Origin of the sequence: Membranihabitans marinus, assembly GCF_019802045.1 — a bacterium.
In the GTDB taxonomy this organism is placed as follows: Bacteria; Bacteroidota; Bacteroidia; order Chitinophagales; family Saprospiraceae; genus Membranihabitans; species Membranihabitans marinus_A.
In genome coordinates this window covers 1-115,343 of record NZ_JAHVHU010000016.1, presented here as the reverse complement: position 1 = coordinate 115,343, position 115,343 = coordinate 1, and the positions used below count along the sequence as shown (strand labels likewise).

At 43.9% G+C, this 115,343-nt stretch carries 81 protein-coding genes, 1 pseudogene and 1 riboswitch (1 of these 83 running past the window's edge); of the genes and pseudogenes, 52 read left to right on the top strand and 30 right to left on the bottom strand.

Features of this window, described 5'->3' with window-relative positions:
- From KUV50_RS16015 to KUV50_RS15965, 11 genes are all read right to left on the bottom strand, one after another.
- Positions 1–510 carry the beginning of an FG-GAP repeat domain-containing protein gene (locus tag KUV50_RS16015; RefSeq protein ID WP_222581195.1) on the bottom strand. It extends 816 nt beyond the left edge of the window, so only the first 510 of its 1,326 coding nucleotides appear in the window; its start codon is at positions 508–510; the stop codon falls past the left edge of the window.
- A gap of 86 nt (positions 511–596) precedes the next feature.
- A complete protein-coding gene (locus tag KUV50_RS16010) occupies positions 597–2,129 on the bottom strand; it encodes a sulfatase (RefSeq protein ID WP_222581194.1) in 1,533 nt (510 codons plus the stop codon).
- Between the two features lie 156 nt (positions 2,130–2,285).
- A complete protein-coding gene (locus KUV50_RS16005; protein ID WP_222581193.1) occupies positions 2,286–3,779 on the bottom strand; it encodes a sulfatase in 1,494 nt (497 codons plus the stop codon).
- 415 nt (positions 3,780–4,194) lie between these two features.
- Positions 4,195–4,872 carry a PhoD-like phosphatase N-terminal domain-containing protein gene (locus tag KUV50_RS16000; RefSeq protein WP_222581192.1) on the bottom strand — a complete coding sequence of 226 codons (678 nt, stop codon included), beginning with the start codon at positions 4,870–4,872 and terminating at the stop codon, positions 4,195–4,197.
- A 12-nt stretch (positions 4,873–4,884) separates the two neighbouring features.
- Positions 4,885–6,561, bottom strand: a complete 1,677-nt coding sequence (locus KUV50_RS15995) for a SusD/RagB family nutrient-binding outer membrane lipoprotein (protein WP_222581191.1) — start codon at positions 6,559–6,561, stop codon at positions 4,885–4,887.
- Positions 6,562–6,579: 18 nt separating this feature from the next.
- Positions 6,580–9,888: a SusC/RagA family TonB-linked outer membrane protein gene (locus KUV50_RS15990; protein WP_222581190.1), complete on the bottom strand. Its 3,309-nt coding sequence runs from the start codon at positions 9,886–9,888 to the stop codon at positions 6,580–6,582.
- Between the two features lie 1,050 nt (positions 9,889–10,938).
- A complete protein-coding gene (locus tag KUV50_RS15985; protein ID WP_222581189.1) occupies positions 10,939–12,114 on the bottom strand; it encodes an alpha/beta hydrolase family protein in 1,176 nt (391 codons plus the stop codon).
- Between the two features lie 134 nt (positions 12,115–12,248).
- Positions 12,249–13,595, bottom strand: a complete 1,347-nt coding sequence (locus KUV50_RS15980) for an amidohydrolase family protein (RefSeq protein ID WP_222581188.1) — start codon at positions 13,593–13,595, stop codon at positions 12,249–12,251.
- A gap of 22 nt (positions 13,596–13,617) precedes the next feature.
- Positions 13,618–15,450 (bottom strand): RagB/SusD family nutrient uptake outer membrane protein, encoded by a 1,833-nt coding sequence (locus KUV50_RS15975; RefSeq protein WP_222581187.1) that lies wholly within the window; start codon positions 15,448–15,450, stop codon positions 13,618–13,620.
- Positions 15,451–15,469: 19 nt separating this feature from the next.
- Complete coding sequence (locus tag KUV50_RS15970) at positions 15,470–18,982, bottom strand: SusC/RagA family TonB-linked outer membrane protein (protein WP_222581186.1); 3,513 nt, start codon at positions 18,980–18,982, stop codon at positions 15,470–15,472.
- Positions 18,983–19,099: 117 nt separating this feature from the next.
- On the bottom strand, positions 19,100–20,113 hold the full coding sequence (locus KUV50_RS15965; RefSeq protein ID WP_222581185.1) for a FecR family protein: 1,014 nt from the start codon (positions 20,111–20,113) through the stop codon (positions 19,100–19,102).
- A 180-nt stretch (positions 20,114–20,293) separates the two neighbouring features.
- Here KUV50_RS15965 and KUV50_RS15960 point away from each other — a divergent pair, with 180 nt between their 5' ends.
- The 3 genes from KUV50_RS15960 (at position 20,294) to KUV50_RS15950 (ending at position 25,428) form a co-directional block, all read left to right on the top strand.
- Positions 20,294–20,860 carry an RNA polymerase sigma factor gene (locus tag KUV50_RS15960; RefSeq protein WP_222581184.1) on the top strand — a complete coding sequence of 189 codons (567 nt, stop codon included), beginning with the start codon at positions 20,294–20,296 and terminating at the stop codon, positions 20,858–20,860.
- Positions 20,861–21,149: 289 nt separating this feature from the next.
- The gene (locus KUV50_RS15955; RefSeq protein WP_222581183.1) at positions 21,150–22,142 is read left to right on the top strand and encodes a Gfo/Idh/MocA family protein; all 993 of its coding nucleotides are present in this window, start codon (positions 21,150–21,152) and stop codon (positions 22,140–22,142) included.
- A gap of 268 nt (positions 22,143–22,410) precedes the next feature.
- Positions 22,411–25,428 (top strand): PVC-type heme-binding CxxCH protein, encoded by a 3,018-nt coding sequence (locus KUV50_RS15950; protein ID WP_222581182.1) that lies wholly within the window; start codon positions 22,411–22,413, stop codon positions 25,426–25,428.
- 145 nt (positions 25,429–25,573) lie between these two features.
- Here the strand turns inward: KUV50_RS15950 and KUV50_RS15945 are convergent, their stop codons facing one another.
- From KUV50_RS15945 to KUV50_RS15935, 3 genes are all read right to left on the bottom strand, one after another.
- A complete protein-coding gene (locus KUV50_RS15945) occupies positions 25,574–25,855 on the bottom strand; it encodes a hypothetical protein (protein WP_222581181.1) in 282 nt (93 codons plus the stop codon).
- Between the two features lie 152 nt (positions 25,856–26,007).
- Positions 26,008–26,262, bottom strand: a complete 255-nt coding sequence (locus tag KUV50_RS15940) for a hypothetical protein (RefSeq protein WP_222581180.1) — start codon at positions 26,260–26,262, stop codon at positions 26,008–26,010.
- Positions 26,263–26,886: 624 nt separating this feature from the next.
- Positions 26,887–27,909, bottom strand: a complete 1,023-nt coding sequence (locus tag KUV50_RS15935; protein ID WP_222581179.1) for a GntR family transcriptional regulator — start codon at positions 27,907–27,909, stop codon at positions 26,887–26,889.
- Positions 27,910–28,559: 650 nt separating this feature from the next.
- Between KUV50_RS15935 and KUV50_RS15930 the strand changes: the two genes are divergently transcribed.
- The 10 genes from KUV50_RS15930 to KUV50_RS15885 all read left to right on the top strand — a co-directional run bounded on the left by KUV50_RS15930 (position 28,560) and on the right by KUV50_RS15885 (position 39,424).
- A complete protein-coding gene (locus tag KUV50_RS15930) occupies positions 28,560–30,671 on the top strand; it encodes a bifunctional aldolase/short-chain dehydrogenase (protein ID WP_222581178.1) in 2,112 nt (703 codons plus the stop codon).
- Between the two features lie 378 nt (positions 30,672–31,049).
- The gene (locus KUV50_RS15925; RefSeq protein WP_222581177.1) at positions 31,050–32,333 is read left to right on the top strand and encodes a TIM barrel protein; all 1,284 of its coding nucleotides are present in this window, start codon (positions 31,050–31,052) and stop codon (positions 32,331–32,333) included.
- A gap of 67 nt (positions 32,334–32,400) precedes the next feature.
- Positions 32,401–33,726 carry an FGGY-family carbohydrate kinase gene (locus tag KUV50_RS15920; protein ID WP_222581176.1) on the top strand — a complete coding sequence of 442 codons (1,326 nt, stop codon included), beginning with the start codon at positions 32,401–32,403 and terminating at the stop codon, positions 33,724–33,726.
- A 429-nt stretch (positions 33,727–34,155) separates the two neighbouring features.
- Positions 34,156–34,404, top strand: coding sequence for a hypothetical protein (locus tag KUV50_RS15915; RefSeq protein WP_222581175.1), 249 nt, complete (start codon positions 34,156–34,158; stop codon positions 34,402–34,404).
- Entirely contained in the window at positions 34,401–34,712 is a 312-nt protein-coding gene (locus tag KUV50_RS15910) for a type II toxin-antitoxin system RelE/ParE family toxin (RefSeq protein ID WP_222581174.1), read from the top strand. Before KUV50_RS15915 ends, KUV50_RS15910 begins: the two co-directional genes overlap by 4 nt.
- 7 nt (positions 34,713–34,719) lie before the next feature.
- Complete coding sequence (locus KUV50_RS15905) at positions 34,720–35,487, top strand: alpha/beta fold hydrolase (protein WP_222581173.1); 768 nt, start codon at positions 34,720–34,722, stop codon at positions 35,485–35,487.
- A gap of 396 nt (positions 35,488–35,883) precedes the next feature.
- Positions 35,884–37,521: a S41 family peptidase gene (locus tag KUV50_RS15900; protein ID WP_222581172.1), complete on the top strand. Its 1,638-nt coding sequence runs from the start codon at positions 35,884–35,886 to the stop codon at positions 37,519–37,521.
- Between the two features lie 10 nt (positions 37,522–37,531).
- Entirely contained in the window at positions 37,532–38,215 is a 684-nt protein-coding gene (gene tsaB / locus KUV50_RS15895; RefSeq protein ID WP_222581171.1) for a tRNA (adenosine(37)-N6)-threonylcarbamoyltransferase complex dimerization subunit type 1 TsaB, read from the top strand.
- A 154-nt stretch (positions 38,216–38,369) separates the two neighbouring features.
- Positions 38,370–38,708 (top strand): ArsR/SmtB family transcription factor, encoded by a 339-nt coding sequence (locus KUV50_RS15890; protein ID WP_222581170.1) that lies wholly within the window; start codon positions 38,370–38,372, stop codon positions 38,706–38,708.
- A 377-nt stretch (positions 38,709–39,085) separates the two neighbouring features.
- Positions 39,086–39,424 (top strand): ArsR/SmtB family transcription factor, encoded by a 339-nt coding sequence (locus KUV50_RS15885; RefSeq protein WP_222581169.1) that lies wholly within the window; start codon positions 39,086–39,088, stop codon positions 39,422–39,424.
- A 316-nt stretch (positions 39,425–39,740) separates the two neighbouring features.
- Here the strand turns inward: KUV50_RS15885 and KUV50_RS15880 are convergent, their stop codons facing one another.
- The 6 genes from KUV50_RS15880 to KUV50_RS15855 form a co-directional block, all read right to left on the bottom strand.
- A complete protein-coding gene (locus KUV50_RS15880) occupies positions 39,741–41,453 on the bottom strand; it encodes a T9SS type A sorting domain-containing protein (protein WP_222581168.1) in 1,713 nt (570 codons plus the stop codon).
- A gap of 68 nt (positions 41,454–41,521) precedes the next feature.
- Positions 41,522–41,998: a DUF4168 domain-containing protein gene (locus tag KUV50_RS15875; RefSeq protein ID WP_222581167.1), complete on the bottom strand. Its 477-nt coding sequence runs from the start codon at positions 41,996–41,998 to the stop codon at positions 41,522–41,524.
- A 374-nt stretch (positions 41,999–42,372) separates the two neighbouring features.
- Positions 42,373–45,804 carry a ThuA domain-containing protein gene (locus KUV50_RS15870; protein ID WP_222581166.1) on the bottom strand — a complete coding sequence of 1,144 codons (3,432 nt, stop codon included), beginning with the start codon at positions 45,802–45,804 and terminating at the stop codon, positions 42,373–42,375.
- Positions 45,805–45,928: 124 nt separating this feature from the next.
- On the bottom strand, positions 45,929–46,657 hold the full coding sequence (locus tag KUV50_RS15865; RefSeq protein WP_222581165.1) for a DUF1080 domain-containing protein: 729 nt from the start codon (positions 46,655–46,657) through the stop codon (positions 45,929–45,931).
- A 248-nt stretch (positions 46,658–46,905) separates the two neighbouring features.
- Positions 46,906–47,940: a recombinase RecA gene (recA, locus tag KUV50_RS15860; RefSeq protein ID WP_222581164.1), complete on the bottom strand. Its 1,035-nt coding sequence runs from the start codon at positions 47,938–47,940 to the stop codon at positions 46,906–46,908.
- A gap of 111 nt (positions 47,941–48,051) precedes the next feature.
- A complete protein-coding gene (locus KUV50_RS15855) occupies positions 48,052–48,279 on the bottom strand; it encodes a hypothetical protein (protein ID WP_222581163.1) in 228 nt (75 codons plus the stop codon).
- A gap of 310 nt (positions 48,280–48,589) precedes the next feature.
- On the opposite strand from KUV50_RS15855, the gene KUV50_RS15850 reads away from it, so the two are divergent.
- The 6 genes from KUV50_RS15850 (at position 48,590) to KUV50_RS15825 (ending at position 55,555) form a co-directional block, all read left to right on the top strand.
- Positions 48,590–48,907: a hypothetical protein gene (locus KUV50_RS15850; protein ID WP_222581162.1), complete on the top strand. Its 318-nt coding sequence runs from the start codon at positions 48,590–48,592 to the stop codon at positions 48,905–48,907.
- 323 nt (positions 48,908–49,230) lie between these two features.
- Positions 49,231–51,921: a c-type cytochrome gene (locus KUV50_RS15845; RefSeq protein WP_222581161.1), complete on the top strand. Its 2,691-nt coding sequence runs from the start codon at positions 49,231–49,233 to the stop codon at positions 51,919–51,921.
- Positions 51,896–52,690, top strand: a complete 795-nt coding sequence (locus KUV50_RS15840) for a DUF1080 domain-containing protein (protein ID WP_222581160.1) — start codon at positions 51,896–51,898, stop codon at positions 52,688–52,690. The genes KUV50_RS15845 and KUV50_RS15840 overlap by 26 nt, the downstream gene beginning before the upstream one ends.
- Positions 52,691–52,814: 124 nt before the next feature.
- Positions 52,815–53,849 carry an aldose 1-epimerase family protein gene (locus tag KUV50_RS15835; RefSeq protein WP_222581159.1) on the top strand — a complete coding sequence of 345 codons (1,035 nt, stop codon included), beginning with the start codon at positions 52,815–52,817 and terminating at the stop codon, positions 53,847–53,849.
- 40 nt (positions 53,850–53,889) lie between these two features.
- Positions 53,890–55,104, top strand: a complete 1,215-nt coding sequence (locus KUV50_RS15830) for a class I mannose-6-phosphate isomerase (RefSeq protein WP_222581158.1) — start codon at positions 53,890–53,892, stop codon at positions 55,102–55,104.
- Between the two features lie 100 nt (positions 55,105–55,204).
- Positions 55,205–55,555, top strand: a complete 351-nt coding sequence (locus tag KUV50_RS15825; RefSeq protein WP_222581157.1) for a four helix bundle protein — start codon at positions 55,205–55,207, stop codon at positions 55,553–55,555.
- Between the two features lie 19 nt (positions 55,556–55,574).
- Here the strand turns inward: KUV50_RS15825 and KUV50_RS19615 are convergent, their stop codons facing one another.
- On the bottom strand, positions 55,575–56,336 hold the full coding sequence (locus tag KUV50_RS19615) for a sterol desaturase family protein (protein ID WP_222581156.1): 762 nt from the start codon (positions 56,334–56,336) through the stop codon (positions 55,575–55,577).
- 268 nt (positions 56,337–56,604) lie between these two features.
- Between KUV50_RS19615 and KUV50_RS15815 the strand changes: the two genes are divergently transcribed.
- The 33 genes and pseudogenes from KUV50_RS15815 (at position 56,605) to KUV50_RS15655 (ending at position 102,626) form a co-directional block, all read left to right on the top strand.
- A complete protein-coding gene (locus KUV50_RS15815) occupies positions 56,605–57,645 on the top strand; it encodes a sugar phosphate isomerase/epimerase family protein (RefSeq protein WP_222581155.1) in 1,041 nt (346 codons plus the stop codon).
- Between the two features lie 220 nt (positions 57,646–57,865).
- A complete protein-coding gene (locus KUV50_RS15810; protein WP_222581154.1) occupies positions 57,866–59,011 on the top strand; it encodes a Gfo/Idh/MocA family protein in 1,146 nt (381 codons plus the stop codon).
- Between the two features lie 171 nt (positions 59,012–59,182).
- Positions 59,183–60,544: a Fic family protein gene (locus KUV50_RS15805; RefSeq protein ID WP_222581153.1), complete on the top strand. Its 1,362-nt coding sequence runs from the start codon at positions 59,183–59,185 to the stop codon at positions 60,542–60,544.
- Positions 60,545–60,580: 36 nt separating this feature from the next.
- Positions 60,581–61,063: a PepSY-associated TM helix domain-containing protein gene (locus tag KUV50_RS15800; RefSeq protein ID WP_222581152.1), complete on the top strand. Its 483-nt coding sequence runs from the start codon at positions 60,581–60,583 to the stop codon at positions 61,061–61,063.
- Positions 61,064–61,381: 318 nt separating this feature from the next.
- Entirely contained in the window at positions 61,382–62,059 is a 678-nt protein-coding gene (locus KUV50_RS15795) for an OmpA family protein (RefSeq protein WP_222581151.1), read from the top strand.
- Between the two features lie 54 nt (positions 62,060–62,113).
- Positions 62,114–62,710, top strand: a complete 597-nt coding sequence (locus tag KUV50_RS15790) for a porin family protein (protein WP_222581150.1) — start codon at positions 62,114–62,116, stop codon at positions 62,708–62,710.
- Between the two features lie 241 nt (positions 62,711–62,951).
- Positions 62,952–64,721 carry an SLC13 family permease gene (locus KUV50_RS15785; protein ID WP_261395322.1) on the top strand — a complete coding sequence of 590 codons (1,770 nt, stop codon included), beginning with the start codon at positions 62,952–62,954 and terminating at the stop codon, positions 64,719–64,721.
- 75 nt (positions 64,722–64,796) lie between these two features.
- Positions 64,797–65,645, top strand: a complete 849-nt coding sequence (locus tag KUV50_RS15780; protein WP_222581149.1) for a hypothetical protein — start codon at positions 64,797–64,799, stop codon at positions 65,643–65,645.
- 236 nt (positions 65,646–65,881) lie between these two features.
- Positions 65,882–66,562, top strand: a complete 681-nt coding sequence (locus KUV50_RS15775) for a hypothetical protein (protein WP_222581148.1) — start codon at positions 65,882–65,884, stop codon at positions 66,560–66,562.
- Positions 66,563–66,843: 281 nt separating this feature from the next.
- A complete protein-coding gene (locus KUV50_RS15770; protein WP_222581147.1) occupies positions 66,844–67,038 on the top strand; it encodes a cold-shock protein in 195 nt (64 codons plus the stop codon).
- Between the two features lie 947 nt (positions 67,039–67,985).
- Complete coding sequence (locus KUV50_RS15765; RefSeq protein ID WP_222581146.1) at positions 67,986–70,334, top strand: class I SAM-dependent DNA methyltransferase; 2,349 nt, start codon at positions 67,986–67,988, stop codon at positions 70,332–70,334.
- A 1-nt stretch (position 70,335) separates the two neighbouring features.
- A pseudogene (locus KUV50_RS15760) lies at positions 70,336–70,584 on the top strand (cell filamentation protein Fic); the annotation flags it as partial.
- Between the two features lie 76 nt (positions 70,585–70,660).
- Complete coding sequence (locus tag KUV50_RS15755) at positions 70,661–71,041, top strand: GxxExxY protein (RefSeq protein ID WP_222581144.1); 381 nt, start codon at positions 70,661–70,663, stop codon at positions 71,039–71,041.
- The gene (locus KUV50_RS15750) at positions 71,038–72,429 is read left to right on the top strand and encodes a restriction endonuclease subunit S (protein ID WP_222581143.1); all 1,392 of its coding nucleotides are present in this window, start codon (positions 71,038–71,040) and stop codon (positions 72,427–72,429) included. The genes KUV50_RS15755 and KUV50_RS15750 overlap by 4 nt, the downstream gene beginning before the upstream one ends.
- A gap of 12 nt (positions 72,430–72,441) precedes the next feature.
- On the top strand, positions 72,442–73,518 hold the full coding sequence (locus KUV50_RS15745) for a DUF4917 family protein (protein WP_222581142.1): 1,077 nt from the start codon (positions 72,442–72,444) through the stop codon (positions 73,516–73,518).
- 76 nt (positions 73,519–73,594) lie between these two features.
- Positions 73,595–74,497 (top strand): coiled-coil domain-containing protein, encoded by a 903-nt coding sequence (locus KUV50_RS15740; protein WP_222581141.1) that lies wholly within the window; start codon positions 73,595–73,597, stop codon positions 74,495–74,497.
- A gap of 190 nt (positions 74,498–74,687) precedes the next feature.
- A complete protein-coding gene (locus KUV50_RS15735) occupies positions 74,688–75,098 on the top strand; it encodes a GxxExxY protein (RefSeq protein WP_222581140.1) in 411 nt (136 codons plus the stop codon).
- A gap of 306 nt (positions 75,099–75,404) precedes the next feature.
- Positions 75,405–75,806: a hypothetical protein gene (locus KUV50_RS15730; RefSeq protein WP_222581139.1), complete on the top strand. Its 402-nt coding sequence runs from the start codon at positions 75,405–75,407 to the stop codon at positions 75,804–75,806.
- Between the two features lie 10 nt (positions 75,807–75,816).
- Entirely contained in the window at positions 75,817–78,855 is a 3,039-nt protein-coding gene (locus tag KUV50_RS15725) for a type I restriction endonuclease subunit R (protein WP_222581138.1), read from the top strand.
- A gap of 539 nt (positions 78,856–79,394) precedes the next feature.
- Positions 79,395–81,086 carry a gliding motility-associated C-terminal domain-containing protein gene (locus KUV50_RS15720; RefSeq protein ID WP_222581137.1) on the top strand — a complete coding sequence of 564 codons (1,692 nt, stop codon included), beginning with the start codon at positions 79,395–79,397 and terminating at the stop codon, positions 81,084–81,086.
- Positions 81,087–81,382: 296 nt separating this feature from the next.
- Positions 81,383–82,018, top strand: a complete 636-nt coding sequence (locus tag KUV50_RS15715; protein WP_222581136.1) for a hypothetical protein — start codon at positions 81,383–81,385, stop codon at positions 82,016–82,018.
- Between the two features lie 125 nt (positions 82,019–82,143).
- Entirely contained in the window at positions 82,144–84,135 is a 1,992-nt protein-coding gene (locus tag KUV50_RS15710) for an alginate lyase family protein (protein ID WP_222581135.1), read from the top strand.
- A 104-nt stretch (positions 84,136–84,239) separates the two neighbouring features.
- Positions 84,240–85,190: a metallophosphoesterase family protein gene (locus KUV50_RS15705; protein ID WP_222581134.1), complete on the top strand. Its 951-nt coding sequence runs from the start codon at positions 84,240–84,242 to the stop codon at positions 85,188–85,190.
- Between the two features lie 221 nt (positions 85,191–85,411).
- Positions 85,412–86,035: an ATP-binding cassette domain-containing protein gene (locus KUV50_RS15700; protein ID WP_222581133.1), complete on the top strand. Its 624-nt coding sequence runs from the start codon at positions 85,412–85,414 to the stop codon at positions 86,033–86,035.
- A 6-nt stretch (positions 86,036–86,041) separates the two neighbouring features.
- Positions 86,042–86,836 carry an ABC transporter permease gene (locus KUV50_RS15695; RefSeq protein ID WP_222581132.1) on the top strand — a complete coding sequence of 265 codons (795 nt, stop codon included), beginning with the start codon at positions 86,042–86,044 and terminating at the stop codon, positions 86,834–86,836.
- 547 nt (positions 86,837–87,383) lie between these two features.
- Positions 87,384–90,704 (top strand): T9SS type A sorting domain-containing protein, encoded by a 3,321-nt coding sequence (locus tag KUV50_RS15690; RefSeq protein ID WP_222581131.1) that lies wholly within the window; start codon positions 87,384–87,386, stop codon positions 90,702–90,704.
- 296 nt (positions 90,705–91,000) lie between these two features.
- Positions 91,001–92,185 carry an FG-GAP-like repeat-containing protein gene (locus KUV50_RS15685; protein WP_222581130.1) on the top strand — a complete coding sequence of 395 codons (1,185 nt, stop codon included), beginning with the start codon at positions 91,001–91,003 and terminating at the stop codon, positions 92,183–92,185.
- Positions 92,186–92,719: 534 nt separating this feature from the next.
- Positions 92,720–95,833: a PVC-type heme-binding CxxCH protein gene (locus KUV50_RS15680; protein ID WP_222581209.1), complete on the top strand. Its 3,114-nt coding sequence runs from the start codon at positions 92,720–92,722 to the stop codon at positions 95,831–95,833.
- Positions 95,834–96,000: 167 nt separating this feature from the next.
- On the top strand, positions 96,001–98,412 hold the full coding sequence (locus tag KUV50_RS15675; RefSeq protein WP_222581129.1) for a DUF1549 domain-containing protein: 2,412 nt from the start codon (positions 96,001–96,003) through the stop codon (positions 98,410–98,412).
- Positions 98,413–98,444: 32 nt separating this feature from the next.
- Positions 98,445–98,873: a DUF1801 domain-containing protein gene (locus tag KUV50_RS15670; protein ID WP_222581128.1), complete on the top strand. Its 429-nt coding sequence runs from the start codon at positions 98,445–98,447 to the stop codon at positions 98,871–98,873.
- Between the two features lie 328 nt (positions 98,874–99,201).
- Positions 99,202–100,635 carry a DUF1501 domain-containing protein gene (locus tag KUV50_RS15665; RefSeq protein ID WP_222581127.1) on the top strand — a complete coding sequence of 478 codons (1,434 nt, stop codon included), beginning with the start codon at positions 99,202–99,204 and terminating at the stop codon, positions 100,633–100,635.
- A gap of 142 nt (positions 100,636–100,777) precedes the next feature.
- Positions 100,778–102,064, top strand: coding sequence for a DUF2157 domain-containing protein (locus KUV50_RS15660; RefSeq protein ID WP_222581126.1), 1,287 nt, complete (start codon positions 100,778–100,780; stop codon positions 102,062–102,064).
- A complete protein-coding gene (locus KUV50_RS15655; protein ID WP_222581125.1) occupies positions 102,054–102,626 on the top strand; it encodes a GDYXXLXY domain-containing protein in 573 nt (190 codons plus the stop codon). Before KUV50_RS15660 ends, KUV50_RS15655 begins: the two co-directional genes overlap by 11 nt.
- Before the next feature lie 59 nt (positions 102,627–102,685).
- Here the strand turns inward: KUV50_RS15655 and KUV50_RS15650 are convergent, their stop codons facing one another.
- The 9 genes from KUV50_RS15650 to KUV50_RS15610 all read right to left on the bottom strand — a co-directional run bounded on the left by KUV50_RS15650 (position 102,686) and on the right by KUV50_RS15610 (position 114,585).
- Positions 102,686–102,952: a Trm112 family protein gene (locus KUV50_RS15650; RefSeq protein ID WP_222581124.1), complete on the bottom strand. Its 267-nt coding sequence runs from the start codon at positions 102,950–102,952 to the stop codon at positions 102,686–102,688.
- Positions 102,953–102,954: 2 nt separating this feature from the next.
- Positions 102,955–103,590, bottom strand: a complete 636-nt coding sequence (locus KUV50_RS15645; RefSeq protein WP_222581123.1) for a thiamine phosphate synthase — start codon at positions 103,588–103,590, stop codon at positions 102,955–102,957.
- Positions 103,587–104,639 (bottom strand): AIR synthase-related protein, encoded by a 1,053-nt coding sequence (locus KUV50_RS15640; protein WP_410000065.1) that lies wholly within the window; start codon positions 104,637–104,639, stop codon positions 103,587–103,589. The genes KUV50_RS15645 and KUV50_RS15640 overlap by 4 nt, the downstream gene beginning before the upstream one ends.
- On the bottom strand, positions 104,639–105,358 hold the full coding sequence (locus KUV50_RS15635) for a class I SAM-dependent methyltransferase (RefSeq protein WP_222581121.1): 720 nt from the start codon (positions 105,356–105,358) through the stop codon (positions 104,639–104,641). The genes KUV50_RS15640 and KUV50_RS15635 overlap by 1 nt, the downstream gene beginning before the upstream one ends.
- A gap of 88 nt (positions 105,359–105,446) precedes the next feature.
- Positions 105,447–105,542: riboswitch (TPP riboswitch) on the bottom strand.
- A 309-nt stretch (positions 105,543–105,851) separates the two neighbouring features.
- On the bottom strand, positions 105,852–106,100 hold the full coding sequence (locus tag KUV50_RS15630; RefSeq protein ID WP_222581120.1) for a cupin domain-containing protein: 249 nt from the start codon (positions 106,098–106,100) through the stop codon (positions 105,852–105,854).
- Positions 106,101–106,235: 135 nt separating this feature from the next.
- Complete coding sequence (locus KUV50_RS15625; protein ID WP_222581119.1) at positions 106,236–109,487, bottom strand: DEAD/DEAH box helicase family protein; 3,252 nt, start codon at positions 109,485–109,487, stop codon at positions 106,236–106,238.
- A complete protein-coding gene (locus KUV50_RS15620; RefSeq protein ID WP_222581118.1) occupies positions 109,484–112,558 on the bottom strand; it encodes a site-specific DNA-methyltransferase in 3,075 nt (1,024 codons plus the stop codon). The genes KUV50_RS15625 and KUV50_RS15620 overlap by 4 nt, the downstream gene beginning before the upstream one ends.
- 106 nt (positions 112,559–112,664) lie before the next feature.
- Positions 112,665–113,714 (bottom strand): hypothetical protein, encoded by a 1,050-nt coding sequence (locus KUV50_RS15615; protein WP_222581117.1) that lies wholly within the window; start codon positions 113,712–113,714, stop codon positions 112,665–112,667.
- Positions 113,715–113,952: 238 nt separating this feature from the next.
- Complete coding sequence (locus KUV50_RS15610; RefSeq protein ID WP_222581116.1) at positions 113,953–114,585, bottom strand: hypothetical protein; 633 nt, start codon at positions 114,583–114,585, stop codon at positions 113,953–113,955.
- Positions 114,586–115,343: the final 758 nt, after the last annotated feature.

Below are 115,343 nucleotides of genomic sequence, written 5' to 3'. Positions count from 1 at the left end.
CATGTCCGCGGGGACCACGAACATCCACGCACCCCACCCATCTGTCTGTGGAACTACCTGACTTGTCCAAGTATCAGCATTGAGATACTCATCGGAGGCCGTCGGCGCCCAGTGAAATATTATCTGGTTGGACTGACCTTCAGATGCCGTGACCAAATCAAGTTGGCCATCGCCATCGAGATCAATCAACAAAGCATCTTCCACATCTGGCGAAGGCAATTCTACATACGGCCAGTAATTTTTAGTATTGCTGAACCCGGGATGGATGTATATACGGCTCACCCCTCCCTCTTCAAACCCCGACACCAGATCCAATACCCCATCTTGATTCACATCAGCTAATTTTACACCATCTGCACCGGAAGGCGGATGGAGGTCTATCTGATGCATTCTCCAGGTGGAATCTACTAATTCATGCTTGACCTTTGTGTCTTTATGGCTGTTAAGGTAGTATCTGTCGTGTTCACTGCTAACGAGTTCTATAACCAAGACAACCAGTGCAACAGTCAAGATCCACTGATTTTTGGAAATATTTACCATGGACCAGATCTTTTCGTTGTCATTTTAATTTGATTCGGTTGTTATCAAAAACGTAGCTAATAATCTTTCTCTGTCAGGCTATGGAGTACTGACTTCTGCCAGTTTCGGAGCTCCGTTCTCATATCGTGGACCACATCCGGATAGTGGTCCGCCAAGTTTTTGACTTCTCCCGGATCATTCTGGATATGATACAATTCTACTATTTCATCACTTTGGTATTTTTCGTCAATGACCAACTTATAGTCATCCTTCATTACCGAACGCATACCGGCAAAATCACGGGGTGAAATTTCGTTATATTTAAAATTTCGAAAATTGCGGGTATATTTTCCAGCCATCTTTTTAGCCAATGGAGTCGTTCCTTCTTGCAAGCGAGGATCGATGTATGGTTCTGATGCATCATGAAAAATTTTCCTCGATTCAAACATCCAAAAAAACAATGGTTTGTCTCGCTTTTGCGTGGGATCGTCAAAAATCGGAGCTAAGTCAATTCCATCGATTGGCCTTTGAGGCAGTGATTGACCAGTAACGCCTGCCAGAGTAGGTAAAATATCGGTGGTCACGGAAACTGCCGAAGTGGATATAGGCTGTTTTATTCTTGACGGCCATTCCAAGATGCCGGGTACCCGAACACCCCCTTCATACAACCCACCTTTCTGTCCCCGAAGCGTCATACCTGTACGTGCGGCGCTTTTGGGGGTACCGTTATCCCCACAAAACCACACGATCGTATTCTTTTTATTGCCAGATTCCTCAAGATAGGTCCTCAACTTACCAATAGACCGATCCATCGCCGTGATTTCAGCGTATCTTTCCCGCAAGACCGCCCGCAGTGGCCGGGTCACTTTTTCACCAGTTGTATTCGATGTCAGACCAACTTCTTTTTCAGCCAGACTATCTGGAAGAAGGTCGTATAAAGCCAGGTCCTGTGGTAAGGCACTGTAGGGCTCATGGGGGGAACCGAACCACACGACTACCATAAAAGGGCCTCCTTCCTGTGTAGTACGTTCGATAAATTTTATGGCCTCATCGATAATTACTTCAGAACCTTCTCCTTTGATTTTTTGAGGCCGACCACCATTTCGGGACAGCACGGGGTCCATCTCGAAAAAATTATCGTGCGATAACCACTCATCGAACCCCATAGCGCCCGGGTTGGTCGGTGACTCTTTTTTTACCGGCCCCAGGTGCCATTTACCAAAATGTGCACTTTTATATCCTGCTTCTTTTAGAACATCTGCCACGGTAATTTCTTCCGGACGGATGGACCAACCTGGCGTAAAAGTTCCGTACCGGTTTGGGTGTCTTCCTGTCAAAAAACTTCCTCTAGTCGGAGAACAATTCGAGTGTCCGGAATAAAACCGATCAAAACGCAATCCGGTGGCAGCCATTTCATCCAGCACCGGCGTTTTCACAAACGGATGACCATTGTAACCCACTTCGTCCCATCCGTGATCATCGCTCATAAGTAGCACGATATTTGGAAGCTCCTTTTCAGCGGGTTCTTTATCTTTTATTGCATCACTACAAGACAGGCTTACCATCATAAGCAAGGTGAGGATATTTAAAATGTATGTTCTGTGAGGCATAAGATGGGTATTCAAAGGTTGATTTATAATATTAAGCACAAAAATTTCATCCATCGGACAATATCGGCTTTATCCAGTTATTTTTATATCGGGTCACCATGGGATGACCTTTTCTTTTGATCGCAAATCGCAAAACGTCTCTGTCAGCGGCCACTGTTAATCATCCCTGGAAGGTTGTCCCAATATGCTTCGGGAACGCTTCCGAACGTTATTCATCTTATTTCTCAACTGAGTTAAAACCATTTGCACCGCCGGGTCGCCCACCAAGTTCCGATGTTCTTCAGGGTCAGTGACGTGATCATACAATTCTTCATTGCTCGCTTCCACATTTTCGCCCCACCGGGTATATCGCCATTGGTCAGTCCGCAAGGAAGCAGCCTCACCTTGGTAGGATATGGTATACGCATAGTCTGCAGTAAAACTTTTTTCATACGAACCATCCAAAGTTGCCACCAAGCTTTCACCCTGAAGGATAACCGGTGTTTCTGCCTTGTAACCGAGAAGATCGGTCATGGTGGGATACAGATCGATTAACTCGACAACCTGATCTGCCATACTGCCATAGTGCTCTTCATACTTTTTCCCAGGAACTGAAATAATAGCAGGTACCCGAATACTTTCTTCCCAGAGGGAAATCTTGGACCAACAATGGTGTTCGCCGAGATTGTATCCATGATCAGATATAAAAACTACGATTGTATTTTTTCTAAGATCCAACCGGTCCAGCGCATCCAGCAAACGCCCGACCTGTTGATCCATAAATTGAACACTGGCCATGTACCCACTTAATATTTTCTTTTGTTGGGATTTATCCATTCCAAAAACCTTCTCGTTTGTGCGCCGCAGGGCTGGTTCCGGCACATTTTCCCCGATAACAACCGAGGGAAGTTCCATCTCATATTCTGGATAGGGGGCAAAGCAGTTCTCAGGTGCTACCAGTGGAACGTGGGGCCGGACGAATCCTACCGCAAGGAAAAACGGTGCGTCCTGTTTGATACGCTGTTTGTTCGTTCCATGATCAGGCACTTTACCTGCTCTGTTTTCCAGGATAGCAATCGCTTGGTTAGTAGCTAAATAATCAGTTTGGCCTCCTTGCAGAGAATCCGGTATAATCATCCTGGAAAAGTTCCCGCCGTAATGCGGGTTTTTTGGAGAGAGCCATTCCAGTGAACCCGGGCTGAGAGTTTCCGGGCCCAGAACATTGTACGCATAATCCCAGGAATCAGGATCATCCCCGCCTGGATCACCCCGTTCGATGCCCCCCGGAACACCCATGTGAAAAATTTTTGATACCCGGGCTGTGAAATAATTCCGCTCTCGAAAAAAGCCGGCCATGGAAGGATGATCGGACAGTGCTTTAGTTATGCGACGGTAACTTCCGGGTTGATCATCATTCTTGATTACACCGTTTGTTTCGGGGTAAAGTCCGCTCATAAAAGATGCTCTGGAGGGACCACATATCGGGTACTGGCTGTACATCCTCGAAAAACGCACACCTTCGGAAGCTAACTTATCGAGATTTGGAGTTGAGACGGTTTCATGGCCATAACTCGACATTGCGGAAGCTGTGAGGTCGTCCGAAACAATAAATAAGACATTTAGATTCTCGTTATTTTGAGCCCAGCTTGGAAAGGAATATAATGAGATCAAGAATAAGAGAACACCTAAGCTCCTTCTGTGAATTAAAGGAAACAATCTATTATAAGCGCTCTGAACAGGCTTCGGGTTTGTATTAATTATTAAAAAGATCGGCGCTTACCGATGACTTATCTTTGACCAACCAATTAAACCGCAATTGTTCTGATGTCCGCTCGAGTAAGCGCTATTTAATAGATGGATCAAGACCACCGGCCCATCAAGACCAGAGTATTGCCATAGTATCCAAGGAGCTTGAAAATATAAAATTCTTTGTTCTGTGGAGTTACTTTGCACCTTCCTATGCTTAAAATACTTTAAGGAGGGTTATTTTGGCGAAAAGTTATTCGGGACTAAGGCACTTCGGTAGACCTTTTTTTCATACAGAATTTCCCCATCCTCCTTGATCAACCGATAAATAAAATAAGGCTTATCCCCATTGGGAAAAAGGGTTAATTCTCCAAATGCAAACACCCCATCGATGTGGACAGGAACCAAAGGCGATGCGCACTGAGTCAGCTGATTCTTCGGCAGGAGCCGTGGTGAATGAATATTTTTCCAAAGCAGATACCATCTCACCATCGACATTAAGGCTGTAAAAGTATTGGCGATTTGGCTCCAACCCTTCTATTCTAAAAACCGTGGTCAGATCTCTTGACACCGATGTCTCTTGGGGACCGTAAACTTTTTGGAAGGATGCGTTCATAACTCTTATGCTAACCGAGGCCGGCAGGGCTGTTCGCAACCATATGGAAACGCCATCTGACTTTACATCTCCAAGCATAGGGCCACCCAGGATTCTTATATGATTAGTGCGAATAATCTTTTGATAGGTCACATCACGAATTACGTCGGAATAATCAGCGTTTTTCGAATCGCTGAGAATGGTTTCCGCCGTCAAGAACAACTGGTTCAACACAGGGTTCTGCTCTTCCCAATAATTGAGAATAGATGAATTTGTCGCAAATCTATTCATGACATGTTCACGCGATCCAAAATTCTGAACATATCCCCACTGAGGTACCATGAACAGTACCCCTACCCATAACACGTAATACTTTTTAATTTTCATCGTGATCAAATCCAAATCATGAATCCTTTTAGGCATCCTCCATGATTACTAATAAGGTTTATTCGTTCCTTGCAATAACCACATTCGAGATCGAGGATCATCTTTTGTCGGTGCACTCACGTATTCGGTTTTTTCCAATCTTTCAACGGCTTCATTGTACTTTGCCACGTATTGGGGATCCGGTGGATTGGGTGTGTTGTAATGGTATCGAATTGGCAACACAGGCTGATCAGAGTCGTAGGGCGCTTCAAAGTCCGGATAACCAGTTCTACGCCAGTCAAACCAGGGTTCCGCTCTAAAAAACATGGATATATATTTTTGCTCCATAATGCGTTCATGCGGGTTTTCAGCTTTACTGAGATCAACCGCTTCCTGACTATAGAAATCATCAAAATCAAAACCTCCGACATAGTCTTCGAAAATTCCCCATTCACCCATGGATGCGGCAATAGCATTCTTATAGTGAGTTTCTGCATCACTGACTCCAAAAGCTCCGATCGCCGCAGCTTCTGCCAATATAAACTCAACTTCCGAATAGGTGATGATATCCATGCCTACATATTCATTGGCGTTTTGAAAATACATCTCTGCAAGACGGGTATTGAAAGGCGTCGTTTTGGGTTCTACGGATGAAGCCTGCGGCCCTGCATTATAGGATGTCCAGGAATCCTTATTTCCCACGGGGATTCCTACATAGAGATTGGTATCCAAATTATCATATCCACTGGGGTAAGGCAATTTAGTTACGGAAAACATTTGGCCAAGCGGATCAGTGTATTCGATTGTTTTTTCCGCATCAATGGTTCTATCCCACTTTTTTTCGACGGGACGTAGCCATCGATACATTCGCGGGTCGTCTTGATCTCTCAAACTATTCAAAAAGTCGAGCGATACCCTTCTGGCATAGGTTAATTCTGATGCGTTAAATGGTCCACCCCGAAACGATGTTCCGCTGGAACTCCCGAGATAATGCAATACAGCATTATCATCACTGCTGGTGAATACGTTTTGGGCTGCATCCTTAAATTCGGCATCAACATCTACTCCCAATTCTGCTTTTTTATTGTTCAGCAACATGCACATTCTGATCCGAAGTGAATTAATAAACTTTATCCATTTCCCCTTATCACCATCATACAACAAATCATACCCATCCAACACCGGAACTTCAGAACCTGGAATCCCCTCGATCATATTTTTTGCTGTTTTTAGATCGATCAGTATGGTTTCATAGATCTCTTTTTGACGATCATATTTGGGAAAAACGATCCCTTCATCCAACTGATTTATCTCTGAAAACGGTGCATCACCATATATCTTCGTGATCAAATCGATAAACACCGCCCGGTACACCAACGAGACCGCCTCGGTAAATACATTGCCTTCTTCCACACTCAGATCATGCATGGCTTGTACATCCACTAAGTTGGCGTATAAACCCTCCCAGGGGCTGTGACTTCCAGGCACCCAAAACAAAGCATTGAATTCCTCTGATTTGTACCCATCACCTACTTGGTAATATTGCAGCATGGAAGGAATCTTGGATCCCCAATAGCCAAAAGCACTGTACTGAAAGGCTAAATTTTTAGTATTCGTGCTCAATAAAAAATTTGGTGACAACGTACTTACATCGTTGGGACTTACATTGATTTCATCAAAGTCACTACATGAGTTTGACATTGCCATGAATGCTATGGACAATATTGTTGTTATTAATTTCTTCATGATTATTGTTTATTATAATTAAAACGCCACATTTAATTTCAAACCAAAACTTCTGGTATAGGGGATCACAGAATAAAACTCGTACCCGGGTTCTCTGCCATTTGCCCCCCTGTTGAAATAAGCCGTTTCCGGATCGATAAATACATTGTGTTTTGTCCAGGTAAATAAATTTTGACCCAACAGAGATAAAGACAAGTTTTGCAGTTTTAATCGATTCACAATGGTTTTTGGAAATCGATACGACAGTGATATTTCTCTCATCTTAAGATAAGTTGCACTGTAAAGGTTGGCCGATGCCAAGTATCTATCTGCGCCCTTTTGCGCATGATACGGACTGAGCCAGATGGTTCCCGGTCCACCAAAGTTTTCGATATATCCACCGTTGCCATCTTGTCTGACGCCCACATCAAAGCTCGCATCATTCACGTATACCCGTTCGCCTGAGGCATTTATATAACTTCTGGCTTCTCTGGTTTCTTCATCTTGCCACGGGAAACCACCATATTCTGAATCGCGTCCTCCAATCCATTCATGGGAGTATTTTTCCGGGTTATCTTTGATTTGTTGAACGATATCCTTATTGGGATCATAATCAACACTACCATTAATAGACTCCGGGAATCGTCCATCATTCTTTCCCTGTCTCAAGGTCTCTGAATAGAACTCTCCACCAGATCTCCAGTCAAAAACGGCTGTCAGGCTGAAGTTTTTGTATTGAATGTTCGGGTTGATTCCCATGATAAAATCGGGATTGTAGTTACCAATTTTCTCAAAATGATCCGGATTTCGATCTCTTTCAGGTTTGCCGTTACCAAAGATAATGGCGTGCCCATAGTACTCAGAATTGGGATCCTCTACTTTGAAGTAAGGAGCTTGATATATATCGCCGACTTGATCCCCGGGGTAGGTATAGAAATATGCATATCCTTTGCTGTACCCAAAATATTCAATGCCTTCAGCAAGCTCTATTATACTGGTCCTGTTTCGGGCAAAATTCAAACTCAGATCAAAAGCTAAGTCTTTCTGTCGGATCAAGGAAGTGCTCAACGTGATATCTAAGCCCTTGCTTTGGACCAACCCCGCATTGATAAGCTTCCGCGACGCCCCCGATGTAATCGGCGTACTAATGCCCAACACCTGATTTTTATTATCCATCACATAATAGGTACCATCCAAACTGATTCTGTTATCAAACAAAGACAAGTCCACACCAATTTCTTTCGAAATCGCTATTTCCGGTTTTAACTGTGCATTCTTCGCTACTTTTGATATACTGGCTCGCTTCGCATCTCCCCAGTCTTCTCCGAAGTTATAGTAACGCTGAAGTTGATATGGATCCACATCGTTCCCTACCTGCGCATATCCTGCACGGAGCTTGGCATAGGTGATCCAACCGGGCATGGCCATCATATCACTGACCACCATACTCAGCGATGCCGATGGATAAAAGTAGGACCGATTATCTTTGGGCAGTGTACTGGACCAGTCATTCCTTGCCGTCATATCCAGATATATCATTCGTTTGTATCCGATAGAAGCCTGACCGAAAAGACTGTTCACTTTCTTTTCGCTCAAAAAGTTCGTATACACCACCGAACCAGGCCCGCCATTGTTAATATTGTACAACCCGGGAATCACCAGGTTGGTGGTCGAATTGTGTAAGTTTTCTCTATAATTGTGCCGAAGATTTCCACCAAAATTCGCTTGAAGGTCAAAATCACTCAGAATACTTTGATTGTATGAGAATAGTCCTTCCCAATTTTGCTCTCTAAAACTGGAGTTCTGGATATCAAAATTCCCTTTCGGTGAATTATTTGTATCCCAGGGTCGTTGATTGACCGCTCGTTGGTTGGATTGACTTCGCATATATTTTGCTGTGAAGCGAAGATTATTAACAAACTCCCAGCTCATTTGTATTTTCGATAAGGCCTGAGTACGCTTAAATGCTGTGGTGGCCAACTCTTGCATCAGGTATGGATTATTCCATCTGGTTTTCCATCGGCGCTGCACAACACCTGTCTGACCTTCCATCCACCAGGTTTCCGGGTTTTTGTAAGGTTCCATATCAACCTGTGATCCAATGGTCAGAATAGCTCGCGTGGGGGTGAGGAAGCTATCGTCATTATTTGGTCGGTTATCCGAACTCGACTGATTCAATGATGTCATGACCGTCACGTCCAAATTATCGGTCAGATTCATCGTTCCATTGATGCCGATATTATTTTTTTTCAACCCAATATTGGGCATAATGCCTTTATTATCGTAGTTCCCCAAGGAAACGCGAAAATTGGCTCTATCATAATTCCCGGTAATGCCCACATTATTCGATTGGGTCCAGCCATTTTGATAAAATTCTTGCTGACGGTTAATATTATTCTCATGAGAGACCAATTCTTGTGGACTATCCTGGTTTCTTTGCTGAGCAATGAACCCATTGTCCAGTCTGGGTCCCCAAAATTCATACGCATCATTTTCAAATACAAAGGCACCTTCTTGTCCTGAGGCAAACTCATTTTGAACAGGCAGGTATTTATACGGATTATCTGTAATAATGGAAGAATTAAAACTTACTCCTATACCCTGGTCTTGCCCTTTTCCGGACTTCGTGGTAATAAGAACCACCCCGTTCGCAGCGCGGGAACCATACAAGGCTGCCGCACTGGGACCTTTCAATATAGATATTGATTCGATGTCATCCGTATTCAAATCTCCCACGGCATTACCGAGGTCCGCCTGATTAAATTGGTTGTTTTTAGTATTGGCAATGGGCACTCCATCCACTACAAATAAGGGTTGATTGTCGGAGTTCAGAGAGGATGCGCCGCGGATAGTCATACTCACAGAAGAGCCTTTGACCCCATAGGTTTGTGATATTTGCACACCGGCCACTTTACCCTGCATCGAATTGAGCACACCAGCCTGGGGGGTGGTGTTCAATTCTTCGCCCCCTACTTCACCTACGGAATACCCTAGTGCTTTCTTTTCTCGTGAGATTCCCAGTGCAGTGACGACAATTTCATCCAGACCAAAAGCATCGCTGTTCATGACTACATCGATCGTGGATTGTCCATTTACATTTACTTCCTGGGTCTGATAGCCCACATAGGAAAAAACCAGTGTAGCATTTTCATCCACATCTGAGACAGCAAAATTACCATCAAAATCCGTTGTTGTTCCGGTGTTCGTTCCTTTTACCTGGATATTCACACCGATGAGGGGTTCGCCGGAGTCATCCGTCACGTGCCCCGATACATCGCTCTGACCATGGGCTACCCAGCTCACAGCTAGAAAGAGTGGTAACAGTAAATAACATTTTCTAATTTTCAACCCACCTAAATGTGAGGAAATACCTTTAACTTGATTTTTTTTCATGGTTCATCATCTAATACTATACTGACATGCGCAGTAGGTTTAAGAAATCAATATAAAAGACAGTAATTTTAAGGTTATCGTCAATCTATCGCCTGAATAATTATGATAAATATAGTACATCGTTTTGAATTTAATGACTCCTTAATGGTTGGAAAACGCCTGCATTTATACTATAAATTTGACATAACACTGTTTTCAGATGATTTTCACGAAAACTTTATTGACTTCTCATCAAATCATACCTGCCTGATTTCAAGTATTTTACAATTAGCTTAAACCATATTTTTCATTTATTTTTTGACAGATATCCAGTTTTTACTTGTCAGCACGCAATCACGCAAGTCAATTAAATCCTATCACAAGATGTCAATATAGTATTATCAAACGCTGACGGAGACCGATCTAGCATGAGGGGAATTTCATCTGGCTAAAATCAAAATACCATGAAGATGGCTCTATCCAACGGGTGAGCTTTCTGGGAATAATTTTTACAAGGTAGCCAAAAGCGATACTTTTTTGTGGCTATTAATGGAACCGGCATTTGCAATTCTACCTCGCATGAAGGTTCAAATACTAATGAAATTGAACGTGGTTGCACTCCCTTACATCACTGCTTCCTCTTTTATGTAGACCACCGATGATCATAGGGTATTGCTGCGTGATCTAAACGCCAGGACATTTGTCCTTCAGTGTAACTATAATGTGGTCATCAATTAATTCGATCCAACTCATCCATTGGGACTAATTCAGACATTCATTGCATCTGTAAAAATCAAAAGCTATAAATTAAAAACATAACCAGCATGGGGAATATTAAACATCAGTGTTTTGACATTTTGGTTGTGCACCAGTTTCTTTAAATTCTCACCAATGAATTCTTACTTTCGCTGGATAGAAAACATATGATTCTTCGGAAACGAAACCTCCTTTAGAGGCAAAGCTAAAACGTGTTATTTGCAATTCAGTGGGTATCTCAAAAGTCATATCAGCTAATGCTCGAAATTTTTAGTTTAATTCTAAATACTCAATAATAGCTTCATCGCCTATCAGAGCATTAGCAGAGATTAAATTACTTTCCCCGTAAACCCGCAATTGATGTTCTGGCAAAATGGTAACAAAATCTTCATTTACCGTAGGACTCCATTCGAGGTTCCCCGAATCCAATTTGAGGTGATAGGCAAAGAAATTATACATTGCAGCTCGTTTTGAATAACCATAATCATGCTTTTCAGCCTGAAGATGAACGTTTTCAACCTTATGCTCTGCATTGTATAGGGCATAAATCTTTTGAATATAAGGGTATTCTATACGTGGTGTGTTGTGGGTCCAGTCGTTACCGTTGGAAATTATTAACATTGGCCGTGGAGCACATAGTGCAGCAATTTCGACATTGTTGGTTTGATGGTGTACACTTTTATGGATGGGCATTCCACTTTCACATACACATCCACCAAAGAAGTGGGCGGAAACCTGGACGCAAGGCACTGAAGCCTTTATTCTGTCATCTAAAGCCGTCATAATAAAGGTTTGTGTTGCACCACCGGAACCACCTGTCATTCCGATCCGTTCCGGATCAACGTCAGATCGTGAGAGCAGGTATTCCAACACTCTTTTGCTGTTCCAAGTCTGAAGTAGCATAGCAATTGGCATTTTATGAGAATCAACTTGTTGAGAATCTCCATGCCCCACCATATCATAAGCGAATACCACTGCCCCCATACGAGCTAGTACAGCACATCTCTTTTGTACATAGTGCGTCAATCGTTTATCTTTCAAATGACCGTGTGGGGAGAGTATCGCGGCGTTCTTTTTGTTAACATCTGAGGGTCGATATAAATTGCCTGTGATATAAAATCCTGGAAAACTTTCAATAACGATATTTTCCACGATGTAACCATCAAGTTTTCGAGAGTTTGTAATTCTCGTTTTAAAATCACCCTCTATTTTCGGCATTTGATCAAGCTTCATTCCTTTAATAATACCCATTTTGATCATATCAGCTCTTTCTTGCCATGATTGCTGGTCATCCCATTTTGTAGCAAATTCCTTCATTTTTAAGTTTGCTTCATCCTCTGTCCAATGATGTCCAACACAAAGCATATTGCCTTGACTGTAAGCGGTCAAATGTGACAACAAACAAGCAAGCAAGTAAAAATTCCTTAAGGATATTAGATGAGTCATTTTTATATATTTTTAAAAATTATGTCCAGAATTATATAGCACTAGGACCATTCGCTTCATACCGACTGCATGTCTCATGAGCAAAATCCTCGGCTCTCTCTCCCGAGGTTCAATAAACATGCTGCATTACAGACTCATTCCTTCACCCATCCCCCATTAAGCATCACATGGCTTATATTTTTCATAACAGAAATATTTTGCAGTGGATTTCCATCAATTAAAATTAGATCAGCCAATTTTCCTTTTTCAATACTTCCTATTCTGCCGACTGACCTAAAGTAATGGGCGTTGAGCAAGGTAGAACTTTGTATCACTTCCATAGGAGTCATCCCTGCCTCGACAAACAATTCCATCTCCCGCTGATAAGCCATTCCTGGCTGAGCATATGGGCCGGAATTGTGAGAGCCGATGACTATTTTTACGCCAGCTGCATGGGCCATCCCTACGAATTCCAACATATTCGCAAAGCCTTTCGCTTCATAATCTTTTACTCCTTTGTCTCCAGTCCTCCTCTCAAAAACCGTTAAAGTAGGTGATAAAAAAGTACCTTTTGCTACCATCAGATCGATCAAATCTTTAACCCTTTTTTCTCGCAGGTCAATGGTGGACCATAACCGGTATCGCCATTCGCGGCGCGCATTACTGTTTTTCCATACCGTATCCTGAAATATCCGAACTTCAGCAGGATCCGCCAAAGCCGTACCGCAGGAAGTAACATGCTCTATACCATCCAATCCGGCCAGAATTGCATCGTCAGCTCTAACCAATTCCAGGTGCGCAAATACAGGAATGTGGTTCCTATGTGCGGTTTGTATTATCGGGTCATAAAACTCCAAGGGTAATCGAAAATATATCTTGATCCCTGAACTACCCTGCCTAAAATGATTTCCAACCACTTCACGTGCATGGTTAGGATTCTGAATCATTGCTGCCTGATCTTTATACACTCCTGGATAACCATCAAGATGTGCACCGGTCAGAAATGCTCTTGGCAAAGGTTTATCTGCAAAATTAAGGGATTGATAAAAACGAAACGGGTGTCCAGGGTCTCTGAAGGAAGTCGTTCCGTTTTTCAACAATATCTGGAGTTGTTCATTGTTGTTGGTACTGTGAAAGTGGGCATCGATGAGCCCCGGCAACATCGTATATCCTGAAGCATCAAAGTGGTCTGCATCATCAGGAATTACCACCTCGTCCTTCCCGCCCACGGCCATGATTCGGTTTCTATCAACGATTACAACAGAATTTTCAGTAACCTTACCTCCTGTCCCATCGATAAGGAGAGCACCCGTAATTACAATCGGCTTTTTATTGAAGGGCACCTTAGGTGGATTGATTTCAGTCAAATCTGTTGATTGGATTTGATTATTTGTTGAATAATTTACCATAGGGTGTTGTGCCTGGATGTTCAACGTTATAGTTGCAATGGCCATCACTAAAATCAAATCAGTATGAAAGTTTTTTATAATTTTGAAGTACATGCTGGGCTTGATAATTTAAATTTTAATAACCTGGATTTTGAACCAATTGTGGTGCTTTATTCATCTCATCATCTTCAATCGGCATCCAATATAGTTTCTCAGAAAACGTTTTTCGAGGTGCTGCCTCAACTTGCCTCCAGGTTGTCTTTGTAACACCATCTTCTGTTATTTCTTTGATATCGACACCATATAAGTCTTGATCAAAGTTTTCTTCCAGCTCTTTCCATCTTCGGATGTCATACCATGCTACATTTTCTGCAAATAATTCTATTTTTCTTTCATACTTCAAGGCCTTTAAAGGGTCTCCCACAAATGGTGGCAGTCCAACTCTCGTTCTTACTTTGTTAATATATTGCGAAGCGGTCGATATATCACCAAGGTGAATAAGAGCCTCCGCGTAATTCAACACAATTTCGGGATACCGCATTCTAATTATAACGTTTTCATTGGCTTCATCGCGACCTATAACAGCATCATCGGTGAATTTCTTTAACAGGTATCCAGTATATGTGCCGTTCCATGGAGTAAAAGGCCCTTGTCTTGAATCAATTCCAAACCGCTCATTAACAACTTCACCGTTTTCAATGGTAATTCTAGTTCGGCGATCATAAATACCTACTGGATCAAGATCCGCTAACCCGGGAAACCGGGGCTGCCATATAGCACTGTCGAATAACACCGTCGCATAAAAACGCGGTTCACGATTTTTATAAATATTGGGATTATTAAATTTATTTGACTTGTTAATGTACTCTTTATTTGCATTTACTTCAAAGTGGTCGAAAAAATCGGATCCATCCTCCATTTGGTATAAGTCGACAGAATTTCCATAGGGACTATTATTTCCATGACATCCATTCCCATTGGGGCCCAATCTCCGATTCGTGTATATTCTGGTACCAGTTTCTTTTAAATGCATCCTACCCCACATAATCTCATTACTGCTTAAATCGTAGGATCGGAATAAATCGTAATATCCTCTGGAAGCTAATTCTTGATCCGGAGCGCCAAAATCTTCCAATGCTAATGTTCCCAAATCAATGAGTTCCTTGGCGGCATCTCTCGCGGCTTGCCAAAGCTTATTTCGGTCAGGGTTGGGGTAACCTAAAAGTTCATTAGGAGCAGTACCGTCAGCTGTTAAATCACTGGCTGCAAATAATAGCATCCTGGACTTAACGCCCATAGCTATTTCCTTATTTGCCCGCCCCATAATGGATTCCGATTTGGGCTTTAATAATTTTGCAGCTTCGTTGCAATCATTGACGATAAAATCGATGGTTTCAGCAAATGTATTGCGTGTGACGTTGGAAAAGTCATCCCCAAGATTAGCAGGTTCACTGATCAACGGAACACCTCCATATGCACGGCATATATCATGATAGAAGATTGCCCGCAAACAAAAAGCTTCTCCTTTGAGGATATTAACCTGATCGGTGATACTTTCCTTCTCATTTTCATTGGCATTCTCAACAACCTGGTCAATATTAGCCAAAAGATAATTCAATTTATAGATATTGGAATAGTGATGCCAAGATAAATTACCTCTGTCTGGACCCAGATTTCCGGGGCCAATGCTGCTGATGTCATAGGGCGTGTGTTCTGCACCCTTCGTTGTCACAGTTTCTGCGACAAACACACCTGTCTGGTATCCATGGCCCCTTTGATTCCAGCCATATTCCACATCATTATATATGGCATTTAAATAATATTCCACCAAACTGGGGTCGGAGAAAACAACAGGATCTGAATAACTATCCTGAGGATCTTTATCTAATATGCTGCTATTACAAGCGCACAATGCCCATACCATTAAAATGATGATAGTTTTAAAATTTAATATGCTTAGTAAGTTCATGACTATTGTGATTTAATATTCAAAATGTGATCTGCCCACCCAGACTTAATACTTTCATTATAGGATATGCCCCCATTCCACCTGCTTCAGGATCCATTATTTTATTGCCAGAGTATATCAACCATAAATTTTGTCCAGATACATATAGGCGGGTTTCTTTCAATCCTACTTTACTGATCAAGGCTTCAGGTAATTGATAGCTTAACTGAAGGTTCTTCAGCCGTGCATAAGAAATATCGGTGTAATGATAATCCGTAATATGCGAATCTCTCCAGTACTCTTCAGTCCATTCATATGCTCTTGGTTTACTGGCATCCTTATTTGTGGGAGTCCATCGATCTTCTGCATCATATTGAAAATAATTTCCTGCAGATCCTGCACGCGAATCATCATAGATATATCGTAATGCTCGCCCATGGCCCTGTACGAGTCCTCGAAGTTCCCAATTTTTATAAGAAAAATTCAAATTCAATCCAAAGGTCAGCTTTGGAATGGTCGTCAAAGGGAATAATTTTCTGTCATCTGAAGTGATTTCTCCATCACCATCCACATCTTCAATAATGATATCACCGGGTTTTGCTCCAGTAACATGCGGCAAAGAATTGACTTGTTCCTCATCCCGAAAGATTCCGATTGAATGGTATAAAAGCTGGGTACCCTGCGGTAACCCAGTACGTACTTGCCAGGGGACAGATCTTGCCGGCTCATCAAACTCTACGATTTTATTTTTTGCATAAGCCATATTTGCCGAGATAAAATAATTAAATATTCCTTGCGGCTTATTATAATGCAGCTGAAATTCAAATCCATAATTTTCAACAATACCATAATTCTCATCAGGCAACGATATTCCAGTAAACTCTGGAACCGATCGGTTTCGTTTTACCAAAATGTTGTTTCTGCGCTCAAAAAAGAAATCTGTATCAAAACCGATTCTGGAATTCAAAAACTGGGATTCCCACCCAAAATTATACACATTAGCTACTTCCCACGTGATATTGGGATTGGGAAATCCTCTTTGTTCTAACCCCTGCACATAACCTTTTGACGCACCAAGTGGCACACCTGTAGTAAATCCATATCTTGTTAAATACTGAAAAGGGGATACGATATCGTTTCCAAGTTGACCCCAGCTGGCTTTGAGTTTAAAATAATTTACAAACTGGATATTGTTTTGCCACCAGGCTTCCTGAGAAGGCCTCCAACCCACTAACACCGAGGGAAAATTCCCCCATCGTCCCGCTTCTTTAGAAAAGTTTAATGAACCATCTCTTCGATAACTAAACTGAAATAAATAGGTCTCTTTAAAGTTGTAACTAACTCTTCCAAAGTAATTTTGGCGGGCACCAATCCCTACCGATTCATCGTTATCTTTTCCTTCATCTCCACCGGCAAACAAATAAGGTAACCGATCAGACACAAAATATCTTCGATAGGCGGTAAACCCTCCGCTATTGCCTTCATACTGTTCATAAGCTACAAACGCACTCAAATTGTGGTTCTGAGCTAGGGTGGTATTATAGTCCACTTTTAAATTGAACGTCTTGGCAATATTGTTATTGGAATAGTTGGTAACTCGTGGTTCTGAAAATCCTCGTTTTGTTCCGACAAGATAATCAGACCCATCTTCTATACCGGTATTCCCATCAGCTAAATAGGAGTCTTTGTCAAAACTATATAAAGTCCACGGTTTTTGAAATAATTTTCTTTTCCTGTTGTAGGTATCATAGGCAAAATAACCGGACGCACTCAATCCTTCTATCCATGGAATTTTAATATTGGCTGAGAAAACATTATTACTTCTATATTCTTTTCTGTCATCAAATCCGGTCGCATCCGAGGCAGAAACCATAGGTTGATCACCAAATTCAATATCAGGTCCGGGGAGGCCATTCGGAAACAATGCAGCCTGAGTTGGGTAGGATCTTCTCAAAGATCTAAAAATAGCACTTGCTGATTTTGTCGGATAAATACTGTTTTCTTGGATTCCTGAAATATCCAATCCAATGGTTATATAATCATTCAATTTAAAGTCAAGATTTGCTCTTACATTATATCTGTCATAAGAAGTAAGTGAGTTTGTATAGATCCCATCATCAAACTGTTTCCCGAAAGAAGCAAAATAACTAATACTCTCTGATCCTCCCGATATAGATAAATCATGATGCCTCGTAGAACTAAAGTCTTTGAGAGCCATGTCGTACCAATCCGTATTGGGATGGGTCCAGGGATAATTACCAGACCTAAACTTTTCGATATCCTCTTCTGAATACAACATATTTGATTCATCTACTCCCCTGTAAGATTGATTTTCTCTTATCATCTGAGCATAGGTCGGAGCATCCGTCAATTCAGGCAACATCGTAGGAGATAGAACCCCCTCAAAATATCCATAAGTCAATTTAGGCTTGACATTATATGTGCCTCGTTTTGTGGTCACTAAAATAACACCATTTGCTGCCCGGGCGCCATAGATAGCTGCAGAAGCATCCTTGAGTACAGAAATACTTTCAATATCATTGGGATGCAATGAATTTATGTCTCTTCCCGGAATACCGTCCACTACAACCAATGGACTATTACTTCCAAGTGTTGAATTTCCTCGGATTAATATTGACGCCTCATCATTACCAGGTTCACCACCATCTTGCATGAAAATGGCACCAGGCAACCTTCCTGCTAATGCATTTGATAGTTTTGAAATTGGAGAAGCGGTAATTTCTTTCTCATCTATACTTGTCACAGAACCAATCACATTGACCTTCTTTTGCGTTCCATACCCCACTACCACCACTTCATCCAGCAACTGCGTATCCGATATGAGCGTAATGTTTAATGTTGATTTTCCTGCTATTGGCACCTCTTGTGTCTGATAACCTATATACGACACTACTAGAACCGCATTTTCATCGATATCTTCCAATGCAAAATGGCCTTTAACATCTGTTGCTGTTCCTTTATTTGATCCTTTAATCTGTATGTTTACGCCAATTAGAGGCTCTCCTTCCTGATCGACCACGGTTCCTTGGATGGAAAACGCTAAAGCTTTACGGTTTAATAAGTCATGTGGCAGAGTAGTAATCAATCGGGAGACATGCTCCATTTGTCTGCTAGTTACTATCTCCTGATCCTTATCATCTACGATTTTCTGGAAATGATGGATCATCTCCTTCAACGATTCTATCCCTTCTTGATCATTCTTATAAATCACCACGTATCGATGATTAAACATCTGATACTTCAGATCGGTGTTCTTCAAAACCGACATTATCGCTTCATCAACATTATGCCCAGCGACCGGTGCATAATTAACTTTTATATCCGACACAATAGCCCGGTCATAATTGAACAATACCTGGTACTGATCACTGATGTGGTGAATGGCTTCCAGCAACGTCATTTCCTGTAATCCCGGATGGTATTCTATATCTGTCCCCCCGGCTGAGAGTGAGTGGTGAGCGAGAAAAAGAATCATTGCTACGAACAACAATAGCTTTCTCAGCTTTGATAAGAGTAAAATTCGTACCTTCATCTTCGTTTAATTTTTAGAACAATTATTAAATCAGGTGATCGGGGAAATATCCTGTGGAGTTATACTTACCATCACAACATGCGCTGCGGCAACAGCAACATGAGAGTTTCCCCATCACTATTTTATGGTTACTTTATTTTCATTTTCACTCATCTCTGCATTAATCGTAAATTTCAATAGTTTCTTGACCGTCTCCCAGTCAGAATAAGGCAGCCCCACGTCGACATTCTTCTCAAATAAACTGGAATCCTGCACCACAAAGCTTTTTCCGTACACATCGGTCAGTTCCTGCAACACCTCATGCAACGGCACATTTTTATAGATTAACTCTCCGGTCTTCCAGGATGCAGCCTGCTCGATGGTCCGGTTGTTCTTTTGCTCCAATTTCCTGGTGGCATTTGAATATTTGAACTGATCCCCGGGTATCAATTTCAAGGAATGTTCCCCTGATTTTTCTCCTTTGGCAGCTTCCCCCTCAGAGCCGTCCTCCTGATGGAGCTCAAGAACCACCTCGCCTGATTCGAGAAAAACTTCTGTGGCATTCCGTCGATTGGTGACATTAAAAGAGGTCCCCGTCACTTTCACCGTTAAGTCCTCCGTTTTCACAAAAAAAGGATTGCCGTTTCGATGAGCCACCTCAAAAAAAGCTTCACCCTCGATACGCACTACCCGCCTCCCTGTCCGCTGCCAATTTTCGTTCCAATACAACTTTGAATTAGCATTCAGCCGAATCTTACTGTCATCACTTAAGACAATCTCTTGCACTTCACCGTATCGGGTCTCATACATTGTAATAACTTCCCGGTGCATCCAAAACCAGGCAGCTACACCCAACACCAGCAGAAGACTGGCAGCCGCACTCAAAGGAACTAACCATTTTTTCATTTTTGGTGCAGCCGGCGCCTCCTCCCTATCTACTTGATTCGTTCTTTGAAGAAACGTGTTCCAGTCCAGTGATGAGAGTTCTTCCAAACTATCACCCTCTTCCCAATTTTGCCGAAGCACAGACCGTACTCCTCCGATATTCCCATCTTTCTTAAGTAGTTCAAACATCTCCTCCAACTCGGCATCAGTACAAGTGCGATTGATGTACTTATGATATAGGTGCTTTATTTTTTCCTCTTCGGACATAAACCAATTTTTATTTGTATTCATCTGAACTCGGTGAAAAATCCTTATTGCAGATGTGTTGGTGTATAAGACGTTTCAGAAACAACCGGATACTAATTTTTTTAATTTTTTTTTAAAGTAATTAACTTTATATTGTATCCCATGAATCGAAGGCTTTTAAGCTGAAAAGAGAAGATCAACATGAGCGTGCCATTACTTGAATCCATATTCCAAGAATACCGAGACAAAGTCTATGGCTTTTTTGTAAGTAGTCTGGGGAGTCGTGAGCTGGCCGCCGACCTTACCCAAGATCTTTTTTGCAAACTGTGCCAGAAGAAAAACCGTCTGGTCGATATCCAGAATATGAACAGCTACATCTTCTGGATGGCCCAAAACATGGTCATCGATCACCTTCGCAAGGCCGCTCATCAAAAGGAATACCGGGAAAGCCTCATTGCTGACTGGAAAAATTCAAATCGTCCTTCCCATTCTCAAAAACCGGAAATAGAGCGTCAAATTGACCATGAGTACTTTAGCGAACTTTTTGACCAATTAATTCAGGTCCAAAGTCTTACCCCTCAGCAAAGATTAATCGTCACGCTCAGCAAAAAAGAGGGCTTGTCCAACCGACGCATCGCTCAAAAGCTTGGTCTCTCCCCCAATACGGTCAAAAATCACCTTCATTCGGCCTTAAAAACACTCCGGTCCGAAACAGACTTAAAGATTGTATACACGATCATTCTAATCCTCGCCCCCGGTTTGTTCTAGATTCATAGATCAAAGAATATTACCGATCTTTGCCCCCCCCTAGCTAGATTTGCCATTTCAAGGTCCTGCGAAACAGATCAACAGACTCCCATACCAACTAAACGTAGCCCGAGAGTACCTGAGTTTCACCTACACCTCCATGATGACACCCTCCGGACCAACCATTTTTAAAATTGCAGTAGAAAGGTAAAACTATGTGAAAATTATCGTAATATAGGGTTTTGGACTAAACCAGTAATTGGTCCTTAGTAAATCACAAAATCAAATCGGCTTTTTGAACCAAAACACCATGAAAGGCACAAAGCATGGAATAGAATATATTCCGAATAAACTAAATAAGGTGGATCTGGTGACCTCTCAAAACGCTCTAAAGCTGGGGATTGTCGGACTTTCTCCCCACAGCGCAGCCTTTTCGACTTTCTTAAATGATGCGAATAAGAAAGAAGATTTGATAGGATGCCATATCGAGGCCTTATACCATCCTCCTGGTAATCCTGACGTGGAATTTACTGACGAACAATTACTGAATTACAAAACGACCGTAGTAAAAGCGGGGGTTCGGACGGTATCTTCCATGGAAGCACTTCTGGAACTGGTGGACGGAATCTTAATCGAAACCAACGATGGAAGGCCCCACATGAAACAAGTCTTACCGGCGTTAAAAGCCGGGAAACCGGTTTTTGTCGACAAACCCGTCGCAGAAGACCTGCGTGGGGTGGTTGATATTTATCAAGCCGCATCAAGTTATAAGACACCCATTTTTTCCTCTTCCTCCCTCCGGTACGGTTCGCTTCCTCAGGAAATTAATACTACTAAAAAGAACAAGGTGCTCGGGGCTAACACATACAGCCCCGCCCCTCTGGAACCCGGACACACCGACTTGTATTGGTATGGCATTCATGGGGTAGAAATGCTTTATACGGTCATGGGTACGGGTTGCCGGGAGCTATGGTATACCGGAGATCCAAAAATCGGCGATGTCGTGACGGGCCGCTGGAACAATGACCGGATTGGTGTTTTTCGAGGTCAACGGAAGGGACGAAGTGGGTATGGCGGAACTGCTTTTTTAAACGATGAGACGCTGGATTTGGGTGGATTCGACGGCTACCGACCCTTGGTCGTTCAAATTGCACAATTTTTCCGAACCAATACGCCACCTGTGTCACCACAGGAGACCCTGGAAATATATGCTTTTATGACAGCGGCTCACCACAGCAAATTAAAAGGGGGCAAAAGAGTTCATGTTCCCAATTTGCTAAAGGAATTTGGTATCGATGGATAATAGAATAATGGCAGAAATTAATGATTTAGATCCAAGGCTTAAAAAACCAAGCGTAGTCTCGGTTCTGTCCAGATCTATGGTATTCGATACCCGAAAAATCCGTGTTTCAGACCGGTCATTGCTCCGTCTCCAAGGTGTCCGAAACTTTGTTGGCGGGCGATCGCACCGTCTTTACTCTAATCCATCCGTTCTGCTCATGCTGAGACAGGCAAGGCATTTAGGGATCTTAGGTCTGTACGATGATTAAGTCAAAATGACTATACTATTTATGAATATTTTTATGATCACTATGAATACACTGTCCAAAAAACACTTAAGCTGTTTAGTAGCTCTGATAACGGGTATGATGCTCATCCTCGGCTGCTCTCCGGAAAAAAATAAAAAACTTGAATTGAACCCAGGGGATCGGATCGCCTTAATCGGGAATGCTTTGGCGGAACGAATGCAGCACGACGGCTGGCTGGAAAGTTATATCCAGATGGCGCATCCGGGAGACAGTTTGGTTTTTCGGAATCTGGGGTATTCCGGGGATCAAATTCATTACCGCCCCCGGGCTCACCAGGGTTTTGGTGATAGTCATGCACACCTGACCGATGTAAAGGCCAATATTGTCTTTGCATTCTTCGGGTACAATGAATCGTACGATAACCAACCAGAGGAATTTAAAAAAACGGTCACAGAATGGATCGAATATTCTCATCGACAAAAGTATGATTCAGTCAACACTCCCCGCCTGGTCCTTTTTTCACCGATAGCCCATGAAAACCTCCATAAATCGTATCTCCCGGACGGCAGCGAAAACAACGCGCGTCTTGAAGTTTATACCCATGCCATGGCGGAGGCTGCAGAAGAAAAAGGAGTCCTGTTTGTAGATTTGTTCTCAGCTACCAAACAAATGTATGAAGCACAGGAAGCTCCACTGACCATGAATGGCATCCACCTGAATGAATTGGGTAATCAATTGGTGGCTGAATACATCTCCGAAACCCTATTTGGCCAAAAGCCGACCGTAGACGATGCATCCTTAGATTCTTTACGCCATATGGTCGTTGAGAAAAATGACTTTTGGTTTCAGAAATACCGGGCAACCAGCGGTAACGATGTATGGGGGAGTCGTTCCACTCAAGACGGGAATTATGAAACCCTTCAGCGGGAGTTGGAGATGCTTGATGTTTTGACACAAAATCGCGATAAAATAATCTGGGCCCGAGCCGATGGCGACCCGACCACCGGAAGTCGCTCTGACATCGACGACAGCAACGTACCAGAACCGCTGATTACAGGAACACACATCACCAGAAGCGTGGAATACATCGATGCCGAAGCAGCCATCGACCGAATGACCGTTCCGGAGGACTTGCAAGTCAATCTATATGCGGGTGAAAAGGAATTTCCGGAAATCGTCAATCCAGTGGCTCTGCAAGTAGATACCCAAGGGCGGATATGGGTGGCATCCTGGGGCAATTACCCCAAATGGCAACCGATGACGCCGATGAACGACCGCTTGGTGTATCTGACCGATGAAGACGGGGATGGGAAAGCAGACAAAGCAAACACCTTTGCCTATGTGCACAATCCCACTGGCTTTGAATTCTGGAACGGAGGCGTGATTGTCGTCTCTGCCCCTTACATCTTGTTCCTGAAAGACACAACGGGTGACGGAAAAGCGGATGTTAGAATACGATTATTCGGGGGATTAGGTTCTGATGACACCCACCATACCGCGAATAACCTGATTCTTGGCCCGGATGGTTACATTTACTACCAAAGAGGGATTTTTATACTTGAAAATGTGGAAACGCCTTGGCGAAAAAGTGAAGAATCAGGTACACCGGGGCTGTATCGATTTAATCCCAGAACCTTTGACTATTCATTCGTGGTCGAAAACACCCCCAATTCCCATGGGATCAGCTTTGACAAATGGGGGGATCAGTATATTACGGACGGAACCAGTGGCCGGGCGTTCCAGGTGTATTATAAAAGGACGGTTACCTCCACCACAGATGTCAATGAGTTTGAAAAACGTCCCTTATTCAAACAAACCGTCCGGCCGGTCACGTCGAATCAAATACTTTCAAGTGCCCATTTCCCGGAAAAGTACAATGATAATTTTTTAGTCTACAATTGCATTGGATTTCAGGGCATGAAACGCTATCGACTAGATTACAAAGGCGAAGGTGTAGTCGAAGGCACTGAAGTAGAAGACCTGATGTATACGGGGGATGACCCCACTTTCAATCCGCATTCCGAAGCCAAACCACGCGTCATACCCAAAGATTATACCGGGGATCCCAACTTTCGCCCAACCGATGGCGTGATCGGGTTTGATGGGGCGCTGTATTTCGGTGATTGGCAGAATGCGGTGATCACACATTCGCCCTATAATTTGAGGGATTTGAGTCGTGATCAAGCCCATGGCCGGGTGTACCGGATCACTGCCAAAAATCGTCCCTTGAATCAACCCATAAAAGTGGCCGGCGCTCCGGTCGAAGATCTGCTGGAATTATTCAAAAGTCCGGAAGATGGCGTGCGTCATCAAGCCCGGGTTGAACTGAGCGCACGAAACAGTGAAGAAGTCATTCCAAAAGCACAAGAATGGGTTCGCAAACTTGATGCGCAGAAAAAAGAAAATGCGCTGCCGATCCTGGAAGTGCTCTGGTTGCATCAGCAATTTAATGTCAAAAACAGAGAGTTATTAACCACCGTTCTTACTTCTCCTGAAGAGCGGGCACGTATTGCCGCCCAAAAGGTGGCCTGGTTCTGGAGTGATCGAGAACACCATCACAACGCCAGCGCAGACTCGACTGTCGTCGGGATGCAATTCCGGACCTACCACGAATCCTGGTGGAATGAAGGCACCCAGGACTCTGTTGACCTACAAGACAAAAGCTCTGATATTAAGACAGAACCAAAAGCAGAGAAAACGGAGATCCCGGCCAGTCAAAGGGTCGTTCTGGATAACAAGGGGATCGGACCGGTAAAAGATTTGAAATTACCCGAGGAAGTGGATTCTAAAATGGTGTCTGCCGGTAAAAACTTATTTGATACCAAGTGCATCTCCTGTCACATTGCCGATAAGAATATGGTCGGACCCGCACCTCAGGGCATATTGGACCGCCGGTCGCCGGAATGGATTATGAACATAATCATCAATCCCACAGAGATGCTGGAAAAGGACGACTTAGCCAAAGAATTATTGACTGAATTCAAAGGGGTCCCCATGGTGAATCAACGCATTACGGAAGACGAAGCGCGGGCCCTACTGGAATATTTCCGAACCTTATAAACCAGGCCTGATTACCCCCGGCAAACACGCTAATACTAGTATTAGCTCTGTATATAAAAACAAGTGAGAAATCAATTTTAAGAAATACCTCAACAGTGTTCTGTTTTAAAAAACTTCCCCGATCAGTTGCTTCGCCAATACCGGATCATCTGTGGTTAAATAGTCGCATCAGGCTGTCAAGATCGTCGATGGTAATCTGATAGGGTTCTTGCACGCCCACAATGTCAAAATCATGCCTTAACATCAGGCCAGCCACCTGTTCTTTCCGGACTGCCCAACTATTCCCTGTCTTTACATCCGCCTTGGCGGGGAGGCGGACATTGTAGGTCGCTGCTTTAAATTTAAAGGTGGTGGAATTCTTTTCATTCGTATGTACTATGGATACCCAGAGGCCAGTGTGTTTATTCGTTAAATGTCCACTGGACATTTAGTCTCGGCTTATCCGAGACTGTACTCAGTCACCCACACATTTTTTCATAGCAGCCCGCCTCATGTAATAAATGCTCTTTACTCATACCATATTTCTTGCCCCTTAATAAAAAAGATTATGGATACTCATAATTCAATGTACAGGTATATTTAGGATTCTACATCAATCCTGGCTATCCTGTAATCCTGGTTAATCCTGTTCCAGACAATTTCTGAACACGATTTATAAGATTCTACGATGCACAGGATTCCACATCCATCTTGACTATCTTGTAATCCTGTATAATCCTGTTCCAGACAATAGCAAACCTGACTATCCGGCAATCCTGCATAATCCTGTGCTAGACCGACCAAAAACCAAAAGCAAACCGCCCCAATAACCAATATCGATTTCTTTTCAATCACCCAAACGAATTTTCCACTTCATACCGCTTTCATTTTGATCTTATATCAGCCGAACTCTTTCTCATTTCTCTCCCGAGAGAAAGGATGGTTAAAATGAAAAGCCAGATTATACATAATCAATGGTTATATAAGCCCGCTACCGCGGTTCTCTCCGTCAGATATCCACTGGATATCTGCTCTTTCAGAGTACACTCGTTCACCTCTTTTAAGAGGGGCTAGGATGACCGAATGAAGCCGAAGGCACAAGGTTCAGTGAACCTTGTATGAGGGAACCGGAACGCCCTCGTTTCGGGCGGGAGAGGAAAGAACAATAGTGCAGCGTCCCAACTCACAATTAAAATGATTCTCTTTCAGATATTCAAGACAGATTCCCGACAGAATACAGCTTTCATTTTGTTCTTACATGGGCTGAACTCTTTCTCATTTCTCTCCCGTTCTTGTGAGCATTGCAGACCTCCTGGAAAAACGGAGCTCTAGCTCCGTTCATACATGAAAATCAAACCGTCATAATTTATATTACAGAACACACCCGTCCAAAATAAATTCTGGCTTTAATGCAACTAATTCACTTCCCGGGAAGAAAGTGCGCTCACATACCCCTTTCAAAAAGGCGTCAGCAGGAGTTCACAACGAATTCCGTTCAATCACCCGAAACGGATTCTCCACATGATTCGCCGTACCGTCAATGATCTGCCGTGCAGCCAACCGCCCCATTTCTTCAAAATCCGTAGAGATCACCGTAATCCCGTCCAATAAAATTTCCTTGATCGGATTTTCATTGTACGAAATGATCCCAATATCCCGGATGGGCTTGAAGTCAAGTAGTTTGGTTTTCTTAATGAGATGCACCAGATCCTCTTCCATCAGGGTAATATATACTTCCCGTCGGGCTAGCTCATGAGTTTCTATGTCGCTGATCACTTCGTGAGCAATTCCAGCATCAACACAAAACCGTTGAAAGCCCCAAATGATATCCCTGGGTTGGTAGGTATCGTACGGAAAAATAAGATTTACCTTGTCGTATTTTGAAATTTTAGAGCGCAATTGGTGCAAGGCATCGTAGATGTTTTCTTCAAAGTTCTGATACACCGCCGCATATTTTCCTTCGATTCCTTTGACCCATTTGTCTAGAATTAGCAATTTGTGATTCGGCAGTTCGTTGATGATTTCCCGCGCTTTGTAGGCACTCGAAAGAAAATGTGGGATAATCACATAATTCGAATACACCACCGGATGATTGGGGTTGATGATCATTTCCTTGAACAACGCAAATTCGTTGTGATACACATAAAAGTCAATCGCGACGTCCTCCCCCAACTCTTTGACAAAAGAGTCATAGATGATCTTCTTGTGACGGCTTAGTTTATTAAAGATTAAAAATATGCGGCGGCGTTGTTTGACCTGTGAAGTTTTCACATAATGACCTTTCCCGTGCACCGCTTTTATAATCTCCTTTTCCTTTAGCAGCCGATACGCTTTTTCCACCGTTTTTTTGGCAATGTCATAATTACTGCAAATCTCCGGTATAGAAGGCAGGCGTGCCCCAGCTTCTATATTCCCGTCTTCTATTCCCTGTGTGATGGAATTATAGATCTGCTGATACTTGGGCGTGGATGACAGATTATCCAGTTTTATAAAATGAAGCATCGCTTTTAGTTATTGAGTTATTGGGCTATTGAGTTATTGGGCTATTGAGTTACTGAGTTATGGGTGAGCATCTATTTTGCCAGCCCAACTAAAACTCAGTGGTTTCAGTGCCTACACCACAGGTAGATTTGTACCTGAGCAGGTTTTTATCCCGGCCCCAATTTACATTTTATTAGGGAATGGGATACCCAAAAAGTAGGTCTTAGTCCTTAATGATAGGTAAATTAATGGGTAAAGCCAAGTTTTTATTTTACCATCTAATCCCTGGTCTAAAGACGTAGGGCAAAACATCCCCGGCATTATTCTATCTTGGACGCCAAACACTCACGTAGATTTACTACCTGTGATCCGCTTTAAGGCGGATTTTGTTCAGTCATCCCACCCCCTTCCTAAAATAAGGGGCGCCGACTACCATATAAAAACGAGCTGCTTTTCTGGTGGTCTAAGGTTTGGGACACACCCACCCACACCCACACTCACACTCACACCCACACCCACACCCACACCCACACCCACACTCGTATGTAACCCTATGTAAGATCAATGAACCAAATTCGTTACTTTTATAGTTCGGCTATCATTTATAAGCCGGCAATAACAGGCTCAGGTCTCTTTTATTACATGAACAAACTTAAAACTAACTACAATTTATGACAAATCAAGCGGAAACCAAAAAATACAAATACGTGGACTATCTGTGGGACAAAGAGAAGGAAGAATCCCTTGGTGACGACCAGGTGAAGCTTTTTCTATACCGGTCCAACCTACTCGGCGCTGATCTCCGCATCACGAACTATGGGGGTGGAAACACCAGTTGCCGGACCATGGAGAAAGATCCGCTGACTGGCGAAGAAGTAGAAGTCATGTGGATCAAAGGATCCGGCGGAGATATAGGCACGCTGGATCGCAACGGCATCGCTGGCTTGTATGTCGATAAATTGCATGACCTGAAAAATGTCTACACCGGCATTGACATGGAAGACGAAATGGTCGCCCTGCTCTACCACTGCCTGTACGACCTGGACAGTCGGGCTCCTTCCATCGATACACCTTTGCACGGCCTGATACCATTCAAACACATTGACCACCTCCATCCGGATGCAGTCATCGCCATTGCCGCTGCTGAAAATGGTGAGGAAATCACCAAAGAACTATGGAACGGTGAAATAGGCTGGTTGCCCTGGCAACGTCCCGGTTTTGATTTAGGGGTTCAAATGGAAAACTACCTCAAAGAAAATCCGGACATACGCGGATTGATCCTGGGGAGTCACGGTTTATTTACATGGGGTGATACTGCTCACGAATGCTATGTCAACAGCCTGGAAACGATCGAACAAGCGTCCGAATACATCGAAAATGCAGTAAAGAAAAACGGGCAGGTTTTTGGCGGTCAAAAAATACAATCACTGGAGCAAGCCGATCGCAAGGACCGAGCCAGCCGTCTAATGCCCATTCTTCGGGGACTGTGTTCTGAAGAAAATGCTATGATCGGACACTTTAATGACAGCGACCGCGTGCTGGAATTTATAAACAGCAATGATCTGGATAAATTGGCTCCGCTGGGGACTTCGTGCCCGGACCACTTCCTTCGCACCAAAATTCAGCCGCTGGTACTGAACATGGTACCGGATGAATCGCTGGAAGATCGAAAGGCTGTCAAAGAAAAAATTACCGGACAGTTTGAAGAATACCGGGCAGCATACGCCGACTATTATGAAAAACACAAACGGGACAACAGCCCGGCCATGCGGGATGCCAATCCGGTGGTCATTCTGTATCCCGGGGTGGGCATGTTCACTTTTGCCAAAAACAAACAAACTGCTCGGGTAGCAGCTGAATTTTATGTCAATGCAGTGAATGTAATGCGGGGTTCAGAAGCGATTTCTACCTATACAGCATTACCACGTCAAGAAGCTTTTGATATCGAATACTGGTTGCTCGAAGAAGCCAAGCTCAAACGAATGCCAGCAGAGAAACCATTGTCCCGCAAAGTAGCTTTGATTACCGGCGGGGGCGGCGGAATCGGCCAGGCCATCGCTGAAAAACTGGCGGCCGAAGGCGCCAATGTATTTATTACCGATATTCGGGAAGATCGGGCCAGCGAGGTCAACGAATCCTTTGGACGGGATGTATCGGCTTACGACACATGCAACGTCACGGATGAAGAAGATGTTGACAAAGCATTCCGGGCTGCCTGCCTCGCCTTCGGGGGAGTTGATATCGTGGTGCACAGCGCCGGACTTGCGATTTCCAAGCCCATCCAGCAAACCACCATGGATGACTGGAACTTGCTCCAGGATGTGTTGGTTAAAGGTCAGTTTCTTCTGTCCCGAAGTGCAGCTGAGGTATTTGAAATACAAGACATGGGGGGTGATATTGTAAATATCGCTTCTAAAAACGGACTCGTCTCCGGTCCCAACAATGTAGGGTATGGCACAGCCAAAGCAGCTCAGATGCACATGAGTCGGCTACTGGCCGCCGAATTAGCCCAATATGGGGTCCGGGTGAATACCGTCAATCCGGACGGTGTGATTATCGGCAGTAAGATTTGGGAAGGTGATTGGGCCGAAGGTCGCGCCAAGGCCTATGGAATCTCAGTAAATGAATTGCCGCAACACTATGCCAACCGCAATTTGCTGAAAAAGATTATTCGACCGTCAGATATCGCAAAGGGTGTTTTTGCGGTGACCGCCATTTTGGATAAAAGCACCGGGAACATCATTAATGTCGATGGCGGAATGCCGGGAGCGTTTCCCAGATAGGAATTAGGACGCTTCGCTTTTAGGCGTTAGGCGTTAGGTGTTAGGGCGCCTACCTGCCTCCCTACTTTGTATCGGGAGGTAAACTTCGCAACGGTAGGTAAACTTTGCTTTTAGGGTTACGCTAAGAGCTAAAGGATTCGCAAAGCTCTTTTTAAAGAGAATTCTGATTTATTATGGAAATTTGCTTCTATCAAGGAATGAATAAATGCCCAGATGAAGAGCTATTGACCCACAGTGCGGGTCACAGTATGTTAGAAAAAAATGGCATATAGCAACATTGACCCCGTAGGTGGTCGCAACGGTTAAACAGATGCGATTTATCACGTCTGTTCTCAGCAAATTTTGAGGGTCCGCTGCGTTGCATCAAATTTAAACAATATGAAAATAGATAAAAACCACATTTCAGACCACAATAATGGACATCTGGACAAGCACCGCCAGGAGTTTGAATTCCTGGAGAAAAGGCTCCGTGACACCGATCACCCAGCGTCAAAGATCCTGGATAATTTATCAAAATTACAAATTGCCATCCCCAGCTGGGCACTCGGCAGTGGTGGAACACGGTTTGGCCGTTTCCCCATCGGGGGACAACCGCGGAACCTGGAAGAAAAAATGGCCGATATTGGGTTGTTACATCAATTGAGTCAGATGGCAAGCCGAATATCGCTCCATATTCCCTGGGATATTCCGGAAGACGTCGAAAAAATAAAAGCGACAGCGGATGAATACGGGCTTGCATTTGATGCCATGAATTCCAATACCTTTCAGGATCAGCCTGGTCAGGCTCACTCTTATAAACATGGATCCCTTTCACACACCGACCCGGCCGTACGGCGTCAGGCGATCAATCACAACAAAGAGGTGATCGACTATGGAGTCCAATTAGGATCTAAATCCATGACCGTGTGGCTGGCTGATGGAAGCAATCACCCCGGCCAATCCAACCTGAGCAAGGCACTCAAGCGCACCGGTGAGTCTTTGGCGGAAATCTATGCGCACATGCCGGCAGACTGGAGCCTTTTTATTGAATACAAACCCTTTGAGCCTTATTTCTACTCGACGGTGATACCGGACTGGGGTACTTCCTATTTACTGGCCTCTGATACCGGTGACCGGGCTTATAGCCTGGTGGATCTCGGTCACCACCTTCCCAATACCAACATCGAACAAATCGTGGCGACTCTGATTAGCCGTGGAAAGCTGGGTGGTTTTCATTTCAATGACAGCAAATTTGCCGATGACGACATCACAGTCGGCAGCATCAAGCCTTATCAGTTGTTTCTGATTTTTATGGAAATCACCCAAGGCATGGCTGCCAACCCACACGGCAATCCGGATATCGCCTATATGATCGATGCCAGTCACAACCTCAAAGATCCATTGGCTGACCTTTTGGAATCATTGGAATCCATAGGTTTGACTTACATTAAAGCAGCCTTAGTGGACTATGAATCCTTGGAGCAAGCTCGGGAAGAAAATGACATCAGTCGTTGTTCAGCGATCCTGCAAGATGCCTATCAGACCGATGTACGGCCGATCCTTCGCGAGTTTCGCCGACGTCAAGGCGGAGCAATCGATCCGGTAGCTTTTTACCGCGAGCAAAATGTTCGTGAGGAGCTAGTCAAAGAAAGAGGAAGTGATTCATCGGCCAGTGGATTATAAAAAAAAATTTGAGAAAACGTAATTTGACCTCTCTGAGGACATTTGCTCTATAAATTATTATATTTCTATGAACGAGATCACAGTACACGCTGTATTCGATATCGGGAAGACGAATAAAAAGCTGTTTTTGTTTGATGATCAGGGGGAGATTGTCTGGAAAACATCAACTTCTTTTCCCACCACAGAAGACGAGGATGGATTCATTTCCGACGATCTGAGTGCTATCGAAAACTGGATGAAAGAAACCATGGCACACTTAATGGATCCCGAAACCGGAACTGCGGCATGGAAAATCAAAAGCGTTAACTTTTCAGGATATGGTGCAAGCCTGGTTTATCTGGATGAAAATGGTGATCGATTGCCTTTGTTTATTAATTATCTCAAGCCTTTTCCCAAAAACCTGGAAGATCGTTTTTTCGAGAATTACGGTCCAAAAATACAGTTCTGTCAGGAAACAGCCAGCCCCTGGCTGGGGATGCTGAATTCCGGACTGCAGATCTTTTGGCTGAAGCATGATAAGCCGGATTGGTTTGCCAAAGTAAAATATGTCTTGCATTTTCCGCAGTACCTGAGCTATATATTCTCCGGGGAGCCCATCACCGAATACACCAGTATTGGGTGTCACACCGGCATGTGGGATTATCAAAAAGAGGATTACCACCGGTGGATCGATGGGGAAGGCTTGCGCAGGTTGTTCCCGGCGTTGCGACCTTCCGATACCTGGACAAAATCCTCCTTCCAGGGTCAACCCATTCAGGTCGGCGCAGGTTTACATGATACATCTGCTTCCCTGATCCCATATCTTACTTCGGAGAAAGAGCCCTTCATTCTCTTGTCAACCGGCACCTGGACCCTGGCCATAAATCCATTTTCAGATGAAAAGTTGAGCGGGGAAGATCTGCAGAATGATTGCCTAAACAACCTCCGGATCAATGGGCAACAAGTGCGGACGGCCCGGCTTTTCCTCGGCCGGGAGCATGAAATCCAGGTCACACGGCTGAGTGAACACTATCATATTGAAGTGGGAGACATTCTCAATTTGAAGTGGGACCCTGACACTCATTTAAAAGCTAAAGAAACGGAAGAATTTGCCTTCGATTTTGAACACCTAATACTAAACACAAAAGAAATCTCCACAAAAAAAGAGAACAACCCGAAAGAATGGGCTGTGGCCTATTACCAGCTGATGGGTCTTTTAGTACCACTCCAGATAGAAGCTATAAAGCGGGCGGCCGGCAGTCAGTATATTCCCCGATTGATCATTGAAGGGGGGTTTGTACACAACGAAATATTTATCGAGCTCCTCCACCAGGGGTTGCCCGATTGGGAAGTTGGGGTCTCGACGGTCAAAGGCGGATCAGCAAGAGGGGTGTTTGAATTGGTTAAGCAATAGATTTGACAGGTCATATATTGACCGCCGGAGCTTAAAGCAAAGGAGGTGAGATCTGTTAAATCTTCATTTCTTGGGAATTCGGAATTATATCTCATTCACACGACAACCCCACACATGATTATAATCGGGAATCTAGTGCAACGATTTCGAAGTTCCTGCAGTTAACAAAAGTTACGCTTCCAAATCCTATCCATACGGGCCTTTCGGAGCGAACTTACGACGAAGGAGTCCGTATGGACCGATCCCACAACTAGTCTGAGATCGGTAAGCCTTTGGGAGGCTTGCGAACGGGCGGATTGCCGAGTCCGTAGAATAACCATACGTATTTAGTTCTTGGTGCACTAGATTTCACGGAACCTATTCATTCTTTTAGAGCTTTACAATTGTAAAAATGTACATTTTGATTACATTTACAAAAAGGTAATTATCATGAGCAGACTCACCATAGAAATATCAAAAGAAGAACATCGAAGGATTAAAACACTGGCCGCGATGCAAGGTCAAACCATTAAAGACTTTGTAATGTCACGGGTCTTCGAGAATGAACCAGTGGAGGATGAAGACTGGCAGGCATTTAAAAAGCTATTATTGGATCGAATCCATGACGCAGAGAATAACGAAAGCTCTCATAAATCTATAAAAGAGATAGTCAGAGAGGAAGTATTGTTAAAAGAATGAATCCCCTCTTATTTGAATTGAGTCCAGCAGCTGAAAATGACTTGCGAGACATCATCAGATACACCAATCAAAAATTCGGTCAAAATCAAGCTATAAACTATGGTAATCAATTGGAAGCATGTATGATCGAACTTTCGACGAACACCCCATTTCCTAGAAACTTAACCGAAATCCAACCAAACTTAAAATTCATTCGCTGTCAACATCATTATATTTTCGGAATAAACCGATCGTCCCAACCATTTTTGGTCATCGCTATTCTTCACGAAAAAATGGATGTATTGAATCGAATTAAAAAAAGATTGTAACCTTACTATGACTACACTCAATTACAAAAAATACGGCCAGGGTGAACCTTTGATCATCCTACATGGATTATTCGGGGCTTTAGATAATTGGGCCACCCTGGGACGGAAATGGGCCGAACACTACACCGTCTACCTGGTAGATCTTCGCAACCATGGCAAATCACCGCACACGGAAAGCCATACAATCGGCGATATGGCTGAAGATGTAAAGAATTTTATACAACAACACGATATTAGGAACCCCATCGTCTTGGGCCACTCTATGGGCGGAAAAGCAGCGATGGAACTGGCTTTGAGTCAACCTGATCTGGTCAGCGCCTTGATCATTGCTGATATCGGTGCGCAAGCCTACCCTCGGGGACATGACCATATTATCGAAGCCATTCGATCCGTGGATCCCGCCAGGATGGAAAGCCGCAAAGACATTGAGCAAAAGCTCAGCGAAACAATCCAGGATCCGGGCGTAGTATTTTTTATTGCAAAAAACATCGATAGAACCAAGGAGGGGTACCGATGGAAAATGAATATCGACACGATTGAAAGGGATTACGAAGAGATCCTGAAAGCGATCAAAACCGGCCGTATATTTGACAAGCCCACTTTTCTGCTGCGCGGGGGAAAATCCGGTTATGTAACTTCGGAAAACATCAACCTGCTCCGTCAATTGTTTCCAAACATCCAAATAGAGACCATCGAAGGAGCCGGACATTGGTTGCATGCAGAGAAACCAGATGAATTTGAAGAACAGGTACGAGCGATTATGAAAGGGGTTTGAGATCGCTGAAGGACGGTACAAATCGGCCTTACCCATGGTGGGGTCATAACTGCGCGTGAGGGGGCACTTTACAGCACCACTGCATACCGCAAGCTTTTTTCGAAACCAACGAAGTGATGTCTGACCCTATCGGCAAACATTTCGCACGGCACATTTGTATTTTCCGTAGAAATTAGTTTATTCACATGTCAATTGGTAGCTTACATGCGTTACTAAACTATATTTGGATTCGGGTGTGGACCTATAGGTAAGGAGAGATTCAACGCGACCGCACACTTGCATCAGCCTCAAACTATCAAGTAGCGTCTAAAAAAGAATCTATGTGAATCGAGCCGGACTCACCATTATTTATAGAAGCCAAGCCAGATTTAAGACAAGTTTGAAAAAAATTATACCATGAAATCGATCAAATACACCGCTTTACTCATTCTGGTCTTTCTGACCTCTTTTGCTTTTATCAACACGCCAAAATCCAGTAAAGCATTTGAGATCACAAAAAACCTGGAAATATTCACGGAAGTCTATAAAAACCTGAATAAACTATATGTCGATGATCTTAATCCGGCCACGACCATGAACCTGGGATTAAAAGCCATCATGAAATCCCTGGATCCTTACACCCGTTTTTATTCGGAATCAGAAATTGAAAATTATCGCTTTGAATCCCAGGGGAAGTACGACGGCATTGGTGCCAGAATACAAAAAATAGATGATGCGATTACCATCATTGAACCCTACGAAGGGGGTCCTGCTGTGATGGCGGGGCTGCGGGCAGGTGATCAAATCATGATGGTGGACGGCATCAATGTAGCCGGAAAGTCCAATGAAGAAGTAAAGGATATACTCTTGGGAACGGGAGGGTCAGAAATCGTATTGGGCATCAAACGCTTCGGATCTGAAGAGATCCAGCAAATTACGGTCCAAAAAGGGGAAGTTAACATCAAGAATGTTCCCTATCATGGTATGGTACGCGATGGTTATGGTTACATTGGGCTGACCACTTTTACACAAAATGCAGGAAACAATGTGCGCGGTGCCTTGCTCGAAATGATGAACAAAAACGAAGACCTGAAAGGAGTTATTCTTGACCTCAGAGGCAATGGTGGCGGTTTGCTTAGTGAAGCCATAAATGTATCCAATGTATTTCTTCCCAAAGGAAAACTCATTGCGACAACCAAAGGGAAAGAACCGGAAGAAGATAAAAGTTATCGTACCAGAATGGCCGCGGTGGACGAGGAATTACCCGTTGTTGTGCTAATCAACGGGACTTCAGCTTCCGCCTCGGAAATTGTCAGCGGCGCTATTCAGGACTACGATCGTGGCGTTTTACTCGGAGAGCGAACGTATGGCAAAGGGCTGGTTCAGGTCACCCGAAGGTTGCCCTATAACAATCAAATGAAGCTGACCATTTCGAAGTATTACATTCCCAGCGGGCGCTGCATCCAGTCTGTGGAATACGACGAAGAAGGCGAACCGGTTATGATCGCGGATTCCCTGCGATCAGTCTTCAAAACCGCCAATGGCAGGGAAGTGTTGGACGGTGGTGGCGTCAAACCAGATGTCGAACTATCCGGAACCATCAACCCCCAAATTCTGCAAGAACTTGAAAAAAATCACATGATCTTTAATTATGCGAACAACTATTATTTGACCCATGATACGATAGATCCGGCGCACGAATTTGATTTTACGGATTATGAAGATTGGAAAAATTACCTCAAGGACAACCATTTTGATTTTCACTCCGAACAACAAATTGCATTGGATAATTTCGAAAAAACCTTGGATAATGACCATGACTTTAAGAAAGAAGTTCAAAAAATAAGAAAGGAACTGGTTGAAGAGAAAAACAAAGCATTGGATGCCCACAAGCAAATCATCAATACGCGACTGGGAATGGAAATAGCAAGTCGGTATTACCTGCAAAAAGGAAAGATACTCTACTCCTTGCAACACGACCCTCAAATTGATGAGGCTATTCAAATTATGAAAAACAAAGATTTGTATCAGTCCATACTTGAATCAAACAAATAAGGCCCGAACCATGCATATATTACAAATTGATGCCTCCTCAACTCTTTGTTCCGTGGCAATGGCACAGGATGGTCGACTGCTACACATGGAGATCAATGATGAACCATTGCAACATGGCCGGGATATAAACATTCTCACGGACGAACTGCTCAGTAAATGTGGATGCTCCATGCAGGATATTGACGCTGTCAGCGTGAACAGCGGTCCTGGATCTTATACCGCTTTACGAATAGGTATGGCCACGGCCAAAGGGCTGTGCTACGGACTCGATATACCCCTCCTTGCTCCGTCGGGTCTGGACATCCTCGTAGATTATGCAATGAAGAAGTATCCCGGGGCAGCCTATTACATTCCCATGATCGATGCACGACGCATGGAGGTTTATACGACGGATCCTGTACGCAACCTGGACCAACCTATGAACTACAAAGCCAAAATTCTTAATGAAATGTCCTACAGTGCCTTGATCGAACAAAAAGTGTGTTTTATCGGAAGCGGTGTAAAAAAATGGAAGGATCTCTGGCCGGAACACAATCAATGGATTGGAGCAGATGTGGAGGTCGATGCAGGAATGATGAGTCGCATTTCCGATCAACTCCTCAAATCTGATAATATTTCTAATCTTTTTGCAACCACACCAATTTACATCAAAAAGCCCAACATTACGACCTCTAAAAAAGTTTACTTCAATTAGTTATCAAGTGTTTACATATCTCATTTACTTATTGTATATTTGCGTTTGGAAGCTAGGCGTTAATAAATTTCAGGACAAACCATGTGGCTTATCAGTTTTTGGTACAGTTTTGGTATTAAGATAAACTGTCATTTATAAGCCTAAAACATGAAAAATGAGAAAGCATAAAAAAGAGACGTACTCACTGAAAATGGGAAAGAAGGACATCCTTCTGAATTACGCCGAGCTGCGAAAAGCCGTTTTGGTCTTGCGCGCCGTGAACCACAAATTGAGACAAAGAATTATCAGCTTGTTGGAAGAAAACAACGAGATGACCGTGACCGATATTTATATCAAGCTCCGACTGGAGCAAAGCGTCGCCTCCCAACATCTTGCCATATTACGGAGAGCTGGAGTTGTCAGCACCGAAAGACAAGGCAAATACATCTACTATTCGCTGGATAAAGAACGCTTAAAGCAGATCAATCGATTAGTAGAAGAACTCGCGGAGTAAAAATTTTACACTACAAACAAGTCGGTTTAGTTATGACAATCTATACGATGTGTCCTTAGTGAAATAACTCAAATTTTCTGAATCAATTCTATAGACTCTGTGTAAGAGATACTAAGAAAGAACCTAAACAGCCAGAATGCTGCATCTTTTTGATGTGGCATTTTTGGTCATTTCAGGCATCGATTTCCGTCCGATGCCCTCCTATGTTCCAGTCAGTTAGCCACTCTTACTGAAAGTATTCCTGCCGGCACCCGAAAAAACTTAACAACTGTTACAAAATACTTACGAATTTTTTCGCAAGTTTCTTTGGTATATATATTTTTTTATTTAATATTTGTTTTCTAAGGTTTATTTTAAAACTACGAAAACTACGATTAATGAAAATTTCTAAGGTTACGCTTAACCCCGAACGGGTTAGCAAGGCCTGGGTTATTGCCCATGCGCTTGCTCATCCCCTTCGGCTAAGGATTCTTAACTACATCCACAGCCAGGGGACCACGAATGTGAACAACATTTACAAGTCACTCAACATCGAACAATCGATCACTTCACAGCATCTGCGTATTCTACGAGAAGCAGATATTGTGAATCATGAACGAGATGGTAAATTTGTTCACTACATGTTGAATTACAGACGAGTCGAACAAGCTGCTCACGCGGTGAGTAAATTTACACACACAGATGAAATCTACCACCTATCCAGCACTACATCCTAGCGTTATTAAGGTCTGACGACAGGATATATTGTTGAATAAAGTGATTGTATTTCCATCTACTGGATAAGTGCGTCGAAATTTATTCGAAACCACAGGGACTGTTTATGAGCTCATGACATCTTCAGAAAACGAATTGTCACAGATCAAAAACATGTCAATCCTGGATTGTTTCTCCACCGGGAACAACACAGGATTGACATGTTCTTTGCTTCAAACGGAAATGCCTCCTCATACTCATGCAGGCCACAGCTTTTCCTGAAAATACGCTACCAGGTTTCGCGATCCCACGGAAAATAATGTCTGAAGCAATATCGAGCTATCTTGTAATCAGGAGTTTTTTTACGGTCGTTCCTTTTGAGGTATGAACACGAAGTATATACACACCAGGCAGAAGATTATTTATCGGAAGTTCGATCTCTGCGGTCGGTTTATCCGGCTGCATTTTAGCTACAAGCGCTCCGTCTATAGTGAGTAATCTACTAGACTGAATGCCAGCCCCATTCGTTGTGCTGATATACACGCGCTCACCTGCCGGATTTGGATAAATATAAAGTTCATCTGCTCGTAATTCCTGCAAAGCATCACTCAGAACATACCGAAAGGTGAAGAATTGATAATTATCAGAAAAATCAGCATCATAATGGCCGTTTGGATATGCTGTATAAACCAGCACTTTTTCTTCGTGGCCAACGGTCAGGTCATCCTGCTTTTGATAGTTAAATCCTTCCCCTCCGGACCCACCTGGTGAAAAGATAGCGTCTAATATCTGAGTATAATAGCCTTCAGTACAGTTAAAAGCAAACAGCCGATTGGTAGCAGTCAATCCGGAGCCCACCTGATCATGGCCTACATTTTCAAATTTCCAGCTTATTCTCGTGTCACTGTCTGCTGATATGAAATATGCCGAATCACCCAATATCAGCTTGGGTTTTGTTCCATAATAGTCATCTCTGATGCTTACTTCCTTCAATTTCAAATCGCTCCGAAGAATACCACCTTCTGTATACTCTTCATTGAAACGATGAAAAAACCCCATTTCCTGTCCATAACGGATGGAGCCCCTACTCCGTCCCTTTACCCGTGTCGTACCCAGACGTAGAATACTACCGTCATCCAGCGCAACATAGTTCACATCTTCCTGATGAAATTCATTGTAATACAACTGCACTTCTTGCACCGGTGTTAATGTGTTAAGATCCAAATATACACAGGTGCTTGATGTCGTAAAGACGACTAATGCAGGGACAAAAGGTTGGAACAACAAGGCACGAGCACCCTCCGGTGATTTTTCAGCGCGGAAAATAAAACCAGTATGAGGTGAGTTTATCGCCCAGACTGAATCAGTAGTCAATACATACAATGCATTTGAATTTGTGACCACATCCAGAACCTGATGATCAAAGTGAAAGGTATCCACCCGATAAGCTGAATCGATCAGAAAAACCATTGAATCACGCCATGATGCAACTCCTGAAGGAGCTGCTGTGAGATGATTAGGACCAGTGCTGAACGGTTGTTTATGTACAGTACGTCCATCCACCGGAGAGATAAATAGCAAGGTGTCGTCGCGCGTATGCACCACCCACAAGGAATCTAAAAAAAGACCATCTTTTGAATGCAATTCTGGAATATATAGTGAATCGAGAATGGTGAGATCCACCGGATCCACAGCGTACCACTTAATTCCTTCCGCACTGGTGACATCTTCGGTTTGCAATTGCCATGTCATCACTTCGATGACAGAATCATTCTTCGTCATGTCATACATTGCACTAATCTCATATGAATCATGGATTAGTTGCTTCGTCTGCACCCGGCGGAAACTTTCATCCATTTTCCAGACTGTGGCGATGTGGCAACTATTCTCCGCACCACCGACCACATATCCCCCGTCGAATTCAAACCCATGGTGTGGATATATTGAAACAGAATCCAATATGATTTTTTCGCTATGATTTAGTTGAGCATTAATCTGACCAATACTCAGCACCAACCATACCGTCGTTAAAAGTCTTCGTCGACGCCCCATTCCTACAATTTACGAAAAATATTTTTCGGATTGCAACAGGTTAGGCGATGAAGCTTTGTTGATACCTGTTATTTACTGTTTTCCTGAAGTTGGGCCTCGATGCGCTGTTTCAGCTCAGGGCTTTGCTGGTAGGATAAGTAAATCTGATTAAAACGCTCCAAGGTCATGTTTTCATCCTTGATTTTTGACTCGATCTGACTATTGGCTTCAACTTGAATTTCTTCGACTTTTTTCTGAACAGATTGAAACTTTTTTTCATCCGCTTCATTCAGTCCCGTTTCTTTCCCTTGCTGAGTAGCCTGTGCGGCCTGAATAAACTGCTGTGGCTCAAGGCCTTCATCCTGAATAGCCTTCAGCATTTTGGGCTGGGATTCTTGTTGTACTTGTTGCACATACTGCAATGCATCGACAAATTGATTCACTTGTTGATCAGAAACTTCTTCTGAGCTCAATAGTTTTGGCTGAGCCGGTGGCGCTACCTGTGCCTGCAAAGCTATTCCGCCAACAAAAAGAGAAAGGGTTAAAAATGTGCTTAAAAAACGCATACTATTTGATTTTTTTCTAAATTAAGATTGCACAATATAACCGGCCTGCCTTTAATTACTAAAGCACACATGGATTTATCATTAAATTATACTTTTATTAACTCGATGAAAAGGTGTAGGAAGTAATGTTATAAGCACTCAACTTTTCCAGCACTTGCACATCAACCTCAGCGGGAGCGCTGTGCACACAGTACCTTCCGCACCGTCTCCGTCGTATCGCAACAAGCTTGTCCACAATGACGAGATGCGGCAGAGGAAATGAAATTCGCACACCGCAAGGGACCCGGAAGCGTAGTTCCTGAAAAGACAAGACCAATTTCGGTCTTTAAAACAGTGGTCTGTCCGTGAAACCACGCTCCACACCTGTACGATCGTCAGGGCTTCAAGATTAATTTAATAATGGCCATAGCAGGCGCATTATTCGCCCGCTTGACGACCAACCAAATATTGTCTTGAATTTCCCGAAATTCAGGACCTACCTCCATCTGTACAATTGAGGGGGTCATCACTGGTGCATTGGCGGGACTTGTCCCCGAGGCAATTAAATCACCTGTCGCACTTCCGTGGCGCAGAGAAATCTCTGCCGTTCCTTCCGCTTCTCCGGCTGGAGCGATTACGATATCAATGCTTTTTATTCCCGTGAAATCCACCGATCCGAGTTCTGCTTGAGCAATTGATTCATTCACCAGTAAGAACTCCGTCCCATCGTGACTGCCTGTGGAAGCGCCTTTGATGTCGGATGCCTGATACGGATGCAAAACCGGACGGGTCAGGTAAATGGTTTTCTGACCAGTCAAGGGCTTGGTTTCAGGGCCCCCGGCATCTGTGTAAGCAGCATGCAATAATAGCACGCCATCCTCCGTCAGCTTAAATTCTTTCCGAGGGATTAATTTTCCACTTCTGTCGTGCGATACTTTTTCCTGCTGGTCCTCCGACAGGCTTCGGATCCAGGATACAATTTTTTTCACATCGTCATCATTTATATCCGGGTGTGCAGACATGGCCACTTCACCCCAGACACCGCTTCCACCTTCCTTTATCTTTCCGATCAAATAGGCCTCAGCATTCGGATCGTCTTTGTATTTCATCGACACATCCACATAGGAGGGACCCACCGATTTGCCCTCCTTTTTATGACATGATGCACAATCATTACTTGCAATAATGGACTCGACCTCCAGTGCAGGATCAATGGTTTCTTGATGCCCCAGGGTGGTCGCTGCTTCATCAAAGCTTTCCAGATAATCAGTTTTGAATGTTAACCGGCTTGATTCCAATTCTCCTTTCTCCAGACTACCATCTTCTGCATCGTCAACATGAACCGTATACCGTATGGGTTCGTCATCAAAATAAAACTGATGATTACCATCAATTTCAATATCTACCACAGGCCGACTGTTACCAGCTACTACAGTGACCAGTCCACTTCGAGCCACACCATCATTCCCATCATCTACCACCACGTGTACCGCGTAAGCTCCGGGTTTTTCGATGGTGTGTGTGAACTCAGCTTCTTCGGTCGTAGTGAGCAATTCATCATTCAGATACCAGGAATAACTCAGTGCGTCTTCATCCGGGTCGCTCGATCCGCCGGCATCCAGACGCAATTCGAAGGGCACAGGACCTGCCAAAGACTCCGCTTTTAATTCCGCAGCCGGTGGACGGTTTCCGGGGTTGTACGCCAATCGGTACAATCCCGAATTTTCGTTCATGGTAAACCAACCGGTTCCATATTCCAGAAAATAAAGGGTCCCATCCGGACCAAGTTCCATATCGATCAAATTGTAAAACCGGGTTCCGGCCATGAATGGATCGATGCGAAGCAAATCGCCCTCATCATCCATCGTCACCAGCATCACCCAGTTCCGAATCCAATCATAGATAAAAAGCTTTCCGTCAAAATACTCGGAAAGCTGATTTTCTTTGGGAAAGAGGTCTCGGTAATACACCGGACCAGCCATAGCATTGCGACCTCCCGACTTCAATATTGGAAAATCTTTGGAAACACCATAGGGGTAATAGATAAAAGCGGGCTGCGCAGGAGGCAACTCTTTCATCCCGGTGTTGTGTCTGGAAGTATTGACGGGTTTCTCAGGATCATACTGGAAGAGCGATTCACCCGTGTCATAATCGTATTCCCAGTATGCATAATTATCTCCAACAAAGTAAGGCCATCCGAAATTACCCGCTTCTCGGGCTTGATTCACCTCGTCATATCCTCGTGGACCACGTGTATCCAGACTGTCGTTGCGAGCATCAGGCCCGACTTCTCCCCAGTACAGATAGCCCGTTTTCTGATCTACCGATATACGATATGGATTCCGGTTCCCCATTACATAGATTTCCGGGCGCGCCAAATCATTCTCCGGATCGAACAAATTTCCTTCCGGTATGGTGTAACTCCCATCTTCCTGCACCTTTATACGAAGAATTTTTCCCCGCAAATCATTGGTATTGCCCGGAGCACGTCGACCATCGTAATTATAAAATCCCGGTCGGTCATCCAAGGGGGCATACCCATGCAGGTTGATGGGAAATTTTTTCCCGGTCTCCGGATCTTTTTCATCGAATGGTGTGGTATTGTCCCCCGTCGATAAAAAGAGATTTCCATCGCGGTCAAACGCAATGGAACCGGCGGTGTGGCAACAAATGTCCCGGTCTGTTTCCACATCCAGAATGATCTGTTCCGAACTCATATCCCAATTCCCATCTTCAAATTTAAATCGGGACAAACGATCGACGGATGCATCCATGGGAGAATAGAACACATACACCCAGTGATTATTTTCATAATCCGGATCGGCTTTGATCCCCATAAATCCCATTTCTACATTCACCCCTTCAACATCTGTATGATGGTATACATCAAACTTTCCCACCTGGGTAGTCTCATCAGTTTGTGGATCATAGTACATCAATCCACCTTTTCGTTCTGCAATCAGCACGGAGTGATCGGGCAATATAGTCATTTCTGTGGGTTCATCGAGCGCTGAAGCCAATTGTATTTTGCTAAATCGATTTTCATCAGGCTGGAACAACGAGGTGGCTTTCGAATAATCCAATACATGATTGTCCCCCATAGCATACTCAATCCCCGCATACAATAGATCCAGATACAACGGTTCTTCGAACGATTCGGATGTGTGACCGGGTTCCATGTAAAAAGCACGCCCCCCATCGTATTCGTGGTACCACACCATCGGGTGGTCATCCCCGTTCTCCCCGCCTTCATAGCTCGACTCATCAATACTCACCAGGACATTCACATGATCAGGAACTGCTCTGAAATTATACCACTCATCTTTCCGGTTCCAGGGATTCGGGAACGAATCCAGTAACGGAAACCTGGCATCAGGATGAATCACCAAATCTGCTTCTTGCTGGCGGGGATGACTCTTAAAATAAGCGCCTACCAATCTGCCATACCATTTCCAATCGTATTCCGTATCCGCTGCTGCATGAATGCCTACAAAACCTCCCCCGGCTTGAATATATCGCTCCATGGCAATTTCCTGGTTCGTATTCAAAATATCTCCCGTGGTACTCATAAATAGAATGGCCGCATATTGCTTTAGATTTTCATCGGTAAAAAGCGATGCGTCTTCGGAAGCCTCCACTTCAAATCCTTTCCGCTCACCCAACTCAACAATAGCCTTCGTAGCGTCTTCAATATTCCCGTGACGGAATCCCGCGGTTTTTGAAAAGACGAGAATTTTCGGAGTGCCTGGCTTGGTTTTCGGACCACAACCGGCTAAAATACTGAGGATGAATAATACACATCCGTAGGCAAAAAATTTAGTATGCATTTCGTGTAAATTTAGTGTGCTGATGGCACCTGACTAAGAAGGCATATACTGGTTTACTGAAAGTGGAATAGTATTTATGATCTTGATCGGTCATTGACAATCATACTGCTGCCCAATTTGAAAATTATAATTCCCTGATCCAGATGTTCCGGAAACTAACGGGGTTTCCGTGATCTTGTAACATAATAGGTCCAGCATCGTGGGCTTCGTATTTGGGTTGCCCCACAAACACGGTCGGCCCTTTGAGCGCTACGTGATTCTGCACCAATACACCATTGTGCAAAACAGTCACATAAGCTGGAGATTCCAATTGACCATCGGAAGAAAATCGGGGTGCGGTATAGATCACATCATAACTGTTCCATTCACCGGTTCGTTGCATCGCATTGACTAAGGGACTATACTGTTTGTAAATACTGGCGGCCTGACCATTGGAATATGTTCTATTATCGTAGGAGTCCAACACTTGAAGCTCGTACCTGCCCTGAAGAAAAACGCCGCTGTTCCCTCTGCCTTGTCCTTCGCCTTGTATGATCGAGGGTGATTTCCATTCAATGTGAAGTTGAAAATCGTTAAAAGACTTTTTGGTTTGAATCATACCGGTACCCGGTTTCACGGTAAAATAATCGCCATTGATTTCCCATGGCACAGCATTCCCATTTTTACCGACCCACTGATCCAGGCTATTTTCTGAAAAGAGCATGATGGCATCCGAAGGCGCGCTTGCGTAGGAATAGCCCGGTGACACCACCTCTGGTTCTGGTTCCCACACTTCCGTATCCTCGGGTTTTTGCCCAAAAACAGAAAACTGAGTTAATAAAAACAGAAGAGAAAGTAAATAAGTGGTTTGCATTTTTTCTTTTCCCGAAATATACGTGTAAGATATTAAAAGAAAAAATATTTCTTCGAAAACCCTTTCCCTACATGGAAAGTTGCCCGGGACCCAATCCGTACCGAGCTGTTGGTTAAGGCTATACCCGGGTCAATAGTATTATGAAATCATTAAGGATGAAGGTATGGGGCAAAAAAAATGGAGGTTGGATAAGCATCCAACCCCCAAAGCTAAACCCCAAAAGAAACAAAAAGATAGGATTATAGGCTTTATTTATCTTCGTCGTTGATTTCTTCTTCTACAACCCCTTTTATTTCACCTTTTATTTTTTGTTCGACTTCCTCTGCTACTTCCGGATTGTCGATCATAAACTGCTTGGCAGCTTCTCGTCCCTGCGCTATTTTGGTATCGCCATAGCTGTACCAGGAACCGGCCTTATTCAGTATTCCCAAATCCGATCCAAGATCAATAATCTCGCCTTCTTTGGAAATTCCCTGACCATACAATATATCAAATTCAGCCACTCTGAAAGGAGGTGCCAGTTTATTCTTAACGACCTTTACTTTCACTGTATTGCCCACGACATTCCCTTCTTTGTCTTTTATCGGTGCGCCCCGACGACGAATGTCCAAACGCATAGAGCAATAAAACTTTAACGCATTACCACCCGTGGTTGTTTCAGGATTTCCAAATAAAACCCCAATTTTTTCTCTAAGCTGGTTGATGAACATACAGCAACAACCGGTTCGCCCAATGGTTCCCGTCAATTTTCTTAACGCCTGCGACATCAATCGGGCCTGCAAACCCATCTTTGAATCGCCCATTTCACCTTCAATCTCAGATCGTGGTGTCAATGCTGCTACGGAATCAATCACGATGATATCAATAGCGCCTGACCGAATCAGGTTTTCAGTAATCTCCAGCGCTTGTTCACCATTGTCGGGCTGGGAGATTAACAGATTCTCCGTGTCCACGCCAAGTGCTTGTGCATAATTCCGATCAAAGGCATGCTCAGCATCTATAAATGCAGCAATTCCGCCTTGCCGTTGGCACTCCGCAATCGCATGAATGGCCAAGGTCGTCTTCCCGGAAGATTCGGGACCATAAATTTCAACAACTCTTCCACGCGGGTATCCATTGACACCCAATGCTATATCTAAACTCAGTGACCCGGTTGGTATAGTATCTACATCAACCACCGGTGAATCACCCATTCTCATGATCGCCCCCTTCCCGTAGGTTTTTTCCAGACGATCCATCGTCATTTTGAGGGCTTTGAGTTTAGCCTCTTTCGTATCTGCCATTCAGCGCTCTTTTCTCTTTTAGAAACTTACATTAATCCGAAAGACAAACCTAAGGAAAATCCTTGATACCAAAAAATAAAAGTTCTCAAGTATCAAAAATAAACAGCAAATTTAGATTAAGTCGGACGTTCCCCGGCTGTATTCCAAAATACGGTCAATCGATTTTTTGCTCGGTTTTATAATCACGGTGTCCAGCATTTCCTTCGTTTCGAGAACTTCTTGAAAAGCATCTTCGGAAGCTCCGTCGCTCAGAATCTGATGAACAATCTCAGCATTTTCCTGGGCTGTGGTCTCGTGGTAAATAAATGGGATAAGTTTTAGTGTAAAGTCTAGTTTCATAGGCCAAGTATCTCTTATGGTAAAAGTAAAGGTTCAACAATTTAAAAAATTCCATACTTTAACTACCTCAAATTGCTCGTTATTGTAAGAGTTTTTTACTTTAACATATGCGATAAATTTGCCATTTAAATATTTTATGTGTATGCGTCTTTCCTTCCGTCACGCTTTTATCACACCAATAAAGCTATAAATGCAACGGAGTAGTGGCGTTAAAGTATATTTAATCACCGGCATTTTTTGCACATAAACCGTATATTTCATTGTTTATCACTATATTGACAACTCAGGCACTTTAAAAAAATCAACACCAATGGCAAAGAACAAGAACAACCGAGACATCTTCACCAAAGAAGAATTAGTTGCTCATGGCGTCTGCCCGGATTGCTGGAACAATATGGCTTACTACAATGAATACATGACATTTGTGGAAGACCGGACCAAAGCAGACATTCACGGCCCGGACGATAAAAACAAAGCCTTTATAGAAGAATACGTGCAAGATAATATTACAGGAATCCAACTTAAAAACGATCAGAAAAGAAATTACTGCCCGACGTGTGAAAAAGATTATCTGAACGAGCCCGGCGAAGTGGATGATCAAAACGAAGCCGCTTCCGAAAAATCATAACTCATCGATCCTTTTCCGCATACCAAAAGTCGTCTGAGGTTCTCAGAGCCAATTCAAATACACACAGCGTGATCTTCGCGTACATTTAGGTGTTGTTGTCAATCCTCTGATCTGTCCAACGACAGTCCCGCCTGAATCTTTATTTCTTAAATTTGGAGTCATCTAGGAAACCCTAGGGAAGTCATTTCATAACTATCCAATATTTTTACCTGTGTCCATTGACCTGCACTCTGGAGTACCTCCCGTATGCTGTAAAAAATATTAGTTAAGAATTCCGTAGATTCACAGTCAATCGTAACATCATCATTTTAAACCTTATCATAATGAGTCCAACCTACTTCAGAAAGTTTTTCCAATATCCCTTTCTGATCACTGCATTCTTTTTTCTATTCATAGGATGCAGCCCTGAAGAAACCGAGGATCCTGTTGAAGTATCTTCCAATCCCAAAATTGCCAAACTCCAACTCACCGAAGGCTTTGTAGCTGATCATTTGTATTCCCCCATCGACACCGTAGAAGGATCCTGGGTAGCTATGGCTTTTGATGACAAGAATCGGCTCATTACCTCAGATCAATACGGGTGGCTGTATCGCCTGGAGATTCCACCCATAGGCAGCGCAGACAGCATCCCCCCGCAGGTCGAAAAACTAGACATCAACATGGGCCATGCACAAGGACTCTTGTGGGCTTTTAACAGTTTGTATGTCATGGTCAATAACTACACACCCGACGATCCGGAAAAAATGGACGAAGAAGACTTTAACGTCCCCAGTGGACTGTATCGCCTGAGGGACACCAACGGCGATGATCAGCTGGACTCCATCCAGTATCTCAAACCCATGGTCGGATGGGGGGAGCACGGGCCCCACTCCATCGTCTTGGCGCCCGATGGGAAGTCTCTGTTTATGGTGGCTGGCAACCACACCGACATCATCGAAATGGATCATTACCGCGTACCCAAAGCCTGGGACGAAGACAATATACTTCCACAGATATTGGACCCTAGAGGTCATGCCAACGAACGAATGGCGCCCGGATCCTGGATCGCGGAGTTCAATCCGGATGGGACAGAATGGACCCTTCAGGCGTCCGGTTTTCGAAACACATTTGATATTGCCTTCAATGAAGCCGGCGATCTGTTCGCTTACGACTCCGATATGGAATGGGATCTGGGCATGCCTTGGTACCGCCCCACCCGAATCTGTCATGCCACCAGTGGCGCAGAGTATGGATGGAGAACCGGTAATGCCAAATGGTCACCCGCCTGGCCAGACAACTTACCACCCGTGGTCAATCTGGGGCAGGGTTCACCGACCAATCTGATTTTCGGAACGCACGCCCGCTTTCCTGACAAATACAAAAAAATGATGTTTGCTTCCGATTGGAGTTTTGGCATTGTATATGGGATCCAGCTGACACCGGATGGCGCTACATACAAAGCAGAAGTTGACGAATTTTTATCCGGACTACCCCTTCCCCTCACGGACGGCGTGATCGGTCCGGATGGTGCTTACTATTTCATGACCGGTGGCCGACGAATAGAATCCGACTTATACCGGGTGTACCACAAAGACTACGAATCCTTCGATGATCAGCCCATCGGCGAGATCGAATTGACAGAAGAAAACAAGCTCCGGCGTCAGCTCGAGCGTTACCACCGGGAGCTCGGTCAGGAAGCTGTTGATTTTGCATGGCCTCAGCTTAATCACCCCGATCGATTTATTCGGTACGCCGCGCGGGTGGCTATCGAACACCAGCCCACCGACTTGTGGACGAACCGCGTGTGGAGCGAAAAAGACCCAGAAACATTAATTCAAGGAGCCATTGCACTGGCCAGACAAGGAGATCAATCCCAAAGCACACCTTTATTTAATGCGTTACTCGACGTAGATTATGATGCTTTGGATGAAGCACTTAAAGTAGATTTTACGCGGGCTGTTGAATTGATCATATATAGGATGGGACCGGCTTCATCGTCAATGAAGACAACCTGGGCCAATTATCTGAACCCACATTATCCGGCTTCCTCCGATGAGCTCAATCGCCAGCTCAGTAAACTTTTGATGGCTTTTGATGCGCCCGATATGATCGACAAGACCCTGACCCTCCTCGAAAATGCTACAAATGATGACAATCCGGATTACAATGCCGCCAGTGATCTCGTGTTGCGAAATCCCCAGTATGGACTAACCATTGGGAAAATGCTGGAAGAAATGCCACCCGCTCAACAAACTTTTCTGGCCATCGTCCTCAGCGAAAAAGAAAGCGGCTGGACTTCTGACCTATGGGAACGCTATTTTAGCTGGTTTCACGAAGCCTTTAGTTACAAAGGTGGAAACAGCTATGTGGGTTTTATCAATCATGCTCGAAAAACTGCATTAGAAAAGGTACCGTCCGCCCAGCGGGAGCACTACAACGAAATTTCAGGTGATTCACTCATCACCTCCTCCGGACTAGCCGTCTTGTCGGACCGGCCAAAGCCCAAAGGACCGGGCCGCCGGTGGGAACTCACCGAAGCCCTGGAAGTGGTCACCAACGATTCGACGATACGTGATTTTGAGAATGGGAAAAACATGTTCGATGCCACCATGTGTTCCTCCTGCCATATGATGGGTCGAACTGGCAGTAATATTGGCCCTGATCTGACCCAACTGGGTACGCGGTTTACGAAAAAAGATATGCTCGAGGCTATTATCGAACCCAACAACGCCATTTCCGATCAATACGCGGCCAAGGTATTTGATCTGAAGAATGGAAATTCGGTCGTCGGGCGGCTTCAGAAAGAGGATGATGAATACTACTACGTGGTTCAAAATCCATTTTCTCCCGATGAAGTTCGTGAGGTTCCCAAATCCGATGTCCGCAGGGTCTCCTTATCGACCATATCCATGATGCCGCCAGGAATGGTTAATTCTCTGAACGAAGAAGAATTAAAAGACCTGATCGCTTACCTGCTCGCAGGTGGCAATGAAAACAATGCCGTTTATAATGAAAATGAAAACAATGCTTTATAAAAATCTTAGAACATCAACACGATCCGCCTGGTTGCCGGCAGTAGCCCTCTGTGCCATGCTCATCCTCACAGCATGCAATAACGCAACGAAATCAAAATCTTCCAATGCGGAGACCACCCATGATGCTACAGCAAGTGAAGATGGGTTTGTTTCCATTTTTGACGGCCAGACCCTCGATGGCTGGGAAGGCGCAGACGGACACTGGAAAGTAGAAAATGGGAACATCGTAGGTATGGTCACCACCGAAAACCCGCTCGATGCCAATACCTTCCTTATCTGGCGTGAAAAGCAACCATCCAATTTTGAACTCAAACTAGATTTTAAGATATCAGAAAATGGCAATTCCGGCGTCCAATACCGAAGCACAGAGCTCCAGGATCCGCCGTTGGCACTGAAAGGCTACCAGGCCGATATCGATGGCGCCAATACCTATACCGGTCAAAACTACGAAGAACGCGGTCGTGGATTCTTGGCCAAGAGGGGGGAAATTGCAGAACTCACCAACGGAAATGAACCAAATATCACAGGCTCTTTGGGTGATTCTGACGAACTCAAATCAAAGATTAACAAAGCGGACTGGAATACCCTTCACCTCATTATCCAGGGCAACCATTTGAAACATTTTGTCAATGGTGTTCTGATGAGCGAAGTGACCGATAATGACACCGAACTCCGAAAAATGAAAGGGCATCTCGGTCTCCAGATCCATACCGGTCCGGCAATGGAAGTCCATTTCCGGAATATCCAGTATAAAGATCTGAGTAACTAATGATCTCAGGACAAAATTATGTTAGAAGAAAGATTAGACTCAGGACAGGTCTACCGAACTCAGCGAGGTCGCACGCTAATGATCTAGCATTTGTTGGCTATGCATGTATTTGAATAAAACCACCATGAACAACCACCACAATTGGCAACACAAAGTCTCCAGCCCGGCCCAAGTCGGCGGGATTGAAACTTCGGTACTCGATAACGGCCCTGGACGAGGCACCCGTGTAGCTTGGTTTAACACCGGTTCGGGTTTGCGTTTTAAGGTTGTATTGGATCGTGCTATGGATATTACAGACACTTTCATGAATGCCTCTTCGCTGGTTTGGCTTAGTCATCAGGGAACAGTCTCGCCCCGTTCCAACGCAAACCGGGGGATCGAATGGCTTCGCAGCTTTGGTGGAGGACTGATGACCACCTGCGGTCTGGACCATGTGGGCGGACCTGAAGAAGATGAGCATGGATCCCGAGGGTTGCATGGCGAAATCAGCAATACACCTGCAGAACTCTTGTCCTTGACACAGCCCGATCTTTTGGATGGGCAAGATACCATGAGCATCACAGGCCGGGTTCTTCAATCTACCGTATTCGGGCCCCATCTGGAATTAACCCGAACCATCTCAGCCCGCTTGGGGCATTCTAAGATTGATGTACACGACAAGATACGCAACCTGGGCAATACGGCGACACCTCATATGATCCTCTATCATTTGAATTTTGGATGGCCGCTGGTGGATGAAGGCACACAAATCAGATGGGAAGGCGATTGGGAAGCACGAGATAGCAGCATGGATCGCCATATTTTCAATAAAAACCATAATTTTCGGATTTGTCCGGATGTATTGGAAGAACATCAAAACGCAGGTGAAGCGGCAGCATTTATAGATCCACATTCAGATGAGAATGGAGAATACCGATTTGGATTACACAATCCAGCAACCGGACTGGAGGTAGTGGTCACCGCAAACAAAAACCAGCTTCCCGCCCTGACCAACTGGCAGCATTTCGGAAAGCGGGAATATGTTGTCGGGCTGGAACCGGGAACCAATCACCCCATCGGGCAGACAGCCGCCCGAAAGGCTGGTCAATTAAAAATGCTCCAACCCGGAAAGTCTGCCGAATACCATCTGCATTTTGAGGTCAATCAGACCAAGACATAAAAGTATTAGAATTTTCACAAAAGCAACTAAATTAAATAAGATGAGTGACGTACAATTGGCAAAAAGAGCTCTTGATCAGGGCAAAGGAATTCTTCGATTGGCACCCACCTGGGTCCCCCGGTCCTTCTGTGTTCCCGGGCGCCGTATCAAATTACATCCGGATGATTATTATGTGCTAGGCGGAGAACGGGGCGGCATCGATGAACGGTGGTTTTCATCCACCACTCCGGCCGAAAATGGCCCGCTAACGGGTGACAATGAAGGATTGAGTATGGTCGTGGTGGAAGACGGCGGCAAAGTGGAAACGGTTACATTACGAGACGCCGTTGATGAACTCCAGGGCGCCATCATCGGCGACCGACTGTGGGAGAAATATAAAAGCTGGCCCATGTATTCCAAGTTTTTTGACAACATGGGACCCCTGCCCCATCACATCCACCACAATGACGAACATGCGGCCAAAATTGGCCAAAAAGGAAAACCGGAGGCCTATTACTTTCCGCCACAAGTCAACAACCACGGCGGAGACTTTCCATACACCTTCTTTGGCATAGCACCAGGAACCACAAAGGATCAGATCCGTGAATGCCTGATGAACTTTACCAAAGGGGACAATAAAATAACGAGCTATTCGCAAGCTTTTAAACTTGATCCCGGCACAGGCTGGGACGTTCCTCCGGGAATGCTCCATGCACCCGGTAGTCTGTGTACCTATGAACCTCAAAAAGCTTCGGATGTATTTGCCATGTACCAGTCCCTGGTGAACGAAGCCGTGATACCGGAAGAACTGCTGTGGAACGGGACGCCCAAAGACCGAATCGGCGATTACGATCAGCTCATGGAAGTCATTGACTGGGAACTGAACCTGGAACCCAACATCCGTGGCACCCGGTTTATGGAACCCAAGCCGGTTCGTCCTCTGGAAGAAATGCAGGCTGAAGGCTATGTGGAAAAATGGATCGTTTATAAGTCACATGATTTTAGCGCCAAAGAACTGACGATAGATCCGGGAGCCACCGTGACCATTAAGGACCAGGGCGCCTATGGGATGATTATGATGCAGGGATACGGTACTATGGGGGATTGGGATATTGAAACACCATCCATGATTCGGTATGGACAGCTCACCCATGATGAGTATTTTGTAACCGAATCGACAGCAAAAGAAGGGGTGAAAATCGTCAATAAGTCAAAAACGGATCCGATCGTGATGCTGAAGCATTTTGGACCGGATAATCCGGAGTTGAAGCTTTAAGCTGTAGGCATTAGGCTGTAGGCATTAGGCTGTAGGCATTAGGCTGTAGGCTGTAGGCTGTAGGCTGTTTGACATGGAAAATATTAATTAAGAATATCGAATGCGAAACTTTAGAAATTATGAAGTTTGGAAACTAAGTCATGAATTGACAAAACAGATTTATAAAGTAACACTGACACTTCCGGAATCTGAGAAATATCAGATCGTAGGACAAATGCAACGCGCTGCTTATTCTATTCCTTCTAATTTTTCTGAAGGATGTGGCCGGGCATCAGATAGAGATTTCAACAGATTTATCCAGATTGCTTTAGGCTCGGCACACGAATTGGAATATTTTATTATTTTGATTAAAGACCTTGAATTTATAGACAACACCCTTTATAATGAGCTGAATAAAGATGTAAACACAGTAAAGATGAAGCTCTATGCGCTAAGTAAAAAATTGAAATAGCAAACTGTAAATCTATTAATTATTTCCGTTTCATTTTTTCGCTTTCTGTGCCCATCCATTGATCCCAGAAGGTGTAGTACAAGCCATAATTGGTTTGAAACTCTGAATGGTGATAGTGATGATGGGTGGCACCGATGAGTAATTTTCCGATCCAGGACCGTTGCAAAAAAGCGGGATACACCTCGATATCCAAATGATTGATCACACTGCTTATGGTCATCAGGAGGAGGTACCCCCCCAGAACTATGGGATGAATGGGGACGACCAGCAAAAGAGCTGGCACGACAAGGGATTCGATCAGGGCTTCCCACGGATGAAATGAAAAGGCAGTCCAGGGAGACGGCACGATGCTGCTGTGGTGGGCACGATGCACACGTCGGTAAAGCAGTCGGTGATGCATGGCCCGGTGTACCCAATAATAATAGGTTTCATGGAGGAGCGAATAAATCAAAAAACTCACCGGTAAATACCACAAGGGGAATGTGTGGATATCGGTATAAATATTTGTGTATCCTTCCTGCCACAGCCAATAGGTACCGGTACCGATAATGGCGAAAACCAGGGATGATTTTACGCTATAAACGATTTCTTTTTTAGTTTGATCAGGTGGATTCCTGTACGAACTCAATCGCTGCGAAGCGTATTTTTCACCCTGCAGGACAAAATAGTGCAAATAAAAAGCACCGGCGGAAAGAAAATAACGGACCAGGAGCACTAAAAACAAGATGCCCGTAAAGCTCAAAAAATCGGTCCAGTGTACTAAAACAGGTAAATCTGTCACATTTTGTTTGTTGGTGAGAACAACGCAATGTGTGCTGGAAAGTTTCCTGAATCGGATTTTTTTAATCCGATTTAGGAAGAGGTATTACACGGAATTGGACAGTGCATGGTGAAATAAAAGAAAATGAACAGGAGGGGCTCCCGTGGCTAAAAACAAGGGTCAGCTATTGTTGGATATCCCTTAAAATTTGAGTATTATAGCAGAATAAAATCAAACCCTGATACCTGGATAATTGAATGATAATTTTTAACTGAAAATTGAACAAAGAATGGCAGAACACACCTTTCCAAAACTACACAACGCAACCTGGCCGGGTTTTGTCGGCAAGGGCGAAGATAGCGAACCCATTATTCCACTGGACGATCTTCTGAAGATGACCGTGAACGCGGAAGTAGACGGGGTGAAATTTGACGGTATCGATATCGGTTTGTTTGATCCGCATTTTAACATCGATGCGACCGATGACGAGTTGAAGCAATTAGCAGACCGGGTCGGTGAGCTCGGACTCAATATCGGGTCACTGGTTGCTCCCATCTGGCCCCCGACTGGCGGATCAGCCATGGGATCCAAAGACGACCGGAAAAATTTCGTAGAAATGGTCAGAAAATCAGCTCGGTTTGGACAGAAATTGACTGAATACGGGGTCCGGCCGTATGGGGTCATCCGAGTTGATTCAGCTACCGACCCGATCACCTGGGAAAAAGACCCGGTGGGCAATACAAAGTTAATCGCGCAAACTTTCCGGGAGGCCTGTGATGTAGCAGCCGACTATGGGGAAGAACTGGCGGCGGAAGGAGAAATTTGCTGGGGAGGAATGCAATCCTGGAAAACAATGATCGATACGCTCGAAGCTGTGGACAGATCCAATATGGGTTTTCAGGCTGATATGGCACATACATTGCTCTACCTTTTAGGCTACAATCACCCTGAAGATCGAATTCTGCCTGAAGATTTTGACTGGGACGACAAAGAAGCTCTGGATGAAGGGATGCGCAAGATGACCAATGCACTACGGCCCTGGATGAATGATTTTCACGTGGCCCAGAATGACGGCACCGTGTTCGGTTCCGGCGCCCATGACAAGACGGGGCGACACTGTCTGGCCAATGACCCGCAAGGCCGTTTGGATATTCCGCACCACGCCGGGTTCTGGCTCCGCGATGAAGATGGAAATCTAACCAAGCGAGTAAAACATATTTGCTGGGATGGATGCATGTTCCCCAATGAGGTGATGTACAAACAAGAAACCTGGAACAATATCCTGGGTAAAATGGTCGAAGTACGCCAGGCACACGGTTGGAGCGAATAGTTAATGGTAAACGGTGAATTATTAATGTTTAATTGGATCGGAGGTGGAAATTTGATCTAAATTCGATGATCTCAGATCGATCACAAACCGGCTTGGCAAACCTTCCTACACAAGTTTTCTGCCCAGATCAACTTGTGTAGGTTCAGCCCAGAAGTCTCTCGTGGTAGGTTTACCGATCCCGAAAAACAGATATCAAAATTTTAAAATAAAATAGAACAACATGAGTGATAAGAAAAAAGTACGAATCGGATTAGTAGGACGTGGCCTGATGGGTCGCATGCACGCCAATGCCTACACACATATCTCCACTATATTTCCTGACCTGGAGTACCAACCGGTCCTACAGGCCATAGCCTCCAGAAATGAAGAAAAGGGAAAAGAATTTGCCGACACCTGGGGCTTTCAGTCCTATGAAAATGACTGGCGAAAAATGATTGAGCGGGACGACATTGACGCCATCGATATCTGTGCACCCAATAATATGCACGCCGAAATCGCCATTGCGGCCGCCAAAGCAGGGAAAATGGTTCTTAGTGAGAAACCACTGTCCCACGAGATCGGTCAGGCCAAAGAAATGTTGGATGCCATTACCGAAGCAGGGGTTCCGAACACTGTATGGTATAATTATCGCCGTATGCCCGCTGTGACGTTGGCAAAAAATATTGTTGATTCCGGCAGATTAGGCCAAATCTTCCACTACCGCGCCAACTTCCTTCAGGATTGGACCATTAGTCCCGACCTGCCTCAGGGCGGCGAAGCGGCCTGGCGACTGGACGTAGATGCTGCTGGATCCGGGGTCACCGGAGATTTACTCGCTCACTGCATTGACACCGCCATTTGGTTGAATGGTGGCATCGAAGATGTATCTGCCGTAACCAAAACTTTTATCAAAGAACGGCTTCATCAGGAAACCGGTAAAGTACAACCAGTAGGGATTGACGATGCCAGTATATTCCATTGTCACTTCAAAAACGGGTCGTTGGGTCTGTTTGAAGCTACCCGATATGCCCGTGGACACAAAGCTTTATACACATTTGAAATCAACGGCGAACATGCGTCCATCCGGTGGGATTTGCACGATATGAACTGGTTGGAATACTTCGATCATCGCGATGATGCTGAAGTACGAGGATGGCGGAAAATCCACGTATCAGATGGTGATCAGCCGTACATGGATCGGTGGTGGATTCCAGGAACAAGCTTAGGATATGAACACTCATTTATCCATCAGGCCGCCGATTTTTTCAAGGGTCTTGAAAATGGCGGAAAAAGATGCGCACCAACTATTGAAGATGCGTACGAGACAGAAAAAGTGTGTCATGCTGTGCTGGAATCGGCGAAAAGCAGAAGCTGGAAAACAGTGTAGGTGCCAGTACACCTACACTAATTTGGAATGGTTGACTATTAATGATGGATAGGTGAAATAGTGGGATGCGAATTTCCTAGCCAAAGCGATCGCCATCAGAACAATATATATAACTCACACCACTGCAGGTATATAGCGTATTGATTCGGTTATTTTAGCTATATTTAACCTATGCCCGAAACCAATCGCATCGAATACAAAATCTGCTTGAGCCGGGAAATGGACCTGGAGAAACACGTTGTGGCTTTTCTAAATTATCGGGAGGGCGGGATGATCTACGTGGGTATAGATAACCAGGGTCAAACAGTTGGCATAACTGATCCAGATGGTGATATGCTCAAAATCAAGGACCGCGTCAAAAACAACATTGCTCCTTCGGCCATGGGTTTGTTTGATGTGGTCTCAGAAGAGCGTAACGGGAATTATGTTATCAAGATTATCGTGGCGAGCGGAAGTGAAAAGCCTTACTTCAAAAAGAAGTATGGTATGACAGAGAAAGGTTGTTATATCCGTGTGGGCACAGCAGCAGAACCTATGCCACGGCAGATGATCGATAAACTTTATGCTACCCGTACCCGAAATTCCATAGGTAAAATCAAAGCCCACCGGCAGGATCTGACTTTCGAACAGCTGCGGATCTATTATGATGAAAAAAATAGACGACTCAACAAGAAGTTTAAGAAGAACCTGGAACTCACTACCGAAGACGGATCACTCAATTATGCAGCATACTTGCTGGCAGATGAAAACAATATTTCCATAAAAGTGGCCAAGTATAGTGGTGATAACCGGGTAAATCTGATCGAAAACAATGAGTACGGTTACTGCTCGCTTATCAAAGCAACTAAACGTGTGCTGGATAAAATTGATCTTGAAAATAGGACAGCAGCAACAATTACTTCAAAAGAGAGAAAAGAACAACGACTATGGAGTTCTATTGCCTTACGGGAAGCCATTATTAATGCTTTTGTCCATAGTGATTTCACCAGAGAGGTGCCTCCTAAATTTGAAATCTTCAACGACCGGATTGAGATAACATCTGCAGGTTCACTGCCTGAAGGATTGAGCCGTGAAGAATTCTTTGAAGGTTACTCCATTCCCAGGAATAAGGAATTGATGCGTATATACAAGGATCTGGAGATGGTGGAGCAACTGGGGTCAGGTATTCCACGTATCCTTGATCACTATGGAGAAGACAGCTTTTATTTCTCTGAAAATTTTTTGCGTCTTGTTTTTCCAGCTATCGAACAAGTCACCGAACAAGTCACCGAACAAGTCACCGAACAAGTCACCGAACAAGTCGGAAAGTTATTATTGGTCATGGAAAATATTGAATATACAAATACAGAGCTAATGGAAAAACTTAATATAAAGCATAGGCCAACTTTTCATTATAATTACCTACAACCTTCTCTTAATCAGGAATTGATAGAAATGACAATACCTGACAAACCCCGTAGTAGTAAACAAAAATATAGGATGACAATGAAAGGAAATAAATTAAAAAAAGCAATTAACAACGATACCGAATGACAGACTTAGGTAAAAAAATACGGAAGAAGCTATGTGATGATTTATCATTCCCATTTTGATCAAACATCCACCAAGGCGTCCAGGATCTTTGAATACACTTCGAAGGCCACATCCAAAGAAGAGTTCAAACGTTGGGCTGACGATCATAACATCCCGGGAAGAATGATGAAATTTTACTATAATCGCAAAGAGTTTCCCGTCCTGGAATATCAAAGCGCCGGCACCCACACCCGTCTCATTTTTAATTCACCCGAAGGCCAAGTAAATATGACTCAAACCACTAAAAGCCCTGCAGATGCTTTTAATGGGATTCATCGCAATCAGGGGTATCACGGCGGGGTAGTATATGCCGCATATGCCATTTTATTGGACATTCTTGCCATAAGCCTGGTCCTTTTTATCATTAGCGGGGTCTTCCTATGGATGAAGATATTGAAATCAAATACGTGGGCCTGGATCATATTCCTGGCGGGTTTCGTGTACTTCATCTCTGTCGTTCTTTACATCGCCTGGAGCTAAGTAATGCACGCGCTTCTACACCAAATCTGCTGCTTTCTCTAAAACCCTATGAATGCCAATTTATATGGTATTTATGAAAGCTGTCTTCCCATATACCGCAGGCTATGATCTGACCGACTCGCTTTTTCATGAGGAAGAGATCATGCAAATATTGTTGATATCTACATAAATATTGAAAGAATACACAGATAATAAAACTTCCAATTATTTTACATGTTGTTTATACATGTAAATTATATGGTAATATTTACACGCTTTACAATACTACAACTATATTATATGTTACATTTTGCATAATCAAACAATAACTTTAGCCATATGAAGAACCTACTATTTGCCATAATCCTAGCTTTAATAAGCTCTTCGGTCAATTATTCCTGCAATGCTTCCAAAAAATTAAAAGGTGCCGTCATAGGTGCTGTGGTTGGTGGCGCCACAGGTGCTGTGATAACGAAAAACAACAAAGCAGCAGGAATTATTCTTGGCGCTGGCGTGGGCGGTGTAGCCGGTGGCCTTATCGGCAATTATATGGATAAACAAGCTCGCGAAATCGCCGATGATCTGGAAGGAGCACACGTAGAACGGGTGGGAGAAGGCATTGTCGTGATTTTTGATTCAGGCCTGCTCTTTGACTTTGACTCGTACGATCTAAAACCTGCGACCCAGGCTAATCTCACTGAACTTGCTGAAAGCATGAAAAAATATGAAGAAACCGAAATAAAAATACTGGGACACACTGACAGCAAAGGTTCAAAATCATACAACAAAAATCTTTCCCGACAACGAGCGGATGCGGTGTACAACTACCTAACCACCCAGGGCATAGGGTCTGCCCGACTAGACACCCAGGGCTATGGTGAAACCGATCCTGTAGCTTCCAATGCCACAGACGAAGGCCGCCAACAAAACCGGCGTGTCGAAATCGTCATCGTCGCCAATGAAGAACTGAAAGAAGCAGCTCAAGACGGGAAAGACCTCACTTTTTCTCTACCATAAAAATACTAACTAACGAGTTATAATTCTTTTTAACGAATTAAAATTATCTATGCTATGAGACATTTAAGTTTGATATTTATCGCTCTTGCTATTTTTACCATACAACCCTTGTACGGGCAGTTAACCAGTAGAAATTTTTCAATAGGACCGAGAATCGGGGTGAATTTCTCCAACGTAAGTAACCCTGAAGCAGCCAACAGCCGGACGGGCTTAGTAGCAGGACTAACCTCCACGTATAGCATCAATGAACATAGCGGTCTAAGTGTTGACTTGTTGTATTCCGGCGAAGGATACGAACACGGCGGAACAGAGTTGGCCCTGGATTATCTTCGCATCCCGGTGATGTACAATATATTTTTCGGTGAGTGGGGTCAGCGGTTTCGACCCAAGGTATTTGCCGGATTGCAACCAGGGGTGTTATTGGCTGCCGAGTCAGATGGTACAGATGTCAAAAGCACCGTGAAGAATTTTTCATTTGGCGTTGGTGCCGGCTTAGGGTTCAACTATCGCATGGGGGAACGAACCTGGCTTAACACTGACTTAAGATCCTTTTTTGACCTGATGGATCTCCGAGAAGACCCGGCATCAGGTTCTGACAAACACGCTCTGCGTAATATTCAACTTTCCGTCGGTGTTGCCTGGGGCCTGTAGACCTCAGAACCAATCAAGATCAATCCAGGCTCCTCCAGTGATCAAGGTTTTTGCTGGATAGAAAAATTGCAAATTTCAGATCGACGGAATGAGCGATCTGATGATCAGCAAACAGCGCCCCGGTTGCATCATTCGGATAAATTATTTTAAGTCACAGTCCCACCGACCGCTAAAAAAGATAAATTTAATTGTATCTTGAAGTCTTGTTTGTGAATTAAAAGGCAGGGCTGCCGGGGCATTTATGAATATTGACCTGATACTAACATTTGGTATTATACTTATCGGGGTATTCCTTTTTGTAAAGGATTATTTTTCAATTGATACCACGTCGATTTTGATCATGACCCTGTTTATTGTAGCGGGTGTTCTCAGTCCGGAGGAGGGTTTCTCTGGATTCAATCATCCGGCCACGCTTACCCTGGGTTGCATATTCGTAGTAAGTGGCGGGGTTTTCAATTCCGGTATTTTGGATGGCTTAAGCGAAACCATTATCAAGCTGGCCAAAATTCATTACCTGGTTGCGTTGGTTGTATTTTGTTTTATCGCGGGTCTGTTTTCTGCCTTCATTAATGATACTGCCGTAGTCGCATTATTGCTGCCCATCGCACTGACCGTTTGCCGGGAAACCAACATAAGTCCGGGGAAATTGCTCATGCCCATCTCGTTTGCTGCTTTGTTTGGCGGCACATGCACGCTCATCGGCACTTCCACCAACATCCTGGTCAGCAGCTACGCCAAAAGTTATGGCCTGGCCGAATTTGGCATGTTTGAGTTTAGTGGCGCAGCACTTTGCTTGCTCGCTGTGGGCTTTGCTTACCTTTTTCTGGCAGGTCCCTTCCTACTTCCCAAAAGCAAAAACAGCGAACAACTCACCAAAAAGACCGAGAAATACATTACGGAAGTACGCATCGAAGCCGATTCACCGGATGTGAATAAAACGATCCATAAATCGAGACTTATCAATAAATTTGATGTTCGCATCCTGTCCATCCTCCGGGACGACATCATCATAAATGACGTACACACAGACACCGTTCTGCACGAGGGAGATAGTTTAAAAATCATGGTTCCTCCCCAGGCCTTTAGTCATCTTTTGAACACAAAGGGGTACAAATTCAAGGGGGACAAACGAAAAAAAGACGAATTACATTCTGACGAATACCGCTTGTACGAAGTCATCCTTCCATTTGACTCCACGTTGATCGGTAACTCGCTGGACGGGTTAAAATTCAGCGAAATTTACAAGCTTTCTGTACTGGCTATTCGTCATCGAAACGAAATCATACTGGATGATCTGCCTTCGGTAGACCTCAAACAGGGCGATATGTTACTGGTCATGGGCAAGAAGGAGACCATAGATGAATTGGAATCTGACAAATTGTTTCTTACCCTTTCGGAATACGATAAGAAAAAGCTAAATTATAAAAAAGCCATACCGGCCATTCTAATCGGCATAGCTGTAATCATGGCTGCTGCTTTGAACCTAACCAATATACTTATTAGTGCCATGGTCGGCGCATTGTTAATGATTTTGACCGGCGTGCTGAAACCCAATGAAGCCTACCAGGCTGTCGAATGGAAGGTGATCTTCATGATGGCGGGTGTTCTATCCATGGGGTCGGCTTTGGAAAAAACCGGCGGCGCTGCGATGATCGCCAATTTCATAGAAACCACACTGGGCCAGTACAATGCCCACGTCACTCTCAGCATTATTTATCTCACTTCAGTCATCGGCACCAATCTGATTTCGAGTAAAGCAACTGCTGCCTTGATGTCCCCTGTCGTCATCAGCCTGGCTGCCGCCATGGAGGTCAACTACCAGCCCTTTCTCATCGCCGTCATGTTTGCCTGTTCCTTGACTTTTATGACGCCCATGAGTTATCCCACCAATACGATGGTTTATGGCCCTGGGAATTACAAGTTTCGGGACTTTTTAAAATTTGGTACGCCCCTGAATATCCTGACCTGGCTGGCCGCCTCGGTAGTCATTCCCTATTTTTTCCCATTTTGAAAATTTTAATCGCTTCGAACATTCTGCTTAGTACGGGGTTACCTTTTCATCTCCATTTGATTTAAAAGAAGCCCTATGAACATCAATAACCTGATTACTCTTCTCTTGATTACCTTTTGGTCAGTGGCAGGATTCGCTCAGAAATCCACCCAGATCGAAAGTTCAGGCAAGAACTATGAACTACGAGCCGTCGCAGAACTAGGATTTCTCAGTGTTCTGGGACACAAGGTTCAGTTTAGCAAGTCCGGAACCTATTTTGACTACCGAAAATCGGGGGGTCAGGATGTGCTTTTTCCAGTCAGCCGACTTTCTCTGGAACTTGAGGTAAATAAAAAGAACACTTTTATTCTATTATATCAACCGCTGACCCTGGAATCACAGGTATTGCTCGAAAATGATTTGATCGTAGATGACCTTGTTTTCCCGGCCAATACCGGGGTCAACCTTTTATACAACTTCCCATTTTACCGGGCAAGCTACTTGCGAGAGCTGCTCTCGAGCCACCCCCAATATGATCTTGCAGTAGGCGGGAGTTTGCAAATTCGCAATGCGACGATCTCCTTTGAATCGACAGATGGAACCCGTTTTCGCACCAACCGCGATGTGGGTCCTGTCCCTGCATTCAAGGTACGTGGCAGAGCCTGGTTAGGCCGTCAGTGGTATACCGAAATAGAGCTGGACGGCATCTACGCCCCCGTTAGCTATTTGAATGGGAGTGACAATGAGGTGGTGGGCGCTATTTTAGACGCCAGCTGGCGGCTCGGGCTTCAAATCAAGGAGCCATTAAAAACATTTTTAAATCTAAGGTACCTGGGTGGTGGTGCTGTGGGAACATCCGATGACGATGCCGGTCCGGGCGATGGCTATGTACGAAATTGGTTGAACTTTTTAACGGTAACGGCGGGGGCAGTGCATACCTTTTAATGGTTCGGTGTTCAACACCAGAGACCGCAGGGAATCAAATGAAACAAAGGCGATTGGTCCTGCAAAAGGTGAACACAGCATCGCCCGCCAGAGCGGTTTAAAGGCAATTTTCGTATGTTTACCATTATATCCGCTACAGTTCGCTGATGAGGAGGTTATACCACATGGATGATGAAAAATGCAACGCTCTCCGTTAAAAGAGAGAAAGACCAAAACACTTAAACTAAATACATATTATGTCCGAACAAAAAGTATTTCAAGCTAGCGATGAAGCCAAAGGGAAAGCCAAGCAACTGCGTCTCTTTGCTATACTCGCCTGGGTCCTGGCTATGGCCGGACAGGTTTTTGCCATTGTGTCGCTGATCAACGATGAAATGATGACCTGGTTGATTGTTACCATCGTGGTCATTCTCGCGCTCGCCATTACCGGCTCCACCCTTTGGAAAAAAGCCAATCGATTGGATCCTGCATCTGAAAAAGACAAAACAAGGTTTTTTATCCAAAACCAGTTGGGAGCCATCATGAGCGTACTGGCCTTTTTACCGTTGGCTATATTCATCTTCACCAACAAAGACCTGGATAAAAAGACCAAAGGCATCACGGGATCGATAGCAGTCGTCGCACTGCTGATTGCGGGCATTGCCGGGGTGGATTTCAATCCCGCTTCCATAGAGAAGTACACCGAAGAAATCAATGCGCAGACCACCACGCTAAAAGAACTGAATTATGACAATGACAACGTCTACTGGACCAAAGCCGGGAACAAATACCACATCTTTGAAGATTGCCAACACATTGTGGGCCGGGATGTCATCCACAACGGTACCGTGAAAGAATCCTGGGAGGAAAAGGGCATTTCCGAATTATGCAAAACCTGCGAAAAAAGAGCCCGAAGCGACAGGGGTCTGGAGGAATAGTCTGTGAGTTCATCGAGTGGTGGACAACCGGATGCTGGGCCAGTGTCGTTGAAAATATATTGAACGCGCCGGTGGAGCCCTTAGGCTATCAGGTTCTGATAAAGACGTTGCTGAAGCAACGCCCAGACCCCATCCAGAACCAGGCTGCGCACCAATCTCATAGGTTTTTTCAAAATAAATGAACAAAAAGTGAAACAAAAGAGGACTCAGCATCGTTTCTTTTGTCATGGTAGGGATATCAATTAAGGTATTCCGCCTATTTACAATTTTATATTATAATAATGAATAACGGTACAGTTAAGTTTTTCAACGAAGGGAAAGGTTATGGATTCATCACACCTGATGATGGTGGAAGAGATGTGTTTGTCCATGCAAATGGATTAAATGGCATTTCAATTGATGAAGGAGATAAAGTCTCCTACGACGTTGAAGAAGGAAAAAAAGGATTGAATGCAGTGAACGTCAGTTTTGAATAGCATCCGCATTTAAATTTAAAAATTTAGATGGGCTCGTCAGTTTTTGACGGGCCCTTTTTGTTTTTACAATGACAGCTCGCAACAATTTATTACCGCTTGGCCTTCCAGGCATGGGGCGGATCTCGCCACACGCCACGCTTGGTGTGTGACACTTGCCGCTGGGGATGTGCATAGGAGTGTCCCACACCTCAAATCAACCACATAACCAAAACACAAACCACCTGCGCCAAAGATAATCGTCCACTCAGTAAACCAACACGATCTGAGCACAGTAAGTCCGTGGCAAGAATGGCCTTCAGCGAAATTACCATATTCTATTAATACCGGATGATTTTCTTTCTTCGCAAGGTGTACGTCTCCTCGCTCCCCTCTTGCGGCCGCCACAGGAATCTTCCCCCACCTCCGTGTCGTGAGGTACGGTCCATAGGTAGAAAAAAACGGGAGGTAGTGAATCTCCGTGCCGTGAGGTACGGTCTATGGGGTGACGAATGATTTATAAAAATCACATACAGTCTTTCCCACTGATAACACCGATGTTATCAATTCAAACCGCACCGATGGCAAGGTGTAAGCCTCCTCGCTCTCCCACCAAGCCTGCACCACAGGATTCTTCCCCCACCATCCCTCAATTCTAAGGTCATTTTTGTGATGGGCAAGACGAAAAAACATAAACATTGTCGCCCCCAAACGAGTTGGGGATGGCGAAACTTTTCCACCCAGGATATCACAAAAAGGGATCACTAGTCCTGTCAATTGGAAGGCATCACCGCCGGCTTATCTCACATATTTATACGATATCGATTCTTTCTAAAAACAACTTTCATGATAATCTATCATAGATATCCACTAATATTTCAATATCTGAAGTTTAAATGTTAAACTTGCTTTCCATGTATCCTCTGGATGCACCAGGTACCTGAAAATAAATTTCTAAAGATCGATTCAATATGAACTACACAGCGCACAATAAGCTGGTCTCCTTCATCTGGTCCATCGCCGACGACTGCCTGAGAGATGTCTATGTCCGGGGCAAATACCGCGACGTCATCCTCCCTATGACCGTGCTTCGCCGGCTCGATGCGCTACTGGAACCCACCAAGGAAGCCGTGATGGAAGAACTTGCCTTTCAGCGGGATGAAGCTGGATTTACGGAATGGGACCACACGGGTCTGGAAGATGCGTCCGGTTACGTGTTTTACAATATCAGTGAATGGACGCTGAAGCGGCTCTACAATACCGCCACCAACAGTCAGCAAATATTGAATGCCAATTTTGATGACTACCTTAACGGGTTCAGCCCCAATGTCAAAGAGATCATCGACAAATTCAACCTCAAAAGCCAGATCCGGCATATGGCATCCAAAGATGTCTTGCTGGATGTACTCGAAAAATTTACCTCCCCCTACATCAACCTGACCCCCTACCAGAGAGAAGATCCGGAAGGCTATACCCTTCCCGCCTTGTCCAATCTGGGGATGGGTTATGTGTTCGAAGAACTGATCCGGCGATTCAACGAGGAAAACAACGAAGAAGCCGGGGAGCACTTTACCCCGCGGGAAGTCATTGACCTGATGACCCACCTCGTCTTTGATCCGATCAAAGACCAACTCCCACCGGTGATGACCATCTATGATCCGGCGTGCGGATCGGGCGGTATGCTGACCGAATCGCAGAATTTTATCAAAGATGAAGAAGGCGCCATCCGGGCCATGGGCGATGTCTATTTGTACGGGAAGGAAATCAACGACGAGACCTACGCCATCTGCAAATCCGATATGATGATCAAGGGCAACGACCCTGAGAACATCCGGGTTGGTTCCACGCTTTCCACCGATGAATTCTCGGGACACACCTTTGATTTTATGTTGTCCAATCCCCCTTATGGGAAGTCGTGGAGCAGCGAAGTCAAATACATCAAAGACGGAAAAGACATTATCGATCCACGATTTGTGGTGCCGCTCACAGACTACTGGGGACAAGAAGAAGAAGTGGATGCCACGCCCCGTACTTCCGATGGCCAACTGCTCTTTCTGATGGAAATGGTCGATAAAATGAAGCCCGTTCATCAAAGCGTATTGGGCTCCCGCATTGCCTCAGTCCACAATGGCTCCAGCCTTTTTACAGGCGATGCCGGCAGTGGCGAGAGCAACATCCGACGCTACATTATTGAAAATGATTTGCTGGAGGGCATCGTTCAATTGCCTAACAACCTATTCTATAATACCGGCATCACCACCTACATCTGGCTGCTGAACAACAACAAATCGGATGATCGAAAAGGCAAAGTCATCCTGATCGATGCATCCGAACGATACGCGAAGTTGCGCAAAAACCTGGGCGCCAAAAACTGTGAACTCCGGACGGAGCATATCCGGGAGATCAAAGAAGCCTTCCTCCGGTTCGAAGACATCGATCGGCAGAACGACGACGATCTGGCTGCCAAAATATTTGATAATGCGGATTTCGGGTACTACAAAGTGACGATCGAGCGCCCGGCCCGGCTGAAAGCGCAATTCACCGAAGAGCGTATAGCGGATTTGCGTTATGACAAGTACCTGAAAGAGCCGATGGAATGGGCCTATGAAAACTATGGCGATCAGGTGTATTCCGATCTGAAAAGCATAGAAAAAGAACTCCTGGAATGGTGCGAAGAAAACGACTTCAAACTGAGCGCTAGAAGACGGCGGGCCCTGACCTCGGAGAAGACCTGGAAAAAGCAAAAAGAAATCCTGGATGCAGCTCTGCTGTTGATGGAAGCCATAGGCACGGACGAATTCCCGGACTATAATGTCTTTGTCGGGCAAGTGGATAAAACGCTGAAAGACCAAAAGGTAAAACTAACGGCCAGTGAAAAGCGGCAAATTCTGTCGGCGGTAAGTTGGTACGACGCGGCGGCCGCCAAAGTGGTCAGGAAAAAGCAAAAACTAAAAAGCGAAAAATTAGCTCAGTTATTGGACCACTTGGGTTGCACCGAAGAAGATCTGCCCGACTTCGGCTACTACCCCGGCGACCGGCCCCATGAGTACATCCTGTATGAATCAGAAACCGATCTGCGCGACAGTGAATCGGTGCCCTTAAAGGAGAGCATCCACGAATACTATTTAAGAGAAGTAAGACCACACGTAGAGGACTCCTGGATCGATCTCGACCGAACCCGGATCGGGTACGAGATCAGTTTCAACAAGTACTTCTACCAGCATCAGCCGCTGCGATCCATCGAAGAGGTGACCCGGGAAATTCTGGAGCTGGAGCAGGAAAGCGAGGGGTTGATTATGGAGATACTAAACCTGACCTGACATGGAATCAGAAATCTTAATCTATCAAACCGATGACGGGCAAACCAAAATTCAGACCCGCCTGGAAAATGAAACCGTTTGGCTATCTCAGGATCAGATGAGCGAGCTTTTTCAACGTGAAAGATGTGCAATAACCAAGCATATAGGAAATATTTTTAAAGAGGGTGAATTAGAGGAAAAAAGCAATGTGCAAATTTTGCACATTAGTGGTTCAGACCGGCCGGTAAAATTTTACAACCTCGATGTCATCAATTATGGAGGCAGCCATTAAGAGCAAGGGTAAAATTGTCAGAATCACGGATTATTAGGATTAAAAGATTTCACGGATGAATGATAAACTAAAATACAAAGAGGTTACTGAAAAAATAATAGGAGCGGCCTTTGATGTGCATAGTTTTTTAGGAAATGGCTTTCAAGAGGTTATTTATCAGAGAGCATTAGCGTGGGAATTCTCACAACGGAATTTAGAATTTGCACGCGAAATTGAACAACAGATTTACTATAGATCCTTACCCAAACCTATTGGTACACGTAGGGCCGATTTCGTGGTAGAAGGAAAAGTTTTAGTGGAACTCAAAGCACTTATTAAGCTGGAGGATGTACATATCGCACAAGTATTAAACTACCTTAAAGCGTACAGATTGGAAGTGGGATTATTAATTAACTTCGGAAGCAAGTCATTAACATTTAAACGTCTGGTACTATGAGTTACTCACGATCTACAATACCTGTTCGGCGTCACGAATCCGTGGAATCCATTCATCCGGGGAAATCTGTGATTCAGACAAACACCCCCCGATTTAAAAAACACCCTACCTATAAAGATTCCGGCGTGGAATGGCTGGGAAAGATTCCGGAGCATTGGCATATAACGAGGTTCAAATATATAGCTGAAACAAATAAGGGTAAACTTCCTAATAAAATTGTATCAAATAAAGAAGCTGATTTACCACCCTATATGAGCATGGAGTATTTACGAGGTGGCATTGAAAATCAATGGGTATCAGATAAAGATCCTGTAATAATTGATTCAAACGAAATTCTCTTGCTTTGGGATGGGTCAAATTCTGGAGAGTTTTTAAGAAGTAGAAAGGGAGTGATCTCATCAACGGTTGCACATATAATCTTTAAAAAAATTAATATCAATTATGCTTGGTACCAATCTAAGGTTTTGGAGGTTCAATTAAGAAAGAATACGATTGGAATGGGTATTCCCCACGTTAATGGAAAATTCTTAAATAATGCACAGATCTTGATTCCTCCCCTCCCCGAACAAACGGCCATCGCCGAATTTCTGGACGACAAGACCCGCAAGATCGACCAGGCCATCGGCATCAAAGAACGACAAATCTCCCTGCTCAACGAACGCAAGCAAATCCTGATCCAGGATCTGGTGACCGGAAAAAAGGTCTGGAACACAGAAAAAAAAGCCTGGACGGACCCTGCCGAAGTCAAGGATTCCGGCGTGGAATGGATCGGGAAGATTCCAGCGGGGTGGGAAGTGACCGAAATAAGAAAACTGTGTAGTACAACAAGTGGCGGAACACCGCCTAGTGGAGAAAGAAAATTATATTATGATGGATGTATACCTTGGATTAGAACAACTGATCTAAATAATGATGAATTATTTGATGTTCCCGAGAAAATAACCAAAGAAGCTGTCAGAGATACTGCATGTAAAATTGTCCCGAAAAATACAGTATGTGTTGCAATGTATGGAGGCCCTGGAACTATAGGAAAACATTCTGTAATTAGATTTACAGGAACATTGAACCAAGCTCTCTGCGGGATTATTCCCTCTAACAAAGTAGACAGTGAATTTCTGTATTATTATGTTAAATTCTATAGACCTCATTGGATGTTTTATGCTAAAGGCTCTCGTGTTGACCCAAATATTAGCCAAGATCAAGTCAGAAGAATGTTAATACCGTTAATTCCAAAGTCCGATCAACTTCATATTGTTAAATACATCAAAATTGAAACATCTAGAATCAACCGAGCAATCTCACTCCATCATTCCCAGATGGAAAAATTAGTGGAATATAAAACAACATTGATCGATAGGGTGGTGAAAGGTAAAATAAATATTAATTAAAAGTACACCATCATGGCTAACAATAATATACCGAAAGAACTGAAATTTGAAGATTTACCCAATTATGAATCAGTATTAGTCAAATTAAACGAAAGAAACTACCCCAAGCACCTTTTAATGGGTAATGGATTTAGCATGGCATATGATCATCAGATATTTTCATATAACGCACTATATGATTTCATTGAAGATATTGAAGATCCTATATTATCCAAATTATTTGAAATTATCAACACCAAAAATTTTGAACAGGTCATGCGTCAACTCGACAATTTTATTGAACTGGCAAAATTCTTTGATAAAGGTGGTGAGCTAGTAAATACTTTAACTAGAGCAAGTCAATTATTGCAAAAAAGTCTTGTTGATGCGGTAAGCTCTTTACATCCTGAACATGTTTTTGAAATTTCAGAGGGAAAAAGCATAGCCTGTTTTGATTTTTTACATGAATACCTAAAAAAGGACGGGAAAGTATTTTCCACCAATTATGATTTGCTTTTGTATTGGGTTTTGATGCGAAACGAATCTAAATATGCAAACGATGGTTTTGGAAAAGAACACTTGAATCCAGTGGAGACAAGAAGAGGACAAGAAGAAGCGAAATATGGTGATTTAAATTGGGGCAAATATAAGGAAATGCAGAAAATATTTTACGTCCATGGAACACTTCCCATATTTGATACAGGAATAGCAATAGAAAAGGAGGTGTATACAAACCGTAAATATCTTTTGGAAAATATAAAGGATCGAATGAATAATAAAGATTATCCTGTATTTGTAACTGCTGGTAACGGGGAAGAAAAACTAGAACATATTTATCATAATAGATATTTGACATATTGCTATGATCAATTATGCAATATTACAGGTTCATTAGTTTCATTTGGTTTCAACTTTGGGGAATATGATTATCATATAATAGATGCAGTTAACATTGCAGCTAAACGTGGTGCTCAATCTGGAGAAAAATTATTCAGTGTTTACATTGGTGTATATTCAGAACCCGATTTGGAATATATAATAAATATTCAAGATAAATTTGACTGCAAAGTGAATGTTTACAATTCCCAAACAGCTAATATTTGGGGATAAAGTCCCTAGGTAGCTTTAAAAAAGTCACCATTAACATATTTAAATAGAAAGAGTTGCAGGCAATTAATAAAAGAAAATGAAAATGTTCAATAATCCAGAATGGATAACAATATTGGGAATTGTTCTTATCGGAATAGGAACTTACTTTGTTTATTACGGGAGAAAGATTAACAACTCAATAATGAAGGGTAAATTAGATAATCAAACCACACAAATTTCATCTCAAACCAACATTTTAAATGAACAAACAAAACGAATAGAGTCTCAAGAATTTACAATACGAAGTCTTGAAACAAACAATGTTAAATTGTCCGAACAGATTACCAAGTTAGGAGACAAAAATTTGGATCTTATTTCTCAGAACACGGAATTATTAGGCAGCAACAAGTCGATTCAAACTAATAACCAAGATTTATACGAACAGAATAAAGGGTTAACAGGGAAAATTGAGAATTACCAACAGGAATTAGAGGAGAAAACTAAGAAAATTCAAGAACTTGAAGATGCTGAAAATAATAGAACTCAATCAGAAAAGGAATTAGAGGCTTTGAAAAAAACTTCTCCCAATGTTGAATTTGGATTAAATTTCAAGGGGAATGATTTAGTAATTGAGGTGAAATTTAATAATAGAGTACCAATAATTTTACATCCAAAATTACATAGTTATGGTCCATGGGAATGTGATGACCATTCTAAAAGTTATAGTATTTTCAGAACTGCTCAACATGATTTGAATCCACCGACAATCTATCCGCCGAAGAAATTAGAGGATAAAGTTGAGGTTGTTTATGACTCAATAAAGAAAGAAGACAATTTGCCGTTTGATAAAAATTTATGCATGAGAATGAACGTCACATATTCTTCAATTTACGCAGATGAAGTAAAAATTGAAAGATTAAAAAATATAAAAATGAAAGTAGATTATGCTATTGAGGCAAATACCAAAAGATTTATTAAAACTCAATTTAAAGAAGAATAAAAACTGCCTGCAAACAAAGGCTAAAATGTTCATAGCCCCAATGCGGGGCTATGTCATTTAGCCAGACCGATAAACGCAGTTTGATTGATGGTGTGGTGACGGGGAAAGTGAGAGTGTCTTGAACTATGATTGAGAATGATTATAGGAAGACTTTGATTTCGGTGTAAGACAATGAATAAATACCTAAGCTATGATTAAAAGTAAGTATCAATATTCGGAGTTAACGGGAAAAATAATTGGGGCTGCCATGGAAGTACATAAATACTTGGGAAATGGTTTTCAGGAAGTCATTTACCAAAGAGCCTTAAGCATTGAATTAAACATGCAACAACTGGCACATGTACGGGAAATGGAAATGGCTCTGAGTTATAAAGGCCATCCAATTGGTACGAGGCGGGTTGACTTTTTTGTGGAAGAAAAAATTATGGTAGAAATAAAGGCGATAAAAGAATTGGAAGATGTTCATTTGGCTCAGGCCATCAATTACTTAGAAGCATATGGACTGGATATTGGTTTGTTGATTAATTTTGGCAGTACTTCTCTGCAATTCAAGCGCGTCATGAAACCTAGAAATCAAAGACCATCAAAAAATCAGAACTAATCATAGTTCAAGATAATGGAAAGATAAGATGTGGCAATTGCATCAATATGATTCGAATGCTGATAATACTTTTTTCCAAGCCTGGTTTCGGGGAAAGTGAGAGTCTTGAACTATGATATAGAATGATTATAGGAGGACTATAATTTTGGTAGAGTCAATGGACAAAAATGAAAGTTATGATAAAAAGCAAAGGTAAATTAAGTGGTTTGCTTATTTTACTTTTTCGCCGTAATGTAAAATAACAAGGGCGCTTATTGTACCTTTTCGTGTTTTTGTAAAACAGCCCTAGGTATAAAATTGCTTTTAATGGATAACTATGCATCGGGTTTATATTACGACAACTTAATGCGAGTACGTACCCATCATGATCTTAATCAATGGTTCAAGATTTTCCTAACAGGAGTCATTGAAACGGCTAGAAATGGGGTAAAAACTTTCGATGGGATCTTGCATCTACAAAAAGAAATAGATGGAAAGCTAAAAGATATTGGGGCTCGGAGTGGAGATGCCTATAAAGTAGTACAATATCTCTATTCTCACCCTATTATAGAAGCTCAAAAAGTAAGTGAAATCACCGGGAAGACAATGAGACCGGCTTATAATCTAATAAAAGTTTTGGAAGAATTGGATATCATTACGGAGATAACCGGCGCGCAACGTGGACGTCTTTACCTTTTTCAAGAGTATGTCAATTTGTTTAATGATTAATGATGAAATAATGCATAGCCAAACCAATGAACAGGCGCTGGAAGCCGCCATCGAAAAAGCCTTAACGGGTCACAGCCTGGAAGATATAGCGTCTAAAGATCCTACCGTGCTGGATACCCGGGCAACGTATGGTGCTGGCAAGGGTTATTATATGGGAGACACCAATGACTTTGATGCTAAGTATGCCATCGATGAAACCCGGTTCTGGCATTTCCTGGAAGAGACGCAAAGTGAGGAGCTGGAAAAGATCCAACGTTCTTCGGACTGGAAACTTAAAATACTGGAACGGTACGATCGCATGGTCCGGAAATACGGCATCCTCCGGATTCTGCGGAAAGGACTGGAGGTGGAAGATGCGCATTTCACCCTATTGTACCAGCTGCCCATGGCGAGCAGCAGTCAAACGGTGAAGGATAATTTTGAGAAAAATGAATTTAGCGTAACCCGACAGGTCCGGTACAATCTGGACAATGCACGCGAAGAAATCGATATGGTCGTCTTTGTCAACGGGCTGGCCATCGCTACCCTGGAACTCAAAAATGCCTGGACCGGCCAAAATGCCAAAGTGCACGGAATCCGGCAATACAAGCGGGACCGGGACATCCGGCAACCATTGCTTCAGATTGGCCGATGCATCGTCCATTTTGCGGTAGATACCGATGAAGTGTATATGTGCACCAAACTGGCCGGGCGGGACTCCTTCTTCCTGCCTTTTAACAAAGGACACCAGAACGGGAAAGGCAACCCGCCCAATCCATTCGGCCATAAATCGGCTTATTTGTGGGAGGAGGTTTTCACCAGATCCAGCCTGACCAACATCATCCAACATTTCGTCCGCTTTGACGGGAAAGCATCCGATGCCTTGAGCAAGCGTACGTTGTTTTTTCCGCGGTACCACCAGTTGGATGTAGTGCGAAAAATACTGGATCATGCTTCTAAGAATGGCGTGGGACATACCTACCTGATCCAGCACTCGGCCGGTTCAGGAAAATCAAACTCCATCACCTGGGCCGCCTATCAGCTGATAGAGACCTATCCGCAGCGGGAAGGGTTGCCCGGTGCCAAGGGGTTGCATACCCCGTTGTTTGATTCGGTGGTGGTGGTGACCGATAGGCGGTTGCTGGACAAACAAATTCGGGAAAACATCAAGGAATTTTCGGAGGTGAAAAATATCGTAGCAGCAGCTCACTCTTCCCGCGACTTGCGGGACAGCCTGGAGCAAGGCAAGAAAATCATCATCACGACGATTCAGAAGTTTCCGTTCATCGTGGACGAAATCGCTGATCTGAGCGACAAGCGGTTTGCCGTGGTGATCGATGAAGCACACAGCTCACAAAGCGGGACCACGGCGGGCAAGATGAACCAGGCGATGGGCATGGACCAGGAGGAAGAAGAGGAAGATGAGCAGGATAAGATCTTGAAAGCGCTCCAAGCCCGGAAGATGAAAGGCAATGCATCCTACATGGCGTTTACGGCGACGCCCAAAAATGCAACACTGGAACGATTTGGCAGAAAGCAGGAAGACGGATCCTTTGAACCTTTTCACTTGTATTCCATGAAGCAAGCCATCGAAGAGGGGTTTATTTTGGATGTGTTGGCCAATTATACGACCTACAAAAGCTATTACGAGATTGAGAAGTCGGTGCAGGACAATCCCTTGTTCGACACCAAAAAGGCGCAGAAAAAATTGCGAGCCTACGTCGAGCAGGATAAACGGACGATAGCGACCAAGGCTGAAGTCATGATGGAGCACTTTATCAGCAAGGTGTACAACACCAAGAAGCTCAAGGGCAAAGGGAAAGCGATGGTGGTCACTCAAAACATTGAATCGACGATCCGTTATTATCTGGCCATCAATCGTATTCTGGCGGATAAGGGGCACCCTTTTAAAATTGCAGTAGCCTTTTCGGGCAGCAAAATGGTGGATGGGATCGAATATACCGAAACGGGGATGAATGGTTTTTCAGATAAAGAGACCAGCGTACGATTTGATACCGATGAATACCGGATCCTGGTCGTCGCCAATAAATACCTCACGGGATTTGATCAACCCAAATTGTGCACCATGTATGTCGATAAGAAGTTGCAGGGTGTGTTGGCGGTTCAGGCGCTGAGCCGATTGAACCGATCGGCGGACAAGTTGGGTAAGAAAACAGAAGATCTGTTTATCCTGGATTTCTTTAATCAGGTGGACGACATCAAAGCTTCTTTTGATCCGTTTTACACTTCCACTTCGTTGAGCCAGGCCACCGATGTCAATGTCCTCCATGAACTCAAAGGAACTATGGATGATGTGGGCGTCTACGAATGGGCAGAGGTCGAAGATTTTGTGGAAAAATACTTTAACAAGATCGATGCACAACAGCTGAGTCCAATCATCGACACGGCCGCGGATCGTTTTAACCATCATCTGGATCTGGCAGATGAAGAGAAGGCCGATTTTAAGATCAAGGCGAAGCAGTTTGTGAAAATCTATGGTCAAATGGCGGCCATTATTGAATTCGAAGTCCTGGATTGGGAAAAGCTGTTTTGGTTTTTGAAATTTCTTATCCCTAAGTTGGTGGTTAAGACGAAAGAGGATGAAATGATCGATGAATTACTGGAATCGGTGGATCTGTCGACGTACGGACTGGAACGAACCAAGCTGAATCATACCATCGAGCTGGATGATTCGGATTCGGAACTGGATCCCCAGAATCCAAATCCACGGGGAGCTCATGCGAGTGAGGAAGAGAAAGACCCCCTGGATCAGATTATCCAATCGTTCAATGAGCGTTGGTTTCAAGGCTGGGATGCGACGCCGGAAGATCAGCGGGTGAAATTTATCACGCTGACCAAGCATATCCATGCGCACCCCGATTTTCAATCCAAGGTGGCGGAGAACCCGGATACGCAAAACAGGGAGATTGCCTTTAAAAAAATATTGGATGATGTGATGCGGGATCAACGACGAAAAGAATTGGATTTGTATAAGCTTTATGCGCAGGACGAGTCCTTTTACCGAGCCTTTTTTGATACTATGAAGCGTATGGTGACCACTCAGGCGTGAAATCAATAAGAGAAATGACTTACAGTATTACCCACCGATAACAAAGATGTTTCTCCATTCAAACCGCACCCATGGCAATGTGTAAGCCTCCTCGCTCCCCTCCTGCGGCCGCCACAGGATTCTTCCCCCAAGCAGGACTGGGGGAAGGAGCTTGCCGCTAAGGCTGGTGTGTGAGAGCAGCGCCTTACACCTTTTTATACCCTCTGCCTGAGCAGTTACTCGCATTTCCACATTAGAATATGAGATTGTGTTTTTGTAAATGAGCATATCCAGGATCGAATCGTCTTTGGGGTTTTCTCGGGTAACGATGGTAAGGTGTAAGCCTACTCGCTCCCGCCAGGCATGCACCACAGGATTCTTCCACTACCTCCGTGCCGTGAGGTACGGTCCATAGGTAGAAAAAACGAAAGGTTGGGAATCTCCGTGCCGTGAGGTCCGGTCTATGGGTTGACATATAATTTTTAGAAATCACATTCAGTATTCCCCTCAAATACCATATTTTTTATTATCTTCAGACGGACAGTATAAACGTCATAAGGATGTTTGCCCGAATATTTATATCTCTGCTAACCTCGGCGTTGATCGTAGTTTCTACCTACCACAACGTCTTTGCCGTGTCCGGAGAGATCTGCGATAACGGCACAGACGACGACGGCGATGGGCTGATCGATCTCAATGACCCCGATTGTGAATGTCTGACCACGCCTATATCTCACATTCCCAATCCTTCATTTGAAGAAATCACGTGCTGCCCATCGGGCAACTCACAGCTTCATTGTGCAGGAACATGGATCCAGGCCTCAGAAGCCACGACCGATTATTACCACCGCTGTGGGTATTTCATGAGAGAACAATTTCCGGTCCCATTGCCGATCCCTGACGGAGATGCTTACATAGGATTCCGCAATGGATATTTCTCGAGAGACAATTCAAACAACAATCCCGAGTACAATCCGGCTAACAATTCCGGAGGCAGTTCAGGGAATAATTCCGGAAATAATTCCGATGGCAGTTCTGGATCTCCTTTTGGCAAATCCAATCCCAGCTGGAAGGAATATACCGGAGCCTGCCTCCTTGCACCGCTGGAAGCAGGCAACCAGTATACGATCGAGTTTTATATCGGTTTTGTCAGCCAGCAAATATCCCCACCTATGAATGTCGTACTCTACGGCACGACCGATTGTGACAACCTACCGTTTGGCCTGGGGAACCGAGAATTTGGCTGTCCGACCAATGGCTCCGGTTGGCAAGCCCTCGGGCAGGTACATGTCAATGGCAACCGCAACTGGAAACAATACAAAATCACGACGACTCCGAGAAGTAACATCACCGCCATCGCTATTGGTCCGGATTGTCCCGTGCTTGATCTGGATGTAAACCCGTATTATTTTCTGGACCATCTTATCCTGGCTGACTCCAAACTTTTCGCACCGGACATAGAAGAAATCGGACATCCGTGTCAACCGGATTTTAGCATCACAGCTTCTGAAAGAAAAAATGCCTCCTACCAATGGTATCGCGATGGTATCGCCATCTCCGGCGCTGTGGAACGAGAACTGAAAATCAATGGCCGGGAAGGCAATTATCAGGTTCAGATGCGGCTTGATTCCAACTGTGTCCTCTCCGAACCGTACTCATACATCGTGCCCGTATTAGAAAATGAAATCCGTATTGTCGTATGCCCGGGAGAGACCCTTGTGTTCGGAGACCTGGTTCTTAGCCAGTCCGGATATTATTCGCACGTATTTCAGAGCCAGTACGACTGTGACAGTATCGTCGACCTCGAGCTGGTTATCCTGGAAGAAAAAGTTGATTCTGCAAAAGAATATTTCTTTGAAGGAGAGACTTACCAGGTGGGCCCATATAGATTTGGTTCACCAGGGACTGCAAATCTGACCCTGACTTCTTCACTGGGTTGTGACAGCCTGGTGCATCTGACCCTGGAGGAATACTCTCTGAATGTACCGAATGCTTTCTCGCCAAATGGGGATGGTGTTAATGATTATTTTACCGTATATGGCCGTGAGGATTTCATTGTCATCCGGGCTATGCGTATTTTTGACCGATGGGGCAACCGGGTTTACGAACAAAAAAACGATGAACCTTTTCGGTGGGACGGGACCGGAAGCGGAGGTGCTCTGGATAGCGGAACCTATGCCTATACGCTGGACCTGATCCTTCACGATGGCAAGCGGAAAATGATCCAGGGAGATGTTACACTGTTGCGATAACCAGGTGGTTGAGGTATTATGTGGTGTCTTGTAAGTCAGCGAACCTACAAAGTCAAGCTGTGAATCGAACATAAATCGTTCACAATGAGATGAAATTTAAAAAAATTCAATTAAATTCAAGATCTTTGAATAGTACGTTTAAGATCGAAGCCTTGTTTTTTATAGCAGCAGATTCAAAGATAAAGAACAAACATCGAAATAAAAGCTGCTAAGGTTACCGCAATTTGCGATATCCTTAGCCTATATTATTTTAGCCTATCCAAAACAACCACACTCAAAAATATTCCCAAAAAATCATGAATACACTCAATCTAACCGTCTTACTCTTCCTTCTGCTGACCGGCATGGTATCCGCGCAAGACACCTATCGTCCCGGTCTTTTCTTTCGCGAAGACTGGAAAGAAATCCCGGCAGAAATCCCCTTGAATCAACGTCATGTAGACAACCCGGATTTAACGGTTCACCTATACGGCGATGGACAGGACAGTCTCAAAAAAAGCAACCACGAAAAGCCCGTGGATGATCCATTCTATGTCTGGTCCGGACTGTGCCTGGATAATTGGATGGTGACCTTGAAGCATAAAACCAAAAACGTGGATCTGACCGGATTCGCCAAGTTAAAATGGCGAACGAAGCAGGTGGGACTGAGACAGCTCCGGATCACCTTGAAGCTAGCGGATGGAACCTGGCTGATCAGCGATCAATCCACCGGACCGTCGAAAGACTGGAAAATATCAGAATTTAATATCCAGGATATCGTCTGGCATCACCTGGACCCGGAACGGATCACGGAAATCGGTATAGCTAAAGAGCCGGACCTATCCCATGTAGAAGAAATAGGTTTTACAGATCTCATGGCCGGTGGCCGATCCAGGGCCTGCTCCCGGTTGGACTGGATCGAGGTGCATGGGCAACCGGTGGATCGGAATTGATTTTTATTGAGATCTGAACCATAAGGTGCGTTATTAAAAATCCAGGCGATTTATGCACTGATCTTGAATAAAATATTATTTATTTTAGCGCAGATCTCATATTCCTCCTTTTAAAATTCCATAAAATGTTTGCCCCTTCACTTTTCCGCCCTGTGCACAGTATACGAACTAAGTTTCTTATCGTCCTCCTAAGTCTGTTTACACTGGTTCTGAATGGCCAACCGGAACCCTTTTCAGCCGCGACGGAGACCTTGCTTTCCAGGATTAATCTGGATGAAAAAGGTCTGCGTGATGTACAAAATGAGGTGGCGCAACCAGTTGAGGCCGCCAAGGAGCTCCTGAACTATTATCGTCACCGGACATCCGTACAGCATCCCATCGATCGAAATCTGAAAACAGCTTCTTTGGTGCAGACCGCCATAGAAAAAGACCTGAAAGTAGCAGACAATGCGCTAAAACATATTTTCGTGGGACAACCTGCCTACCCACCCCATTTCTGCGGTGACGACATCGATTGGTCCACCAGTCCGGTGCCCGACAAAGAATGGCTGTGGCAGCTCCACCGCATGAGTTTTTGGGATGCCATGGGAAGAGCTTACTGGCACACCGGTGATGAAAAATATGCCAGGGCCTGGGGACAGCAACTCATCGACTGGACTCAGAAAAACCCGCGTGATGAGGATCATAAATACGCCTGGCGATCGATCGAGGCGGGTATCAGAGGCTTCCGCTGGACCAGTTTGTTTCAGCGTTTCATCGATTCACCTTCGTTTTCGCCCGAGGTCCTGGTCGCCTTTCTAAACAGTTGCCATGACCACGCTCAATATCTGATGGCCCGATACCGATCGGGCAGCAACTGGGGACTGATGGAGGCCGAGGGGTTGGCCTTCATCGCCTTGACCTTTCCCGAATTCAAACATGCTGAAAAATGGCGCAATGAAGCTTTTCGCCGTTTGAACAGAGAAATCAATATCCAGGTCAATCCCGATGGACACCAACGGGAACTCGCCATCGGCTATCATCTGGGGTGCATCCATTGGTTTTTGCGCACGTATGAACTGGCTAAAATGAACGGCATCGAAGATGCATTCCCGGCCAGTTACCTTCGACGAATTGAACAAATGTGTGAAGTCCCCATGAAGCTGTGCTTGCCCGATGGCCGGAATGTCCAGTTTGGCGACGCCTGGGAAGGGTCTCCCGGACAACACCAACGCAAATTTCAGGATTGGGCAGACTTCTTCCGTCGGGATGATTTTTTATATCTGGCTACAGATGGAGATCAAGGTCAGCAACCGGATTCCACGGCTTATGCACTCAAGGGAAGTGGCCTGTATTCCATGCGCAGCGGATGGGACAAAGAAGCCATCTGCCTCGTGTTAAAATGCGGACCCGACGGTGGGGGCCACAGCCAGCCGGACAATGGTACTTTTGATCTGTATGCCGGTGGCCGAAATCTGATGCCCGATGGTGGAAGCTATATATACAGTGGGAATCCGGAAGGTCGGGCTTGGTTTCGTCAAACCAGGGTTCACCAGACGCTGACCCTGAATGAAGCAAACTCAGCCTATGACCCACAACTCCTATTATGGCAGCCCGGTGACAGCCTGGATATCCTGGTGGTTGAGAATCAAAGCTATGACGAGTTGACGCACCGCCGATCGGTATTTTTTGTAGATAAGCGATATTTCATTATACTTGATGAGGCGATCGGGACGGCCACCGGTGATGTAGCCATCCATTTCCAGCTGGCACCTGGCGAAGCGGTCTATGATCACACAAGAAATACTGTACATTCAAACTTTGACGAAGGATGGAACGTGCTGGTTCGCACGAATCCACAAAATCAAATGACATTGGAGAAAGAAGAAGGATGGGTCTCCTTCAAATACACAGAAAAAGAAGAGCGGCCGGCTTTCCGGTACAGGATACCAAAAAGCAAGCCCGATGAAAACATACGGTTTGTGACAGTGGTTGCGCCTTACGAGACAGCAATGCCTGATATTCAAGTCAGGTTACCTGAGAATCTAAACGTCGGTTCAGGATCAACCCGCCTGGTCGTTGAAGAATTCGGAAAAAAATGGCGATTGGGTTATTCGCTCACCGACAGAGACGACTAGTCGGAGATACGGTAGTCATTTTGGGAAATTGCATAGCGCAAGATTGCCAAAACCTAAATAATTCTACGTGCTTTCGATATCTACTAATTTAAAAATTCAAACCCATGAAAGAAACCAATAAGAAGAGCAGACGAGCATTTATCAGAAACATTGGCATGACGACTCTGGCCACGCCCTTAGCAGGCCTCCGTCCACTAAAAGGAGGGAATGCACACATCGATGTATCGACCCAGGATTTTGAATTTGCCTTCCTCACTGACATCCACATAAAACCCGAAATGGGCGCCCCGGATGGCTTTCAAATGGCTATTGACAAAGTCAATGCCATGAATCCCGACTTTGTAATCACAGGTGGGGACCTGGTCTATGATGTCATGCGGGGTCAGATTGATAAAAGCGACGCGCTTTTTAAGTTATACCAAGATATGAGTAGCGGATTTAACATGCCTGTCTACAATTGCATCGGTAATCACGACCTCTTTGGAATTTATGAGGAAAGCCCGGAAGGCCCGGAACATCCAGACTATAAATATGGGATGTGGGAAAGGTATTTCGGAGAAACCTATTACGGCTTTGACCACAAAGGGTGGCATTTTATCACGCTAAATTCACTGGAAGTAACCCCTGACAAAAAATACAAAGGATATTACCACGAGCAACAGTTGAAATGGCTGGCTAACCACATCAAATCTATCGATAAGAAAACGCCTATAGTCATTACGACACATTTGCCTATGCTGTGTACTTTTACTCAGATCAATGGCGGCAATCCCCGTACAGTTTCTAATGCACATAAGGTGTTTGAATTGCTAAAAGATCACAATCTAAAACTGGTTTTGCAGGGACACATTCATTGGTTGGAATACGGATTGGCTAATGACCGAACCCAGTTTCTCACCGGCGGTTCCATTGCCGGAAACGGCTGGAAAGGACGTCGGCACAATACCAGAGAAGGTTTTATGTCTGTGAAGATAAAAGGGGACGATTTTAGCTGGGAGTACATGGACCACGGCTGGGAAGCGGAGCGACTAAAAAGACAATCCAAATCAAATTGATAAGTCAGCTTTGGTTCTAATTCTCATTTGTGTGAATCGGAGTTCATAGGAATCATATTTCCGAACATGGCTTGATCTGCCGCGATGTCCGATGATCGGTAGCAGCTGAAAGATCAATCTTGAAGATCCAACTGATCTGATCCTGTCTCTTCGTTGAAGAACAAAAAGAATTGGAAGCAGAAAAAGCCATAAAGCGTACTTTATTGTTATTTTTACACACCATGAATATAGCGTTTTCTCAAGTTACATTTGCGTATGATGTCGACCCCATCATCAAAAACTTTTCACTGAAAGTGACGAAAGGAGATGTTATAGGGATAAGAGGTGCTTCCGGCTCGGGGAAAACCACGCTATTCCGTCTTTTATTGGGATTTGAAGTTCCCGATAGTGGCACCATCACCTTTGACGGCGAACGGTTAACTCCCCAAAAACTAAAAGCGTTTCGCAAAAATACCACGTGGCTACCTCAGGATTTGAATTTAGGAGACGGCAAGGTAAAAGAGGTGTTTCAATATCCCTTTACCTTCCAGGCCAATAAATCTCAAAAACCGGATGAGAAAAAAATACTGGCGACCTTCGATGCACTCGGTTTGAAAAAGAACATATGGGACATTGACTTTTCGAATCTTTCCACCGGGCAGCGTCAACGGGTAGGAATAGCGCTGTGTTATTTACTGAATAAAAGCATATTGATCCTGGATGAACCGACCTCGGCGCTGGATGAAAATTCCAAACACCAGGTCGAAAACCTCTTGTTCGACCCACAACGCATCATACTATCTACTTCCCATGATCCGTGGTGGATAGACCGGTGCACCCAAATCGTTGATCTGAATAGTACTTAATGGCGTATGGATATCATAGATCTTACCTGGGGACAGCTGGCGATAGGGTTTGGGATTCTTATTATCCCCGGCCTCATCCTATGGAAATACAAGACCGGATTACTCCAAAAAATGGGAATAGCGGTCGTGCGGATGACTCTGCAATTGATCTTTGTGGGGTATTATCTGGAATACCTTTTTGAATATGATAATCCCTGGGTAAACCTAGCATGGATAATGATCATGGTGATCGTCGCAGATTTTGCTACCATAAACCGCAGTGGGTTGAGACGCAGTAAAAAGTTATTTATCAGCATATTTATCGCTACTTTTCTGGGCGTAGTGATTATCGACTTGTTTTTTCTGACCTTTGTCATCCGTTTGCCAAATATTATGGCTGCTCAATATACCATTCCAATTACAGGAATGGTACTGGGCAACTGCCTCCGAAGCAATGTGATCGGAATGAATGAGTTCTATTACAGTATCGATCAGCACCAGGAGCGATACCGGTTTTACCTCGCCAACGGTGCCACCCAGGAAGAAGCTCTTTTTCCGTTTTTTCGCACGGCTTTGAGGAAGTCTGCCAATCCCAACCTGGCTGCGATGGCCACGATAGGTCTGGTTGCCTTACCGGGTATGATGACAGGCCAAATCCTAAGTGGAAGCTCTCCGCTTATTGCCATAAAGTATCAGATCATGATCATGATCGCCATCTTTTCGGGCACGGTATTATCGGTTTATTTGGGCATCAGTATCTCAAGAAAATTCACCTTTGACAGTCGGGGTCGATTTGACCATTCTATGCTCAAAAAGGATTAATTGATATTACATTCAATATGATTTATACCCTTTATTCGGGCATAGTAAATATATGCAGCAATAAAAATAACACCTGAACATGGATATTTAATTCAGGTTTGAGATCCCCACAACACATCCATCACCATATTTTATTTAGCCAATACACCTGGCCTCCAATTTTTTCTCCACAGTTCCAGGATCCTTTCAAAATACATGATAAACAACCTCTGTTTTTATCAGTCAAATCAGAAAGCAAACAAGTGAATATCAATCAATTGTAAAAATTAATTCGCAAATTAATTCGGCGATTAAAAACATAAGTTTCAACCAAAGTCACTCTGATTAAAACTTGCATATTCACTTCTTATCAAATAGAATCCACCGTCAAATACATTTTTTCAATAAAATAAATTTGCAGGAATGAAATAAATCTTATATTTTTGTTTCTTTAGGTTGTCTACCATAATTTTTAAGTTCTTAAATAACATTGTACATACGATTTTATGTACAATCTGCTTCATATTTTATATCATATATTTTTTTACAATTTCAACCCCCTTAACCCATGTATTTACGCTTATTTTTTATTTTCCTTATCTTAAATAATGCAGTCTACCTCTTCGGAAATGATTATTCACGTGAAAAAGTTGAAGCTCCACCCATTATTGATATCTCACTTCCACTCGTCGATGATGTCAGTTGTCACGGTGAAAGTGATGGTTCTGCCACTATCGTGATTGCAGGCCTATCTTCGTTAACCTCATATTCCTATAAAGTAACAAATGAGGCAAACGATATCATACAGTCGGGCGATGAAGGTCTTCTAAAAGATCTTCTGAAAGATTTGTTGAATTTAAACCTGGGACTCACCATCCGGGTTGAAAATTTACCTGCCGGGAAATATACCTTCTCCTGGACCTCAAGACCCCTCTTAGGCGCAGCATCTACTAAGTCCGTAGATTTCACCGTGGAAGAACCCGATGCGCTAGAGATTATTGATTTAAACATTGATGACATTCTGAGTTGTGTAGATCCTACGGGTAGCATTGAAGTGATTACCACGGGCGGCTCTGGCGGACTCAACCTGGGCATTCTTAATCTGGGCGAGATCCTCAATCTGGGTGGCGAAGGAAACACCATTACAGATCTTACCGAGGGCATTTATTCGATACTTATCGAAGATGAAAACGGATGCAAGGATACCGCGAACGCCGAAATAAAAAATCTAATTGAACTACCTAATCTCGACATAACCGGCAGCCTTGAACTAGGATGCCATGAAGTAATTGATTTGGGCATCTCTACAGACGACGGCGTAGAGCTTTTAGTCGATATTCCTGAACTTGAAACCGGCGTTGAAGTTCTTGACAAAACCTTTGAAGTGACTACCCCGGGTATTTATAAATTCACCGCCCTGGATCCCCTGACGGGCTGTGTTTCCGAAAAAGAAGTAGAAGTGACCGCCGATATAAACATTCCTCTACTTGATGCAGGAACGGACCGTATCCTGGGGTGTTTGGATGACCTAAAACTCGAAGCCATTACTGATGCCACTTCTTTTGTCTGGGAGAATTTAAGTGGCAATGTACTAACATCAAATAAGGTATTGGAAGTGGCAGCCCCTGGCACCTATGTAGCAGTGGCATCCGACGCCATTACCGGTTGCGAAGCCCGTGACAGTGTAACTGTCGGGGAAGGAAGCGAGGATGATAACTCAATTTTGGATTTTGATGCCGGTGTGACTTATGACCTGGGATGCTTGAATGTTGCAGATCTTGTACTTATAAACAATGATGGCATTACTGTTCATTTCGAAAAACTCGGCAGTGCGGGGAGAATCCTAGGTGGCAACGATCAAAAATTAACTATTGCTGGCCCCGGTACGTATGTAGCTACCGGTATAAGTCTGGTCACCGGATGTTTGGTATCAGATACCATCACCGTTACTGCAGAGGTAAGTATTGGAGCTCTCGAGTTTGAAAAAGATACAGCCTTCCTGGATTGCGATGGGAAGGCCATTGTTACAGCTGATGACAGTCAACTCGGAGCAGGAGCAAACATTCAGATTCTATGGGAAGTCATCGAAGGCGATGTACTTATCGACGAAAATGGCACATCGGCTACCGTACAAGGTGCCGGCATCGTAAGTGTCGTAGCGACAGATCTCCTAAAGAGTTGTTCCACTGGTGATACCATAGTTATTGTAGACCCGGGTGAGGTGAACGCTATAGCAGATATCACAAACACCATTTGCTCCGGTGAAGAAAATGGAGCCATCGATTTGACCGTGACAGGAGGTGTTTCACCTTATCAGTATTCGTGGTCAAACGGCGCCACCACTCAAGATATATCAAATTTGACGGCCGGCGATTACACCGTAAGTATCACCGATCAAAGAGGATGTGTTCGGGAATATACCTATACGATCCAGGAACCATCACAACCTCAGGTTTCTGTAAACATAAAAAGAGGGGCAGACAACCAGTCTATCGTAGAAGCTGAAGTATCCGGTGGTCTGGCTCCATATACGTACATGTGGAGCACAGGCAGTACGAATCCTTATATTTCTGTCCTGCCGGGGAATTACACTTTGAAAGTCACGGATAATAATGGGTGTTCCACGACGATCAGTTTTGCAGTTCCAGTATATGATCCTTATCCGCCGGAAGCGTGCGATCTGGTATTGAATATAGAATCCACTTTTGTAGTGGATTCTGCGGACGCCAATGCTACCGTGCTGGTCACAGGAGGCACTGCTCCATACAGCTATCATTGGAGTACGGGTGCCACAACCAAATCGGTAACCGGTTTACCAGTAGGTATACACGAGGTGACCGTGACGGATTCAGAAGGTTGTTTTTTAAGCATTTCTTTTATAATAGAGCGAACTCCAACCGATGATCCCCAGGGATGCCCGGATGATATCGTGGTGAATCAATGCAATTCTGTGGTGTCCTATGCTGTTCCGCAGATAGAATCTGACCAACAGTATACCATGACTCAAATTGAAGGTCTGTGTAGTGGAAGCGTCTTTCCCGTAGGAACCACCCCCATCACCTATTTAATCGTTTACGAAAATGGTTCGTATGATATTTGTTCTTTTAATGTAGTCGTCGTTCCAGTGGAATTGGATTTTGAAATCACCCACCCGAGTTGCTTTGGTGCTTCGGATGGTCAAATTGTATTAAACAAACCTGACTCCAGCAAAGCATATTACTTGATCTGGGATGACAAATTGAGTCAAAAAGGAGGCACTGCTTCCAATTTGACAGCCGGCACCTACACCATAAAAGGAATGGATGACAGTGGGTGTATCATTAATAATACCATCACCCTGGAACAGCCGGACTCCCTGTTCTTGATGAATGGTATTGTATTGAACGCTACTGACAGTGCAGCGAATGGTCAAGTGCAAGTCACCGTGCAAGGCGGTACTTACCCGTATACCTACGAGTGGACAGGGCCCGAAGGATTTACCTCTTCCCAGGAAGACCTTTACAACATCCCGGATGGAGCATATCAACTGACCGTTCTGGATGCCAATGGATGTAGCTTAACTGCTGGTCCTTTCAAAGTAGAACGAGAAAGAAACCAAACTGCTTCAATTAAGTTAAGAAGTAAATATCAGAGTAATCTAGCGAAAACGACGAAGGTTTTTCCTAACCCATCCGAAGGTCTGATTTCTCTGGAAGTATCGCTCAAGGAAGCTGCCAACCTGAACATATCCATCATCAACAGTATAGGACAACTGGTCAGAGAAGAGCACTTTGCCAATGTAAAGGAGTCAACTATTGACATGAATCTATCAGGGCTCCAAAAGGGAACCTACTTTATCAAATTGCAAACCAAAGACGAGCTATTTACCAAAACAATTACCTTGTTCTAATGGTGCTGCATTGAGTCAATTAATACATACAAAAACGGTGGGTGATTTTTTATCATCCACCGTTTTCTTTTATACTACCCTCCTCAATTGAAAACACCGCTCTTAGTTGAAACTAAAACTATTTACCTGATCAATGGAAGAGTCAGCTCCGCAAACAATCCCTCCCGCATTTATTGGAATTACCACCATCAAGCCAGTTCATCCTTCAATCAAACGTTTTCTAAAGTTCACTACTTTTCCTATTGGAAGAATTGTGTATATTGCTGTTCATTTTTAATAGGTCATATTTTGTTTAAATGAAAAACCACACCATCCCTGCCATTTGCTTTCTGCTTTTTTCTATTTTACTGATTATTCCACGTAGCGACGCACAAAAGGCCACCAACCAAAAGCCGGTCAAATTCACAAAACATATTCTCACCAATGAGTTTATCTCAGAAGGTGTCGCTGTCGGTGATGTGAACCAGGACGGGCACCTTGATGTCCTGGCTGGGGCCTATTGGTTTGAAGCTCCTGACTGGACACCCCATGAAATCATGGAACCGATCACCTTCGTACCGGATAAGACCTACAGCAATTCATTTCTAAATTTTAGCATGGATGTCAACCAGGATGGCTGGGTGGATCTGATCCGGGTCAATTGGCCGGGTCGCGAAGTGGTGTGGCACGAGAATCCCCAAAACAAAGACGGGCATTGGACCGTCCATACCATTCATGATCATCAGGGCAATGAAAGTCCACGTTTCGTGGATGTGAATGGCGATGGTCGGAAAGACATTGTCTGCAATGACCCAAAACGAAAACAATTGATCTGGCTGGAAGCACCCTCTGAAAAAGGAGAAACCGCCTGGAAAAAACACATCATCAGTGCCAAGGAAGGGATTCCGGGCACCCACCAATACACCCACGGACTGGGGGTAGCAGATATTAACCGCGATGGTCGGATGGATGTGATCATTACCAAAGGCTGGTGGGAAGGTCCAGAGGACCCTACCACCGAAGAGTGGACTTTTCACCCGGCAGATTTGGGGGAAGACTGTTCCCAAATGTATGTCTATGACATTGACAAAGATGGGGATCATGATGTTCTCAGCGCATCCGCACACCGACATGGTATCTGGTGGCATGAACAAAAAACCCAGTTGGATGGATCAACCCAGTGGGTTACCCACCCGATCGATAAATCCTGGTCACAGAGCCACAGTTTGTATGTGGCTGATATCAACGGCGACGGAGAAAAAGACTTTATTACCGGGAAGCGCTATTATGCTCATATGGGAAAGGATCCGGGGGGGAAAGACCCGGCAGTATTGTATTGGTATGAATATGTGCCGGGCATTACCCCGCAGTGGAATCGACACCTGATCGATGACGATTCCGGCTCCGGATTGAATTTGGTCGTTCAGGACATCAATGGTGATGGTAAACCAGATATCATCACCGCCAATAAAAAGGGGGTATTTGTGTTTTTGCAAGAGTAGTGAATGTAACAAAAGCATCTTGCTTTTGATGGTCAAAAGTACTTACTCTAAGGCGTGGCTGCGTTATACTGTTTCCAAAATTCCGTGTTTTTACGGAAAAACTAAAATAAACTTCTGGTCCTTAAGGCAGGCTATTATTGAATTAGGATGTTTTAACATCCATCAGAATTTTATTCATCTCTTATTCCGTCAGGAGAATTCCCAACGAATACAGCATTTCAATGCATTTGTAAATCAATTATAGGCAATGGTAGGTAAGAAGATTTAATCCTTTTGATTACATTGAGCCTGAATCGATCACAGGAACAGGAATCCGATACCTCCGCAATGATTTCAGGAAGCTAACAATTCCATATTTTACGGATTGACATCGAGCCTGCTACACAGACATTATATCATATGAAAAACCGGCCTCTTTTTTACTCCAATCGCAGCTGCAACCTTCTTGCCCACCATAGCTCCTCCCCGAAGCACTTGCGGAACGGAGGAGGAAATCACTCCTTCCCCTGGACCTACCTCTTGCTCCCCCTCTTGATGCTGATGGTTAGTTGTCAGACCACACACGAAGGTGCTATCGCTGTAGAAGACAATATGAACATCGTATTGATCGGAAACAACCTGGGCTCCAGGATGATGGAATACGGCCCTTTTGAGACTGAAATGCAGGTTCGGCACCCGGACCGACATCTCGTCATACGAAACATGTGCGATCCGGGCAACACTCCAGGATTTCGGCCACATTCCAGTCGCAACTCACCCTGGGCCTTCCCCGGTGCAGAAGAATTTCAAACAGAATTTGCGAATCCATCGGGAAGCAGAGGGCATTTTCCGACAGAAGATGAATGGATCACTAATCTGGAAGCTGATGTGATTATCGCTTTTTTCGGATACAGTGAATCGTTCCAGGGTGAAGAAAATCTGGATAATTTCAAAGCAGAACTCGATGCTTTTATCCAGCACACCGACTCCATGAACTACAATGGGGACACCTCCACTCAACTGGTCCTTGTATCGCCCATTGCTTTTGAAGATCGTTCAGATGATATGAGTGTTCCAGACGGAGTTCAGGAAAACAAAAACCTAAAACTCTACATGGAAGGAATGCGCGAGGTCGCTGATTCACATGATATCCACTTTGTCGATGCCTATACGCCCACTAAAAAATGGATAGAAGATGCCGATGAACCGATGACCATCGATGGCAGTCAGTTAACCGAAAAAGCATACCTCCGTTTCGGTGCGTTCCTCGCAGACGAAATATTTGGATCGGGCAAGCGAAAAGCAGCAAAACATGAATCACTGATTCACGAGGCCGTTCAGGAAAAAAACTGGATGTGGCACAACGATATTAAAATACCGAATGGCGTTCATGCCTATGGTCGCCGATACGATCCCTTCGGACCGGACAACTATCCGTATGAAATAGAAAAAATACGCCAAATGACGACCAACCGGGACAGCGCGATCTGGATGGCTGCATCCCAAGGCAAAAAAATGGATCTGGCTGCTGCAGATGCACGCACCCGAGATTTACCGGAAGTAGAAACCAACTACAAACCTTCGAGAAAAAACGGCGATGTCAAATATTTGTATGGCGAAGATGCCCTTCATTCACTGAAGACCGCTCCGGGATACCAAGTGGAGCTGTTCGCATCCGAAGAGGAATTCCCCGAACTGGCGAACCCCGTCCAGATGTCTTTTGATAATAAAGGTCGGCTGTGGGTCGCCGTGATGCCCACCTATCCGCATTACAAACCCGGAGATGCCAAGCCCAATGACAAACTCCTCATTTATGAAGATACCAACGGAGATGGAAAAGCTGATCGAGAAATTATTTTTGCAGACAGCCTTCACCTGCCCGTTGGGTTTGAACTGGCGCCGGAAGGCGTGTATGTCTCACAGGGGACCAACTTAAAACTTTATACAGACCTGGACGGTGATGATCGGGCTGATACGAGTGTGATTCTCCTGAGCGGTTTCGATGATCACGATACCCATCATGCCCACAGTGCATACACCGCTGACCCTTCCGGCGCCATTTACATGGGAGAAGGTGTTTTTCTGCATACCAACGTAGAAACCTCTTACGGCACAGTCCGGGGCACCAATGGTGGCTTTTACCGTTACAACCCACAAAGACATAAATTGGAGCGTACTTCACAGGTTTCCATCCCCAATCCCTGGGGAATTGCTTTTGATCGCTGGGGACAAAACTTCTTTGCTGAAACGTCAGGTCCTGCAGTTCGTTGGATGATGCCCGGAAGCGTCGTCCCACTATACGGCCATGGGAATTATAAGTCCAGAGATCTGATCGAACCCGCACACCGGGTACGTCCTACATCCGGCCTGGAATTTATCTCGAGCCGCCATTTTCCGGAGGAAGTACAAGGAGATCTGTTGATTAACAACACCATCGGTTTTCTCGGTATGAAACAACATGTGATGAAAGATGATGGCACCGGATACCACAGCGAACACCGACAAGACCTCGTGTGGAGTGACTCCGATAAAAATTTCCGCCCCGTAGATATGGAATTTGCACCCGATGGTTCGCTCTACTTTTTGGATTGGCACAATGTCCTGATCGGTCACATGCAGCACAACGCCAGAGATCCGTTACGTGATCACGTCCACGGCCGAATATACCGCATCACTTACCCAGAACGACCTTTGGTGGAACCGGCCAAAATCGACGGTGCGTCCATTCCCATTCTGCTCGACAACCTGAAGCTGCACGAAGACCGGACCCGCTACCGGACCCGAAGAGAACTCCGCGGCAGAGATGCCGAAGAAGTATTGCCCACATTAAACAACTGGATCAACAACCTGGATAAAAATGATCCAAAATACGAGCACCATCTCCTCGAAGCCCTATGGGTATCCTGGGGTTTGGATCAGGTGGATCAAAAACTGCTGAGAAGACTGCTTGAAGCTGAGGATTATCATGTACGGACAGCCGCCGTACGGGTGTTGCGCTACACCGGACATCAGGTCAAGGATCAGGCCGACCTGCTCATGCAGGCAGTCCGGGATGAACATGGCCGGGTGCGCCTGGAGGCCATCGTAGCGGCCAGCTGGCTGGATGAAGAAACCGGTCTGGCTATTCTGGAGGAAGCGAAGAAAAAACCACTTGACAAGTGGATGGAAGGTCCATACAAAACCGCTGTGGCCCACATTCAAAAATTATCCGTGAAAGATCATGCCAAAAAAGAAAATTTAACCGACCTGAAAGGGGAGGCGAAAGAGCTATTCATCCTTGGGAAAGACATATATGAACGAGACGGTTATTGCATTACCTGCCATCAAGCCGACGGGAAAGGATTGGCCGCCTCACAATTTCCACCGCTGGCCGGGACAAGGTGGGTAAATGGCTCTGAAGAACGATTGATCAAACTTACCTTAAAAGGTTTGCTTGGCCCCATTACCGTCCTGGACAAGGAATACCCCGGGCAGGTACCCATGACCCCCTTCGGCGGACTATTGGATGACCGGGAAATGGCTGCAGTCCTGACTTATGTCAGAAACTCTTTTGGGAATAAATCATCCGTGATAAAACCAGAAGCAGTTAGAGAGGTGCGAGCCAAAATAGCAGATAAGGAAGGATTTTATGATCCTCAGGAATTATTGGAAGATCATGCGATGGAGTGAGGATATCCCCTTTACTCCCCGCCGGCGAGGGATATTTGTTCCCCTAAAAAGGAAAAAGTGGATAATTGTGCTTGTTTTGGGGAGGTGACCGGTTTACGAAAAATATTCCCCGCTAAAGGAGGTTAACGGGAGGATCAAAAATTTCCTTTATATTTAAGTTGTGTAGAATGATAGCACTATCAATACCATTAATTCAACAAATTCTACTGGAATCCGATCCATTTTGGCTGTGGCAATTCCTCGGGCGGCTGCACCCCATGATCGTACATTTCCCGATCAGTCTTTTATTGGTGGCAGCTGTACTGGAAATCATCTCAATCAAACAGTTTTCATCCAGATGGCGATCGACAATCGAACTTATGCTTTGGACAGGAGCTATCAGCGCTGTGGCATCAGCGGGAATGGGATATCTGTTAATGGTTCAGGATGGCTATGAAGGTGCCGGAGTAGATCTTCACCAAAAGTTGGGTATCGCCACCGCTGTACTTAGCCTGGTGGCTCTGGGCCTCCATACTTTGGAGCAACGACAACCGATCCGCAGTCGGATCATAGCCTATCGGAGCACATTGATATTGTCCGCCATCGCACTGGTATTCACAGGTCATTATGGAGCTATGCTCACCCATGGTCCTGATTATCTGACCGAAGTCCTCCCGGGGGCATCGGCACCACCTGCAAACACAGCAGCGGATCTGAATATTGACCTCGCTATTTATGAACAAGATACCAGTGCAATTTCAGAACAAGCAAAACTTAAATTGCTGACCGGAGTCCGGACTGTGTTTGCACACACCTGTTACCGGTGCCACAGCTCCGATAAGATCAAGGGCGGTCTCCGGCTTGATGATCGGAAACTAGTATTTAAAGGTGGAGAAAACGGGCCGGTGATCACAGCAGGCGATCCAGAAAACAGTGAACTCATCCGCCGGATTAGTTTGCCGAAAGGCCACGATGACGTGATGCCCAATAAAGGGGACTTACTTACACCCGCACAGATAAAAATGATCTCCATATGGGTGCAAAACGGCGCCTGGTGGCCGGAAAATGCTGAAGATCTGAAGATATTCAGGAATGCTCCGCTGGCACCGCGTTACCCGGAATGGCCCGCCGATACTTCCCGGTTTGACAACAAAATCGATGTGTGGGTGGACCAGTATTTCTCCAGTAAGAATCTATCCTGGGATGAGCCGGTTGATGATCGCACCTATCTGCGACGCATCTATCTGGACATTGTCGGCTTAAACCCATCGTCCGAAGAAATTCATCAATTTGTGGAAGATCCACACCCGGAGAAACGTCAAAAATGGGCACGTGAATTATTGGATCAAGAAGAAAGCTATGCGCTTCACTGGCTCACATTTTGGAACGACATCCTTCGCAATGATTATACCGGGACGGGTTACATCACAAAGGGGCGTTACGGGATCACTGAATGGCTTTTTAAATCATTAGTCGACAACAAACCCTATCAGGACATGGCCCGGGAGCTCCTAAGTCCGGATGAAAGCTCCAAAGGGTTTATCGCCGGCATTCAGTGGCGGGGTGTGGTAAATGCCAGTCAACGCACCGAGATGCAGGCTGCACAAAACGTGGCCCAGGTGATGCTTGGACTTAACCTCAAGTGCGCTTCCTGCCACGACAGCTTCATTAGTGATTGGAAGCTGAAAGATGCCTATGGCTTTGCAAACATATTCTCGGAGGTGACCATGGAGATCAATCGTTGCGATAAGCCCACCGGAGAAATGGCGGAGACCCGCTTGCTCTGGAAAGAGCTGGGAACCATCGATAGTACAGCCTCCCGCGAGAACCGGCTGGAAGAGATGGCGACGAAGCTGACAGACACAAATAATGGCCGGCTATACCGCACCATGGTCAACCGGATCTGGGCGCAGCTCATGGGCCGGGGCATTGTAGAACCAGTGGATGAGATGGATCAGCTCCCGTGGAGTCAGGATCTGCTGGATTGGTTGGCGGTCAATTTTGTCGGCAATGGATTTGATCTAAAAAATCTGATTTACACCATCGTGACCTCCCGAGCATATCAGTTGCCGGCAATCCCTGTGGACAATAACCTGGCTTTACGGGAAGAAGGGTATACATTCAGAGGTCCTGTCCTCCGGAAAATCACTGCGGAGCAATTTTCAGACATGGTCAGTTCAAATTTTGGCTCTTTGTTTACCTCAAAGGAAATGAAATTTAACCCCGAGAACCGGGACACCAACTTTATCCGGGCATCGCAAGTGGCTAACAATGCCTTTCTCACCGCACTGGGCCGACCCAACCGGGAGGTCGTGGTCACCAATCGGAATGACCAACCCAACCTGATTCAGGCTCTGGAATTAACAAATGGAACACGACTGACCCAGGCACTGGCTCAAGGTGCCGAGCAATGGAAAAACACGTACAATGAGCCTGAAGACCTCATCGATCACACCTATATGAATTTACTTGGACGATTGCCCTTATCTGACGAAAAAGATGTCGCTTTGCAAGCTTTAGGTCCGTCCCCCGATACCAATATCATACAAGACTACTTCTGGGTCATGGTATTGCATCCGGAAGTCCAGTTTATAAAGTAAAATACTATAACAGAAACCAACCCCAGGCACCCATGAAATCCATCACCATCATACAAGATCTTCAGGTCGACCATAAAATACATTCCTATCCCGATGGGATTCGGGATAAAATGGAACACCTACAAAATCTGATTATAGAAACAGCCTCAGAAATGGCTATTGCCGGACCACTGGAAGTCAGCCTGAAATGGGGCGAACCCAGTTTTAAAGTTCCGAAAGGAAGTCCTGTACGAATAGACTGGAAAGCTAAAAATCCGGATCAATACGCCATGTATTTTATCTGTACGACAAGCTTGGTGGAGACCTTCAGGATGGTCTATGGAGATCTGTTTAGATACGAGAAAAACAGAGCGATTGTATTCAATCTGGAGGATGAATTGCCGGAAAAAGAGCTGAAGGATTGTATTGGTATGGCCCTGGATTATCAGGCCTTAAAGGATAAGCCTTTTTTGGGTCGATAGCAGCGAGCTTTCTTTATAATGCAAATAGAAAAGTTCATTGGAAAGAAATACAAGACAACTATATAGGGAATCAAAATTTGAGACTTTTTGGGTCTTGTCGATTATCGTAGATTCTTAACAAATGGACATTGTTTCTTTTCAATCTATAATATAAGGTATTGTGTTTAGATAGAACACACTTACGTATTTTCAGATATAAGAATATTAGCAGAGAATATGCTGCCTTGCGTCTAACATTCCTGGTACATATGGGAGGACAGTATCTCGATGGTTGTGAAATATCTGTCATTGTAGAATAAAAAGAGAAAATTCCATATATTAGTCCATTATGCCCAATTCACACAACAGACGGTCCTTCCTCAAACAATTATCCGCAGCCAGCATCGCTACGATGGCCGCTGGAGCGCCAATTCCAGGTTTGCTCTCATCGTGTAGTTCCGAATTAAGTTCCCGCATACCGGCTACTGCAGATTCTGTGATCTGGCTCTTTATGGCCGGCGGTATGGCTCACACCGAAACCTTCGACCCCAAGCGGTACACCCCGTTTACAAAAGGGATGGAAGGCAACGATGTACTAAGCACGTTTCCGTCCATTCCGACCGCCCTGGATGGAGTGCACTTTTCGAAAGGATTGGAATCGATGGCCGGCATTATGGATCGCGGCGCGCTGATCCGGTCCTATGTGGCTGCAGATCTGGGGCACATCCTCCATACGCGCCACCAATTTCATTTTCACACCTGCTACGAACCCCCGCAAGCTTTTAATGTACCGCACATCGGCTCCTGGATTTCCCACGAGCTTGGGCCGGTCAATGAAGTTATTCCCGCGTTTATCAACATTGGCCAACGATTTGACGTCGGTGAAGGCGAGGAACTCAAAGCGTATCACACCGCCGGGTTCTTAGGGGACGAGTACGGTCCTTTTCTGATTCCCGATCCCACCAAAGGACTGGATAGTGTGCGTCCACCCGTGGGCATGTCCGAAAAACGGTTTGAAAAGCGGCACGAATTATACAATCAGCTCGTCAGCGAAAGTCCCATGGGCGAATACGGGAGTGATTACCAAAAAGAATCCATGAAAGCATCGATGGAACAGGCTTATCGTCTGCTCAAATCGCCCGAAGCCGCTGCTTTTAATATCAACAAAGAACACCGGGAATCCTATGACATTTATAACACCGGAAAATTTGGTCTGGGTTGTCTCATGGCAAAACGATTGGTCGAAGAAGGCGCGCGCTTTGTCAGTGTCACTTCCGAATATGTCCCTTTTATGGGTTGGGATACGCACGAAAATGGGCATACCCGAGCGAAGGATATGAAAAAACAGATTGACGGTCCGATTTCACAATTAATCAAGGACTTGGATAAAAGCGGCCGATTGGATCGAACCCTCATCATACTGGCCAGCGAATTCAGCCGGGATATGATGGTGGAAGGTCGCCCGGACCAAAAAGTCAAAGAACAAGTGAACCAACCCGACATTCTCGAAGAAATGAAACACTATGGGATGCACCGTCATTTTACGGACGGTTGCTCCATTTTAATGTTTGGGGGCGGAATCAAAAAAGGTCATGTACATGGCCGTACCGCGGACGAACGCCCCTGTAAGACCATCGAAAAGCCGATATATGCCCGGGATATCCATCAAACGATCTATCATGCGCTGGGTATTCCACCCGATACGCATTACATGATCGAACAACGGCCATTTTATACCACACCCGAAGAAGAAGGCAAAGCAGAAAAGGACTTGTTTGCATAAATCTTTCATTAAAGCAGAATAAAAATATATTTTCGTTAACCATACCGTATAAGCATGCGATTGCGTTTCTTGATCTGGAAGAGGGTATTGAATAAGATGAAGTGCATGTCGAAACCTGAGATATATCAATCAAAACGATACAATGAGCCTGAAAAAAGAATTGGATGAACTGCTTCAGTCCGAGGTGATCTCAGAGGAAACGGCCGCGCGAATTCGCAGGTATTACAAAGAAAATCCGGGCACGGCCAATCGTCGGCTGATTGTTATTTTCGGCATATTGGGTGCTTTGCTGAGTAGTATGGGCGTCATCCTGATCATGGCTTACAACTGGGTTGACCTCACCATTCGCACCAAAACGATGATTGCTTTTTTACCGTTACTTATCGCCCATCTGGCCGGTCTATATACGCTGTGGCGTCGTCGGGGCGATTCCGAATGGCAGGAAGGAAGCGGCGTAGGGATATTTATGTCGATGGGTGCCTGTCTGCTTCTCATCAGTCAGATTTACCACTTTCCGGGTCCGGCTTCATCATTGTCCCTGACCTGGATGCTTCTGATTTTTCCTGTCGCCTATATCCTAAATTCCAGTGTAACTTCTTTACTGTACATTGCCGGCATTACCTGGTATGCAGGCTACATCAGCTACTTCGCCACAGCAGAAGCCAGTCCTTATTTATATGGGCTGCTCCTATTACTTATCCTCCCCTATTACGGGTATCTGATACGAAGTCGGAACAATGATTTCACCACCATTCTGCACCATTGGGTCGTCCCCCTTTCGATCACCATCATTCTGGGTGGGTTTACACAAGATCAAGGCATGTGGATGTACATCGCGTACTTCAGTCTGTTTGCACTTTTCTTCATCACGGGTCAAAGTTCGGTGTTTCAGAATTGCACCAAATTGCAGAATGGATACCAAATGATCGGTCAGACCGGTTCAGCCATTCTGCTGATCACGTTAAGTTTTAAGTGGTATTGGAAAAATTTGCCGGAAAAGATTCAGGCGACAGATCATGTATTCCAGGCCCCTGAATTTTGGATAGCTGCGGTATTGACCATTGCAGCCTCAATTCTATTGATGGTTCTGGGACGAAAGCATAAAGCTATACTCAATGAGCCATTTGCCTACGTCTATTTGCTGTTTTTGCTTTGTTTTTTTACAGGACTATACTCGATGTATGCGTTTATACTAGTCAACCTGATCATTTTGTTGGTCGGTGTATGGACGATTCGCAAGGGGAACAAAAATGCTGACTTTGCGGAGTTGAATTTTGGATTACTCATTTTCACCGTGCTTATTTTTAGTCGCTTTTTTGATTCCAATATCAGTTTTTTGCTCCGTGGGCTGACCTTCATTGCTGTAGGAGGCGGTTTTTTCTTTGCCAATTACCGGATGTATCGTAAAAAACTGGAATATGAAAAATAGAACCATCCTTTTCTTGCTTTTTGTCTTGATGGTCGGTGTCCAATGGTTTGTTCCGACCCGAATGATCAACCAAAAACACAGTATAGCCGTTGAGGGTCGTCAGTATAAATTCCAAATGAGTCCTTTGGATGTGGAAGACCCTTTTCGTGGTAAATATCTGCAACTCCGGTTTACAGTGGATCACTATAAAGCAGACTCGAACTACACCTGGAAAAGCGGGGACGTTGTTTACGTACTCCTCAAAAAAAACGCTCAGGATTTTGTCCGGGTGAGTGGATTGACATCAAGTCTGCCAAACGGTGATGATGATTTCGTCAAAGCCACCGTGCGTCATGCATTTGGCAAAGACTCACTCCAGGTATACATTGATTATCCTTTTGACCGGTACTACATCAACGACAATATCCCCGACACCCTGGAACAAGTTTTGCTCGGGAACCTCAAAGATTCTTCAACCATTAATTATGCCCTGGTGCGGATCAAGTCGGGCGAAGCCGTACTGGAGGAAGTGTATATCGATAGCGTGTCGATATCGGAATGGTATGACCGTATAAAAAAATGACTCTGCAAGGTAAAGTCAACTAGCTCTGCATGGCATTGGGAAATGAATCAGGGCAATGGCTATTTAGCCAGCCTATGTTTTTCCTCCTCCTTGTGCTGGAGAATATGTTCCCATTTATCCAACATCGGTTGTTCGAGTTCAAAACTTCGGTATTCATCCGGATTCATAATCGGAATTCCGGATACAATGGGATACAATCGGTTGCATTCAGCACAGGATAATATACCCTCCAGAATATGGTCTTGATCGTCCCTTGTGATCACTCTAAGCGTCAGATCTGACTTATCAAAAGGACAGCACAGTTTTTTTATTGTTTCTAATCGCATGTTTACGAATTTAAGATTTTATGAAAGGCATCGATGGCGAGGCCGGGTTCCTCCGAATTCATAATCCCTGAAATCACGGCAATGCCATCATATTTTAATTGATCTAATTCCCGGAGATTGGTTGGATTTATACCTCCGGCCAAAAAGATCGGTTTATCAAAAATTTTGGAAGCTTCCACGACGGTCCCGGGACGAACGATTTCACAACGGCTCACGCTTGTAGAGGGAAACATAGAACAAAATGAAATGTAATCCATATCGTGTGCAGCCGCCCAACGAACATCATCTAATGCATTCTCGCAGGTCAACCCAAACAACGCATGGGGGGCCGTATCCTTTCTGATTTCATCGATGTTCTCCGGAATCACATCAAAATGGACTCCATCCAAAGAGGTAGTCTTCAAATATTCCCAGCGATTGTTAATAAAAACCGGGGTGTGGTATGGCTTGCACATCGAACAAATTTCATCGATAAGAGACTCGACTTGTTCCCCGTCTTTGAAGTGATCCCAAATCTGAACCATTGAAATTCCTTTATCCAGGCTAAGCTTAAGCTTTTCTAATAGGTTCTGTTCATCCATCGAGGGATCGACGACCAGATAGATGCCCGGCCTGATCTTTTCTGATCTATTTTTCATTTCCATCCTGATTTTAAAGCTTTAAAAAAGGCCGCCCAGTAGGGGTCTTTTTCCTGGTAGTTCAATTGGAAGAATTTATCCTCTTGCGAGATGACAATCCCCTCATCCTTTCCGGTAATCTGCCCCACCTCAGCACATAGAATCCCCTTGGATCCTAGTTTGAATTTGATCTTATCAGACGCCGCTTTCTTGCAGGTGATAACCAATGCTCCTGCACCGATGCAATAAATCGGATCGAGATCAAATACCCGACACACCTGCTGCTGGGTTTCAGTAACAGGTAGTTCGTCACTATAGATCATAGCTCCATGACCGGAAGCGACCGCCATCTCATAAATAGCACCCACCACCCCACCTTCTGTGACGTCGTGCATGGCAGTCACCCCATTGTGGTTGGGACCATCTGCGGCAACCAAAGCATCCTCCAGCACCGAGGTATCGTAAAATGACTCACACGCAGTATGAAAGTGTTCCAGGCCAGCTTTATTCTTGACCGTTTCCGGAAAACTTTTAGCCAGTATCGCCGTGGAAGAAATTGCACAGCCTTTGGTCACCAGGATCGCATTTCCGTTTTCCGCACCGTTGGAAGTCAATAGTTCACCTTGTGGAGCGATTGCGACAAAGGTTGCTCCTCCGGCAATGGTGGAGTTTTGGCCTTCGATAAAGCCAGTATGACCACCGGTCACTGCAATTCCAGCTTCCAGACAAAACTGATGAATGTAATCCCAGTAGGTCTCAAAATCCGTTTGCGAAAACCCGGCTGGCAAGTTCAGTACAAACTGCCCGTAACTCGGAGCATGGCTTGTAGTGGCTATATCATTGGCGGTCAAATGAACCGACAGCCAGGCCGACTCTCTCAATCCCAGCGTGGGGATCAGCGAAAGTGGATCACTGGCCATAGCCATCGACTGACCATTCGGTAAATTGATCACCGATACATCCACGCCAAATTGAGGGCCTACCCTGATTTCGGCTCGGCTTGCACCCAGTTTTCCGTGTAAGTAATGGTCAAAAAACGAGGGCGCTATTTTCCCGGTCTGTTCTTCCATCATACGTCATTAAACTGAATGTAAAGACCAAAGAAGTCACCAATGGGAAGGTTCCATTTCTGTACTGGAAACCACTTGGGCAATCCGGTTGCTTTCCATTCAATGGTGTAATCCCGACCATCCAGGGCTTCATCTATGATCTTTATCAAGGTCTGGGGAGTATAAAAAGTAGCCGTCACATAAAATTCATTCCGGCCAAAAAGTTGTTGCGTCCTTCGTCGAATCAACTTTGGAGTGTTTCGGTTCATCATACCCATGATGATTCCGTGCCGACCAACCCGGGCGGCTTCCTGGATTACTTTTACCGGGTCCTTGTAGTATTCAAAGGTGGTAATAAAAGCCAATGCATCGAAGGTATTATCTTTAAAAGGAAGGTAATGCGAATCAGCCATGACCAGATCTCCGTCAAAACGGTGGAGGGCCTGAGACAACATAAAAGGGGAAATATCGCCCCCTGTGGCTTCCATGCCGATATCTTTCCACCATCGGGTAAACCGGGTGGTCCCGCAACCAAACTCAAGCAGAGTACTTACTCGCTTGTCTTTGGAAATCAGCTGCTCCAATATTTTTTTCTGCCAGATTTCGGCCCGTTTGTACGGCCCCTCGTAATATTCTTCATAGGTGTCGGTGTACTTTCGGTTAAAAAACCACTCCGACCTCCCCTGCCAGGTTTCCGTTTTCTCAGGAACGAGTTGCTGTTCCCGCTTTTTTATCTCCATCGCTTCCATTCATTTAAAGTGATTAAATGCCGCTCGATTGGATAGGAACGGTTTTGGATCAGCAGATGGTAGAGGTAAAAAGAAGAACTATTTCCAGTGACTGCATCCTTACGTTGGCATTATCCAAATCAAGTCTCGGGTATGATCTCAGTCCTGAATCGTCAGAACACCCCGTGCATGGCTTTTTCAAACATAACCAAATATTTTTGGATTAATAAATTTGTGTCTTTGAAATGTTCTCAGATATTATATATGGATTAATAATTTATTCGGGGATTTAATTATTTTTCTACTCCAGTGTATTTTTTATAGATGGCTCCATAGCCCAATTGTCTGGCCCATGGGCCAAGTCTTTTAATCAATACGTTTTGCGGACCTATAGGGATGGATGCAAGCCTGGAGGGACTTTCCAAATATTTCCCAGTTACCATAGTCTGCAAAAAAGGTAATTCTCCACCCTTACTTTACCATCGTTAATCATTCCAAATAGATTTTATATAAAATAATCTATGTCTATTCCTGGTGATATGGTTTGAATAAATTCGACTGGTTCATGATCTGCATTATAATGATTATGAGCTTTATTTTTTGGCAAAACAACTTCTTCTCCGGCATTTAGATAGTATTGTTCTCCGTCCAAGAAATAAGTCATTCTGCCAGACAATATTTTAAATGATTCATCCTGCAGAATATGAATATGGTCATCCATTGTTGATTCTTTACTTATAAGTGTCACTTTCATAGTCACTCTTTCTCAGTTAGTGTCTGTTGAAGTCTCAAGAAACTCTATGGTATCTCCGGTTAACTCGTCTACTAACTTTTATCCTTTTGTTGGCATTCAGAATGGTTTAATGATTACACAAAAAAAATTCCATTTTTAAAGACTGTAAGTGTTACGGGCATTTTCCTTATAGTACCCTAACACATTCCTGAATAAGCTGTCCACATACCCATCCTGCTCCGGGAAGAAAACATTAATGCTATTCAGTTCTCTTACAGAATGAATGGCATTATTCCTTTTTACCTCATCCAAATCCGTTTGGGAGATAATAAACGAATGAAGTTGAACCTGATCATTTCCTCGTTTCTCATTGAGCTGCTTTTCGTAAGTCTTTATATCTTTTGAGAACTGTACTTTATTATTTTCCTTCACATTGATCTGGTGCTGAAGACCTTTCGGGTCTATGAAGCAAATGTGCTGTTTATCCTCATTTTTAACCCATACGATAAAGTCAGGGAAATAACGCTCTTCATCTAAAAGAAACCCAATCCCATGCCCACGGGACTGATTACGTAATACAAATATTTCATATCCTTCAAAAAGCTTTTCAGCATCCGGGCTTTGAAAGTACTTCTTCATATCTTTTAAAAATTCCCACTCGCCAGGATTAAGTCCCGGGGGTGTGGACTGTATCACATTCTTCTGGTCTTCGATGAGTAATGGCAGGTAAATATGCCGGTCAAAATAGATGCGGGGTATATTCCCATCTCTATCTTTGAATACATCCTTCTCAAAGACTTCCGGATCACTGAATAAGGTTTCAATTTCCTGCTGAATTTTATCAACAGCGGTTTTCTTAACGCGAAGCTGATAACCCTGCTTATCCTCCGCATAGTTGGGAATATTTTTATCGTTCTCCCTAAAAGGGTGGTATTCCAATTGGGTGTATTCCCATTCTTGTTGCCTTCGTTTATACCAACTATCCATATATTTACGAAGGATAATCAGGGAAATTTCTTCCAGTCGCTTAATATCAGCAAAGCTATTAATTTTCAGTAAATCTTCATCGCAGTATAGTTCATACAGTCGGTCTACAAGGATGGCTCTTAGGTTGTTGGCATTGAATGAAAGATTCCGATAACCTTTTTGGCTTCGATAGTGCCATGCTTCCCGGTATAACCGCTCAAAATTCAATAAGGATAAATGGTCACTACTAACGAACTTAGTATATTCAGTTTCTTCAGCCACCGGGCGGTCTTCCACACGATCCCCAGAGGCTTCCACTTCAATGGTGCTTTTTAAATCAATCCTGGGTTTGATCTTTTCATCATTGTCTAATACAAGTTTTACCACATCCTGAAATTCATCTCTGATTTTCGGCTTTATAACCAATAACCCTTTGTTTTCAAATGAGTTTGGAAATTGAATCTTCAGGTTGATATTCACTCGCTCTTCCACATCAATTCCTTCTTCTCGGAGGTATTTACGGAACTGTTCCATATAGTTAGCCTGCAACCCAAATATCTGAAGCGTTTCAAGCAGCTCAATATGATCAGGTTTTGGAATATTGGTCATCTCTGATGAACGCATCAGACTGCGGTCTTTTCCGAGCAGACGAACACCCCGACCAAACAACTGTATGATTTGAGGACCTTCACTTTTCCCAATGTTCATGAGTCCCATATTGGCTACCCGCCATGAACTCCAACCTTCTATGAATTTCCGGGAACCAATAAGCATGTTTATGGGTGCGTGTTGTTTGTTGATTTGGTGGAACAGAGAACCTTGAAAGGTGTCCCCCTCCTCTACTATTAAATCCGGGAGATTTTCTTCCACAAATTGTAGAAACACACTGTCTTCACCAATGTTAATTACACCGAAATAATGCTCACTGTTACCGGCTCTTAAACCAATTTCACCCGCTGCTGATTTAATGTTATTCAATTTTAAAGGTGCTGAAGCTTTTACATGGAAGACCGTTTCCAGCAGATCAGCATAAATCTCTGTGGTCTTGTCAGTAAATCTTTCTTTGAGTACAGTGAAACTATTCTCAAAAATATCGGAATCTTCCGGTCCGGGAATGCCTGACTTTCCACTTAACAAATCCTGAATCATATTTATGACCCAATCGTTTTCATTTTGAAGCACAAGATTCAAAAACAAAACGATTTTCTGCACATCGGAAACGGTACGTTTTTCATCCATGGCAAGACTCGATTTCGTCTTACCGGCCTGTACGCTGTGACCAATAAATGTGAGCAAAGGATCATGGAGATTCCATGTCTTGTAAAGGACCTCTGCGTCCTGCTTATACACAAATTTCTGTTCATAAAAGCTGAGCAGATTCGCCATCAGATAAACATGACGCTGATCTGTATCATCAAAATGCTGCTTCTTTTTCAGGTTTAATATTTGGTAATTTTTACCGTAGCCATCTTCATAAAAGCGGGGATAGGCATAATCAAATGCAATCGCTTTTCCGTATTCATCCTGAACTGAAGCGGCCGCTTTGTTTAGGGACTGACCAAAGGTAGCGCTGTATTCAAAGGTAAATCCGTCCTCGGAAATAGCTTTTCTCCGGGCCATCCATTTTGAATCTTCGGTGCCTGAACCTTTATGACCTTCATCCACAAAAATCAGATTATTCCCTTCAAAAGCGGATACTTCAATGCTGTCTCCATCTCCTTTTTTCTCATCGGTCAGTTTGGTGATTTCGATGAGCTTTATGCTTTCGGGTTTGATCCCCATTGCTCCGGTTTCATCAAGGTAATACAAATTGGGAATTCCGCTCCTATCCAATTCTTTCTGATGTTGGCTCGTAAGCCCGGCATTGGGAGTGATCAACAAAATATTATCCGGAGCTTCATCCAACCGTGGCATGTAGTGCTGAAACTGATAATAGTTAAGATGAAGAATGAGCGTTTTACCGCTGCCGGTAGCCATCCAATACGCCAGTTTTTTGAGATCGGATTCCTCAAATTCGGTGTATTGAACTTTGGAAGCGTTGTTTTTCTTTTGTTCCGCTACGAAGGCATTGAGTTCGTCCAGGAAAGCGGTCTTATCATCGGTTACCCGGTCGAGATAATACTCCGTATAAAAGCCGGCCAGAAACTGAAAATACTTAAATACGATTTGATCTTTGGTTGCCCTGTTTTTATTGATCTTTTCCAAATGAACGCGAATATTACGGTCGTATTCCAGCAGCTTTTCCTGCGGTATGGTAACACGGGGAATGATTTTTAGAATGTTACATACCTTGCTTATTCCGCTGGCGTCGTAAGCAGATCCGGAGGCATCTTCTTTAAACCGTTTGTAGTAGGCCTTTACGCTGCTTTTGTCGTGAATGTCGGACACTCCAAAAGTTTTTCTAAGGTAGCCGGTCAGTGATAGTCGTTTCTCGAATTTCATGATAGCTCCTCAAACATTTTTTCACGGAATATAAGCTCAGTGGGTTCTGCATTCTTCACCTTATTGAGGCCGTTGATATAGATACGGTCAAAAGTTTGGTTGTCGAGTATGGTTTCCTGTATCCATTCTGCTTCTTCTTCCAAGTTTAAATTTTTCGTTTTACGCCAGATTATGCACACCTCTTCAATGGCATCTTCATCCCGAATTTGTCCTTTGCTTACCACATACTTCCGGTCTTGGTGCTCATACTTACGCAGGGTTTGCACCCACAGCCCAATAAGATAGTGAAAGGTCTCCACCATATCCACCGTTTCAGATTGAGGTGAGCCGTGACCCCGCTGAATGTTTAACTGGTAGTCAAAGGGCGTGTCAAAGGCTTCTTCTTTGAGCAGAGTGGCACTTACGCCTTCCGTTTCAAAATCCAGCATATAGTGGAGCATGTAATCGTCAAATTCCATCACCAGCTGGGTGTCTTCCGGATTTTTGAAGTCAATATTATTCAAAGCATCTTCATACGATTCTAAAAAATGATATTTGAAAGCGTGAGATTGGCCTTCTTTATCTTGAGGAATACCCTCTTTCCAATTATTCGAAAACACAATCTTCTTTAATCTGTTTACTAATATCTCTTCAAAGAAATCACCAAATTCCAATAAAATATATTTTCTTTTTATTCCATCTTTTTTATTCAGCTCCAAAATAGCATGCCCAGTAGTTCCAGATCCTGCATAATAATCTAAAATAATATCATGATCTAAATATGCGAATTGCCCTACCAAGGTTTTTAATAATGAAACCGGTTTGGGATAAACTGTTTCAGCTCTTGTAAAAAGTTTGTTTAGCCACTTTGTTCCTTCTTCATTTCGTCCACTTTTGAGCTGTGTGATATTATCATCATTCTCTTTCTGACTAACCTCGCCTATCCATGTAGAAACAGGTTTCCTATCCCGTTGAGCTTCATCTTCGTATGCTTTGAGTCTTGGAGCTGTCATTCTCGAGTCAGGAAAATCATCTGGCCAAATTATATAATCGTTCTCTATTTTTTCTTCCATTGTGGGTGGGTAATAACACCAGACCCTATTTTTTGGTGGCCAGTACTCGCTTCCACTCTTGGGATCAATCAAAGCATACCACTGATTAGGTCGTTGATATCTATTCATACCAACGGTGAGAGGCATACTTGCATATTTTCTGTCATCTTTATCTACTCTGCTATATTTACTTTTATCTTTTTCATCACCAAGTATATTAACAGCAGATGCATCTTTTGAATATACTAATACATACTCATGATCTGTAGACAACCAAGATTGAGCGAGGCTTGAGGTAATTCTTCTTTTCCATACAAAAGAACCTAAAAAACCGTCCTCACCTAAATATTCTTGTAATAAACTTCTAAATCGATTAACTTCATTATCGTCTATAGAAGCTAAAAAGACACCTTCCTTCATATTTAATTTTCTACCTAAGAGAAACCTATCATTTAAAAAAGAAAGCCAACTTGAATGCTGATAATTATCTTTATAATTAAAACCGTCCTGACCAGTATTGTATGGAGGGTCAATATAAGTGCACCTTATTTTATTCTGGTATTTGCTTCTAAGTAAATTTAAAGCTTGAAAATTTTCAGAATTAATCATCAAACCCTCTACCTCATCAGTAAGATTTTCAAATGATTCAAGAAGCCTGTATTTAAAATCTTCATCAAAAAACCGGGTATCTACCATCATATAGGGATGCTCTTTCATAAATGGTATCGTCCATTCCCCATCCCATTCCAATTCACCACCCCATTTTTCCATTGCATACAGCTCTTCCCAGGATTGTAACTGTTCGTCATTTTCTAAAATGGTGTCGTATACCTCCTCCGGAACCATATCCAGCGTAAAGCAGTAGTGGGTATCCACCACAAACTTTCGCTTCTCAAACAACTTTTTTTGGAAGTTTTCAATCTGGCTGAGAAAAGCAATGATCTCTTGACCAATATGTCGCACTACTTTTGCTCGGGTTAAAGCCACTTCCATCGCCTGCTGGCTTTGGTCAGCTATAACGTCATCTACCCGTATCACCTCGTTTTTCAGATAATACTCCAGCTCCCGCTCCAGAAAAGACTTCAGGTTTTTATGGATAAAATAATCGGTGGTGTTTTTACCGGTATAGTGGTTTAGCTTTTGGTACAGAATGGACCGGTCTTTGTTTATTGGAATACGCGACAAAAGAACTCGCCATTCTTTACCTACTTCGTTTAGAACAAACTCATTGTAAGCTATGCACAGTACAGAGCGATCCACCGTTTTGCGGGGATTCTCCACCTTTTTATACAGGTTCAGCCATCGTGCTTCTTCTTCATGCGCAAGGGGACGATATTCAAACCAAAGGGTGAGCTCATCCCCATCAACCTCAATGGGGTTTTGCGGACGGAGCACAAAAGAACGAGCTTCTTCCTCCTTTACATTATCCTTTTCCGTTTCTGCCTGAGCCACCTTAAACCATACCGATTTATCACTTCCATCCAGATCAAACTTAAAGCTGGTAAACTGTTCCCCTGATTTAATATAGTACTGATCTTTATTGGCCCAGTGCAGCAATACTTCTTCCCCATTATACGGCACAGCATATTTGGAATCTCTGGTACTAATGCGACGCTTGGAAAGGAAATCACCATTATCGTAATACCGCGAGAAAAAGGTGAACAGGTCGTTGTAAATCTTCTTTTCGGTATCTGCTCCAATTTCCTCTTTCCCCGCTTTTTCGAAGGCTTCCAGATAATCTTTACCGAGCCTGGTATTCTCATATTTCACCAATTTACCCTGCTTGTCAAAAGCATCATCCGAAAGGTTTTCAATAATCTGTTGCTTAATAGCATCAAGCTGTGAAGCGTCCTGCTGCTGATATTCTTTTAACCCCTCTTTTATCGCATCGAGTAGATCCTTTTCAATAAATTGCTCGATCTGGTCTTTTTTGCGGTTTAGAATACGGTAAATTCCAAAATCGAGATCAGACACATCAAACTGGAATAGTTTTCGGAGTTCATCCTGAAGTTTCTGTCGTGCTTGCTGGTTTTCGGTCATTGATTTTAAGAAATTGGTCGTTTAGTGAAACAAGAAAACGTAAAAGTAATCAACCCGTATTTGCTATAGGCGATATTATGTAATAATGTTTATTTTATGTCAAGTATCACCTTTCCCACCCAAGCCTTTTTGCTTTTGACTCTAAAAAGTCATTTTCAGTCGCCCATTGCCTTAGCAATTCAATTCTTTTGTTCATCTTCTCGTCAAATTCACTTTGTCCTGGTGATTTGAGAAATCTTTCTTGATTCTCCAACCACTTTGTAAATCCCTCCCCATCTTCAATCAACATTTTTTCTAAGTTGATTATTTGTTCTTCTACTTGTTCATCCGTCATATCAGGAAATGAGCTGATTTCTTTAATGGTCTCTTGTGTTGATGGATCTTCATTGGCTAAAAGTTCAATATCTTCCAAGTATTTGTCGGGCAATATTGAAGCGATTTTATCAATGTTATATTCTTCCAGGCCTCCAAAACCTGGGATGTCTATCCCAAATTTTTTACTGTAATCAAATCGAATGACTGAAATAGGATATTTTAAAAGGTGAAGAGTACTGACTAATGAAATTATTTCTGCGTACGATTTCAACCATTTTGAAATTAACTTTTCTTCAAAAGTCTGAAAATTATTTTTCAGTAATCCCATTCTGTTGGAATGCTTGGCCCCTTTGGTATGCACATAGTTATGAAGATAACCAAGGTCTTTATGTACTTGCTTCAAGTTGTGCTTTTCATCAAACTTTTTAATGTTATTATTTTGTCTTAATATTTTCCAAATATTTTTGGTTCTTGGTGTATCAGCTTTTGAGTCAAGCCATGTTTTAACAGCATTATGACCATCATCATTGATGTTAAAATAAACTGATAACATCCCTAATTCTAATCCACTTCTTAATGAAACAAATGCTTGTTTGTAAAGTCCGAAGCAAACTTGTGTGAATGACACATGAAGTTCTTCCCAGGAATCCTTAAATGGTAAATAATGACCTGACCATAAATTTTCAGAATTTTGAGGAATAATCATTCCAACAGTATGATAAACCCAACCTAATTCTTCGATGCGTTGTTTTATTTTCGGATTGGCCTCAAAGAATTTTTCTGATTCCTTGTAGACATCAATACTTTTGTTAGGTTCGTATATGTATGGACTAAATTTCACAGTCTATTGTCTGTCGTTTCACATGTAGGCACAAACTCCCTTGGATATGTATTGTATTTCAACAAGATACGAAGAATTCCGTTGAGGTGGCACACGTTCTGGAGAAAAATGAGATAAAGCCGCTGTTGAGCGTCCATAACAACCAAACCTTGTCCGTGTCAAAGCCAGGAAAGAGTACTCCCATACTGCGTATGGACAGGACTTGTCCATACCACTGGGTTTCATTGTTAGCTGCTTTTTATACACTCCGAAAAAGTTCATCGATCACCTTGTTCTTTAACTGTTCAATAAACTCTTTTGGATTAGAAACATTTCTCAATAGTTCATTCAGTTCGGTTCTTTTGGATCTGACGAAATAATTTGCAGGTGATTCTACACCTTCAATTTGGACGAAATATGAGAGAACGAACGAGTTAATATCAATATGAAGTCCATTTAGATCATTAAAGAATTCGTATGAATATCTTTCTAATTCACGAACAATCATTTCAATATCTGAGGACTTTGTCCAAATGTTAATTACAAAAAAAGCTTCTTCTTTTTTATCGGTTAGTTTAACCAGTATTTCGCCATTTAGAGCATCAAATTGCTGCCGTGTCAATAATTCATCGCGTCCATTTTTTATTAGAGTTTCTTTCAGGATGATGAGTTCCTTTGAAATGTCGGTTTCAAATTCTTTCGAAAGCTCGTGATTTTCCTTGTGCATATATTCTTGTTCAGAAAAGTAAAAAAACTGCGGCAATAATCGGATAATTGCAATGACAATAAATATAAAAGCTATAAGCGTAGATGCAAATCCCTGAATAGGTGAAAACCCTCCAAGCTTGCCTAAACTGATCGGGTAATAAATGATAATTGTCAAAATGATCAAAATGAAAACCATTTGGGATAATCCAAGATTAAAAACATACCTCAGGTACTTTCTAAATCTACTTTTTCTGGGATTGAACTTTGTAGTCGAGAAAATGGTAAAAATGTATCCTTTATGTGAATAGAAATCTAAAATATACTTAATGAACACCGCACTAAAAAAGATATGAAGATAAAAAGCACCTATCTCAGAAGTTCGAAAATATAGGTAAACCAAGGACATTATTATGTTGTATGCCAGCAGTAAAAAAAGGATTTTTGATAACCTAACATAATATTTTAAGAACATTGACCGACTGTATTTAAAAGAGGAAAAACCGCTTTGCAGAATGAATGTTCCAGTTGCAATTAAAAGCCCCAAAAGAGTTGACGATAGAGTTAACTGGTTAATGAAGTAACTATTGAAGTCAATATTTTCCTTAAAGAGTTCGAATATCATTTTGGAAGTCTAACTAGGGTAGGCCACATATTCATGCAAGATACGAAGTCTATGGAAGAAATTCATATCATAATACCTAATCGGCGTCCGTAGCATCCGCAACAACCAGTAACCAGAGCGTGACACAACGGAGAGAGATCCAGGACATGCCCATACAGAGATATACCACCAGCTGTGGATTTGGCGGTTCGGAAAGAGAAGGAGCCTATGCAGAATTTTGTGTATGAATCATAGGGAATCAATAGTTTCAAAAATGATTTATTTTATTCGATCTTCAAAATAAATGTACAATTGGTTATAAATTTTATTCCAGCCACTTC

Coding starts and splice junctions, on each gene's coding strand:
- KUV50_RS16010 (WP_222581194.1), bottom strand. CDS start 2,129: ATGCCTCACAGAACATACATTTTAAATATCCTCACCTTGCTTATGATG.
- KUV50_RS16000 (WP_222581192.1), bottom strand. CDS start 4,872: ATGCCTAAAAGGATTCATGATTTGGATTTGATCACGATGAAAATTAAA.
- KUV50_RS15995 (WP_222581191.1), bottom strand. CDS start 6,561: ATGAAGAAATTAATAACAACAATATTGTCCATAGCATTCATGGCAATG.
- KUV50_RS15985 (WP_222581189.1), bottom strand. CDS start 12,114: ATGACTCATCTAATATCCTTAAGGAATTTTTACTTGCTTGCTTGTTTG.
- KUV50_RS15980 (WP_222581188.1), bottom strand. CDS start 13,595: ATGTACTTCAAAATTATAAAAAACTTTCATACTGATTTGATTTTAGTG.
- KUV50_RS15975 (WP_222581187.1), bottom strand. CDS start 15,450: ATGAACTTACTAAGCATATTAAATTTTAAAACTATCATCATTTTAATG.
- KUV50_RS15970 (WP_222581186.1), bottom strand. CDS start 18,982: ATGAAGGTACGAATTTTACTCTTATCAAAGCTGAGAAAGCTATTGTTG.
- KUV50_RS15965 (WP_222581185.1), bottom strand. CDS start 20,113: ATGTCCGAAGAGGAAAAAATAAAGCACCTATATCATAAGTACATCAAT.
- KUV50_RS15960 (WP_222581184.1), top strand. CDS start 20,294: ATGAGCGTGCCATTACTTGAATCCATATTCCAAGAATACCGAGACAAA.
- KUV50_RS15955 (WP_222581183.1), top strand. CDS start 21,150: ATGAAAGGCACAAAGCATGGAATAGAATATATTCCGAATAAACTAAAT.
- KUV50_RS15950 (WP_222581182.1), top strand. CDS start 22,411: ATGAATATTTTTATGATCACTATGAATACACTGTCCAAAAAACACTTA.
- KUV50_RS15945 (WP_222581181.1), bottom strand. CDS start 25,855: ATGTCCAGTGGACATTTAACGAATAAACACACTGGCCTCTGGGTATCC.
- KUV50_RS15935 (WP_222581179.1), bottom strand. CDS start 27,909: ATGCTTCATTTTATAAAACTGGATAATCTGTCATCCACGCCCAAGTAT.
- KUV50_RS15930 (WP_222581178.1), top strand. CDS start 28,560: ATGACAAATCAAGCGGAAACCAAAAAATACAAATACGTGGACTATCTG.
- KUV50_RS15925 (WP_222581177.1), top strand. CDS start 31,050: ATGAAAATAGATAAAAACCACATTTCAGACCACAATAATGGACATCTG.
- KUV50_RS15920 (WP_222581176.1), top strand. CDS start 32,401: ATGAACGAGATCACAGTACACGCTGTATTCGATATCGGGAAGACGAAT.
- KUV50_RS15915 (WP_222581175.1), top strand. CDS start 34,156: ATGAGCAGACTCACCATAGAAATATCAAAAGAAGAACATCGAAGGATT.
- KUV50_RS15910 (WP_222581174.1), top strand. CDS start 34,401: ATGAATCCCCTCTTATTTGAATTGAGTCCAGCAGCTGAAAATGACTTG.
- KUV50_RS15905 (WP_222581173.1), top strand. CDS start 34,720: ATGACTACACTCAATTACAAAAAATACGGCCAGGGTGAACCTTTGATC.
- KUV50_RS15900 (WP_222581172.1), top strand. CDS start 35,884: ATGAAATCGATCAAATACACCGCTTTACTCATTCTGGTCTTTCTGACC.
- tsaB (WP_222581171.1), top strand. CDS start 37,532: ATGCATATATTACAAATTGATGCCTCCTCAACTCTTTGTTCCGTGGCA.
- KUV50_RS15890 (WP_222581170.1), top strand. CDS start 38,370: ATGAGAAAGCATAAAAAAGAGACGTACTCACTGAAAATGGGAAAGAAG.
- KUV50_RS15885 (WP_222581169.1), top strand. CDS start 39,086: ATGAAAATTTCTAAGGTTACGCTTAACCCCGAACGGGTTAGCAAGGCC.
- KUV50_RS15880 (WP_222581168.1), bottom strand. CDS start 41,453: ATGGGGCGTCGACGAAGACTTTTAACGACGGTATGGTTGGTGCTGAGT.
- KUV50_RS15875 (WP_222581167.1), bottom strand. CDS start 41,998: ATGCGTTTTTTAAGCACATTTTTAACCCTTTCTCTTTTTGTTGGCGGA.
- KUV50_RS15870 (WP_222581166.1), bottom strand. CDS start 45,804: ATGCATACTAAATTTTTTGCCTACGGATGTGTATTATTCATCCTCAGT.
- KUV50_RS15865 (WP_222581165.1), bottom strand. CDS start 46,657: ATGCAAACCACTTATTTACTTTCTCTTCTGTTTTTATTAACTCAGTTT.
- recA (WP_222581164.1), bottom strand. CDS start 47,940: ATGGCAGATACGAAAGAGGCTAAACTCAAAGCCCTCAAAATGACGATG.
- KUV50_RS15855 (WP_222581163.1), bottom strand. CDS start 48,279: ATGAAACTAGACTTTACACTAAAACTTATCCCATTTATTTACCACGAG.
- KUV50_RS15850 (WP_222581162.1), top strand. CDS start 48,590: ATGGCAAAGAACAAGAACAACCGAGACATCTTCACCAAAGAAGAATTA.
- KUV50_RS15845 (WP_222581161.1), top strand. CDS start 49,231: ATGAGTCCAACCTACTTCAGAAAGTTTTTCCAATATCCCTTTCTGATC.
- KUV50_RS15840 (WP_222581160.1), top strand. CDS start 51,896: ATGAAAATGAAAACAATGCTTTATAAAAATCTTAGAACATCAACACGA.
- KUV50_RS15835 (WP_222581159.1), top strand. CDS start 52,815: ATGAACAACCACCACAATTGGCAACACAAAGTCTCCAGCCCGGCCCAA.
- KUV50_RS15830 (WP_222581158.1), top strand. CDS start 53,890: ATGAGTGACGTACAATTGGCAAAAAGAGCTCTTGATCAGGGCAAAGGA.
- KUV50_RS15825 (WP_222581157.1), top strand. CDS start 55,205: ATGCGAAACTTTAGAAATTATGAAGTTTGGAAACTAAGTCATGAATTG.
- KUV50_RS15815 (WP_222581155.1), top strand. CDS start 56,605: ATGGCAGAACACACCTTTCCAAAACTACACAACGCAACCTGGCCGGGT.
- KUV50_RS15810 (WP_222581154.1), top strand. CDS start 57,866: ATGAGTGATAAGAAAAAAGTACGAATCGGATTAGTAGGACGTGGCCTG.
- KUV50_RS15805 (WP_222581153.1), top strand. CDS start 59,183: ATGCCCGAAACCAATCGCATCGAATACAAAATCTGCTTGAGCCGGGAA.
- KUV50_RS15800 (WP_222581152.1), top strand. CDS start 60,581: ATGATTTATCATTCCCATTTTGATCAAACATCCACCAAGGCGTCCAGG.
- KUV50_RS15795 (WP_222581151.1), top strand. CDS start 61,382: ATGAAGAACCTACTATTTGCCATAATCCTAGCTTTAATAAGCTCTTCG.
- KUV50_RS15790 (WP_222581150.1), top strand. CDS start 62,114: ATGAGACATTTAAGTTTGATATTTATCGCTCTTGCTATTTTTACCATA.
- KUV50_RS15785 (WP_261395322.1), top strand. CDS start 62,952: ATGAATATTGACCTGATACTAACATTTGGTATTATACTTATCGGGGTA.
- KUV50_RS15780 (WP_222581149.1), top strand. CDS start 64,797: ATGAACATCAATAACCTGATTACTCTTCTCTTGATTACCTTTTGGTCA.
- KUV50_RS15775 (WP_222581148.1), top strand. CDS start 65,882: ATGTCCGAACAAAAAGTATTTCAAGCTAGCGATGAAGCCAAAGGGAAA.
- KUV50_RS15770 (WP_222581147.1), top strand. CDS start 66,844: ATGAATAACGGTACAGTTAAGTTTTTCAACGAAGGGAAAGGTTATGGA.
- KUV50_RS15765 (WP_222581146.1), top strand. CDS start 67,986: ATGAACTACACAGCGCACAATAAGCTGGTCTCCTTCATCTGGTCCATC.
- KUV50_RS15755 (WP_222581144.1), top strand. CDS start 70,661: ATGAATGATAAACTAAAATACAAAGAGGTTACTGAAAAAATAATAGGA.
- KUV50_RS15750 (WP_222581143.1), top strand. CDS start 71,038: ATGAGTTACTCACGATCTACAATACCTGTTCGGCGTCACGAATCCGTG.
- KUV50_RS15745 (WP_222581142.1), top strand. CDS start 72,442: ATGGCTAACAATAATATACCGAAAGAACTGAAATTTGAAGATTTACCC.
- KUV50_RS15740 (WP_222581141.1), top strand. CDS start 73,595: ATGAAAATGTTCAATAATCCAGAATGGATAACAATATTGGGAATTGTT.
- KUV50_RS15735 (WP_222581140.1), top strand. CDS start 74,688: ATGATTAAAAGTAAGTATCAATATTCGGAGTTAACGGGAAAAATAATT.
- KUV50_RS15730 (WP_222581139.1), top strand. CDS start 75,405: ATGGATAACTATGCATCGGGTTTATATTACGACAACTTAATGCGAGTA.
- KUV50_RS15725 (WP_222581138.1), top strand. CDS start 75,817: ATGCATAGCCAAACCAATGAACAGGCGCTGGAAGCCGCCATCGAAAAA.
- KUV50_RS15720 (WP_222581137.1), top strand. CDS start 79,395: ATGTTTGCCCGAATATTTATATCTCTGCTAACCTCGGCGTTGATCGTA.
- KUV50_RS15715 (WP_222581136.1), top strand. CDS start 81,383: ATGAATACACTCAATCTAACCGTCTTACTCTTCCTTCTGCTGACCGGC.
- KUV50_RS15710 (WP_222581135.1), top strand. CDS start 82,144: ATGTTTGCCCCTTCACTTTTCCGCCCTGTGCACAGTATACGAACTAAG.
- KUV50_RS15705 (WP_222581134.1), top strand. CDS start 84,240: ATGAAAGAAACCAATAAGAAGAGCAGACGAGCATTTATCAGAAACATT.
- KUV50_RS15700 (WP_222581133.1), top strand. CDS start 85,412: ATGAATATAGCGTTTTCTCAAGTTACATTTGCGTATGATGTCGACCCC.
- KUV50_RS15695 (WP_222581132.1), top strand. CDS start 86,042: ATGGATATCATAGATCTTACCTGGGGACAGCTGGCGATAGGGTTTGGG.
- KUV50_RS15690 (WP_222581131.1), top strand. CDS start 87,384: ATGTATTTACGCTTATTTTTTATTTTCCTTATCTTAAATAATGCAGTC.
- KUV50_RS15685 (WP_222581130.1), top strand. CDS start 91,001: ATGAAAAACCACACCATCCCTGCCATTTGCTTTCTGCTTTTTTCTATT.
- KUV50_RS15680 (WP_222581209.1), top strand. CDS start 92,720: ATGCTGATGGTTAGTTGTCAGACCACACACGAAGGTGCTATCGCTGTA.
- KUV50_RS15675 (WP_222581129.1), top strand. CDS start 96,001: ATGATAGCACTATCAATACCATTAATTCAACAAATTCTACTGGAATCC.
- KUV50_RS15670 (WP_222581128.1), top strand. CDS start 98,445: ATGAAATCCATCACCATCATACAAGATCTTCAGGTCGACCATAAAATA.
- KUV50_RS15665 (WP_222581127.1), top strand. CDS start 99,202: ATGCCCAATTCACACAACAGACGGTCCTTCCTCAAACAATTATCCGCA.
- KUV50_RS15660 (WP_222581126.1), top strand. CDS start 100,778: ATGAGCCTGAAAAAAGAATTGGATGAACTGCTTCAGTCCGAGGTGATC.
- KUV50_RS15655 (WP_222581125.1), top strand. CDS start 102,054: ATGAAAAATAGAACCATCCTTTTCTTGCTTTTTGTCTTGATGGTCGGT.
- KUV50_RS15650 (WP_222581124.1), bottom strand. CDS start 102,952: ATGCGATTAGAAACAATAAAAAAACTGTGCTGTCCTTTTGATAAGTCA.
- KUV50_RS15645 (WP_222581123.1), bottom strand. CDS start 103,590: ATGAAAAATAGATCAGAAAAGATCAGGCCGGGCATCTATCTGGTCGTC.
- KUV50_RS15640 (WP_410000065.1), bottom strand. CDS start 104,639: ATGGAAGAACAGACCGGGAAAATAGCGCCCTCGTTTTTTGACCATTAC.
- KUV50_RS15635 (WP_222581121.1), bottom strand. CDS start 105,358: ATGGAGATAAAAAAGCGGGAACAGCAACTCGTTCCTGAGAAAACGGAA.
- KUV50_RS15630 (WP_222581120.1), bottom strand. CDS start 106,100: ATGAAAGTGACACTTATAAGTAAAGAATCAACAATGGATGACCATATT.
- KUV50_RS15625 (WP_222581119.1), bottom strand. CDS start 109,487: ATGAAATTCGAGAAACGACTATCACTGACCGGCTACCTTAGAAAAACT.
- KUV50_RS15620 (WP_222581118.1), bottom strand. CDS start 112,558: ATGACCGAAAACCAGCAAGCACGACAGAAACTTCAGGATGAACTCCGA.